This window comes from Corynebacterium sp. ZY180755 (assembly GCF_054331495.1).
Map to the genome: position 1 here is coordinate 1550339 of NZ_CM135811.1, position 115343 is coordinate 1665681.

Genomic DNA, 115343 nt, shown 5'->3' on the forward strand with positions numbered 1-115343 from the left:
ACGAGGGATGACGGCGGTGGCGTCATCATCCACTGGGTAATTGTCCATAGGGGTGCGAGATTTTGTCAGCTTGGACTTCATGTTACCTGCGCGCTGTTGCTTACGGCGTGGCTCCTCAGTGCTGATCGCTCGGGTGGACTCGCGGTGGAAACGGTCGGGCTCAGCAAAACCCTCCTCAGCGCGAGAAGAAATCTGGCGATCAACGTGCCCGTACTGATCGTTTTCATCAGCTTCCTCATCATCGTCCACCACGGGACCGTAGATGAGATCCTTTACAGCATCCACTAGCTCGCGAAATGAAATGCCAGTGATTTTCTGCGCACCGTACACGATCACGATGACCAAAAGCAGGATAGCTAGGTAGACAGTGAAACCCGCAGCCAGCGGCCCACCAACGTAGGCGCCGATAGCGCCGCCTGCTTCACGACGTGCCGGCCAATCGCTCGGGTTGCCCGCGAACAGGTGGATCAGGCCGAGCATGGCAATCACGATCAGGCCCGTACCTAATCCAACGCGCCCACGGGACTCGACGTGTGGAACGTACCCGAGCATCAAGACCACTGCCAAAGCCACTAAGAGAACCGGCAGGATCAGCGCGCCAGCGCCGACAACAGCGTGTGCTGCTAATGCGATGGCAGCACCAATGGGGCCGGCAATGTTGAGCCACACTGAAGCACCCAAAACCACCGCAAGGGCAATGAGAGCCAGCGCAGGAGCGTCGAGGCGACCTGGCTCTACCTGCTCGTAGCGGGTGTGCATATCAAAGTCGCGGTTCTTGTCGCGGTTTCGTTTCAGCATGCCCGTGTGCTCGGGGGTTTCGTCCTCACGGTCATCCGCGTCGTCTACTGCAGGCTTACGACGGCGAGGGCGCTTAGCCATCGGCTGTTCATCCACCTCATCACGGCTCTTGCGGGCCTTGCTTCGCGACGTGCGGCGGTCTGGTTGATCATCGTCCTCATACGCAGCGTAGTTATCGTGCTCGGTGTAGAGGTCATCCTCAGCCATGTCACCGGCGTAGTCATGACGTGGCATCAGCGCGCCGATGCCACGAGTCACTGCTCCTAAACCGCGTGCGGTTGCGCCGAACGCGGATGTGATGCCACCTCCTACAGCACGGAAAGCGCTGCCGGTCCTCTCGTTTGAGGTGTCGGCAGCGCGTCGCGCGGAGTTTGAAGGGTAGGCCACTGTGGAAGCTCCTCTCCTGCTTCTTCCACCTGGTCCAGAGGCCCCAGACGTGGATCGTCGTGAGCCAGGGGTTGTGGTTGAGCCTCGGGTTGATCCGCGCCTAGGTCTGGCGTTTGTGGTGGACGTGCTTCTGACAGTCATGGCCTACAGCTTAGCCACTTCAATCACATCCATCACACTTGAAACACTGGTTTAAGAGTGATTTTTATCAAATAACATTAGTCTAGTCTAGACACTTGTTATTTTGATGCGCTGGCGGGGATCGTGGACTTCCACCTCAGCCATGTCACGGCCGTAAAGCCACAGCAAAATCTCGCCCGGCCGTCCTTTAACTCGAGCCACATCTTGACCGTCCTTGCTCACACCGCGCTTATCCACCACATTGATCGGGCGACCGCCGGTTACTTCAAAGACCACTGATCCCTTGGAGGCTGCAAGCATCCCCTTGCCGAAGATCTTGAGAATCTTCATGAGGGATTCCTCATCTTCCTCGAACACACCATAGCCTTCCTCAGCTAGGTGCTCCGCGAGCCTATCTTTATCCCAGGTACCGCGCCGGACGTCCTCTGCATGGACGAAATGCTCCGCAGCGTTCATGAACCGATCGAAAACCCTAGCCGGATTAAGCCCCTTAGGACCACTACCCCACTGAGCGACAATGTCCTCATACGGAGTAGCTTCAAGCTTTCGCTCCTCCGCTTCAAGTTGGGACTTGAACGCTGGAATAAACATGCCTGCCGCTGCACGAGGTTTATTTTCGCGCAAGAACAGATGTACGGCCATGTCCTTGTTAGTCCAACCCTCGCACAAGGTTGGGTGGTCCTGTCCCTTTTCCAACAACAATTCACGGAGGCGATCACGGTGGCGAGATGAGAAAGTCATAGTTTTAAGTGTACTAGCCCTTTGCTGGTCACCACAGAATGCATTAAGCGCTCAACACCAGATGGTGTTGAGCGCTTAACCTACTTTACGGCTTAGAGACTTGGGCGGGACTGACGGACGTCCTCATCATCGACCGCCTGATGATCAGGTGACGTAGTTGGCACCACCGTTGGCATGATCATTGGCTTACGACGCCACTTCTGCTCCACGAAGCGGGATACTCGACGGCGAACCTGGCCAACCATACGGTACGGATCATTCTCACCCTCAGCTGCAAGATCATTCATGATGGTCTCAACAAGCTCAGTGACCTCTGGCATCATCGCAACAGCATCGTCCGAGAAGCCCTTTGCCTGGACAGATGGGCGTTCCAGCAAACGACCGGTGCGGTTATCGATCACAGCAGTGATGGCAATCAAGCCACCCTCACCCAAAGAGGTGCGCTCCTCGAGAACCTCTGCATCGATATCACCCATGGTGGAGCCGTCAACGTAGAGATTACCAATTGGGATCTGTCCGACAACAGATGCACGACCATCAACCAAGTCAACAACGACACCGTTTTGCGCCAAGACGACACGGTCACGCTCGACGCCAGTGGAGATTGCCAGCTCCTTGTTGGCGCGTAGGTGACGCCACTCACCGTGCACAGGCATTGCGTTCTTAGGCCGCGCCGCGTTGTACAGGAACAGAAGCTCTCCAGAGTAACCGTGGCCGGAGGTGTGAACCTTCGCATCGCGACCAGTAATCACGGTTGCGCCAATCTGCGCAAGCATGTTGATGACTCCGAACACGGCCTCCTCGTTGCCCGGAACCAGCGAAGACGACAGGATGATCAGGTCACCGTCACGGACGGTGATCTGACGGTGCTCACGGCGTGCCATTCGGCTCAGCGCAGCCATCGGCTCACCCTGGGTACCTGTGGTAATCAGCATCACCTTGTGCGGTGCCATCTTAGCGGCGTCATCCATAGAGATAATGGTGCCGCGAGGCGCCTTCAGGTATCCCATTTTCTCCGCAATTTCCATGTTACGGATCATGGAGCGACCATTAAACGCAACCTTGCGTCCTGCAGCAACGGCGGCGTCCACAGCGGATTGCACGCGGTAAACATTGGACGCAAACGACGCGAAAATAACACGCTGCTTTGCTTCCATGACGAGACGCTTGATGGTTGGCGCCAGCTCTGCTTCAGACCCAGATACACCAGGGGTGGTGGCGTTAGTGGAGTCACACAGCATCAGGTCTACGCCCTCGTCACCGAAACGAGACAGGGCTGGGAGGTCTGTCGGGCGACCGTCAGTTGGGGTCTGGTCCAGCTTGATGTCACCGGTGTGAATGACCAAGCCCGCGCCGGTCTTGATAGCAAGGCCAAGACAGTCTGGGATGGAGTGGTTCACTGCCCAGAAACGGATATTGAACGGCCCGCGATTCTCGTTGGACTTCTCATTCACCTCGATCAACTTTGGACGCTGGCGGTGCTCACGGCACTTTGCAGCGATGAGAGCGAGGGTGAACTTGGACGCGATAATCGGGATGTCACCACGAAGCTTCAGCAGCCAAGGGATAGCGCCGATGTGGTCCTCGTGGCCGTGAGTAACAACCAAGGCCTCAACGCGATCAAGGTGATCCTCAATAGGGCCAAAATCAGGCAGGATAAGATCCACGCCTGGCTCACCAGAGGATGGGAACAGTACACCGGCGTCAACGAGCAGCAGGCGGTTGTTGTATTCGAAGACGGTCATGTTGCGACCGATCTCAGAAATACCACCCAGTGCGTAGATACGCAGACCGTTCTTTGGTGCCTTTGGAGGCTGCGGCAGGCGCTCCGTGAGGTCCGCGCCCTGCATGGACTTCACCACGTTGCGGCGACCACGGTTGTTGTTTCCGCCGTTGTTGCGGTTATTGTTCTTAGCTCCCCGGTTATTGTTGCGGCCGTTGCCACTACGGTTACTTCTATTTCCGCGGTTGCTGTTTCGTCCACCCTTGTTGGCGTCGGCGTTGCCGTTAGCCTGAGTGGAGTCATTCTTTGGTTGTTGTTCTGGCGCCTGGAAAGTAGGTGCCTCCGCTGCCTCAGGTGGGCCCGCCTTTCGGGTAGCCTTCCTGGACCTGGTGCGGGATTCAGTCATTTATAAAACTCCAGCTTTTTCTAAGTCGTGGCGTAGCTGCTCTACCTCTTGCTCGTTCGGAGCGACAATCGGCAGCCGTGGATCGCCAACTTCAATACCCTGGAGACGGAGCGCAGCCTTTGCAAAAGCCACGCCACCCAAGCGTCCTTGGGCCGCCACCAGTGGGGACAAACTAGCGTTGATGTCTCGAGCCTTGTCAAGATCACCGCTAATGAAACTTTCACGCATATCGCGCAACTGCTGAGGAGCCGCATGCCCAATGACGGAAATGAAACCGGTAGCACCCACAGAAAGCCACGGAAGGTTCAATGGGTCATCGCCGGAGTACCACGCAAGTCCAGTCTCTTTAATCAGCGTCGTGGCCGCAGCAACATCACCCTTTGCGTCCTTCATCGCCTTCACGGTTTCAAGCTCCGCGATCCGGCGGATCGTATCGGGATCCACTGGGATAGCCGAACGCCCCGGAATATCGTAGGCGCAAATGGGAAGATCAGTTGCCTCAGAAGTTGCAACGAAATGCTGGTAAACACCCTCCTGGCTCGGCTTGGAGTAGTAAGGAGTGACTACCAGTAGCGCATCAGCACCCGCCTCAGCGGCTGCTTTTGCATTCTCGACTGTCGTGGCGGTGTTATTGGTGCCAACACCAGCTACAAGCTTGATGTGCTCCCCCACCTGTTCACGTACAGCCTTGAGCAGGTCAAGTTTTTCCTTCAGCGTGGTGGTTGGGGATTCACCGGTGGTGCCGGCAAGTACCAATGCGTCACACCCGTTATCAACGAGGTGCTGTGCAAGCTTCTTGCCGGCAGCAATATCAAGATCACCATTGGCGTCAAAAGGAGTCACCATGGCGACGGAGACTGTACCGAAGTACTCTGCTCCTGCGTTCGCTGTTAGACCTGTGCTCATGGTAGGTAAGGTTACATTGCTTAACGGCCAAAGCGCACCTTACACCCCTGGAAATAATAAACAGCCGCAAATTTTTGAGACTATAGCGACTCCCAGCAACTACTAGCTGAAACCTTTACCGATACACATACTAGAGTTGCGCATCAAATTATGTTTTCCGATGCGGATGAAGAGGAAGCGACTAAAGGACAGCGACGTTACTTAAAGGCTGTCCAGACGCAGCGAGCACGACCTGCCGACGATTTTTCTGCCCAGATTTGGTTCGTGTTAACGCCAGATGCATCTCGAACGGACTGCACGATCAGGCACGCGTGTGCGAACTCCCCATTACGTTCCGCAGCACACTCAAGTAAGCCCCACCACGAAATGCGCTTCCCAGAATGGCCCGCCTAGTATACGAATTACTCTGCTGCCCTATATTACGAATTACTCTGCTGCCCTATATAACGTCAAAGAAAGCGGACGACAGCATAAAGCCGCAGGGATTTTCGGGAAGAAGAAAATTCCTGCGGCTGTCAGTTACACGCTAGCAACAGCGCGACGCTGGGCTGCTTTCTTGGTGGTCATAGCGCGCACGCCAATACTCCTTTTTGGTAGGAATCTCAGCGTCTGGGTGATGTGTGGTCAGGTGTCTGACGTAGTTGTCATAGTCATGATCTCCTACTACTCCACCAAGCCACCACCAGGCCCCCTTGAGCGCATTCCATACTGAAACAAGCGGATTCATTTTAATGTCCTACGTGCGCGCCAGGGTTGCGCGCATCCCATGCAGCTACTAGTGGCTTCTCGGCGTCTGTAGCAGTGAGCCCAGTTGGCGCGAAGTAAGCGGATGGGATAAACGGTTCCTCGCTGGTCTCGGGTGTCTGACCTGCTGCGTGCTGCTTTGCAGCCTTGACAGTAGCGATAATGCAGACTGCAACGACGATGCCCACCAAGATTGCATAGAGAATGGACAGCGAGCCCTGCACCGCGGTGTTGCGGATGACGGCGTCGATTGCTTCTGGAGTTTTGGCCGTTCCAAACTCTGTCAGCCCTTGCGCCTTGGCATCCTTGAACTGGGAATGCTGAGCCCAGTAACCAATAGATGGAATGGACGAGAAGATCTTCTGGAAAGAAGCGTAGAAAGTTACCACAACGTCCCAGACCAATGGAATACCTGGGATCCAGGCGTACTTCAGCCCGCGCTTCTTTACCACTACCACCAGAATCAACGAGAGTGCGATGGCTGCCAGCAGCTGGTTTGCGATTCCAAATAGCGGGAAGAGCATGTTAATGCCACCAAGTGGATCAGTAACTCCCATCAGCAAAATGGCGCCCCATCCGCCACAAACAACCAAGGTGGCAATCCATGCGCCTGGCTTCCAGTGCGGATCCTTAAACTTGCTCATTCCCGGCACGGCACCAAAGGTGTCAGACAGCAGGAAGCGGGCGACACGGGTACCGGCGTCAATTGTGGTGAGGATAAACAGCGCCTCAAACATAATGGCGAAGTGATACCAGAACGCCTGCAAGGTGTCATTGCCAAAGATGTCCGTCAGGATCTGAGACATACCGAAGGCGAAAGTTGGGGCGCCTCCGGTGCGGGAGATAATGGACTCCTCGCCGATGGCTGCAGCTGCACCACTGAGTACGCTTGGATCAATGTCCGCACCGCGCAGGCCGAGCCCATTGACGTACTGTGCAGCCAGCTCAGGGGTGCCACCAGTAACAGCAGCAGGTGCGTTCATGGCAAAGTACAGGTGCTGGTCAATGATGACCGCTGCTACTAGGGCCATCATTGCCACGAAGGACTCGATAAGCATGGAGCCGTAGCCAATCATGCGCATCTGTGCTTCCTTCTCCACCATCTTTGGCGTGGTACCCGAAGATACGAGCGCGTGGAAGCCCGACAGCGCACCACATGCAATCGTAATGAACAGGAATGGGAAGAGGTTGCCCGCGAACACTGGGCCCGTTCCGTCCAGCGCGAAGTGGGTAACGGCGGGCATCTGGATGGTTGGACGATCAATAAGAATGCCCACAGCCAGCAGTGCGATAACGCCGATCTTCATGAAGGTAGATAGGTAGTCACGTGGCGCCAGAAGGAGCCAAACCGGAAGGATAGCCGCAACGATGCCGTAGATAATCAGGCACCATGCGAGGGCTTCCTTAGACAGGGTGAACCAGTCTTGTCCCCACGAGGTTTCCGCTACCCAGCCGCCTCCAGCGATGGCCAGAACGAGCAACACAACACCAATCAGCGAGGTTTCCATCACTGCGCCTGGGCGCAGGAAGCGCATGTAAATACCCATGAACAACGCGATTGGGATTGTCATGGCGATGGAGAACACACCCCATGGAGACTCTGCTAAGGAGTTAACCACGACAAGACCCAAAACTGCGATGAGCAGAATCATGATAGTGGCGATGGCGAACATGCCAATGGCACCACCGAACGAGCCAACCTCATCCTTGAGCATCGCGCCAAGAGAGCGACCCCGACGTCGGGTAGAAATCCACAGAGTGAGGTAGTCCTGCACTGCGCCAGCCAAGATCACGCCGATGATAATCCACAGGGTGCTCGGCAGATAACCCATCTGCGCTGCGAGGATTGGGCCCACAAGTGGGCCAGCGCCCGCAATCGCAGCGAAGTGGTGACCAAACAGCACACGGCGGTCTGTGGGCATGAAGTCTTTGCCATCGTTGTCGTATTCAGCGGGCGTTGCGCGATCCGCGCGGGGCTTCACTACCTTCAGCTCGATGTAGCGGGCGTATGTAGTAAAGGCGATGATGTAGGAACCCACCGCTGCGAGTACCAACCACACAGCATTGATGTCCTCGCCACGGCTAAACGCCAAGATACCCCAGGCAATTGCTGCGATGATGGCAATGGCGGCGAGGATGATTTTCTTTGTCAGCGTCATGGTGCGCTGATCATTGACACCAACCGGCAAGTCTGTTGCGGAGCTGGTGACGTACTCCACTCCTTGAGGCGGGGCAGGCAGCGTAGCAGCGCCCTGCGCGTGAACCTTATCGGACACGGCTTTATTCTCCTTGTCTCGCTTGAGATACCTATTTGTTCCGAGCCAGCGAGCAGTTACGGGCACCTATCAAGAGAATTAAGGTGTCTCTGGCCGATTATTCAGCCCGGAAATCCCACTTTATGAGACTTCATATCTCACGTAGTGAATGAAGATATATTGCCACACATCAGACAAGTTTCCCAGTTTTTGTCCCCACCATCCCCCGACCCACCATCGGTACATACAGGCGCACATGACTAAACCCCGCTACCTAAGGAAAAGGTAGCGGGGTCAAAACGGCCTTTCAGGAGGCTAGAAATCTGTGACGTACGGGCTTGTTGCCATCTGCGAGCCATCAGAAAGCGTTGCTATATCAAAGTCCCCAAAGACCACAGGGGCCTTGTCCTGCAGTAGCTTTAGGCACTCCACGGCCAGCTGACGCAGCTCAACATCGGCATGCTCCGTGGCGCGGGCAGCAATGAAGTGCCGCCAAGCTCGGAAGTTACCAGTGACCACAATGCGGGTCTCCGTGGCGTTCGGGAGGATCGCGCGGGCCGCTTGTCGGGCCTGCTTCTTTCGAAGCAGGGCATTGGGTTCGTCGGCAAGCTTCTCCTCCAAAGCATCCAACAGGTCGTTGTAAATGAAGCGAGACTCGTCCACCGCATCCGTGAAGATGCGATGAAGCTCCTCATCCTGCGCGATCAACGGCGGGATCACCACCTCCGCCTCGTTCTGATGAACAAAACGCTGGGACAGTTGGGAAAAGGAGAAGTGACGGTGGCGAACCAACTCGTGGCTGGCCGCGCGCGATAGGCCACGGATGTAGATCGTGGCCGTAGGATGCTCCAGCAGAGCATTGTGCCCGACTTCCATGATGTGGCGAATGTACGCCTCATTAGTGGCGGTGCGAGGGTTGGGCTTGTCAAAGCTCTCGTAACAAGCGCGGCCGGCAAACTCCACCAAGGCCTCTGCACCGGTGGCGTCCGTCTCCCATGCGACGTCTTCCGGTGGCTCAAAGTGGGTGTAGCCCAGCAGCTGGACGGATAGTTGGGACTGCTTGGCCATACTAGATATCCAGATAGTGCTCTAGACCCACGGTCAGGCCCTCGTGCTGGGCAATGTTGCGCACGCCCACCAGAACGCCTGGCACAAACGAGGTACGGTCGTAAGAATCCTGGCGGATCGTCAGAGACTGTCCCTGGCTACCGAAGATTACCTCTTCGTGTGCCACCATGCCCGTCATGCGCACAGCGTGGACCTTGACGCCATCAACGTCAGCACCGCGTGCGCCGTCCAAGGTCTGATCGGTTGCATCGGGAATGGCGTCCATTCCAGCTTCCTTGCGTGCGGCCGCGATGCCCTCAGCCGTATGGATAGCAGTGCCGGATGGCGCATCCAGCTTGTTTGGGTGGTGGTATTCCACTACCTCAGCCGACTCAAAGAACTTTGCAGCCTGCTTAGCAAACTGCATAGTAAGCACGGCGGAGATGGCGAAGTTAGGCGCGATCAGAGCGTGGCCACCGCCCTGCTTAGTCCATTCTTCCACCTGTGCCAGGCGCTCTGGGGTAAAGCCGGTGGTGCCCACAACGGCGTGGATGCCATTGGTGAGGCAGTACTCGAGGTTGTCCATAACCACGCCAGGGGTGGTGAAGTCCACGATCACCTCTGCGCCGTTCTCCTTCAGCAGTTCTAGAGAGTCATCGCGATCGACTTCTGCAACCAGCTCGAGGTCATCTGCAGCATTGACACCTTCGCAGATAGCTTGACCTACACGGCCTTTAGCACCGATGACTCCAACTTTGATGGTCATGAAAATCTCCTTCTACTATGTTATCCACCCAAGTGTAGGGCGTTTCGCTGCAACCGTGGGCAGCGAAGCGCCGTTATTTCCGCTCAGCCGAGTTGGTGACGAACCTCGGCGATCAACTGAGCAAGCTCCGGAGTCATCGATTGGTTAAAGACGGCATGGGACTCACCCTTAGCCAAGAACTCTCTGGCTCGCTCGGGGTCAAAAGCGTTCCAGCCCGCCTGCTGAACGTAAATCATCGCAACCTCTTCGTGTAACCCAAGCTCAAGCTTCTCGTTGATAGCCTCCGCAGCCGCCTCGTCCGCAAGATCAGGGCGCTCTGCTAAAGCTAGGGCACTCGCTTCATTGACCAGCAAATCCGCCACAATGAAGCGTGCGAACTCCTGCGATTGGCAGTAGGTCTTCGCTCGGTGACGTCCGTCAGCAAAAATAGTGCGGATCTGCTCGATGTCACCTGCGGACAGCTGCCACGGTTGACGAGCAATACACACGCCGTACCACGTGCGGATCTGAGCTTCCGTAATGCCCAACGGCACATCCTTCAGCATCCGCAAGGCTTGTGTTAAAAGCCAGTGGAACTCATCAAATTCGCGCGCGGCGAAGTAACGTATCGCGGCCTCGCTGAGCCAATTCGCCTGCTGCTCCGGATCTCCCTGCCGTTCAGAGATCTCCACCGCTTGCTGGGCGGCGGTATAGAGGTCATCTTCACCGGTGAGCACCTCAAGGTACTCCTGCCTTAGACGCACAATCGCATCCGAGTACACCGGCGTGGTCTTGATCTGGTCCACATTCATCAATGCGTTCTCTGCCACGGCGGCAATTTCTGAGGTCCGGCCAGCCCGCTTGAGAACATCAATGAGCTCCAGTGCTACCGTCACATGCTTTCCGCGAAGTCCTGCAGCGGCTGCGGTGTTGATGGCCTCACGCAGGTATGTGATGGCATTGTCCTGACCGCAGCGAGCCACCCCTACCAACGCAGCAATGCGGGTGAATACCGGATCCGAGTGGGAATGAGGATCTTGGGCAAGGAGGTCGCGATACAGTTGCACCGCTAAAGTGGCATCATCGTTGTGGAGAGCGGCGTCTGCACGCGCCAGCTCAGTAGCACTGTCACCGGCCACCAACGTGTAGTAACGGTCAGCGGACAGCCCCTTTTCCGCGGCGAGCTCAAGGTATCCACTCTCGTTATGACCGGTCTGCCGGTGGAGTTCAATGAGCTCGTCCACGCTCAAGGCCGCGCTGTAACGACCAAACGCAAAGGCCACCGACTCTCGCGCGGGCTCCGCGCGGGCCGGTTCGGCCGCCTGTTTGAGGGTGTCCTCGATCTCCGTCATCAAGCCGGAGACGTCAATGACCATGTCATCGTCCACGCTTGCCGACGTCACATAGGCATCCGGTGCCACGGCGTTCACATCAGCGATGGCCTGCTCTAGGTCCCGGGCGGCGGTGCCGCCGTCAAGGCCTGGGCGGGCGTCGAAACGCTTGGCAATGCCGCGGGCTACGAACATGCACCAATCAAAAGCTGCCTTGACCGTTGGATTCTCAATAGTTTGCTCGGGCTGCCACGGCAGCTGGGAACCAGGAAGCGTGATGGGCAGCACCTGATCTGGGTCATTAACCGCACAGACCATGGCGCTGGCTTTAGCGATCTCCAACAAGAACACCGGATCCTCCGACTCCATCCACCACGGCAGGTGGCGGATGAACATGTCTAGCCCACGCTTGGCGCAACCGGCGCGCCCACCCGCGGCTAGCTTAGCCATCAAACGCATATGAGCCGGCAGCAGCCACGAACGCGCCGGGGAGGTCTGAATGTAGCGATAGGTACGCACATGAGTGTCCCACGCCTTGTCGGGGTTACCAACCTTCAGGTACGCACCCATGAGCAGCGCCTGCATGGAGTACGGCTGCGACGCACACGTCATTTCGCCCGACTCAATGGATCTCTCCCCAAGCTCAATGGCTTTCTCATACTCCTCCTTATCAATGAGATAAGCCACCTCTACTTCCGGGTCACACGCTGGGCAGTTAGACAGGTGGGTAAGCTCCGCGTTCTGCCAGTTATTGTGCGCCTGCTCCGCCATGTCCGTGTCACCAACCATGCGAGCGAAGTCATAGTCTCGCTGGAACAACGCGCGACGGGAATCACCAATGGTCTTGTAGAACTCGTGCGACGCCTCGAGCATCTCCGCCAACTGCGCCACCGGCACCTCCGGAATGTTACTCATCGCGCCGTAAGTGTGCCGGTACGCCCAAGCAAAACCGTACAGCAGGTCCTCGGTGAACACCTCTGGATGCTCCCGATAAATCTTGCGCACCTGCACAAACGGCGCCAACACCTGAGGCAGCTTATTCTGGGAGTGATAACTGGTAACCAAATTTAGAAGGCAAAATACCTCCTCCTCCAGCTTGCCTAGCTCACGCGCCAACTGCGCCGCCTCAGCCCACAACCCAGCAGCGGACCCGTTATACCCCATCGCGTGGGCGCGGCCCATGAGTTCTTCCAGCTTGTCATCATTCACGACAAAGGCTCCTACAGAGAATTGTTGATCAGGGTACTAAACAAAGACGTGGACCAGCCGCGAGCCTGTTGGTCCAAATCGTGACGCGCCGCCAACAGCGCCTGGACATACAAGCCACGGAAAGCAGCAGTAAGCACAGGCGAAGGCTCCGCCGCGGCCAGCTGATGGATCATGGGCGAATCCGCGTTGAGAATCAACTGGTGGCGGATAGGCTTGCGCTGGGCGCTGGCGTTCACCATCCCCACAAGGCTCGCCAACGGATCATCAATACCAGCGGCTTCCTCGCTGATACGCTGGGCGGCGGCAGCGGATTCATGAAGGAACAAACTCGGCATGTCGGATGGCTTAAAGGAACGCAACGTTACTTGTACCATCTGTCCCCGGATTGCCTCCTCGCAGGCGGAGACCGCATCCATCAACTGCATGCGCTGGGTGGCGGTGGGTTCTTCTAGGCTATCGAGGAGGGTGCCGGCGTCCATCTCTGCGATGATGGCGTCCGGGTAATCCAGTTTCAGCAGTTCAATGAGCTCCGCGTCGAAGGCATAGCCGGCGTTGACCACGCACAGGTTGCGCGCCGCGGCCACGGCCGCGATGGACTCGTACGCCGTGACGGTGCGGGCGAAACGAATGCTGCCGTATTCGGCGAGGACCTCGTCGAAGGTCTTCTCGCCCACCGTGGTGGGCACGGGCACGGTGCGTGCCACGAGCCGGCGAGTGGGCTCGTCGATAAGCGCAAGAGACTTCAGGCCCACCCGGTGCAGATCTACAAACTGGGCGAACTCATGCGGCGAGAGTTCACTAAGCCGCACCAACCAATCGCGCAGCTGCTCCCCCAAGCGCTCGCGGACCTCCGCGAGCAGCTCATCATCCGCGAGCTGCTCACGTGAGGCCGTGGGTTTAAGATTCTCCACGTCAATGACCACGCGGGCGAAATACGCCCACTCCGGCAGGATCTCGGTGATGCGATCACCCAACAACATGCGGCGCAGGAACACCATGTGCCTAACCGACTGGCCTGGGTGCGCGCCACGCGGCTGGATAAAGGCCACGCCACGCACCCCACCGATCAGGTCATGCAGCTCAACGACGTCAAACGGTTCGAAACCGAAGTTTACTTTGCACCACTCGCGCTGGCCTTCATCCGTCATCTCCCACGGAGCCGCACCATAGTTCTGCGGCTGACCGTTGATGGTGATGTCCACATCGAGGAATCGGCCGAAATAATGAACAAGCTCAGGCACGCGGGCAAAGTCAAAGTCCTGGGCATGTAGCTCCACCAGCGAGCCAGGGCCAGAAAGCTCCGCAGGCACCTCTTCTTCTGAAATCGCCTCAGTACTCCACGTGCCGTTGCTGTGACCAATCCACCGCACAGGTTGATCAAGGGCATCCACGCTGCGGGAGTAGACGGTGATGGTGTCTGACACCATGAACGCGCTGAGCAGGCCAATACCAAACTGGCCCAGGTAATCCTCGCGGTGGAAGCCGAACTCATCGCGCTTGCTGGACGCGCCGATTGTGGCCAGCAGCTCGCTGGTCTGCGCCAAGGTCAGGCCACGGCCGGTGTCTTTAAACTTCAGGTTCGCGCCGTCGATCGTGATGTCCACGCGGCCGGGCGCTGATGGATCGTCCTCGCGGCGCGCGGTGATGGCGTCCACAGCGTTCTGCAGGAGCTCACGGACGAAAATACGCGGGCCTGAATACAGATTGCGGGACAACAGCTCAACCATGCCCGCCAAATCAACTTGAAAGTTTCTATCTTGAGCCATCTGCCTAAAATTCAGCCCCCAGCATTGACACGGTTAATTGGTTACAAAGCAAAAGGCACATGCCTTGGAAAAAGCATGTGCGCTTCAAAGCGCCCACCATTCTACTAATGGCAGCGGGCAATTAACACTCAAGAAACGGCCTAAATTCCAACCACAGTTGGGGTATCTGGCGAACCAAGATCCAGCGTGCGTTCGGCTGAAGCCATCACCACATCATCCTCACTTGCGACAATCACGGTTATACCTTCTGCAGCAAAGCTACGCAGCTCCTTTACGACGATCTCGTTCCACTCCTCTTCCAAATCCCGCGCTGGCTGATCTAACAGCACGACCTTGCCTGGGGTAAGCAGGCTCAGCGCCAGATGGACTCGTTGGGTCCGCTCGATAGTGAGATCGTCTGGCTTCGTGTCAAGGAATCCCTCCAGCAGCCAAGTGTCAATCGCCTTGTCTGCGCTCTCACGGCTCACATCACCGGACTCAACCAGGCGATTAAAGTGATCTTCTACCGTTAGCTTGTTATCTAATACCGGCGTACCGATCAGCTGGATCTGATCTCGCACTGCGTCCAGCGTCTTGCCTTGAAAAGTAATCTCACCACTCAGCGGCGCGATAACACCCGCCAAGGTCTTGAGCAGGGAGGTCTTACCCGAGCCCTGCAATCCCGTGATGCACGTAATAACACCAGGGACAAACACGTAATCAATTTCACCCAGCTTGTGCTCTGGGTATCCGAATTCACACTTTGCTTGCAACATGCGCACTATCGTAGACGAAAAACATTGCAAATGAGACTTGCGTCACAACTATTTTTACAATTTACCCAAGCCACACCCGCCTACCAGCACGAAATTACCCGTTAAGAGATATTTTTGCTCCGCAAATAAATGAGGGCGCAACCTAGCAACTTTTCGAATTCGAGGCCCTTTGGAGCCCTTTTCGCCGCGTGGTTTTAAACAAAACGCGACTACACAGCAGGCTTTAGGGAGACAGCCTTTACAAGACGTAGGCAAGCGCAACCGCGCCTGTAACTAACGCTGGCCAAGCACACGAGTAGTAGCGCAGCAATCCCACCGGCACGATCGCACCAGTATTTGGGTCATACACTACCGAATGTTGCGCCGTGCGAGGTTGCCCGCGCCACCAGCCGGTCACCACCACCATGACTACAAACAGTGCGAGGAAAGGCAGTGACAACGCCCCACCGAAGACCAAGGTTGCGATAACACCTCCCAGTGCAGCCCAAGCTGTGAGGAAACCTAACTCCACTAGGTGGGAGCTCTCCACCATCGACGCAAGGCTATTCAAGCTCACTGCGCGGTAGACCCCCGCCGCGAGCAGTGACCACGACACCGCGAACGGCACCAGCGCCAGCCCACCGAGGTGTACTGCTGCAATCACGGTGGCAGCAACGACAGCTAGGGCGATGAGCAGCAAATAGCTTCTGCGTACTAGTCTGCGCAGACCTATGACAGCCTGGCTTGCAGTAGCGGGCTTGGCAGTTGGTTCCATACCCCACAGAGCAGCGAGGGCATTACTGGAGGTATCGGCGTCATCAACGTAGATGAGGGCTAGGGTGGCGTCACGACGCCTGCCGTTAGACAGCTGCGAGTAAAGCTGTTGCTCGCGCGAAAGACCTACAGCAATGCGAGCTCCGGCAGCGATGAGCGCACCTACGAACACGGCTACTGGCTGAGGGAAAACAAGGAAGGTCAGTGCGCCCGCTATAGGGAATACACCCATGATCTGCCCTACCATGGACCCCGTGAATGCAGGCCACTTCCCCGCCGGTTGGTACTTATACAGCCAGGCCCGCTCACTAAAGCCCACGAATGGAAAAGCCTTTTCCAGGAGCACGACTACACACACCAGAAGCACCACCAGCGCAACTGCCGCCACCATTAAAGGCATCTCACGTGCAAGCGAAAGGTCTTCAGCAACAAGGCCAAGCGCTTGCAGCGCAGCCCACCCGAAGCCCGCAATGAGTCCGATGATGATCAGGCCATAGATGAGATCGCCTAGACGGGAAAGTGCTTTAACCAATACCCAACACCTCATCAGCGCGGGAGTGAATCACGTCATCATGACTAGCGACGATTACCACGCGACCTGAGTGAGCTAGCAACGACAATTCATCCGCGAGGAAGCCAGTCCACTCTTGATCCAGGTGGCGTTCTGGCTCGTCCAAGAGCATAACCTCGCTGGGATTGATAAAGCTCAGCGCGAGAAACAGGCGTTGAAGCTGCCCCGAGGACAACATTCGCGGGGCGAATTTTCTTAGCTCATTCACGCGCCACACCTCTAACGTTTCTGCGGCGTGGGCTTCTGCGTTTTTCATGACCAAGTCGATGTGCTCGCCGACGGTGAGATCTGGGATGAACACAGGTGCGCTCACGCTGTGGACGCGCCCGGCGGCAGCCTTGGACGCGACGTCAGCTCCGTCGATAGTCACTTGCCCACTCAGCGGTGCGAGCCGGCCACCCATAGTCTCAAGCAGCGTGGACTTACCGGAGCCGTTGACGCCTTTCAAGCTAACAAACGAAGGTGCCTCGAACTCTCGGTCGATGGATCCTAGGACCACGTCACCGCTGCCGCTGGGATAACCGTACTCACAGTGCGCCACAAACATGTCACCCAGTTTATTAGAAAATCGACTTCACCAAAGGCAGCATCAAAGCCCCCAAGGCACAGCGATCGCCCTGCGTTTTTCCTTAGGGGCTTGAAGGGGGACGTTGGTTAGAACTTCACCATATCTAGGACATCGCCGTCTTCGGCATCCTCAGGGGTTTCCTTCAACTCGTCGTTGACCCAGACCTGTGGGATGTAGTTGACGCCCTTCTCCGCTGCTGCGGCAGTGGCTGCATCTACCCAATCCTTGTACTCAAGCTTTTCAATCGCCGTCTTATCGGCGTCAGTCAACTCAATACCAGCGGCGAGGAGAGCCTCTTCGAGCGCGGCATCGTCAAGCTCAGAGGTGGTCTTCTCCGGACGGATCTTGTAAAGCTCCGCCTGCGCTGCAAGGAAACGCTCTGGGTAGTTGTTAGCCACCATGGCAAGGGCGTTCGCTGCCCTACCGGAGAAATTGTGGGTAGTACGAGGGCCTAGGTAGTTGACGGGAACCACGGTGACGGAGGCCCCATCCTCTAGCCACTCGGCAACGGATCCTTCCTCATCCATCGCCGCATGCAGATTCACGCAGTGTGGGCAGTTGAAGTCTTGGTAAATAGTTACGTTGTTTTTAGCGGCTTCGTCACCAAGAACGAAACCCGTCTCCGTCACCGTGACCGGTACGTCAGCGAGGGCATCCTCTGCAGCGGGTTCCGAAGATTTTGAAGCTTCCCTGGAGGAAGATTCTGGCGCTGCTGAAACAGTTTCCGTCTCAGTTTCAGTTGCCGTGACCATCACGGACTCAGTGGCGGTTTCCGTCACTGGCTCAGAGCTGGAGGAATCGCTACATCCGGCAAGGGCCAGTGCAATTACGGCCGCCGGAACGATGAACTTCTTCATGAGGGCACCTTTTAGGTAGGGATATTGGATTTCCTATCAACTCTAATTGATACATCACGCGTGTAAACGGAAACCATGACACATACAGTGTCTAGTTGGTCACTCGGCCCGTACCTATAGCCGCATAACGTGCAAGGTTGTGTGGCTGTTGTTTGTTGTGGGGTTTATCCGAAGGTTTTCTGCTGGCACCGAGCATGGCGAGCGGGTGCTGATTTCTTCTAGCAGGTAGCCCATAAACAGACACCCAGTACGCAAACGGTCCGCGTTTTCTACGCGCCCGTGGACCGTGGTGAGCACGGACAGGCAGAACCCATGTTCCATGGCTGCGTTGCGTGATTTGCGTTGGTGACTGGTGTACCGAGTCATGCCATAGAGCCATGTGGCGGTGAGTTCTTTCGCGACGTGTGGGGAGATGGTGTCAAAGTCCCAGTACTTGCGGCTGTGGGATAGGCGCAGCAACATGGCACCGCTGCTCATGGCGGTGAGCTAGCCATAAAAGTTGTTCACACGCAAAAAGCTGCTAGGCCTTTAAAGACCTAGCAGCTTAAGTCAACTGGGAAGTTTAGTTCTCTTCGTCCTTTACTAGACCAAGGGAAATCTTTCCGCGGTTGTCGATATCGAGAATCTCAACCTCGATCTTGTCACCAACCTTGACTACATCCTCAACTTTGTCGATGCGCTTGCCGCCACCGAGCTTGGAGATGTGAACCAGGCCGTCGCGTCCAGGTACCAGAGAGACGAACGCGCCGAAGGCGGTGGTCTTCACAACGGTGCCCAGGAAGCGCTCGCCAACCTTTGGCAGCTGTGGGTTAGCAATCGCGTTGATCTTCTCAATCGCAGCTTCAGCAGCCTCACCGGTGGTAGCGGAAACGTAGACGGTGCCGTCTTCCTCAATGGAGATATCAGCGCCGGTCTCTTCTACCAGCTGGTTGATGTTCTTGCCCTTAGGGCCAATAACCTCACCGATCTTGTTGACTGGGATGGTGATCGCGGTGATGCGAGGAGCAAGTGGGCTCATCTCATCTGGGCCGTCGATAACCTCAGCCATGGTGTCCAGAATGGTCAGGCGTGCATCGCGAGCCTGGGACAGGGCTGCGGACAGGACCTCGGAAGGAATGCCGTCCAGCTTGGTGTCCAGCTGCAGTGCGGTGATGAATTCAGAGGTACCTGCGACCTTGAAGTCCATATCGCCGAACGCATCCTCAGCGCCCAGGATGTCAGTCAGTGCAACGTAACGGGTCTCGCCGTCAACCTCGTCAGAAACGAGGCCCATAGCGATACCAGCAACAGGTGCCTTCAGTGGAACACCAGCGTTGTACAGGGACAAGGTGGATGCACAGACAGAGCCCATGGAGGTGGAGCCGTTGGAGCCCAGTGCCTCAGAGACCTGGCGAATTGCGTAAGGGAAATCCTCACGAGTTGGGATAACTGGAACCAGGGCACGCTCTGCAAGCGCACCGTGGCCGATCTCTCGGCGCTTAGGAGATCCAACGCGACCGGTCTCGCCAGTGGAGTATGGCGGGAAGTTGTAGTGGTGGATGTAACGCTTAGAGGTGGTTGGGCTCAGGGAGTCAATCTGCTGCTCCATCTTGAGCATGTCCAAGGTGGTGACGCCCATGATCTGGGTCTCGCCACGCTCGAACAAGGAGGAGCCGTGTGCACGTGGGATGAGATCAACCTCTACACCCAAGTCACGGATGTCGGTGACTCCACGACCGTCGATGCGGAATTCCTCAGTGAGAATCTTGTTTCGGACGATCTTCTTCATTACAGCGTTGTATGCTGCACGAATTTCCTTGGATGCGTTCTCGTTTCCTTCGAAACTTGGAAGCAATGCTTCCTCGATCTCATCCATGTATTCGTTGGTGGCTTCGTCACGATCCTGCTTAGCCTTGATGGTGAGAAGCTTGGCCAACTTCTTGGACGCCTTCTTTTCTACTGCGTCGTAGATGACCTCGCTGTATGCAGGGAATAGTGGGAATTCCTGGGTCTCCTTAGCGGCGCGCTCAGCAAGACCTGCCTGTGCACGACACAAAACCTCGATGAATGGCTTCGCAGCCTCAAGGCCTTCGGATACGATCTTCTCGGTAGGTGCAGGCTGACCAGACTTAACCTTCTCAACAACGCCCTCGGTGGCGCCCGCCTCAACCATCATGATTGCGACATCGTCAACGGTCTTCTTGCCTTTTTTCTTGCTTACGATACGGCCCGCTACGACGAGCTCAAACAGTGCCTTCTCGTGCTGCTCATGGGTTGGGAACGCAATCCACGTACCTTCTGGGTGCTTGTCATCAGCAACGAGCGCCATGCGTACGCCACCAACAGCACCAGAGACTGGCAGGCCGGACAGCTGAGTAGCTGCGGAAGCACCGTTAATAGCTACGACGTCGTAGTAATCCTCTGGGTTCATGGACAGAACAGTCACAACTACCTGAACCTCATTGCGCAGCCCCTTAACGAAGGTAGGACGCAATGGGCGGTCAATGAGACGGCATGCAAGGATAGCTTCGGTGGATGGTCGGCCTTCACGGCGGAAGAATGAGCCCGGAATACGACCAGCTGCGTACATACGCTCTTCAACATCCACGGTTAGTGGGAAGAAGTCAAAACCCTCACGTGGCTGATTGGAAGCCGTGGTGGTGGCTAGCAGCATAGTGTCATCATCTAGGTAGGTGGTGACAGATCCGTCCGCTTGGCGTGCGAGCTGACCGGTTTCAAAGCGAATGGTGCGGGTGCCAAAATCACCGTTGTCGATGGTGGCGATGGCTTCGGTAACACCGAATTCAGGATCTTCAAGAAACTCGATGTACTTACTTGCGTTGCTCAAATTTACGTCTCCTCTATTTCAGACGTTAGCCCTCTTCGACGGTCATCGGTGCCGTCTAAAATCGTTCAATTCATACTGGAATTTGCAACAGTCCCCTATCCTACATGAAAAAACCCGCACCACCAGCAATTAATGCTGTGATGCGGGTTATGTTCGCTTCAAGCTGTGTCTTATCGACGCAGACCCAGGCGAGCGATGAGGTCACGGTAACGCTCAACGTTGTTGTCAGCCAGGTACTTCAGCAGACCGCGGCGACGACCAACGAGAAGCAGCAGACCACGACGAGAGTGGTGATCGTGCTTGTGGAACTTCAGGTGCTCGGTCAGGGTGTTGATGCGAGAGGTCAGCAGTGCAACCTGTGCCTCTGGGGAGCCGGTGTCGGTCTCGTGCAGACCGTACTCAGCGAGGATGGACTTCTTCTGCTCAGTGGACAAAGCCATGAGTAGTACTCCTAAATGTTATTTCAGTCCACACTAAACATCGGGCAATTCATGCTACGCACAAATTCAGTTAAGAACTGCTGTGGACCGCAGTTACAGAAACCTTCGAAACTTTAACACACAAATCTTGCTTTGTGTTAGTTTTCCCCCGCTGCGACACGACCGATACGGGTCATGAACTCCCCAAGGAAGCGCTGCACGTCCACGGCCACAGCAACCTTTACGTTCTTGGTCGCGTCGTTAAGCCTAGTCTCATCGCCGATGGTGCGGCCGCGAGTCTCCCCCTCTGTATCAACCTTGAGGTTGATCGGAATGGTGGTGACCAAGCTTGGATCTACAGCCACGCCCACAGCTAGTGGGTCATGCAGGCCGCAGCCACCCAAGTGTGGCTCGATGGCATCGTACACCTTGATGTAGTAATCCGTGGCATCCGCGAGGAACTGCGCCTGCGGGGTGCCCAGCTCGCGCCACTTCTTAGTTTCCTCGTAGGTAAGCAGGGTCTGGAGGGTAACGTCCAAACCAATCATGGTGATGTCCGCGGCCTTGCGCACCATGATGTCCGCAGCCTCTGGATCCTGGTTAATATTCGCTTCAGCCCATGGAGCTACGTTGCCAGGAACGGTGAGGGCGCCGCCCATGAAAACGATGTGGGCATTGTCGGCGAAACTTGGGTCAGCATCGATCGCAGCGGCGATGTTGGTCATGGCGCCAGTTGGGATAATGATCAGGTCATCGCCGTACTTCTTTACAGATTCCACAAGGAAGTCCACCGCGGATTGCTCTTGGACAGACGCTGCAGCGTCCGCGATCTCGGCTTCACCAATGCCGTTCTTTCCATGGACGAATGCGGAGATCTCCAATACCTCGAAAGACTCCTTCGCACGTGCGTGCTCCACGCCAGCAAACACTGGGATGTCCGCGCGGCCAAACAGCTCTAACAGCGCTAAGTCATTACGTACGCCGTCCGCCACCAGCACGTTGCCGTACGTTGCGGTTACACCGATGACATCAAGCTCTGGGGAGCCAAGTGCGTATGCGAGCGCGAGGGCATCATCAATGCCGGTATCAAGGTCAAGGATGACTTTCTTAGTCACGAGGTCTCCTAAAAGCAGGTTTTATTTTTGCTAACAGCCTAGTTTATGGAAGTTCAATACCGGATGATTCCGCGTCTTTTGCCAGGATTTCGCGTGTCTTTTCTACGTCGCGCGCCATAGCCTCGAGCAGTTCATCCACACCATTGAACTTCTCCATGCCACGCACGAAGTCAACGAACTCCACGATCACCGTGTGACCATACAAGTCTGCGTGGTGATCCAATACGAAGGACTCAACGGAACGGCGTTCATCCCCGAAGGTAGGGTTATGGCCCACCGAGATCGCAGCTAGGTATCGGGTGTCATAATCCATATTGCCTTCTATGGGTGCGGAAGCACCCACACGCTTGACGCGAAGCCAGCCGGCGTAGACGCCGTCGGCGGGCAAGGCTACCGAGTCTGGGAAGTACAAATTGGCAGTGGGAAAGCCCAACTCCCTGCCACCACGGCCAGCACCACGGACAACCTCACCTTTAACGGAATGCTTGCGCCCCAAGGCCCAGTTAGCTTTCTGAATGTTGCTTTCCTTTAAGCTATTGCGGATCAGGGTAGAACAAATGACCTCACCGTTTTCCGCCAGCAGCTCCTTCACCGTCACCGCAACGCCGTACTTCTCCCCCAACTCTCGCAGAGTCTGGGTTGTTCCCTGCGCCTTATGACCAAAGGTGAAGTTTTCACCCACCACTACTTCCTTGGCGTGCAACGTATCCACCAACACCTGGCTGAAAAATTCCTCTGGGGAGAGGCTGGCCATGGACGCGTTAAAGTTCAGCGCCAACATGTTATCCACGCCCAAGCCACGGGCTAGGTCCGCGCGCTCACGCATTGTGCCCAGCATGGGTGGCATGATCTCCGGTCGCAGAATTGCTAACGGGTGCGGGTTAAAAGTGAGCAAAAGACTAGGCACGTCAAGTGCGCGTGCTCGCGTCACGGCGTGGTTAATGAGCGTCTTGTGCCCTCGGTGAATGCCATCGAACACACCGATGGTTACAACCGAGCCTTTGAGCGTTTCAGGTACGTCTTCAAATCCTTGCCAGATATCCACGCCTTACTAATTTACGCAATTTAAGCGACCAGTTGGGAATCTTCGGGGGATCTACACCTAGACTGTTGAGTTATGAGCGATCCTTTAGCGAACTCCGGTCTGGTTGTGGTGGACAAACCACAGGGCATGACCTCCCACGATGTAGTGGGCAAACTGCGACGTATCTTTGGCACCCGCAAAGTGGGCCACGCAGGCACCCTAGACCCCATGGCCACGGGTGTGTTGGTAGTGGGAATTGAGCGAGGAACCAAGTTCCTCGCTCACATGGTGGCCTCCACCAAAGCGTACGACGCAACCATTCGCCTAGGCGCAGCCACGGATACCGATGATGCAGAGGGCACGGTCATTTCCTGCACCTCCGCAGCTAAAGTAAACGATGAGGAGCTAGACGCTGAGATCGCGGCACTGACCGGCGAGATCCTGCAGAAACCCGCCAAGGTTTCTGCTATCAAAATTAACGGCAAGCGCGCCCACCAACTCGTCCGTGAAGGTAAGGATGTGGAGATCCCGGCGCGCCCGGTGACCGTGATGAGTTTTGTTGTGCATGACCGACGTCGCGTGAGTGAGCTAGATCCCGAGACCGGAGAGGCTTTCGAGTTCTATGACCTAGATGTATCCGTAGCCTGTTCTTCCGGCACCTACATCCGTTCCCTAGCTAGGGATCTAGGCGAGGCTCTGGGTGTGGGCGGGCATCTCACCGCGCTGCGCCGCACAGAGGTCGGTCCATTCACGCTGGCGGATGCCCGCACTCTGGAGGATCTGACAGAAAACCCGATGATGAGCTTGAGCTTGGATGAGGCGCTGATTCGCTCCTACCCTCGTTTGAACGTTACTGACGCTGAGGCCAAAGCGCTGGCTATGGGTAAGTGGCTGGAACCACGTGGCTTAAAGGATGTACACGTTGCCGTTTCCCCTCAGGGTGAGGCCGTTGCATTGGTTAAAGAGAAGGGAAAGCGGTTGTCCACCGTGTTCGTGGCTAGGCCGTCCACACTGTAGAGGCTTTGCTCGCTTGACCTGAACATAACGAGAAAGCCCGCCTGTTTTCACAGGCTCTTCGGTTTCTGGTTTGAGAATTGACTGGATGTTTAGGTCACTGCTGTGGTGGCGACCACGTAGCCGTCGTTTACGGCCCACTTGCCCTCAATGAACGGCACCGGCGTTGGTCTCACAAGTAGGTAGGAGACGAACGTGCCGTCATCACGTAGGTCGATCTCAGCCTGCTCGAATCCTAACCAGCGGTGTGTAAGAGGAAACCATGCTTTATAGGTGGCCTCTTTTGCACAGAACAAGAGTCGGTCGGCGCACTCGATGCCACGGGCTCGCAACCGCTCGATCTGCGGTAGCTCGCTCGCCCGGGCAATGGAGGCGAGCACACCGTCGGGTAGTGGCTCCGCCACTTCAGCATCCAACCCCATAGACCGCACAATTAACCGGGGCGCCACTACAGCAGCTCGAAAGCCCTCGGTATGGGTGAGGGAACCTGACACTGCAGCGGGCCACAGTGGCATTCCACGCTCGCCACGAAGGATGGGTTCGCCTGTGTCGCGGCCAAGTTTCTTCAGAGCCTCGTGTGCACACCAGCGGGCGTCACCAAACTCAGCCTTGCGCATGGTCACTGCGTGGGCAACCAAAGCACGCTCCAGCGGATGGAGGTTCTGAAAGTGGCCGAGGTCATCGTGGAGACGATCCGCTCTTATGAAGCTGAATTGGGAATATGCGGGAAACAAGGAGGCGTCGAGAACCATCTAGCCCACCTCCATGACTGGGTACGGCCACAGGCGATCTTCAGTATGTTGTTCCCATTCACGCGGATAACCCAGTGAGACTTCCACGTGCTTGACACCGTCTACTACTACTTCACCTGGCATGTGCAGGTGGCCGTACACCACCGCCTGCGCATCATAGCGCTGCGCCCACGTGCGGGTATGGCGGGTGCCACACCACAGGCCGATCTCCTTCAAGTACAGCTGATTTACTGGCTCCACCACCAGTGGCCAGTGATTGATCAAGATTGTGGGTCCAGTAATGCGAGACAGTCGCTTAATGGAGTAGGCCAAGCGGTCCCAACACCACGCGCGGATATCTACGAAAGGTGCGATAGCGAACTCGTCGGTGAGCATGATCTGCTTATCGCGCGCTGCCTGCACGGCTTGCTCAACGGTGAGGCCAGGGTGGCGAAATGAGTAGTCATACAAAGTAAACAGCGGAACGATGGTGACCCCACCAAAAACTGGGTACGGATCTTCTGGGGTGAGAACGTCAATCTTGCGGCAGCCCTCCACGAGTTCTGTGTACTTCTCGCGCCCTCGGCAGCGATCCGTGGATTTGGAGAACAACTCGTGATTACCTGGCACCCAGATCACTCGGGCGAAGCGTTTTCTCAGCTTATTGAGGACCTCTAGCACCAGTTCTGTGCGTTCTGCGACATCGCCAGCAACGATCAACCAGTCCGATGGATCCTTGGGCTGGATCTCGTCGATGCGGGGGTGTTGTTCTTAACGGCAGCGTGGAGATCAGCAACTGCCCACAGCGTTTGGGTCACGGCGATCCTCCTTCATATCTGCAGCACAATAATTGTATGTGCCTTACTCTACCCGTGCCCACTTCATGGACTGGAATCGCCACAGCACCGCCACCAGCCGCAACACGATGAACATCCCGAGGCCACACCATACGCCAATCAGTCCTGCATCCAGCGCCAGCGCCAACCACACCCCAGGCAAAAAGCCAACCAGCGCAGCACCCAAGGAAATATTGCGCAAATACGCTGCGTCCGATGCACCCAGTAGCACCCCATCAAGGGCAAAGACCACACCACCGATGAGAATCAGCGCTACGAGGATCCACCACGGCCCGGCTATGGTAGCCAGCACGCTGCCATCATCAGTAAACATCCGCGGGATCACGTGATAACCAGCTCCGAAGATGGCCGCCAACCCCAAGGAAATGGCTGACGTGTAGGCCACAGTTTTCACGCCCACACTACGCGCAGTGGCCACGGAGCCAGCTCCCAGCGCTGCACCAGTGAGCGTTTGTGCTGCAATTGCGAGCGCATCCAGCACAAGAGTTAGGAAGTTCCACAACTGCAACATCACTTGGTGTGCAGCCAGCGAGTCCGCACCGAAGCGACCTGCTACGGCAGCCGCGGAAATGAAGGAGACTTGGAAAGATAATGAGCGCAGGATGAGGTCTCGCCCCATAGCCAGCTGCTTCTTCATCACGACAAACTTGGGTGCCCACGATCCTTCATGCGCGCGAATGAGGCAAACCAGGAACAAGGTTGACGTGATGGCCATACAGATCAGCGTTGCCCACGCCGAGCCTTGCAAACCAAAATGCGACACCATAAAGGGAATCAACGCCGCACCTGGGATCACGCCAGCCAAGGTGAAGTACAGTGGCAGACGCGTGTTCTGGATTCCGCGCAACCAACCGTTACCGGCCATATCAATGAGCGCCATCGGAATAGCGAACGCAGCAATGCGTAACCATGTGGTCGCATGCTCAGCCACCTCATGAGACCCGGACAGCCACAGGCTAAACCACGGCGCACCCACCAGAATAATTAGTGCTAGTGCACTGCCCACAAAAATTGCGATCCACGTGGCCTGAACACCTTCCGCAACCGCCTCTTTGCGCTTGCCAGCTCCAAACAGCCGCGCACTGCGGGCAGTAGTTCCGTAGGAAAGGAAGGTCAACTGGGTAGAAACGGTTGAGAAGATCGTGGCAGCCGTACCCAGCGCAGCCAGAGAGATGCCGCCCAGCCTGCCCACGGCTGCGGTGTCAATAAGGAGGAACAGCGGCATGGCTACCAGAACACCGAGGGCAGGGATGGCTAGGGCTAAGACGCGTCGGGCAGATACTGTTTCAGTCACCGTCACGACGTTAGTTGAACTAGTGAACGGATCCAACAAAGCATGCCAACCACCCGAAATGCTGGCACATCACGCAACTACATCAGTAGAATTGCGCAATTGTATCCAGAATCTCGCGGGTAACCGATTCTTCGTCACCATATGTAGTGTATCCCGATGCTGAGAGGTGCCCGCCTCCACCTAGCGCCTTGGCCACTTGAGCCACGTTATAGTTATCGGCACGCAACGACACTGTAAACTCGCCCGGCGTGTATTCCTTGAATACCACGTAGATATCACCGTCATCGGCTCCGCGAATCATGCCAGCTATGCGCTCAACCGCCGCGTGCCTGTGCCCCTCAATGCGACGGTGTTTAGCCATAGCGACCACTATGGTTAGGCCACCAAGATTATAGGTGCGCAGCTTGCGCAGAACGCGGCCGATCATAATGAGATCTGAAACGCTGCCGTCATCAAACAGTTGCGCTGAAATTGTAGGAATATCAAGTCCGGTGTTTACCAACTCCAGGGCTGTAGAGTGCATCTTGGGCCTGCCCCAGCGGAAGCCGGAGGTATCAGTGGCTAGCCCCGCATACAGTGCGTGCGCCAGATCCTGGGTGAGTTCGATATCGAAGTGCCGAAACCACTCGCGCAGCACGCACGTGGTTGCAGCGGCTTTCCGGTCAATCATGTCCACGCCACCAAAACCGGGGTTGGTTTCATGGTGATCCACCACAATCACCGCCGACGGATCCGCCAGCAGTGCCTCCTCTAGGTAACCCGTGCGCGAGGACGCGCCACAGTCCACTACGATGTGAAGATCGGCCTCCGGTAGCTCATGCGCCAAGGAAATGGCGTCTGCACCTGGAATACTACGCAGCCCTTGGTCAATGGGGTGATCTTGACCAATGAGACCGTGACCGACTTTACCCAGCTGATTCAGGACGTTGAGAACTGCACACACGCTGCCAATGGCGTCGGCGTCTGGGTTGATGTGGCCAATCACGTTGACGGTACGGGCATTATCCAGCAACTCTGTCGCTTCAACGAAGGATTTGATGAGTTCTTCGCCCACATGCTCCCCGTACGTTGGCGAGTTAATAATGCTCATGGTCATCCCCTTGACTTGTATGCGCTGTCATTTATTGTGCCTTAATTGTGATCGCGGTGCAGAAAATTCTAACGAAATTTCACAATGCGAAAAACGGGGAGTTCCCTTTTTCTGAGACTCCCCATTTCACTCACTATGCTGTTTCGACTGAGAGGGACTAGTCCTCTTCAACCGTCTTGTAAGGATTAGGGTCTCCCACTGGTTGTGCGCCTTCACGCATCTTGGCTAATTCCTCATCGCGAGCGCGGGCGCGTGCTAGAAGATCCTCCATGTGCGCGGAGGCTTCTGGGACGGAGTCGTACTCAAAGGCAAGCGTGGGGGTAAAACGCACATTAAGCTGATCTCCAACAATCTTGCGCAGCTGGCCCTTGGCACGATGCAAAGCCTCCGCAGCGGCTTCTAAGTCCGGATCTTCATTAATGTTCTTGCCACGCACGGTGTAGTACACCGTGGCATCGTGGAGATCACCTGTCAGGCGGGTATCTGTAATTGTCACGTACTCCAAGCGACGATCCTTGATCTGTAGCTCAATTGCAGACGCGACGATCTGCTGAATGCGCTTTGCTAGGCGGCCTGCGCGTGCTTTGTCAGACATTTTTCCCCTTTAATCTCACTAAAAACTAACACTGGTAATGATACAGAAAACCCGGCTACTCCCCTATCCGGGGCAGAAGCCGGGTTTAGCAGCTACCATGGCCTCACTGAGCGCGGTAGCACCTTAAACTGCGGATGCAGATCCTAATCGCGAGGAACCTCAACCTGCTCGAATACCTCGATGATGTCACCTACCTGAATGTCAGGGTAAGACAGCACCATACCGCATTCGTAACCAGCAGATACCTCAGTAACATCGTCCTTCTCACGACGGAGAGAATCGATGGTCGCCTTGTCTGTGACCACAGAGCCATCGCGCAACAGTCGGACGGTTGCATTGCGACGAACCTTACCGGTCTCCACCATGCAACCTGCGATCAGGCCAACAGCGGAAGCCTTGAAGATCGCACGAATCTCTGCACGGCCAACTTCTCGCTCCTCGTAGATTGGCTTGAGCATGCCCTTGAGAGCCTGCTCCACATCTTCGAGGGCACGGTAGATGACGGTGTAGTAGCGAACGTCTACGCCCTCAGCGTTAGCCTCCTCGGTGGCCTTACCCTCGGCACGAACGTTGAACGCGATGATAACTGCGTCAGATGCAGCCGCGAGGGAAACGTTGGTCTGGGTGACAGCACCTACACCGCGATCGATGATGTTGAGCTCTACTTCATCATCAACCTCGATCTTCAGCAGAGCTTCTTCCAGTGCTTCCACGGAACCAGCATTGTCGCCCTTCAGGATCAGGTTCAAGGTAGAAGTTTCCTTGAGCACAGAATCCAGGTCCTCGAGGGATACGCGCTTGCGGGTCTTGGCGGCCAGTGCATTGCGCTTACGAGCGTTGCGCTGGTTAGCGATCTGACGAGCCACGCGGTCATCTTCAACCACGAGCAAGTTGTCACCTGCACCAGGTACGCCGTTCAGGCCCTGCATCTGGACTGGGCGGGATGGGCCCGCTTCTTCCACGTCATTGCCCCACTCGTCGACCATGCGGCGCACACGTCCGTATGCGTCACCGGCAACAACGGAATCGCCAACACGCAGAGTACCGCGTTGAACGATAACGGTAGCCACTGGGCCTCGACCACGGTCAAGATGAGCCTCAATAGCAACACCCTGTGCGTCCATATCTGGGTTCGCACGCAGGTCCAAGGAAGCATCTGCGGTCAGCAGAACTGCCTCGAGCAGGCCCTCAATGTTGATGCCCTGCTTAGCAGAGATGTCAACAAAGAGGTCCTCGCCGCCATATTCCTCAGGAACGAGGCCGTACTCGGTGAGCTGACCACGGATCTTCTCAGGGGATGCACCTGGCTTATCAATCTTGTTCACGGCAACCACGATTGGCACGTCTGCGGCCTTAGCGTGGTTGATTGCCTCAACTGTCTGTGGCATAACGCCGTCATCTGCGGCAACAACCAGAACTGCGATGTCCGTTGACTTAGCACCACGTGCACGCATTGCGGTGAAGGCCTCGTGGCCTGGGGTATCCAGGAACGTGATCTTGCGGTGCTCGCCCTCATGCTCCACCTCAACCTGGTAGGCACCGATGCCCTGCGTAATGCCGCCAGCCTCATCGGAACCAACGTTGGTCTTTCGGATGGTATCGAGCAGTCGGGTCTTACCGTGGTCAACGTGACCCATGACGGTAACAACTGGAGGACGCGCAGCAAGTTCTTCCTCGCCGCCCTCATCGTCGCCGAATTGCAGATCGAAGGACTCAAGCAGCTCGCGATCCTCGTCCTCAGGAGAGACGACCTCGACCTTGTAGTTCATCTCGTCGCCCAGTAGCTCGAGGGTCTCCGCGCTTACGGAAGCCGTTGCGGTAACCATCTCACCCAAGTTGAAGAGTGCCTGAACCAACGCTGCTGCATCTGCGCCGATCTTCTCAGCGAAGTCGGACAGAGACGCTCCCTGAGCGAGGCGAACGGTTGCACCCTTGCCATCTGGCAGACGTACGCCGCCGACGACGTTAGGTGCCTGCATTGCCTCGTACTCGTTGCGCTTCTGGCGCTTCGACTTACGCCCCTTGCGTGGCGCGCCACCTGGGCGACCGAAAGCACCAGCGGTGCCACCACGACGTCCGCCACGGCCACCGCCGCCACCTGGGCGACCGCCGCCGAAGCCACCTGGGCCTCCGCCATTTGCGCCACCGTTGCCACGTCCGCGGCCGCCACCAGGGCCGCCCGCGGAACGGGAAGGCATCTGGCCTGGGCTTGGGTGGTTAGGCATCATCGCTGGGCTTGGACGACGCCCGCCATCCTGACGCGCTTGTCCACCCTGGGCGCCACGATCCTGACGCTGTCCACCCTGGCCTTGACCTGGGCGTGGTCCGCGACCTTGGCCGTTATCACCTGGACGTGCTCCTGGACGGCCTGCGCCACCGCGTCCGCCTGGGCGTGGACCTCGGCCTTCGCCGCCTTGTCCCTGTCCGCCAGGACGTCCGCCTGGTCGTGGGCCACCACCTGGGCGAGGAGTGCGCTCACCGCCGCCGGTGGAGAATGGGTTATTTGCCACGCGTGGGCGGCCACCTGGCTTCGCACCTGGGCGGGCTTGTGGGCGTGGCATAGCACCTGGAGTTGGTGCAGCTGGCTTTGCGCCTTCGCCTGCCTGAGGCTTTGCAGCCTGTGGCTTTGGCGCAGCAGGCTTTGCTGCCTCACCAGGCTTAGCAAACGTTGGGGCTGCTGGCTTAGCCGCCCCTGGGGTCGGCTTAGCAGCTTGTGGCTTTGGCGCTGCTGGCTTGGCCTTTTGCGCAGCTCCAGGTTTTGGCGCAGCCGGCTTTGCAGCAGGCTTAGGCGCTGCTGGCTTAGCAGCTGGCTTCTTTGTGTCCGCTGCGGAAGTCTTCTTCTCGTCCTTCTCGGCTGGCTTCTCGCCACCGCCGATGGACTCATAGTGCGCCTTCATCTTCTTGACCACTGGAGGTTCAATGGTAGACGATGCGGTCTTGACGAACTCACCCTGCTCCTTGAGGGTAGCGAGTAGTTCCTTGCTGGTTACACCAAGCTGCTTAGCGAGCTCATGTACACGTAGCTTTCCGGGCACTTTTCTCCTATATGTTTCAAGCGGAGATAAAGTTCGAACGCTGATCGCGCCCAGAAAGCCCGAGCGCTTCAGTAGTTCGACTTCTCCGCCAAGATGTACTTGACGTTCATCGCTGATGCTGCTTCATCGTGTGCTCATCAGTGTTGTAGTCTTCCTTATAATTATCGGGGTCATGATGACTAGCTCTCCTCCTTGAAGGACAGCTCCTCTAGGTACTTGCGTACTTGACCTGTATCCACTGGCGTGGACACCCTGCGCAGCGCACGCACAAAAGCTCGACGCTGCACTGCTAGCTCAAGGCTGGAAATATTCGGTTCAATCCAAGCGCCACGCCCAGGCAGCCTGCGCTGCGGGTCCGGCAGGATTATCGCGGGATCGTCTTGGCAGACAACCACGCGCAAAAGCTGTGATTGTGGGTACTTCTTGCCCGTCGCGATGGAGGTACGAATTGGTTCGCTCGGGCCACAAACGGATGAGCTGCTGCTAACTCGCTTGATGTTTCCACCCATGCTTTCCACATCGACGTATTAGTTCCATCGCTGAGCTTCTCAAGCCCCGCACGATCACCTCGAACCAAAAATTAAGCGCCACCATCCCGCAACGATCGAGTGACGTAGGCAGCTTAAAATTCCTAGCTCTTAGGCCACTGACCCAGTGTACGCTACATGCTGCCGTTTTATCCACTTTCGGACTCGAACACGCATCGGGGTAAAAAACCGGCCGCGCAGAGTAACTTTCTAACCGGCCTAGGAACTTGGAGCGCCATTGAGGTCACTAAAGCTAGAAACGGCAACCAACACTAAAAGGCCTAGTCCCCTCAGAACTAGGCCTTTCAATTAATGACGCAGCTTAATCTGCTGCGGAATCGGAACGGATGTCGATCTTCCAGCCGGTGAGGCGGGCAGCAAGTCGGGCATTCTGGCCCTCCTTACCAATTGCCAAGGAAAGCTGGTAGTCCGGAACGGTGACACGTGCTGTCTGTTCCTCCTCGCTGATCACCTCAACGTGAACGACCTTGGAGGGAGCTAGTGCGTTACCTACGTAGACTGCAGGGTCCTCAGAGTAATCAATGATGTCGATCTTCTCACCACCAAGCGCAGACATGACGTTGTTCACTCGCTGACCGCGCGGTCCGATGCACGCGCCCTTTGCATTAACAGACTTCTTGGTAGCGCGCACCGCGATCTTAGAGCGGTGGCCAGCCTCACGGGCGATGGACACGATTTCAACAGAGCCGTCCGCAACCTCTGGGACTTCCAGCTCGAATAGGCGGCGGACCAGTTCTGGATGGGTGCGTGACAAATTGATCTGTAGCTGGCGAGGGTTGTTACGGTTCACTCCCACCACGTAGGTCTTCACACGATCACCGTGGACGAGCTTCTCTCCTGGGATCTGCTCTGCTGGCAGGAGGATGCCGTCTTGGCCCTCGATTTCCGTGCCCAGGTGAACAACTACAATTCCGCGCGCATTCGCCTGCGCATCTGCCTGCACCAGACCGGACACAACAGTGCCCTCGTACTGAGAGTAGGAGTCATACGCTTGGGAAGTGGACTGCTCGCGCATACGACGCACGATTGCGTCGCGTACAGCGGACGCGCCTACGCGGGAGAAGTTTTCTGGGGTGTCATCGTATTCAGAAGTGACGTTGCCGTCCTCATCGAGTTCGGAAACAATGACGGTCACTTCACCAGTGTTCGCATCAATATCGACGCGGGACTTGCGGCCCTCAGACTTTGGGTTTTCCTTGTAATCGAGGTAGGCATACAGCAGAGCATTTGCAATGGTGCCCAAGAGGTCTTCTACCTCAATACCTGCCTGCTCTTCAATCGCCTTGAGTGCATGGACGTCGATATTCACTTATTTGATCCTCTCGCCGTATTCCACGGCTTCTTCGTACGACATGGCAGCGAGATCAGCCTCTACTGCCGGTGCTTTTGCGAATTCAATTTCTACCACGGCGCCAGACACTTTTTCCAGTGATACAGGCTGAACCACCTGCTTTTTACCCTCTTTGCCGATCAAGATCACATTTTCCTGTGCCCCATCGAGCGATCCCACACGCCAAATGCTCTTCTTGCCCACCTCATCGCGCACGGCCACCAAGCGGCCAGCGTTGCGGCGCCAGTGACGTGGCTGCGTCAGCGGAAGATCCACACCAGGGGTTCCCACCTCGAGGGTGTAACCCGGGCCAAAGTTGAGGGTGCCGGCATCCTCTAGCTCATCAAAGTGCTTCGACAAATCGCCTGAGAGCTTCTCCAACGTATCTGAGTTCACGTGACTATCACAGTCCACGGAGATAGCGACAACAGATTTCTTACCCGCACGAGAAATCTTTATGCCTTCTAAGTCAAGCCCGTAGTGGCCGAGAATTTCGTCCACTGCGTCGGTCAGTTGTTCTTCAGTTGGAAATGCCATGGGAACATCCTACCCATTTTCAGGTATAGAATGCTTCACCGTGACTATCTCTCGCTCCGTGATTCTGCCCGCTCTCCTTACAGTAACCTTCGCCTTGGGTGGCTGCAGCCTACGTGCAACGCCGGAGCCTGACCCCACACTCGTCTCACTTTTGCGTTCCGCCACCGCCGACGGGCGCACCGAAGACGCCACGGCAATTGAGAATGAGATCTATCGCCTGTGTGGCAAGCTTGACGACGGCACCACACCAGAATCATGCCGCGATCCATTGACCAGCCAGGAGGGCGTCGCCCCTCCGGGCGCTAACCCGGCACAGTTCATTCTCGATAGCATTGCCACTGTCCCACAGGAGTCAATGGGCGTGGTAGTTCCACTGTTCACCAACTTAGCTGCGACGGGTCACGCGATTCCGCCCATCCACGCCGCAGACCTCTCGGAAGCTACAAACACCGAGGCATCAAAAGAAGATCTTCTCAAGGATGCCGAGTTCGCCACCAAGGCCTTAGAACATGAGCTTGCGGCCAAATATGGTCTAGGCGTTGCCGTTTCTTTTGCGGATCAGCCCACCCGTGAACGTATTCAGGCAATGATCGATACTCGACAGCATCGCATAGAGACCCTGGAATCCGCCCTCTCATCCTCCGAGGCGTTCCACACTGCGGAATTAAACGACGTGCAGGCACCACCTGCCGGTGACGCCGCTTACTCCCTAGAGCAGTACACTCAACCCACCAACCAAGCCGCAGCGGAGGTTTTCCTGCGGGAACTTGCCACCGATGACCGCACTTTTTGGGAAAACGCTGCCGCAAGCGCCACTACTGCTTCTTGGCGGTACCAGTCCCTCGTCACTGCCGGCAACGCAGCGAAGACCGCTGAATCCGTACGATGACACCCACACCGGCAGCAACGTTACTTACGAAATCACATACTGAATAGGATCAGATCACCACAAACCCCACAATCTCACGGTTGTGTGCAACCTTGTTCTGTGACACCATGGCTGTATCTAGTATTGCGTGCGGAGCACTATTTTCGGCAGGCGATACTTCCTAGTAATTACTGCACATTATCTATCTACGACAAGGCAGACACTGTGGGATCAAGCACCCTCAAGACTAAGAAGCCCGATGAAGAAAACAAGGGCGAAGAAAAGATCGGCTGGATTAAGCATTCCCGCCTGATCGCACTCATCATGCTCATCGTTGGTGGAGCCCTGATGAGCATTGGCTCATTGGACACCCCGAGCTCCAAGCTGATCGGTCTGCCAAAGGGCTCAGACTCCGCAGCTGTGGCTGAGGTCATGGAGAACATGCCAGATGAGGGCGGCAACCTCGCTCTCGTGCTCATTTCCAACGATGAGGGTGTGGACATGGCTGACATGCCACGCATCCAAGAAATTACCGGCACTAAAGCGGTTATACCGTCCGAGGATGGCAACGCGTTCTTGGCTCCAGTCCAAATTGATCAGGGAAGCCAGCAGGAATCCGCTGGTTTCGTTAACGATCTCCGCGAAAACCTGGCCAATGAGCTCGGTCAGGACTACACCACTCAAGTGACCGGGCCTGCAGCTATTGCGGCGGACCTAGCCAACGTGTTCGAGGGCGCTAACTTCACCCTTCTAGCACTGACCGCGGGCATTGTTGCGGTCCTCCTCATTGTGACCTACCGCTCCCCTGTACTGTGGCTCATCCCTTTGTTCGTTATCGCTATTGCTGACCGTCTAGCAGCAACCAGCTTCGCCTACATCCTCGATGGACTGGGGATGGGCTGGGATGACTCCACGTCCGGTATCCTGTCCGTTTTGGTCTTTGGTGCTGGCACCAACTACGCCCTGCTCCTTATCTCTCGCTACCGTGACGAGTTGACAAACTACAAGTCCCGCTTCGCTGCCATGGCGGCAGCTTGGAAACCAACTGCACATGCAGTTGTGGCGTCTGCATTCACCGTTGCTATCGGCGTTGCTTGCTTGCTGCTGTCAGCAACCCCAGCGACTCGGGGTCTAGGCTTGTCTTCCGCATACGGCGTCCTTATTGCCATGCTGTTCGTTCTGTTTGCACTTCCTGGTGCACTTGTTGCTTTCGACCGTTGGATTTTCTGGCCACAGAAACCCAACTACGGTGACAAGGTTGAGCACAAGCTCTGGGACAAGGTTGCTCACACCATGGTCAAGAAGCCAGTCGTACTTGCGATCGTGTCCTTCATTGTTCTTGCCATCGCCTCGCTTGGCGGCCTTGGCATGAAGGTCGGACTGAGCCAGGAGGAACAGTTCCTGGACACTCCAGAGTCCATTTCCGCGGCTGCAGATTTGGAGCGTTACTTCCCTGACCAGGGAGCAACACCTGCAAACATCATCACCAAGGATCCGGAAAATGTCACCACTGTCCTTGAGGAAGCCGGTGCTACTGTAAACCCTGCTGGGGAAGGCGACGGCTACACCGTTCTTTCCGCCACCGGACTGGAGACCCCAGAGTTCCGCGCTGCGCTCGAGGGGACCGACGCGAAGGTGGGCGGTCCAGACGCTGAGTTGCTGGATAAAACCGATTTTGCTGCCGACGACCGCATGATCATCTTCCCACTGGTTCTGGTACTCGTTACCGTCCTGCTGGGCTTCCTGCTGCGTGCCGTTGTGGCACCTATTGTCATGGTAGCCACCGTGATCGCCACCAATCTTGCAGCGCTGGGTATCGGCTGGTTTGTCTTCACCCAGTTCCTGGGATTCGATTCCCTGGCTGAGACCACCCCGCTGTATTCCTTCGTATTCTTGGTGGCTCTGGGCATTGACTACAACATCTTCCTCGTCACCCGAGCCCGTGAGGCGGCAAAGACCGATCCGGAAGACGGCATGCGTGGTCACGTCATCACGGCGCTCTCTACCACCGGTGGCGTCATCACCTCCGCAGGCATCCTGTTGGCGTCCGTTTTCGCCGCGCTGGGTATTCTTCCACTCGTCGCGCTGGCTCAGATCGGTGTGATCATCTTTGTGGGCGTCCTGCTGGACACCTTCGTTGTGCGTACCGTCCTCATGCCTTCGCTTATGCAGCTACTAGGAGAAAAGTTCTGGTGGCCAGGCAACCCGTCCAAGGAGAAAGTGTCTGAGGAAGAAAAGCGCCGCGCCGAACTCGGTGTGTAGTACACACGCGTAGAAACTAACAGAGCCCAGTTCATTCCTAGTGAATGAACTGGGCTCTTTACGTGCCGCCGCTCGCAGAGTGTCCAGCTGAAGCCTCGTTTCTTTAGGATTTCCGTGAAGTGCTCTGCTTCGGACACGTCAGCGCAACCCGATGGATATTGACATGACACGTGAAGTGTCCCATCGTGGATCGATGCGCACAGCTAGAAAATTCCTGCGTGCAGGTAGTCCATCCGTGGCAGTATCCGTTGCTCCCCGTAGAGCTCTGCGTCAGCCAAGACCCAGTGAGGTAAGGCAGCGGTTAATACCTGCAATGGGAAGAATGCTTGCGACCAGCTTCTCTGAGTCCCCACCGGACCATACGGATATCAGCACACCGCCACCTAGGATTGGTCGGCTCATCGACACCCTTCGCTACACACTACGGCACGCTGGGAAAACCTAGGCACAAGCTGCAGATGCCTCAGAAAGTGCCCGCAAACTAGGGCCAGCACCTTTCACGATCGAGGAGCCCGTCATCGCAATTCGAGCTCGATCAAGTAGCCAAAGTTTCAAAAGCAACTTCGCAGTCCCCTCCGAACTAATTAACTGCGTTCCGCATACTCAAGAAAGGTACGCTGCCGCCTACAAGCTGACACCGTGCAGGATGGCATCCTTCCGCTCTTAGCCGGAGTATTCTGCCTCAACAGAGAGAAGGCACAGGGCCCCATCGGTTCCCCACACTGCTGGGAAAGGCAAAACCGCGATCGGCGGGGAGACATTCTCATTACTCCCTCGCACGATCACGGTAAATTTGAGACTTACCAGGAACGCACTTTCTGTTCGCTGAGCATCACGTTAGCAGGCGCTCCTTGTAACACCTGCGCTGCTGGAGCCTCGCGTTGAATGCGCAGCCAGGTAATGAAGCCCCACGTCACGAACGCTCCATAGACCAAGTAAAGCGCCGCCGAAGGATAATAACCGCCCTTGAACAATAGTGGAACACCTACGAAATCCACGGCGATCCATATGAGCCAGAACTCGGTCCAGCCGCGCGCCATGCCCCACGTTGCTAACAGGGATCCGGTGAAGATCCACGCGTCTGCCCACGGGCCCCACGAGCCGAGCGCTTTAAAAATGAACGCACACGCAATCGTCCCTACAACGGCGACGACCACAAGCAACAACCGCTCGCGACCAGTAGCCCAGCGCGGTTCCACGGCAGCGCCCGACGCATCTGTTCCAGCACGCGAGTGTTGCGCCCACTTAACCCAGCCGTACATGGACACAGTCATGAACATGACCTGGCGCCCCGCCTGACCGTAAAGATCTAGGTTTTGCGGGGTATTAAAGACACCGCCAAGGAAGACAGTGAGAAGGAGTGCGTTGCCGATGATCCCGATAGGCCATGCCCACACCATGCGTTTGAGACCAAAGTAGGCACTAGCCAACCCAAAGAGATTGCCAACAATTTCGCGGACCAGAATTGGTACGCCACCGATAGTGAGCTGAGCAGTCAGAAAGCTGCCCAGCACGGAAGTAATAGTTTCCACTCCTGCGTGAACCTTTCTCTATCATCCGGACTATGACCGTCGGTTCCGGGTTTTAACCGGTATCTGCTGTCCCTGCGAAAGATAATGCAGGCGCTCGCGGACTCGCCTCCACCATAGGAGTTTCACCGCCGGTGAGGAATTTCACCTCGCCCTGAGAATGTGCCACCAACATTAGCACTAGGCTACTCTGCACTAGAGAATTAGGTGCACCCACCACAAACGAAACTGACAGCAATTAAGGCAAAGATGACACCACGTGGATCTGCTCATCAGCCGCAGCGTAGCACGAGCACTCATCAGCCCAAGGCAATTGCTATGACTAGCTCTACCCCGTCCGTGAACGTAACCTGTTCATGTCATTTCAACTAGATGGGGACGCCAAAACGTGGACGCGTAGCCGACCCCAGCCTGGCAGGCTTGTCTAGCTGCACGGTGCTACACTGACCCACCACAATGCCCCAGCATTTCATCTTTGATTTGAAATTACCTGTGGCCAACGCTCCGGCCCTGGCCGAGCTACTAAGGAGAATCGCCTCTGAGGTACCCTGCCTAACTTCACGCCCGCCATGAGGACGCTGCCAACGAGGACTCACACTGCGCTTGGCAGAGACACACTCTGGTTAAGCAGTCTTCACTGCACCGAAAGTGGTGAGGAGACCATCTCTGACACTAATTCCACGGCTTCACACCGCCTCACAGCACCTGCGCTGGCAGCGGCTACCCTGCGTTGTAGAACCTGAAACAAGAACGTGACATTTTACTGCCACTCCACGCGGACGTCATACGCTTCCTTGTCCGTTCCCTCTATTAATGCGCTCACCTGAGCCGTGAGCAGATCAGATACGCGCTCAGATGCTCGATCGAGCAATCCTAAACTCACTGCTTTATCGGAGGCAGCTTTTTCCTCCGAGGCGAGGAACTTGGAGAGATCAGAAACCTCAAATTGGTTGAACGGGTTCATGGACTGATCGTAGACAGTGATGGAGTCCGGATCGATGCGGGTTGAGGTAACTTCCACCTTTGGCACGGATAAGACAACAGTAGATGCCCCCTCATCAAATGAGACATCGATGTCACTCATATCCTTCACGCCAGCCTTAACGGCGCCGTTATAGGTGAGGAGAAAGTCCTTGCCAGTGAATGGAATGTTCCATCCCGCGAATTCGCGGCCTTCTTCGTTGTACTTACCAACGTTGGTGAAGTTGTACTCTTCTGCGGAAAGCTCAGCAATGGAGTCAAATGACCCAGCCACTGTGGTCGAGTCAATAGTAGCCTTGTCGCCCAGTGGACCCCACTTGAATAATGCGAAAATAACTCCGCCCGCTACGAGTAGTACGGATACCAAAAATATCAACGTAGCGCCCGCAAAGCCTCCAATGAAACCGGACAGCCGTCCACGTTGCTCATCGCCAGCGCGGGTAGAAACAGGGTTCTCGGGTGTACTCACTTACAAACTCTCTCGTGGAATGGCCGGAATAGGAACTCTAACTATCTTTAACAGCTAGATAAGGGATCTTGTTCCCATGCCTTGGGGAACACTGACTTTCGCAAGTGGAGCAGCAATTAGCGCGCCGTTGCGCTCAAGGAGGCGACAGAGCACGCAAAAGCCGGCCAACTAACACCCCAAGGGTGTCGGCTGGCCGGCGCATTCAAAAGCAGTGTCGCACTAGCAACATCGCTTTAGAGGGCAGCGCTAGGTCTTAACCCCGAACGAGCTTCGCCACCTCTTCAGCAGCAGTCGCAGCTTCAACGTTGAAGGTTTCACCGCCACGAACGCGGACTTCAATGACGCCGTCCTTGAAGCCACGGCCAAGCACTACAGTGATTGGCATACCGAGCAACTCAGCATCCTTGAACTTGACTCCTGGCCCCACCTTAGGGCGGTCATCGAAGAGCACGTCAATTCCTAGGGAATCTAGGTTCGCTACCAGTTCATCACCGGCAGCAATAGCCTCGGAATCCTTGTTTGCAACAACAACGTGGACATCGAAAGGAGCAACCTCCTTTGGCCAGTTCAAACCTTGTTCGTCGTAACGCTGCTCGGCGAGGACAGCCATCAGGCGGGATACGCCAATGCCGTAGGATCCCATGGTTGGGACGGCACGCTTTCCGTTCTCGTCCAAGATCTGAACGTCCAGTGCCTCGGTGTACTTGCGACCAAGCTGGAAGATGTGGCCGATCTCAATACCGCGCTCGAGGGTTAGCACACCCTGACCGTTAGGCGCTGGGTCACCCTCCTTGATCTCCGCTGCCTCGATGTAGCCATCAACGTGGAAGTCGCGTCCGGCAACGAGGCCAACAACATGGCGCTGTGGCTTATCAGCGCCGGTGATCCACGAAGATCCCTCGGATACGCGAGGGTCAGCCAGTACACGGACGCCGTTTGCAGCGAGACCTCGTGGGCCAACATAGCCCTTGACCAGGAATGGGTTAGCGGCGAAGTCAGCCTCCACTGCCAGCTCAACCTCAGCTGGCTCGAGGGAGGCCTCAAGGCGCTTCATGTCTACTTCGCGGTCACCTGGGATCAGAATACCGGTCAGCTCCCATTCCTCAGCGCCTGGCTCCTTAACCTTGACCACGATGCACTTCAGGGTATCGGCGGCGCTAACAGCAGCGCCGTCAATAGTAACGCCGGCAGAATTCGCCCAGTCCACCAATGCAGCAATGGTTTCGGACGCTGGGGTGTCGTGCTCCACTGCCTCTGGCAGGCCCTCAATGGAGCGGACCTCGCCAGGCTGGGTAACTACTGCCTCAACATTTGCGGCATAGGAGCCCTCAGTGGCAGAGACGAAGGTGTCCTCACCATTAGGGGAAATAGCCAAAAATTCCTCGGACGCGGAGCCACCCATTGCGCCGGACGTTGCCGCACAGATGGCGTACTTGACGCCCAGACGGTCGAAGATTCGCTGGTACGCGCCGCGGTGCGCCTGGTAGGACTCTTCCAAACCCTCATCGGTCATGTCGAAGGAGTAAGAATCCTTCATCACGAACTCACGGCCGCGTAGGATACCTGCACGTGGGCGCTCCTCGTCGCGGTACTTGGTCTGGATCTGGTACAGGGTAACTGGGAAGTCCTTGTACGAGGAGTACAGGTCCTTCACCGCGCCGGCGAACATTTCTTCGTGAGTTGGGCCGAGCAGCATGTCAGCACCCTTGCGGTCCTTCAGGCGGAACAGGTTGTCGCCGTATTCGGTCCAGCGATTGGTTGCTTCGTACGCCTCGCGTGGCAGCAGTGCTGGGAACAGCAGTTCTTGTGCGCCGATGGCGTTCATTTCTTCACGAACAACATTTTCGATCTTGTTCAGTGTGCGCAGGCCCAGTGGCAGCCAGGTGTAAACGCCGGGTGCGGCGCGGCGGATGTATCCGGCGCGCACCAGCAGCTTATGGCTTGGTACTTCTGCGTCTGCTGGGTCTTCGCGCAGGGTGCGAAGGAAGAGATGAGATAGGCGTGTAATCATGGAAAGCCATATTACCCTTAATTGGCGCGCTAACCTGTAACACATGATCATTGTTTTGCCGCCTTCAGAGACAAAAGCACCTAACGGCGACGGCCCCGCCCTCGATTTCAGCTCCCTGTCCTTCCCCAACCTCACCGAGGTGCGTACGGAAATAGCCACTGACCTCGCCGCTCTGGCCCCCGAGGAGGCACTCAACGTACTCAAAATCTCAGAGAAGCTCATTGATCAGGCCGTAGAGAACACCCAGGTTTTCTCCTCCCCCACCATGCCCGCGATCTTCCGCTACACCGGTGTCCTTTACGACGCCCTCCAGGCCGAAACCCTCAGCAACGAAGCTAAAAACAAGATCGCCATTGGCTCCGCTCTATTCGGCGTGGTTAAGGCCAATGACATGATCCCTTTTTACCGCCTGTCCGGTGGCAGCAAATTGCCGCACAAAGGCCAGGACCCCAAGGAAGCGCCGACGCTGAAGTCTCGCTACGGCAAGGAAGTCACGAAGGCTTTAGAGAACGAGAACACCTTGATTGTGGACTTGCGCTCCGGCGCTTACCAGCAGCTGGGCAAGGTTAAGGACGCCATCACGGTGCGCGTGGAGTCTGTCCAGCCCGACGGCTCCCGCAAGGTAGTCAGCCACTTTAACAAGCACTACAAGGGCGTTCTCGCCCGCGAACTTGCCAGCGCAGATGTCGAACCAACCTCTAAGCAGGAGCTCATTGACCTCGCCCGTGAGTTGGGATTCACCATTGAGGAGCAGTCAGGTTCTAAAGCCCGCGAACTCATATTGGTTGTATAAGGAACGCAACGTTGCTTGGGATACCTAAGGCGCCACCGGATATTCCGGCGGCGCTAATCGCATGTTATTGGTTTAACTTCGCAGCAGTTCTAGACCTCGAAACCCGTGAGCAACCAAAAACATCCTTGTCCATCAACCCCAAGCCCGAGGATCACTTCTGCACTAAAGGCTCATTCGTGGACACCCGCAACCTGGCCAATCACGTACACAGCTGGGGGCTTAACCTCCCACGCAACCATCGATTCTCCAAGGGATCCGAGGTCGCACCGGAAGTGGCGCTCTCCTTCCATGGTGCCTTCCTGGATCACCGCGACCGGCGTCGAATCTGCCAATCCGCCCTCGATGAGGGCAGCAGCGATCGCCCCAGCATTCTTCACACCCATGATCACGGCAAGGGTTCCTCCGGTTTTAGCTAGGGCATCAAAGTCATTGAGTGATTTTGGATGCCCTGGTGGCAGATGGCCGGAGATGATGCTGAAGTTATGGACAACTCCGCGGAGGGTAATAGGTACACCAGCGAGCGCTGGGACCGCTACACCAGAAGTCACGCCGGGGATGACTTCACAAGCAATGCCGTGCGTAGCTAATTCCTCTAGTTCCTCATAACCGCGGCCGAACACGTATGGGTCACCGCCCTTAAGACGGACTACCTTCTTGCCAGCCAGAGCGTACTCCACGAGCATCTCATTGATCTTGGACTGCGCTACCTGCTTACCGTACGGCAGCTTCGATACGTCCACGATCTCCTTGGTGGAAACATCGCATAGTTTGTCCAATTCGGCGCTTGGCCCCAAGTGGTCCGCCAAGATAACCTCAGCGTCCTGCAGCGCATGCATGCCGCGGACGGTGACGAGATCCCACGCACCCGGACCGCCGCCGATCAAAACTACTGGATGAATGCTCGTATTCATAGCATCAAGAATGCCCCAGATTTGGGTAACTGTAAACCGACACCGTCCCCACCAGCATTTTCATGGCAAGAAGCTTCTGTTCAACGTAGGCTGGCTCCCATGAACCAGCGTGCACGAGATCAGTACTCGCCAGCCGACAGCAGTGGCACCGGAACGCAGAAACTTACGGATAACTTCGCTACTGCACTGCCACACTACGGCAGGCCATGGCAAGCAGAGGATTTCCCGCAGCTCAGCTGGCACATTTTTAACGATGATCTAGCCCACAAACTGGATCTTGCACAGGAAGACATCGAGCTACACGGCACAGGCTTCGCTATGGCGTATTCGGGCCACCAGTTTGGCCAGTTTAATCCAACGATGGGCGATGGTCGCGCACTGCTTCTGGGTGAGGTAAAAGCACCAGGAACTAACCAATTGATCGACGTCCACCTCAAGGGATCAGGCCGTACACCGTACTCACGCCAAGGCGATGGTCAAGCAACGCTGGGCCCAATGCTGCGTGAATATTTGTTCAGCGAGGCCATGCATGCTCTCAGCGTTCCTACTACCCGCAGCCTTGGTGTGCTCACCACAGGCAAGAGGGTTATCAGGAATAAGTTGGAAACAGGTGCGATGCTAGTGCGCACCGCATCCAGCCACATCCGCGTGGGCACATTCCAGTACGGAGCCATCAAGGATCAAGGAACACCGAGGAACCTCCTGGGTTACGCAATCGAGCGCCACTACCCTGGCAGCACACCTCAGGAGTTTTTCACCAAAGTCGTTGAGAAACAGGCAAGGCTGGTGGCCAAGTGGATGCGACTCGGTTTCATTCACGGGGTAATGAATACGGACAACACCACCATCTCCGGCGAAACGATTGACTATGGTCCGTGTGCTTTCATGGATCACTTTGACCCAAAGACGGTGTTTTCTTCTATTGACACTCAGGGGCGATACGCGTACGCGAATCAGCCGGTCATTATTGGTTGGAACCTTGCACGCTTCGCTGAGGCAATCATTGATGCCGTTGGCCTCGAGCATGCCCAAGAAACCATGAACCGCTTCCCTGTTATCTACCGCCACGCGTGGCTGGATGAGATGGCGCACGCACTGGGCGTTTCAGATCATAGAAAGAACCCAATCTTTTCAGAGCTGGCAGACAGCCTCACTGATATCCTCACCGAAGAGAAGCTTGACCTCACCACAGCAATGAGATTCCTCAGTGAGGATCCTCGATCTGAGAACAACGGGTACCAAGCGCACATAGCGACAACCAGCATGCTCCGAGGCTGGGCAGAGCAGTGGCAATCACTCAACCCTGCCCACCAAGAGATGCAGACCATCAATCCGATTTACATTCCGCGCAATCACTTAGTTGATCAAGCGATTAAGGCTGCGGAGGAAGGTTCCTTAGAGCGATTCAATCAACTCCTGCAGCGCGTAACCAATCCCTTCACACCTCAACATGAGCAACAAAGCGTTACTGACCCCGCCACCCCAGAGGATGATCAATACCGCTGGCCGGCGCCAGAGGAATTCACTGAAAGCTTCCGCACGTTCTGTGGCACCTAACTAGCCGCACCTAATTAGTAGGGTTGCTCCTACTCCTTGGCGTCTTGCACGAGACCGCGTTCCATATCCAAAAGGTCTGCTTTGATTTCAGAACCATAGCGGTAGTTGCCTACGTCGCCGGAGGATGTAACCACGCGGTGACATGGGACAAAGAGCACCGCAGGGTTGGACGAGCATACGGAGGCGGCGGCGCGCACCGCATCAGGGTTGCCCATCATCGCAGCAAAGTCGGCGTAGCTCATGGTCTGTCCAGCCTTAATCTGCTTCATGGCACCCCAACCAAGTTTACGAAACTCGGTTCCGTGCGTTAAAACCTCAACCTTGCCTAATAAGGAGGCGTCGCCGGAGAAGTACGCCTGTACGGCGCGGCCGGCCTTGTTCATCTCCACCGGCTCAATATCTGCAACGGCGGGCCTGATGCCTTCAGCGATCAGCGGGCGCAGATCAGCCGGAGACGAAACCCAACCTGACGCCAGTACTGGCGATCCGAATTCCGTACCTCTAGTAAGGATGCCAAATGGCCCGAACGGGGTGTCTACCACGCAATATCCCGCGTTCAATACGATCACCTACCCAAAAGCACACTCCGCAAGTAAGCCATATAAAAATATATCCCCACCGATCCTACTCAAAAAGAACAGCACCGGTAGGGATCCACCTAGCCTTCTACAAAGAGAAGGAGAGGCAACGAACATCTCTGTTCGTTGCCTCTCCACACTTTTCAAAGCTAAAACTAAGCTTTAACGCTCCAGCTTCAGGGTTTCCTGGGTGTAGTCCCACATCTCCTTGAACAGAGCTGGGTTGGAAGCCAGCTTAACGCCGTAAGAAGGAACCATTTCCTTGATCTTGTCAGACCAAGCAACCATGCGGGAACCGAAGCAACGCTCAAGCAGCTCAAGAAGAGCGGCAGGTGCAATCGACGCGCCTGGGGACGCACCGAGGAGACCAGCGATGGAGCCATCGTTGGAGTTGATCAGTGCAGTACCGAACTCAAGGGAAGCAAAGCGTGGGCCCACAATTGGCTTAATGACCTGAACGCGCTGACCAGCGTGTACGAGCTCCCAGTCCTCATCCTTTGCGTTTGGCATGTACTCACGCAGAGATTCCATACGTGCAGCCTGATCCTTCAGAACCTCGGTGATCAGGTACTTAGTCAGGCCCAGCTCCTGCACACCAATAGCAAGCATGGATGGCAGGTTGGTGACCTTCAAAGACTTTGGCAGATCCAGCCAAGATCCCTTCTTCAAGAACTTAGGGGTCCAGCCGGCGTAAGGACCGAACAAAAGACCCTTCTCCCCGTCAATGACACGGGTATCCAGGTGAGGAACAGACATTGGAGGTGCACCGACGGAGGCCTTACCGTAAACCTTCGCAGCGTGACGATCAATGATTTCCTTGTTGGTGCATCGCAGCCACTGACCGGATACCGGGAATCCACCGTAGCCACGGATCTCTGGGATGCCAGCCTTCTGCAGCAATGGCAGTGCCATGCCACCAGCACCAACGAATACGAAGTTCGCGCGTACGACAGACTTGTCACCGGTGTGGACGTTCTTAGTTTCGATCTTCCACTTTGCGCCGTCCTTAGTGATATCTACTACTTCGGTGCCGTAGCGGATCTCGGTTCCACCGGCCTCGGCGGCTGCGAGGAACTGCTTGGCCTGGGAGCCGTAGTTGATGTCAGTACCAGCGTCGGTCCAAGAAATCGCAGTCTTCTCGAATTCGGAACGACCTTCCGCCATCAGTGGAATGCGCTCTTCAAGAACAGCGCGGTCGTCGCTGTACTGCATGTTAGGGAACAGAGGGTGATCCTTCAGAGCCTCGTAGCGGCGCTTGATGTAACCAACCTGATCCTCGCCACGGCCGAAGGAAACGTGTGGAACTGGGTTGATCCACTCAGCCGGATCTGACAGCACGCCCGCGTTGACTTGGTGGGACCAGAACTGACGGGAAACTTGGAACTTCTCATTAACACCCAGTGCCTTAGTGATGTCAATCTTGCCGTTGACTTCTGGGGTGTAGTTGAGCTCGCAGAGCGCGGAGTGGCCGGTACCAGCGTTATTCCATGGGGAAGATGACTCTTCCGCCGGGGAATCGAGTCGCTCGAAGATTACCTGAGACCATTCAGGCTCCAAAGTGCGAAGCATTGCGCCAAGAGTAGCGCTCATGATGCCCGCACCGATTAGGGCGACGTCTACCTCGTCGGTGACTGTCGTTACGGTGTTCTTGGAATCTGACATTTCAAACTTCCTTGCGTTTTACGCGTCTTTGTTTCCCGGTAAGTATGTGAACACTTGTCCGCTCCCCGGAAGGGATCGAAATAATGTGCATTATCAGTGCACTCAGGCCCGAATTCTGGCACAGGTTATATGGTAGTTGTCTTATAACCCGTTGCGCCCAGAACTAAGCCCATGGTTCATCACCGTTTCAGTCTACGCCTTGAATAAATACATCGAGTGTAATTATTACGCGTAGCGAGTTTCCCAAGGACAAAAGTTCATATCCACACCCCCACACACCACCCCCTCCATGTTTTAGGCTGCACATTTGCAACTTCACTCTCAAAGTTCCCACAAAGTTTGCTGACAATATAGCTGCAATTCATCACAGCCTGCGCCTTAGTTCCCCTCCCCAGTTCACCCCCTCAGGGGATCAAGCCAACAATCCACATGGATTTTATTTCTTTCCGACGCACCACCGCCCCACACGTCACCGCTGCTCGCGGTTGCAACGCGTTTAGGGGGGTGAGATAGCACCAGCAACGCCAAAAGTTAATACCAGTGCGGGCAAAGGTGAACCAGCCAAGCCCGAGGCTTTCACAATGTTCACCTCGCCCGTTTATCACGTTATGCTGGATAGTTATGAGTACTACCGATCGATCCGCTTCCGCAGACAAGCAGGACGCCAACGCCTCCACAGAACCAGAGCGCCTAAGCTCCGATCCCATCAGTGAGGCGTTTGCCCCAGCTTCGCTAACTTGGACGCAGGATCACTTGGGGAACAACTTCCAGTGCGCTGAGCTCGCATTGGGTGAGGATCCAGACGGCGAATCAGATATCGTTGCTACGCTGGTGAAGTATGTTGGCCGCAGCGAAGACGAGCAAAGTTCTAAGCCGAACGGCACTCGGCCTGCAATCTTGTACGTCCACGGCATGACGGACTACTTTTTCCAATCCCATGTAGCCGAACATTTTAATGACCACGGTTACGACTTTTTCGCAGTTGATCTCCGCAAGTGTGGCCGATCGTGGCGCGAAGGTCAGTCATTCCACTACATCACAGATTTAAGTCTCTATTTCGAGGAACTGAACATTGCGTTCAACGTCATTTCGAAGGATCACGAGCAAATCATCCCTATGGGACACTCCACAGGCGGCTTGATCGTAGCCCTCTGGCTCGATTACCTCCGAAAGGGCCACAAACCTGAACACGGAAGAATCCCTGGCGCGATCTTTAATAGCCCGTGGCTCGACCTGATGGCCCCACGCCCTGCAACCCTCGCGTTCAACGCTGCTATGAGCTTTCTGGGGAAGAAGTACCCACACGTTGTCCTACCAATAGGTGCTCTGGGCGCATACGGCAAATCAGTACACCACAGCGAACAGGGTTTTTGGAACTTCAACCTTCAGTGGAAGCCTATTAAAGGTCAACCCAAATACATGGGATGGATGCGCACCGTCTTGATCTCTCAACGGCAGATCCACCAAGACCGAATTGATTGCGGTGTTCCAACCTTGACTCTGTGCTCGGATAAGTCGTACAAAGGTCGCGACTTCGCCCCTGAGGCAATGTATTCTGACAGCGTCCTATGGGTAGAGCATATACAACGCTGGGCACCGAAGCTCTCCCGTAGTTCCACCGTCCGCACCATTCCTGATGCCATGCATGATGTTTTCCTGTCCGGAGACGTCGCCCGCAGCTTCGCTTTCCAAGCATGCACGTCTTGGCTTTCACTTTTGCTTGATAATGACGCGCCGTCTTCCTAAAGTACCGCCCTTTCTTCACTCATCTAGGAAGAAACTGATTGGTAAAACGGTTACACCTACCGGGACGACTGAGTAATGCGCAGCGAGAGATCACATGCGCTGCATCTTTACCCTTCACCCGGTTGGGCATTAACTCATCGATTCTTACATTCTTAACCAATTCCATAAACTCAAGGACAATTTCAGTGACCGATACTCCTCCACTTTCTACCGCTCAAGACTCCACACCCACCGCACATGTTGATGAGCATTTCGATCTCATCATCATTGGCACAGGGTCGGGAAACTCCATCCCGGGCCCGGAGTTCGATGACAAGAAAATCGCGATCGTGGAAAAAGGTACGTTCGGAGGCACATGCCTGAACGTTGGCTGTATCCCTACCAAAATGTTTGTTTATGCCGCCGAGGTTGCACAGACAATCAAAGATTCCGGCAAGTATGGCATCTCTTCTGAGATCACGGGAGTGGATTGGCCTAGCATCCAAGAACGCGTTTTCACCAAGCGCGTCCATGCTATCGCTCAAGGAGGCGAGGACTACCGCCGAGGTGATGAGACGCCGAACATTTCCGTCTTTGATCAGCATGCCGTCTTCATCGCACCAAAAACTATTAGGACAGGCCAAGGCGCGACGGAAAAAGTAATCTCTGGCGATCAGATTGTCATCGCCGCTGGCGCACGACCATTCATCCCACCAGTGATCGCCGAATCTGGCGTAAAGTACTACACCAACGAAGACATCATGCGCATTCCAGAGCTTCCTAAATCCATGATTGTTATGGGCGGTGGCTTCATTGCTGTGGAGTTTGCAAACATTTTCCAAGCCTTGGGTGTAGACGTCACCCTCATTAACCGCTCTGAGAAGCTCCTGCACCAGAACGACGCAGAAATATCGACTCGTTTTACCGAAGAGTTCGCCAAGCACGTTAACTGTAAGCTCGGTGTAAATATCACCGGAGCGTCACAGCAAGCAACCTCTGGAAACTCTGGCGAATCACATCAAAACGAGACCAGCCCCGTCTCTCTTACCCTCGACAACGGCGAAAGCATCACAGCTGATCTACTTTTGGTAGCAACTGGTCGTACCCCTAACGGCGATCAGATGGACCTTGGTTCTGCCGGCATTGAGATGACTTCAGACAAGCGGATCCAGACTGACGAATTTGGCCGCACTACCGCTGAAGGGGTATGGGCACTGGGCGATGTATCCTCACCGTACCAGCTCAAGCATGTGGCCAATGCCGAGATGCGTGCCATAAAACACAACCTGCTCAATTCCGACAATTTGAAAAAACTGCCTCACGATCTCGTGCCGGCAGCTGTCTTTACACATCCCCAAATTGCCACCGTGGGTCTCACCGAGGACCAAGCTCGCGCTGCTGGCCACAACGTTACCGTTAAGGTTCAAAACTACGGCGATGTTGCCTTCGGCTGGGCCATGGAAGACTCCACCGGAATTTGTAAACTGATTGCGGATAAAACCTCGGGGAAGCTGTTGGGCGCCCACCTTATGGGCCCACAAGCTTCGACGCTCATTCAGCAGCTGATCACCGTCATGGCTTTCAACCTTGATGTACGCAGCGTGGCTACTGATCAGTACTGGATCCACCCTGCGCTGCCTGAGCTCATTGAGAACGCACTTCTCGGGCTAGAATTCGACTAATCACTTCGCTGCAGCATTCTGCTTACCCTCTGAAACCGGCTGGTAACTCCAGCCGGTTTCCTGCTACTTAGGAACGCATTGAAACAGAAAAGTTCTCAATGGATCATGCTGACGGCCAGCCCTCAGCATGAGCTGCCTAAGCCTTGGGCACCCGATAACTCAAAATTATCAGCTGCTCAAACTACTACAGGTTTCGAAAATGCACTCTGCCAGAGTCAACGGATCTCTATTTAGATTTAAAAAACCGTCGACTGACCAGTCCCACTTCTTCCCTATTTTTTAGTCAGCGAGTGTGAGAATTTCATTTCCGTCGTCGGTGATAACGAGCGTGTGTTCAAACTGCGCTGTGAACTTGTAATCAGTGTTCTGAACAGTCCAGCCGTTGTCCCAGATTGTGTAATCCAGTTCACCTAGATTAATCATCGGCTCAATTGTGAGTGTCATGCCTGGCTCTAGGATCGTCTTGTAGGCATCAGAATCGTAATGAAGTACTACTAGGCCATTGTGGAAGGTAGGCCCTACTCCGTGGCCAGTGAAGTCGCGAACAACGTTGTAACCAAAACGCTTGGCATAAGACTCGATCACACGGCCAATAACGTTAATTTCGCGGCCAGGCTTCGCCGCTTTGATTGCACGCATCATTGCTGCCTCGGTGCGCTCAACGAGGAGGCGGTGCTCCTCGGATACGTTACCAGCCAGGAACGTAGCATTTGTGTCACCGTGGACGCCATTCTTGTAAGCCGTCACGTCGATGTTGACGATGTCACCGTCCTCGATAACTGTGGTATCCGGGATACCATGACAGATGATCTCGTTCATGGAAACGCAGCAAGACTTAGGGAAGTCTAAGTAGCCGAGAGTGGAAGGGTAAGCACCATGATCGAGCATGTATTCGTGGGCGATACGGTCAATCTCATCAGTAGTAACACCCGGGGCAACAGCCTCGCCCGCAACTTTAAGTGCATTAGCGGCAATCTTGGAGGCCTCACGCATTGCTTCAATAGTTTCAGGCGTCTGGATCCATGGCTCGCCAATGTTTTCCTGCACCTCTGGCTTCCACACATACTCGGGACGCTCAATGTGGTGCGGTACTTCGCGGATAGGGGTTGCTTTGCCAGGGACTAGTGGTGCACGGGTTGTAGACATGTCTGCAATGGTAGCCCAATAAAGCTCGGAAAGGTTACTCGCCTATGCACTTCGGCGACGAGCTCGCAATGCCTTTTATTTCCCTTTGTCCAGCTCATCTAAACGGACTAAAAACTCATCGGTTACGGCCACCGCAGCTTCAGAACCGCCGCCAAGGACGACAAGCGTAGCCCAGGCAATGTCATCACGGTACCCAGTGAACCAGGCGTGGGAACCACCGGTAATTTCAGCTTCACCGGTCTTACCGTAAATCTCCCCACCTGCACGCATGCCACCCGCGGTACCGCCGGGGAGAACCACTGCGCGCATAACTCGGCGCAGTTGATCAATTGTTTCTTTCTTTAGTGGCTTTGCGTCACCGCTTTCCTTAGTTTCATGGCCGCTAATGAAGGTCGGATTTGGAGTCTTACCCGCAGCCACAGTTGCTGATACCAATGCCATGCCAAAGGGACTCGCCAGAGTTAAACCCTGACCATAGCCAGCCTCAGTGCGCTCCAGCGGAGTTTCGCCTTCAGGGATCGAACCTGTGACAGTGTTAATACCGGGAATCTCGTAATTCATCCCTAATCCGAACGACCTACCTATTTCCTTCAGCTCCCCAGGATCTGCCTTGGTAGATATATCGGCAAATGTGGTGTTACAAGATCGTGCGAAAGCAAGTTCAAGTGGCACGTTACCGAGTGAGAACTGGTTGTAGTTGTTCACCGTACGGCCGTACAGGTTCATTGAGCCGGGACAAGGAACAATTGAATCTGGGGTTAATCCCTGATCCTCTATCCCCAATCCTGCGGAGATAATCTTGAACGTCGAGCCCGGAGGATACTGGCCGCTCAACGCTAGATCTCCTTCGCGATCAGCTAGGTCAGATTGTGCGACTGCAAGAATTTCACCGGTAGATGGACGAATCGCCACCAGCATCGTCTGCATATCTCGCCGAAGGTTCACTGCCTCCTCAGCGGCCTGCTGGACATCGTGATCCAGGCTTATCCGAACTGCGGGAGCCTCCTCGGCTTCATGACGCTCTAGCGTCTTCATTGCTACGCCATCGGGAGTGACAGTAGCTATTTCCCAACCGTTAGCACCCTCCAGTTCTTCTTCTACTACTAGGGCGACTCGGGAGATAATATCTGGCGCGAAGTCTGGGTCAATATTCACCATAGCCGCTTCGGGATTCATGATGATGCCAGGAGTGTTTGCCAACTCGTTCTTGACGTTTACGCCCTCACGTTCGTTGATAGTCATGACCGAAAAACGACCGGACGCATCTTTGAGATTTCTGCTGAGTTCTTCAGCATTAAGTCGCTGCACCTGGGAATCGCGCTCATGAGCAGCGTTGACCACCGTCACAATCCGATTGACTGTGGGATTGAGGTCAGTAACTTGGTCGAGGTCTACAAGAAGCCGATAAACGGTTCCCGGAACGAGAATATCAGCACCGTCTGAGGAGACAACACTGGCGCGCTCCGCGTTTATAGCGCGCAATTCAAGGTGCTGACTCGTACTGAGCTCAGGATGTAGAACCGATGGGTGCCAACTGATGGTCCAATCATCACCGAATCGAGTGAGGGTCATGGAAGCTTGGTAGCTTAGATCACGATTCCGCGGGAGGTCCCAGTTCATGGTGTAGGTAGCCGTGGCAACGGTATCGTTCAAATCCACCGAGTCCAGTTGAGCATCGAGTCCTTCTGCTTGGAGCCCGGTCCAAGTATCATTTATTGCCACCGAGGCAAGGGCGGAACTATCAGTCAAGGAGCTCGCCGTCTCAACGTCCCGATTCTCAATGGAGTTTAAGAAATCCTCTACCACGGGATCAACTGAAGCTGGCTTTGGAGTACAGGCAACAAGGCCCGAGCACACCACTGAAGTGGTGAGTAACAGCGACAGTTGTTTCTTCATGGAGAACAACTTAACACCGCTTAAGCAGGCATAAGTGTTGCCACTCCCTGCATATAGCAAAGCCACCGCCAGAGAGTAAATGGAATCTCCAGCGGTGGCTTATGTACGTAAACGATCAGGCCAAACTACTTGGTAATTGAAACCTTGGCGGCTGTGCCTTCCTTGACCTCAATCCCTTCTTCCTCACAGATGCGGAGAGCCTCCTCGATCAGGGTTTCCACGATCTGTGCTTCGGGAACGGTCTTGACAACCTCTCCCTTAACAAAGATCTGCCCCTTGCCATTTCCGGACGCAACGCCTAGGTCAGCGTCGCGTGCCTCACCTGGACCGTTAACGACGCAGCCCATAACGGCTACACGCAGCGGAATATCCATACCATCAAGTGCAGCAGTTACTTCCTCAGCAAGCTTGTACACATCAACCTGAGCGCGACCACAAGATGGGCAAGAAACGATTTCCAATCCGCGTTCGCGGAGGTTAAGCGACTGCAAAATCTGGTCGCCGACCTTAATTTCCTCTACAGGATCAGCAGAAAGGGAAACACGAATGGTGTCACCGATACCATCTGCTAGCAGGGATCCAAATGCTACAGCGGATTTAATTGTGCCTTGGAACTTCGGCCCAGCCTCAGTAACACCCAAGTGCAATGGGTAGTCAGTTTTCGCCGCCAATTGACGGTAGGCCTCAACCATGATTACAGGATCGTTGTGTTTCACTGAGATGGCGATGTCACCAAAACCATGCTCTTCAAACAGGCCTGCCTCCCACACTGCTGACTCGACGAGAGCTTCTGGGGTTGCTTTACCATACTTTTCAAGGAGGCGCTTATCCAAGGAACCAGCGTTAACTCCAATACGGATCGGGACGTTTGCATCAGCAGCAGCCTTGGCAACTTCTTTCACACGACCATCGAATTCCTTGATATTGCCTGGATTCACGCGCACTGCAGCACAGCCGGCATCAATGGCCGCGAAGATGTACTTTGGCTGGAAATGAATGTCTGCAATAACGGGAATTGGGGATTTCTTGGCGATGATCGGCAAAGCCTCAGCATCCACCGTCTTTGGACAGGCCACACGAACAATGTCACAGCCAGTCGCGGTCAGCTGAGCGATTTGCTGAAGCGTTGCGTTGACGTCGTGGGTTTTGGTCGTCGTCATCGACTGAACGGTTACTGGGTAGTCTGAACCCACACCTACGTTGCCAACCATGAGCTGGCGAGTCTTACGACGCGGAGCCAGAACTGGAGGGGGTGCATCTGGCAGTCCGAGACCAATTGGGGTAGACACTTTTTTACTCCTCTTTACCCGCAGCACCGTCAAATCGGCCTGCGTATGAAAAATTGTCAGACATTTTCTTTCACGAGTCTATCACCGGCCCTAAACCAGTGACATCCTTCGACTCTCTGCACGCAATCCTTTTCACGGGACCGTGTGCAAACTAGCCGAACAACCGGATTGGGTTCACAACATCCGCGATTATCACCAGAAGACCAACCGCTAGCAAAATGCTGGCTACACCTAGAGTAATTGGCATGAGCTTGGTGTAATCCGCGGGACCTCCAGGTTGCAGACCACGGAGTTTGCGGAAGAAGTCACGAGCTTTCTCGTACAGGACAACCGCAATGTGACCACCGTCCAATGGCGGCAATGGAATCAAGTTGAAGAGCGCGAGGAAAACGTTAAGGCTTGCCAACATCATAAAGAAGCTAGACCACATATCGCGTTCAACGAGCTCGCCGCCAACACGAGAAACACCCACGACACTCATGGGGCCATTGATGTCGCGCTCTGCTCCGAAAATCGACGCCAGAACGCCCGGAATCTTCGCAGGGAAAGCTGCAAGTCCTTCAGCTGACGCTTTAATGACTTCTCCGGTGTAATTAAAAGTGCCACCAAGAGCGCTAACGGGATTGTAGGCAATAATGGGGTTCTCGACCGGAGCATTCGAAACTCCAATCGCGCCAATTTCTACTTCATTCCCCTTCGCATCCAAGCGGGTCGCAGAAGCTACCTCGACTGGGATCGCTAACTCTTTGCCGTCACGATCAACGTGAAGCGTCACCGTCTGGCCTGGCCTAGTAATTACATAATCGCGGAGCTCCACGAAGCTCACAAGCTGATTATCATCCACTCTGGCAATAGTGTCTCCGACTTTCAAACCAGCTTCATCCGCAGGCCCTTTACCTGAGCACTCTGCCAAGGTTTGCGCATCAATCTGCCTGAGCGGTACACAACTCAGCTCGCCTACTTTAGGAGTGGTATCCACATCGGTGTTTGGCAAACCAGAGGTGATCGCTACGCCGTACAGAACAACGAAGGCAACAATCAAGTTCATGATGATGCCACCCAACAAAACAATAATCCGCTGCCAAGCAGGCTTATTGCGCATCGCTACGGGAGCTTCTTCAGGAGTAACCTCATCTTGGTTTGTCATACCGGCGATGTCACAAAAACCACCTAGAGGTACAGCCTTGAATCCATACTGGGTTTTGCCTCGGGTGAAGGAAATCACCGTTGGGCCAAATCCAATGAAGAAACGGCGAACACGCATACCAAAGATGCGCGCAGTGGAAAAATGCCCAAACTCATGGAGAGCAATAGTGACTGCGATGCCTACAGCGAAAAGAAATACACCTAAGAAATAGGAACCCACGAATGCAATTGTCCTAGAATCTCTGCCCGCTAACACGCAAAAAGTAAATTTGAGCCTTAGAGAACAGGTAACGGTTTGAAAGCTTAAGTCTTTAGGAGACGGCCTGAGTGGCCTAACCCAGTTGTAAAAGATTAACGGGCAGGTGGACCTTTTTGTTTCTCCGATTTAGGTGAGCTTGGCCACGAGCTCGTCCGCTAGGCGACGTGCCTCTCCTTCGACTGCCAGTACATCCTCAACACTCGAGGCAGGCTTAGCAAAGGAATCAGCACGGGACACAACGTCAGCTACCACGTCAACGATCTCAGGGAATCTGATTCCTCCCTTGAGGAAGGAGTCAGCGGCTTGTTCATTGGCAGCGTTGTAGACCGCAGGGAAGGTACCTCCCTTAGTAGCAACATCCCGCGCCAGCTGAACCGCCGGAAATGCTTCGTCATCGACTGGCATAAACTCCCACGTGGAGGCTTCACTGAAGTTGAGACAGTTTTGAGCTCTCGGGACACGATGCGGCCAGTACATCGCCAGTGAAATCGGCAGTTTCATGGATGGCGGAGATGCCTGGGCAATGGTTCCTCCGTCTACAAACGTCACCATTGAGTGGACGATCGACTGCGGGTGTACTGTCACGTCAATACGATCCGCAGGAATGTCGAACAGCAGCGTAGCTTCAATGAGCTCCAGTCCCTTATTCACCAAGGTAGCGGAATTCAAAGTATTCATTTGCCCCATAGACCACGTTGGGTGGGCAGCCGCTTGCGCTGGGGTCACATCCATCATCTCTTCTCGGGTCCATCCTCGGAACGGCCCGCCAGAAGCTGTCAGTACAAATCTATCCACTTCAAAACGAGTACCCGACCTCAAAGACTGCGCCATGGCAGAATGCTCAGAATCCACTGGGATAATCTGCCCTGGAGCCGCCATCTCAGTAACCAAACGACCACCCGCAACAAGCGACTCCTTGTTAGCCAACGCAAGGTATGCCCCAGACTTTATGGTCGCAATAGTTGCGTTAAGTCCTAGGGATCCGACCAAACCATTTAGGACCGTGTGAGCTGGAACGTCCTCAACAAGCTGGGTTGCTGAGTCCTTGCCTGAACGGACTATTCCGCCCAAGGCTGCGGATACTTCTTTGGCAGCATCATCGTTTGCTACAGCAACCTTATCCGCGCTTAGTCCTAAGGCCTTAGCCTGCTGAATAATTAACTGCGGATTACGCCCACCAGCAGCGATACCCACTACTTCGAACTTGTCAGGATTGTCAGCTACAACCTCAAGAGCTTGAGTTCCGATTGATCCGGTGGAACCAAGGATCAAGATCGTTCGGCGACCGGAATTCTGGGCGCTTTCACCAAGGTGCAAACTGGCGCCGGTAGTTTCTGAAATGATTGGGTACTGGGAGTTTGAGGTATTCACGTTTTTCATTATCCCTTTGGCGCCTTAATCATGAGCCCAGTGACACCCGCAAGATGCTGTAACAAAAGAATTTGCGCCTAGTCAGAAATCAGACTTACTCCCCCGAACGGGTAACAACTTTCGGATGATGAAGGCCGATTTCAGCCCGCAATTTTCGTGATTTTTCTTGCATCCCAACCCCTTTTAATGGAAGAACGCGATCAATGCCACAATTCGAAGTGCCAACAATGTCGCATTTGCCGTGTGTATGTGAAAAAATAGCGGTTATATCGAACGTTTAAATTCACCCGCGCTCATAGAGTTCTCATCTCGGCGAACTCATGCAAGAGCGCGGAGATAAAAATAAGGAGAAGGACGTGGCTGGTTCCCACGAGATCGCCCCCGAGGTCCACAACGGCGTTTCCACCCTAGACGAGCCTTCGGCTGCTTGGGGTTGGCACGGACTTGGACGAAACGCTATCCAGATTGCTGGCTGGATTTCCGTCCTGTTCCTGCTGGCATACAACTTTGGTAACCACAAGGGGCACGTTGAAACGATTTACCTCTTCGTCTTTGCCGCACTGATTGCAGTGGGCCTGTTGCTTCACTTGTTCCAGCCAAAGGGCCGCCAGGTTAAGAAGGTAACTGCTCACAACAAGCCAGTTGGCCACAAGGAGCCGGATTGGATCTACCTGCAGTCCACAGCTACCGGCCCTTACGCTGAACTAACTGATTCTCAGCTGCGCGCTCTGAACATCGAGCCAAGTCGCGTGGCACACCTTCGCAACACTCCTCAGGCGTAGAGTTTTGCCAAGCCTATTGACTCGGACCACTTAATGGTGGTCCGAGTTTTTTGCAATTATTTTAGCCAAAACCTGTCAATGCGGGGCCGTTCGTCAAAGGTGAACCGCCCCGCATTAGCAGGTCTCATATTTACTTCTCTTCAGCCGCTAGCTGACCACATGCTGCGGCTATTTCCTGACCCTTAGTATCACGAACCGTACATGGCACGCCCTGCGCAATAACACGGCGAACGAACTCATCCTGACGATCTTTAGGAGAAGCATCCCACTTTGATCCAGGTGTTGGGTTGAGCGGAATCAGATTGACGTGAACCTTGGATCCCAAAGCCTTGTGAAGTTTCTTTCCCAACATGTCAGCTCGCCACCCATGATCATTAATGTCACGAATAAGCGCATACTCAACAGACACGCGCCGCCCTGACTTGTCAGCGTAGTAACGAGCCGCATCCAAGACCTCAGACACAGACCAACGGTTGTTCACAGGAACAAGCTCATCACGCAGCTCGTCATCAGGAGTGTGTAAGGATATTGCAAGAGTTACAGACATATCCTCATCTGCAAGCTTTCGAATCGCGGGTGCAAGTCCGACAGTAGAAACAGTAACGTTGCGCTGGGAAATTCCGAATCCGTCCGGAACTGGCTGGGTTATCTGGCGAACGGCTGAAACTACTCGTTTGTAGTTCGCCAGTGGCTCGCCCATTCCCATGAACACAATGTTAGTCAGACGACCGCCTTCAGCTTGCATAGTGGCAGCAGCATTGCGAACTTGGTCAACGATCTCACCTGTAGATAGGTTACGGTCCAAACCGCCCTGGCCGGTAGCACAGAACGGGCAAGCCATGCCACAACCGGCTTGGGAAGATATGCAAAGTGTCGCACGATCTGGGTAGCGCATTAAGACGGACTCAAGCAATGTACCATCATGCAACTTCCACAGGGTTTTCTGAGTTTCCCCGTCATCAGCTTCCACGTCACGAAGTGGAGTCATCATAGCTGGGAACAGTTTTTCCTTAACTGCTTCGCGCTTATCCGCAGGAAGATCCGTCATGGTCATTGGATCAGCATTAAGGTGACCGTAGTAGTGTTTAGCCACTTGGTTGGCGCGGAATTTCGGAAGACCTAGCTCTGCGAAAGCCTCAATGCGTTCTTCCTTGGTGAGATCCGCAAAATGCTTGGGAGGCATCCTGCGGCGACCAGCACCGAAGTTCAAAGGAATAGGTGTAGATGATTCAGCCATAGTGAGTTCTATTGTTCCATGTGCGACCAGAGAATTACACATCGAAGCATTCGTGACTCGATTATTGAGAACCGAGTCTCATGAATAACAATGGGGTAACAAAATTGGCAGTTTAGCTGCCGGTAAAGTTGAATGGATCTTATGGATAAGAATTACACCCCAGATCCACTGAACAACGAAGCGGTCTCTGCAACGACGCCGGATTACAATTCCACTGTTGACAACGCTCCTGCACGTCCGGAAGGTCAAGATGGCTACACCACCCCATCCGATGCGCGTGTAAGCGAGAAGAAAGCAGTCAAAAAGTCCTTTGCAGGTGGCGCTTGGGCTGCACTGATCATCGGTGCGCTTCTCCTGATCCTTCTTTTGGTCTTCATTTTGCAGAACCAACAGAGCGTCACTCTTTCCTTCTTTGCTTGGGAGTTCGCTGTCCCTGCAGGTGTTGGCTTCTTGCTCGCTGCTGTTGCCGGTGGCCTCATCATGGCTATGGTGGGCGGTGTGCGCATGATGCAGCTGCGTCGCCAAATTAAGCGCGGTAAGTAAAAGCGACAAATAACCGGCTTAGAAGCTAACAGATGCTTCTAAGCCGGTTTTCTCATTTTCAGGCCATAGTGATGAAGCTCAAGATGACCCACGTGACCATAGCTGCAGGAAGCATGCCGTCCAATCGATCCATCAATCCCCCATGCCCTGGGATCATTCGCGACATATCCTTGATGCCAAGCTCACGCTTAAACTGCGACTCCACCAAATCGCCCAGTGTCGCGCAGATTACCAAACCAATACCAAGCAGGATGCCCCAGTAGAAAGGCTGACGCAGGAGGAAATGCACCATTAGCACGCATACCACCACACCTGCGACCATCGAGCCTGCAAAACCTTCCCACGATTTTTTGGGGCTAACAGCTGGTGCCATAGGGTGAGATCCGAACATTACGCCCGCAACATAACCGCCCGTATCGGAGGCTACAACACACACCATAAAGGTGATGATAAAGAATGCGGCTGATACTTCTTCAGTCTCGACTTGGGAAAGCATTGCGGCAAAAGAGCCGAAGAGCGGGATCCAGGCTAAGACAAAGATAGCCATTGCAGAATCTCGGAGGTAGTTCTTAGGATGAGTATTCCTGCCGTGATGGAACAAACGAGTGAACATCACTGCTAGAACTGAAGTTACGAAGCCAGCTACCAATCCCTTAGCGCCGAATGGAAGACTCATCCAGATCATGAACTGTCCGCCAACCAGCACGACTCGGCGCTGTACTACGTACCCTCGTTCAGAAAGCCTTCGATGGACCTCCCACGTCCCAAGAAAGACAGCCACTGCAACAAGCGCATACCAAGTCAACGCACCAAGGAAGATGCAGATCAGCACCAATGCTGCGAGACCAATGCCCACAGGTACAGCAGTTTTGAGATCACGTCCAGCCGAGTTCTTCGGTTTGATGATGTGATCTAACCGAGGCGGTTTCGAATCCATTGCGTGTGAACGCTCCTTGCCTTGGTGGTATTGGTTTACACCTTGTTACAGAGATTATGGGCGCAAACCACTTTAATTCCGTGATTCAGCGCCCATCAAAGGAAGGAAGCTTTCCGTTTTCCCCTTCCTCTGAGAAGCTCCCATTAGCGGAAGCTCTCTAGATCTTTATAGGAAGATCTAGACTTCCATTAGCTCAGATTCCTTCTTGGCCACCAGATCATCAACTTCACCGACGTACTTCTGGGTAACCTTATCGAGCTCTTTTTCTGCTGCCTGAACTTCATCCTCGCCGGCATCGCCGTCCTTCTGGATCTTCTTCAGGGCATCCATGCCTTTACGACGAACGTTGCGGATTGCGATCTTGCCGTCCTCGCCCTTGCTCTTAGCAACCTTGACCAATTCCTTACGACGCTCCTCAGTCAGCTGTGGAACAGTAACGCGCAGAACCTGGCCGTCATTGGTGGGATTAACACCTAGGTCGGAGTTACGAATAGCGTTCTCGATCTCACCCATCATGCCCTGCTCGTAAGGCTTAATCAGCAGCATGCGAGCCTCAGGAACAGAGATGGTAGCCATTTGCGTAATCGGTGTCGGAACGCCGTAGTAATCAGCAATTACATTGTTGAACATCGCAGCGTTCGCGCGGCCGGTACGGATAGTTACCAGCTCATTTCGGGTACGCTCTACAGACGTAGCCATGTGCTCTTCAGCTTCGAACAGTACTTCATCGATCATTGAGATCTCATTCCTCTAAAAATAAATTTATTGTAATCCGCTCACGCGGAAGATTGTTAAGACCGATTGGCAGCGTGATCCTTCGGGAGTCCGCTAGGACTGGACCAAGGTGCCAATCTGCTCACCGGATACGGCACGAGCAATGTTGCCCTCTTCTAAGAGGTTGAAAACTAGGATTGGCATATCATTATCCATGCACAGCGAGAATGCCGTAGCGTCAGCAACCTTCAAGCCCTGTTCAATAACCTCGCGAGGGGAAATCTCCGAGTAGAGCTTTGCATCAGGGTTGGTGCGAGGATCATCAGAGTAGACACCATCAACTGCCTTAGCCATCAATAGCACTTCACAATCGCATTCGAGGGCGCGCTGTGCCGCTGTAGTGTCAGTGGAGAAGTAAGGCATGCCCATGCCACAGCCGAAGATCACTACACGCCCCTTCTCCAAGTGACGCTTTGCACGAAGGGGAAGGTAAGGTTCAGCAACCTGCGCCATGTTGATGGAAGTCTGCACACGGCAGTCAACGCCAAGCTGCTCCAGGAAATCTTGAAGCGCAAGGCAGTTCATTACTGTGCCCAGCATGCCCATGTAGTCAGAACGGTTTCGGTCTAGGCCACGCTGTTGCAGTTCAGCACCGCGGAAGAAATTGCCGCCACCGATTACCACAGCTACCTCTGCGCCAGACTCGGAAACCTGTGCAATCTGCTTTGCAACATTGGATACTACATCTGGATCGATACCAACAGAACCTCCACCGAACATCTCGCCGCCAAGCTTAAGCATTACACGCTTGTATCCGGTTCGTTTATCTGCAGTATCGGAGACAGCTTCTGCCATGGTGTTAAAAACCTTTCTAAGGTTTGCTACGTGTGGTTTATTCATTATGTCTCGGTTTTACAAGCTCATAATTCAAACGCTTAGTTTACCTTGTTTTAGACGTTTAGTGGTACGCACTCCCCCGTGCCCGAACACAGCTAAAATACCCAAAGATGAAAAAAGCGCGGCTTTGCTAAGTAATTCCTACACTTAGCAAAACCGCGTTCAATTCCAGCACCGAATTGCGAGGTGGCCGAATAGTAAGTCACCACGTAATCGGAAGGATGTTTAATTAGTGCTGGCCAACCTCAAAGCGCTCGAATGCGGTCAGGGTAACGCCTGCCTCATCCATAACCTGCTTAACGGACTTCTTGTTATCCGCAACGGAAGGCTGCTCAAGAAGAACTACGTCCTTGTAGAAGCCGTTCAGACGACCCTCAACGATCTTAGGGATAGCCTTCTCTGGCTTGCCCTCTTCACGGGTGATCTGCTCAGCGATGGAGCGCTCCTTCTCAACAACCTCTGCAGGAACGTCCTCGCGGGTTAGGTAGCTAGCCTTGAGAGCAGCAACCTGCATTGCAGCAGCGTGAGCAGCAGATTCAGCAGCTTCACCCTCGCCGGTGTATGCAACCATGACACCCACAGCTGGTGGCAGGTCTGCGGAACGGTGGTGCAGGTAGACGGAAACATTCTCGCCTTCCACGGTCACAGCGCGACGCAGCTCGAGCTTCTCACCGATCTTTGCGGACAGTTCCTGAAGAACCTCAGAAGCTGGGCGACCGTCAACGTCAGCAGCAGCCAGTTCCTCTGGGGTGTTAGCCTTAGCAGCAGCGGCTGCATCAGCAATCTTCTGTGCGAGTTCCTTGAACTCTGCGTTCTTAGCAACGAAGTCAGTCTCGGCGTTGACCTCAACCATGGTGTTGCCAGAAACAGCAATCAGGCCCTCGGTTGCGTTGCGCTCTGCGCGCTTGCCGACATCCTTTGCGCCCTTGATGCGCAGGAGCTCGACTGCCTTGTCGAAGTCACCATCGGTCTCAGCCAGTGCCTTCTTACAATCGAGCATGCCGGAACCGGTGATCTCACGCAGCTTCTTAACATCTGCAGCGGTGTAGTTCGCCATTTGGGGGCGACCCTCCTTGAATTATTGGGGAAATTCTTTAGTGAATTTTTGCCTCGTCCAGCCTAACGGTTTTTGAAATCCTGTGCAGAACCAAAGCACTACACGCGAGATCAAGACTAAAACCGCGCGGAAAGCACGAGAGCGTTAGAAGCGATGGGTTTAAAGCCCTACTAGGCTTCCGAAGATTTACAAAGCCCCTGTGCAGGAAACGCACAAACATCATCACTATGGGAAATGTATACAGTACGAATTTGCTAGCACAGGGGCTTGTGAAGGAGTAACTCTTATTCCTTTGCGATATTCAATTAACCGCAGAAGAGAAAAGGAATTTTACTCTGCAGCCTTCTCTTCAGCTGCTGGTGCTTCCTCAGCTGGAGCCTCAGACTTCTCAGCCTCTGCGCCCTTGTTTGCATCGCCTGCTGCTTCCTTCGCAGCTGCGAGCTGACGCTCTTCGCGAGCCTTCTTGCCCTCGATAACTGCGGTGGAGATTACGCGGGTCAGGACCTCGATGGAGCGGATGGAATCGTCATTACCAGGAACCGCGTAGTCAACCAGGTCTGGATCACAGTTGGTATCGAGGATAGCTACAACTGGGATGTTGAGCTTGTGAGCCTCGTTAACAGCGATGTGCTCCTTGTTGGTGTCTACTACCCACAGAACAGAAGGAACCTTGGACATGTCCGCGATGCCGCCGAGAACGCGCTCGAGCTTGGTGCGCTCACGGGTCAGCATAAGGATTTCCTTCTTGGTGCGGCCCTCGTAGCCATTCTCAGCCGCGTCCATTGCCTGCAGTTCCTTCATACGGTGCAGACGCTTGGAAACGGTCTGGAAGTTGGTCAGCATACCGCCCAGCCAACGGTGGTTGACGTATGGCATACCTACGCGCTCAGCTTCCTTAGCAACAGCTTCCTGAGCCTGCTTCTTGGTGCCGACGTAGAGTACGGTTCCACCGTGTGCAACGGTTTCCTTAACAAACTCGAAAGCCTGATCGATGTAGGTCAGGGTCTGCTCGAGGTCGATGATGTAGATGCCGTTACGGTCGGTCAAGATGAAACGACGCATCTTTGGGTTCCAACGGCGGGTCTGGTGACCGAAGTGAACACCAGAATCGAGAAGCTCACGCATGGTTACAACTGCCATGGGTCTCCCTTTCTCTTTAGGTTTTTCCAATATCTATACGTTGGTTATGTGTAGGTTCTCTCTACACCCTGGCGATCATCACCTTGTCCAACACCAAGAAATAATTCGAGGACCAAGTCGGACTAGGCGGACCAGACGAACCACCAAAACAATTTGTGAAGTCAGTCATTGGATAACCGCGCGAAGTCAGTGCGTCTGCATCTCAGCCAATTTAAAACTGAAACGAGCAGACAATAAATCTCTCATTAGCGGATTAAGAAGTCCACCATCTTGGCGATTTATGTCCGCTAATTAGGTATCCGTTGCCTACGTCCAAGGCATTCAACACACTGCAATCGACTATCCTAACCGGATTCCACCAAAAATAAAAATCATTTCCCGCTGGACAAGTACCACTTTCGAAGGACCAACCGCCATTCACGTTTTTACCCCTCGGTGAACCGTCCCCATGTGAGGAAAATAACGGACAAATAGTCATGAAAGCGTCACCAGCTTTTAAAAGATCTCGAAGGGCGTTAGTCCTCAAATAAACGCGACTTGTTATGGAACTAGCCCAACTCTTGTGAGTTTTGTTAAAACAGCGCATTGAGTTATCCACAGAACTGCGGATTTGTGCTCCGCGCTCTGTCCCGACTTCGTAACTTCTCTTACGTTTATGTCATGAGTATTCGCAGACACCTGAGCGTAACTAACAACCTTCGTGCTGCTCGATCAATGCCCCAAAGCGGAAGAAGACTGCTTAAACCAAGATTGCCATTATCTCTCTGCCTTTTCGGTTACTTACTATCCTTCGCTTCACCTACCTCGGCACTTGCCTTCGTGAGCCCAACCACAGCTACGGATTACCCCGGCGCGATTTTGCGCCCCTTTGACAAACCTGTTGAAAACTGGCTGAGCGGTCACAGAGGTGTTGATTTGAAGGCACAGGTGGGTGAGATCATCTATTCCGCAGGCGATGGCACGGTTGCTTTTGCAGGAAAAGTTGCTGGAACACCTGTAGTCAGCATTGATCACGAACCAGGAAAGAGAACGACATACCAACCCGTTCATGCCTTTGTTCGTAAAGGCGACGATGTCACCGAAGGACAGCCAATCGGTTACTTAGCCCCGAGCACAGATGGTCACCCAGGGTTACATTGGGGGTTGCTTACAGGTAAGGATGAATACGAAAACCCTCTGAGCTTATTGGAATATCCAGTGATTAGGCTTAAGCCCGTGGGTGAGCATTTTTGAAAGCATCCGCCAGACGCTGCGCACTGACGTGGGTGTAGATCTGCGTTGTTTGAAGAGACGAGTGCCCTAAAAGTTCCTGCACTACTCGGAGGTCTCCCCCACCATCCAGAATGTGAGTCGCCGCCGAGTGACGCAGCGCGTGTGGCCCTAAACCGTCAACACGGACTTCGTGACCAGCTCGTTCTACAATTCGACGTACCTGGCGCGGGTCAATTCGGCCACCACGCGCACCAAGAAAAACCCAGGAACCTGACGATGGGGTAGCTAGAAATCCCCTGCCAGAATCTAACCAAGCAGACAATGCCTCCTGCGCCTTCTTTCCAAAAGGCACCACCCGCTCTTTGTTGCCCTTACCTACAACTCTCAAGGTTCGGTGCGGGAAATCAATAGATGATTCTTTCAGTGCGCATAACTCACTGACACGGATTCCGGTGGCGTACAGCAATTCTAGAATCGCGCAGTCACGCAAGTATTCGGGCTCATTGGTAGCACCAGATGCATGCATAAGATCAGAAGCCTGCGAAGCTGACAACACCTTAGGCAAGTGCTTTGCAGCTTTTGGTGTTACGAGCTTTGCTGCCGGATCCGAGGTGATGTATCCGTGCCTTGCCAACCACGATGAAAACTGACGCGCCGCTGCTGTTCTGCGCGCCAGGGTTGCACGCGATTTTCCATCCTCGACAGCTTGCGCCAACCAGGCCCTCAGATTGTCCACTGTAAAATCTGATAGCTCAGGCGCTCCTTCAGCGAAAAGACGCAGATCAGACTGGTATCCGCGCACTGTAGCAGGAGAACGCCCGACCACCTTTTCCAGGTAGTGGGCGAACTCCTCAATAGCAGCGTTCATCTGGCTAGTCATATCACTAAGCAAGTTTAGTCACACCTACCGGTCGACTACATAAAGTGGTCAAGTCCTGGGTAGTGGTGTATCTGTATTTCGAATCTGGGGTTAGTTTCATGGCGGTGGTTTAGGGGCCGTCTCGGGGATGGGGGGTGAGGGTATTCACGCGGCGTTTTCCTGGTTGTTGTCGCGGTCCTCGTCGATGACCCCAGCGGCGATGATCTCTTTGGTCTGTGTCAGGCTGGCCAGTGACATATAACGTTTCTGTTGGATCCAGTCATCGTGCTGTTCGGCCAAAACCGCCCCAACAAGGCGCACTACAGCGTCTCGGTTTGGGAAGATTCCTACGACATCGCTACGCCGGCGGATCTCTCTATTGAGCCGTTCAGTGGGGTTATTTGACCAGATTTTGCTCCACACCGCTTTCGGCGCAGCGGTAAACGCCAACAGCTCGTCGAGACACTCCTCGAGGTAGTCTGCCACGTTCGGGAACTTGTGCTGGCAGAACTCCACCACATCCCTGGCCTGGACCCACACACGTTGGTGGCATCGGGTTGCTGGAAGATCGTGTGAAACATTGCTGATAGGGTCGGCCACTGGGTCTTCGGTACCTGGGCTGATAGGTTCTTCGCGAAGTGGGTGCGGCACCGCTGCCAACTAGCCTGCGGCAGGCAATCACCCACGGCTGCTTGAATACCAAGATGGGCATCGCTGGTGACCAGGAATACCCCGGTGAGGCCACGGGCGATGAGGTCGCGGAAGAAACCCGTCCACGACGCGGTAGATTCCGCTGTAGCAACCTGCATGCCAAGCAGTTCGCGGTAGCCGTCAGCGTTGACACCTGTGGCCAGTAGCACGCTGGCTTTGACGACTCGGCCGCCTTCCCGCACTTTCATCGTCAACGCGTCACAGGAGAGGTAGTAATACGGGCCCTGGTCCAATGGTCTGGTACGGAATTGTTCGACCATCGTGTCAAGCTCTTTGGCCATCTCGCTGACCTGTGATTTCGATAGGTTGTTGATACCGAGTGTGGCGACTAGGTCGTTCATCCTGCGGGTGGAGACCCCCTTGAGGTAGCAGGTGGCGATAACTGTGGTCAGGGCGCGTTCGGTGCGGCTGCGGCGCTCTAGCAGCCAGTCGGGGAAAAATGAGCCGGTGCGTAGCTTCGGGATTGCCACATCAATACACTGCCGACGCGGGTATCTAGCTGTCGGTGACGGTAACCATTGCGGGTGTTTGTACGATCCGGCGACACTGTTGCATAATCTGCCCCGCAGACGGTGTCTGCCTGGGCGGAGAGAATCTGGTTGATGAAGTCAGTGAGCATTTGGCGCATCAGGTCTGGGGATGCTTGAGTCAGTAGCTCTTCGACATACGCGGTCGGATCGATATGATTGGGGTCAGCGGCCATCGCAGGGTACTTCCTTTCGAGGATAGGTAAGAGTTGATTCGAAAGGTACCCGCGATGGTCGCCTCATTGTGCACCGGCACAAGGCCTACCGCGGGCTACAGATACACCACGCTAGCGGACGCAACCCATAAAGTCGATCAATGAAGCTAACCAAACATAATCCACGGACGTTCAACGCCAACACAGACCTTGCTGATAACGACTATCCCTGAAATTACGAATGCATCCCAACTAGCTACTTGAGTTCTACAATCTCCCAGTTTGAACCTGTCCGAACTACCAGGCCGGCTTTCTCCAGGTGAATAAGAATGTGCATGCACAGTGGCATTGGCAACCCCGCTGAAATCGCTATGTCCGTTGTGGACGTCGGGGTCTTTCCTACCCCGTCATATACGCGCATCTCATTGCGTGTAAGCGCTGACAGAGGCCCACTGGAAAACCGAATTTCGAGGTCCAACGAGGGATCCACGCTACCTAATGCTGACACTAGAGAACGCACTTCGTCAGCATTACAAACCATCTCTGCTTCGTTGTTACGAATACGCTCATGGCAACCCACGGAGCCTTGGTTATTAACAGGCCCAGGCACCGCCATCGCCACTCTGCCGAGGCCCGAGGCCCAAGACAATGTGTTAAGGGCACCGGAGCGCCAACCTGCTTCGATGACCACGACGCCGGAAGACAGCGCTGCCACTAAGCGGTTGCGGGTAAGAAACCTGTGCCTGTGCGGTGGAATTCCTTGCGGGTATTCGGACACCAGCACACCTCCGGATGTCGCAATATGCCTGAAAAGCGTTTTATTGCGCGATGGGTAATTCCTATCCAGACCGCACGCGGCTACCACAACTGTGCGGCCACCCGATCGAAGCGTCTCAGCATGCGCCACCGTATCTACACCGAGCGCACCGCCTGAGACGATGCTCCATTGATGCGATACCAAACCACCCACGATGTCTCGGGTGACAGCAGTACCGTAGCTGGATACTGCTCGCGTACCTACTACTGCAACCGATTGTGCAACCACGGAGGACAAGTTCTCACCAATGACCCACAACGCATGCGGGGCCACCGCATCTGATTGGTAACTGCGAATATGAGGCGAGTTGCCAGAAGCTGCAAAGCCGAAGGCCGAAGCAAACAATTCCGAGGGCCACTCTGAACTATCAGGGGTGATCAACCGACCACCCAGTGAGTCAATGACCGATAGGTCATCATCCACACAGTCCCACGTGTACCGCGATGATGTCTCGCCAATTACCGGCCCGAGCCACTCCGACTGATGACGAATCCCATATGCAATCTTTTCAACATCACCTGATTCCGAATCCAGCAACCCCTGCAACGCCCGAGAAGGCCCCTCGAAGACTCGCGATAAATACGCCCACGCACGAAGCCGATCATCAATCTTCATGCCACATCCTCCGAAGCGTTCTCTACCAAGGAGAGTGAACTCATCTCTTCCGACGACACAAGATTGCCTACCATAGGATCCTCACGCAGCTCGTATGCGCGGGCCACATGCTCAAGCGAAGGTCGCGTTGCTCCGTCGAGGTCAGCCAAAGTCCAGGAAAGCTTGATTGCCCGATCGACACCTCGCTGGCTCAGATCACCGGCGCTAAGCAACGCCCCCAAGTACGCCATGCCTTCATCATCGGGAGCGAACTCGCGTCGCAAGATGTGGGAATTCATCGCCGCATTAGTGACTTCACCAAAACCGGCGGCAGACCACCGCGCAAGTGCCCGCGCCCGCGCCTCAGCTACACGCGCCGCAATTACCTGTGAAGACTCCCCGCCATCAGCGTTCAACAATGGCCCCTTCGACTTGGTCCGGACGAAGATATCGATACGATCTCGTAGAGGACCAGATAGATTGGATAAATACCGCTGGCGAACGACAGGGGTACAGCGGCAGTCCATGACTTCCTCCGCACCGCATCTGCACGGGTTAGCAGCCAACACGAGCTGGAATTCAGCGGGAAACACTACTGATCGATGTGACCGCACAATCCGGACGCATCGTTGTTCCAATGGCATGCGCAAACTATCCAGTATTTGTGCATTTATTTCACTGACCTCGTCGAGAAATAAAACTCCGTGGTGCGCCTTACTTACTGCGCCAGGCACTGGGACAGTTCCCCCACCCAGCAGTGCTGCTTTGGTCACCGAATGGTGCGGTGCCACAAACGGCGGATCACAAATAAAACTTGATCCGGCCTTACCCAGCACCGAGTGGATGGCCATCACTGACAACTGTTCCTCTTTGGTTAACTCTGGGAGGATCGAAGGCAGTCGCTCGGCGATCAAACTCTTACCCGAACCCGGTGGCCCGATCATCATGAAGTTATGACCACCCGCGGCAGCTACCTCGGCGGCAAACTTTGCATCTTCCTGTCCAACAACATCGCTCATATCCAGTACATGCGAATCGTCAGATAATCCGGATAACGAATCAGCCGATTTGCCCCACATATCCAGATGCTCGCTCACTCGCAGCAACTTCGGCTGCCCACTTAGCCATAAATAAGTGTCTTCAATGCTGCTTGCGACGTAGACTTCAATTCCTTCAACGATCTCAACCTCTGCAGCGTTGTCTGCGGGTACCACGGCAAAGCGAATGCCCTGAGAGCGGGCAGCAAGCAATGACGGCAAGACTCCTGAGGTTCCCCTGATTGAGCCGTCGAGGCCAACTTCGCCCAACAGTAGCGTCCTGCTGAGTAATCCAAATGTCTCTTTGTTTCCGGCTGCAATGATGGCCATGCACATTGCTAAATCCATCTGGGTGCCAGTTTTTCGCACACTCGCCGGTGTGAGATTCACGATAACCTTGGTCTTAGGCCATGCCAGTGACGAATTCTGCGTGGCCGTCTTCATGCGGTCAACTGATTCTTTGATTGCCGAATCGGCTAAACCACCGATGTAGGTTCCAGGTAGCCCTGCTCCAACATTGGCTTCCACTGTAACGATTTGGGCTTCTACGCCCACAATCGTTGCCGTCATCGTCCTAGCAAGCCCCACGATCCACCGCCTCATAGTGAGTAATTTCCGGCGAACCGCCCGATTCGATTAACACTGTAATTACGTCAAAGCGCACGGATTCCCAAGAAGATCCAGAGTCCGAAGCCAACCAGGCCCCTGCAGCCCTGCGCATTCGCGCCATCTTCCGAGGCAATACCGCCTCAGCCAACCCAAATCCAGAGTTCTTCCGAGTTTTTACTTCCACAAATACGAGTAAGCTGCCCAGAGAAGCGATAATGTCCGCTTCGCCGACGGTGAATCGTGCGTTTCTGTCGATAATCTTGTATCCGCGCGCGCACAAATACTCAACTGCTATTTCTTCTCCGCGTTGCCCAAGTTCTTGTCTACTCATCGGCAATCGGCGTTGCGCTTGTTTCCTACTCTCTTTCCCCTTCTCTGCTAGCGGCTGTTGGTGTGTCATGGGAGTTAAGTTCCTAACTCCGCCCCGAATCTAAAAAGCAAACATGCTGGAATGCTTCAGTTGAGCAGCATCGGCATCACAACATTATTTCCTTGATAGTACGGCTGGCAGAATAAGCCGAGGACCTCATGCGACTGAATACGCGAAATCTGTGGATAACTCGCTAGGTTTCCGAACTTCTTTTCACAACTAGACAATGACTAGTTGAATCAGCTCGAAATCTCGGAACACCCTTCTACAACCCTGGGCAAGGTCATTGATGATCTCCAGTGCAATCGGTGAACGCATGAGTGGATGCCAGCAATCTACAATGTCCGACTCCTACGGCCGAATCCAGGAACCAGTTTCCGATCGCATCTCCGGTTACACATGTGTACCAAGCAACCATGGACTATGGCCCTTACGTGCTAGTGTCGCCAGTACTGGTGGCAGCCAAACTCGCCCCGCGTCCAATTCCGTGGGGCAACGCCGATGACGAATGACAAGTACGCTATCCGAATATCCATCAGCTGAGTGACCACTCGCAGCGGAGATTCTGTGAAAACCCATCTGCTACGCATACAACGGAATAAAATGTCTGCTGGTCCGATACCCAGAGCTCGCGATCAAACAGTAATCTTTTAACTCTCGAGTTGGTATATCGGAACCAATCCGGCTTTATTACAACGGTGAGTAGGAATAACCAAAGATGGCCTTTCTGCAGCGCATCTCTCTCAAGGCACCACAGCCAGCAGAAGGCCTGATCAACCGGCCGGCCTCATCTGCGACCATCTCGAGCACGGGATGACTGGCCACCGTTGGGCTGGTTCAGATGTAGGCAATTTTCACCACAGAAGGAAGGAGCGGAGCTTGCGGTAATCACCCGCCAAGCTCCGCTCTTATATGTGGGGCCACCGGGGCTCGAACCCGGGACCAATGGATTATGAGTCCACGGCTCTAACCGACTGAGCTATAGCCCCTAAAAAATGCCGATGCAAAATAAGCTTCAATCGCATTCGACCCGATGATTATACCCCGCCGAATGGCTACATCGACAAATCGGGTCAGCGGGTGTGTCTGCGCTGCTTTTTAGTCTGGAACCACAAAGTCAGGTTTGTCCAATTCCTCAATATTTACATCCTTGTACGTAATCACACGCACGTAGCGAACAAACCGTGCCGATCGGTACATGTCCCATACCCAGGCATCCGACATACGAACTTCGTAGTAAACCTCCCCATTTTCCGTATGCGGAATGAGTTCTACAGCGTTAGCGAGGTAGAAGCGGCGTTCGGTCTCCACCACATATGAGAATTGGCTGATAATGTCGCGGTATTCTCGGTAGAGAGAAAGCTCTACCTCGGCCTCGTAGTTTTCGAGTTCTTCAGCACTCATACCGCAACTCTCCTAGAGAATGTTCTTTGTTCAGTCGTTTTTATTCGTCAGCCACTCTTCGTGGGCTTTAAACACGTTGGCATAACTATAGCGATGCTCAGGCGTTCCACCATGTTGGCGCACCGCATCCATGTGAACCTTGGTTCCGTATCCTTTGTGAGACTCTAGACCATAACCTGGAAAAGTCGCCCCTAGTTTCGTCATCAATTGGTCTCGTGACTCTTTTGCCAAAACACTAGCAGCTGCGATACAACGCGACATTCCGTCACCACCGATTACGGGAAGCATTGAAGCAGGAATACCATCCACGCGCATTGCATCCGTGAGTACGTACGCTGGCTCAACGTCTAACTGGGCTACTACTCTTCTCATCCCAGAAATGTTCGCGTGCTGAATCCCCAGGTGATCAATTTCCTGTGCGCTAATGTGAAGGATGCTCCAAGCGAGAGCTTTGTCTTTAATAATTGGAAACAGCTCTGCTCGGCGAGCAGGAGTCAACTTCTTGGAATCTGTGAGAGCATTCAGCTCATTGATCGGGTTAGGCGGCAGTATGCACGCAGCAATGGTTATAGGGCCAGCACATGCCCCTCGGCCTGCTTCATCAACTCCGGCAACAGGGCCAAGCCCACGTTTTTCCAAATACACTTCATAAGTACGAAGCTGCTTTAGCTTCCTTATTCCGCCCATTACATGCCTTACGCAATCACTGGTGCATTTATACCTTCGAACCTGCGAACGGGCCGTTCCCGTGTGGAATAGGAACGACCCGCAAAAGTGCGACTCGAAAGCACTTACAAATAGTTTGTCACAACTGGTTTCTAAACGCCTAGATCCTTGTGTTCTACCCCACCAAAGCGATTAATCGGGAAAAAGATTGCGAGGACCTTGCCTTGAATGTTCTCTCGAGGAATAGCGCCCTGGAATTCATCGGAGATGTGGTAACGGGAGTCCGCTGAGTTGGTGCGGTTGTCGCCCATCATGAAATAGCTATCTTCTGGGACAGTAACTGGCCCGAAGTAAAAGCCACCACAAGCATCTGATCCCGTATTTGGATCAACAGGGTATGCCGGTGGATTCAAAGTAAAGGAGGAATCGATTTGCTTACCGTCAACCATGATTCCCGGATCACCCTCAAGGCACTGGATCGTCTGCCCTCCCTTAGCAACAATGCGCTTGACAAGGTTGTTCTCGTCGGGAGCGACGATACCCACCATCGAACCAACGTTCTGAAGGCCTCGGATCATGGCGTTGTCAGATCGCTGAGATACGAATCCGGCATTCCAGGAGTCAGTTCCCTTAAACACTACGACGTCACCTGGCTGTGGATCCTCGAAGTAGTAGCTGACCTTTTGAACGAAGATGCGGTCTCCTGTGCAACCCTCACATCCATGAAGCGTTGGTTCCATGGACTGGCTTGGGATCATGTAAATACGACCGATAAAGGTATGCAGGAGCATCATCAGAATCAACGTGATAACGATGACAACGGGGATTTCCACGTACCACGGTGCGGATTTCTTTTCTGCACCCTCTGCGTTTGCACGCAAAACTTGAGAGTCGGTTGGTGGAATAGCGCCGTTACGATTCGTTGATTCATTCACGAGAGAAAATCGTACCAGTTACAGTGGATTTTTCCTCGACGTTGCAGCTCACTAACGGAGAGTTCCCTCGGACCTACGAAAAAGTCCATATTCACGCCTCATTCTTATTGGGTCTCAAAGGTGTGTATGTGGGTTTATAGGTCATAAATTGTGTACAGGATCTAGATAACCACCCCCGTGGTCTAGGTCCTGTTTGTTTTATCTTTGACTTCCGTATAGCAGGGATATCTCCGTGACTATGTCATCTCCCTTGCAACGCCATCGTTGACGCCTGGCACCTGGGACGTATCCGTTTTTGACCATCACACCGTCACACATGCCGCAGCGGGGTCGTTTTGAATGTCTTGACATCCCATTAGCGAACCAAACCCCGTCCCAGAAACTGGAACGGGGGTAGAAAAATACCGATCAGAAATCCCAACCGAAATTCAAAACAGCACAAAACAAAAGGTCAAACCATAAAAACAAGGACCTCTGTACACAATTTATGACCTATAAACCTGTAGGGGATGCGGACGAAATCCTGGAGGATTTTCCGCATGACTAATATTCGATACACGGATGCCCAACGACTTAAGGCATTAGAAGTATTCGACAGAACTCAATCTGTTACAAAGACTGTCCGGGAGTTGGGCTACCCAGGCCGTTGGACGCTCCATCGCTGGATTAGGGAACGTTCTGAACCCCCAGCAGCCCCTATTCGGCGTACAAGTTTGAAACGCTACCCATTTGCGACAAAGCTTAAAGCTGTCGAGCTCTTTGTCTCCGGCATGTCTCCTGATGCCGTTGCAGCCGAGTTGTCGCTGAACTCGAAAATGAGCGTCTATGCTTGGGCTCAACGATTCCGCGAAGAAGGAAAGTGGGGGTTGATGAGTGCAACTGAACGCAAACAGTCAGCAGGTATCGTAACTCACAAAGCCTTTGAAAAGTCACTTCCAGACGATGCGACGGAACTTAAGAAGCTGGCAGCGCGCCTATCGGTAGAAAAGGCTGTGTTAGAGAAAGAGCTGGAAGAAATAAAAAAAGACGACAGCATCGACCCGACCAACCTCAGTAACAGGTTTAAAGCCATTGTGGTCGATGCGTTACGGTCTACGTTCCCAATTTCACTGCTGCTCGATATCGTCGGACTATCCTCATCTAGCTTCTACTACCAGCTCAAAGTGCTCAAGACCCCTTCAAAATATGCGGAGCTGACCGAAAAAATTACCGAAATCGTAGAAGATTCCGGATTCAGTTACGGATATCGTCGCGTATGGATTCAGCTGAAAAACTTAGGCATTAAGGTCAGTGAGAAAGTTGTACGTCGAATCATTTCTGCCGAAGGGTTAACGGTGCGCTACGTTAAGAAAAAGCGTGGTTATTCGTCATATCGCGGTGAGATTTCAGATGCACCGCCGAACTTGGTTAAACGGAATTTTCATGCTGATAAGCCTGGGTTACTGTGGTTGACAGATATTTCAGAATTCCCTGCTGATGACGGAAAAATATACTTTTCAGCGTTGGTGGATTGTTTCGACGGAAAGATTGTAGGAGCAACGACGAGCCACCATCCCAATCAGAAACTTGTTGACGATTGCCTAGCTCAGGCGATTGAAAGTGATGGCCCTGCAGACCCAACAAAATTAGTGATTCATTCCGATCGGGGTTGCCATTACCGAGGTAACAGTTGGATCCAAGCCTCCCGGGACATCGGCTTTGTTCGTTCGATGTCGAAGAAAGGATGTTCACCGGACAATTCGGCGTGCGAGGGATTGTTCGGTCGAATGAAGAATGAGATGTTTTACGGGCGTAAATGGCGCCATCGCGACGAGTTAGAGCACGCAATTCATGACTATGTTGACTTCTATAACGAACGAAGAATCAAACTTGAATACGGCGGATTAAGCATCAATCAACGCCGACGCAATTTACTACTCTAAATGTTCCTAAAAAATGTCCGCATCCCCGTATGTGTGTTAAAGGTCAATCCACCAGCCCCACCCGCTAGGGTGGCTCCCCCACCGAGCAACCTGAGCCGGATGCCGTCGCGAAGGTGTCGGCGAGAAAATTTTGGCATTAAAAAAGTCCTACGGAGTACATTCCGTAGGACCTTGAGAACCTTTTACAGGCAGCTACTTAATCTGAGAGAAGCGGTATTAGCGCTTTTCCTTGATCTTCGCAGCCTTACCGCGCAGGTCGCGCAGGTAGTACAGCTTCGCACGACGAACGTCACCGCGGGTAACGACCTCGATCTTCTCAATGTTTGGAGTGTGAACTGGGAAGGTACGCTCAACACCGATACCGAAAGAAACCTTACGGACGGTGAAGGTCTCAGAAATACCTGCACCCTGGCGACGGATAACAACGCCCTTGAACAGCTGGGTACGGGTCTTGTTACCTTCAATAACCTTTACGTGAACGTCAAGGGTATCGCCGGCACGGAAATCTGGGATGTCGTCACGCAGGGAAGCTGCGTTAACCTTATCGAGAATGTTCATTAAAACAATCCTTCTATTTTCTAGGAAAGAGGACCCTAGCGGCATTTCCCCTTTTCAAAGGGCGCTCTGCTGGTTCGTATCCACTACACATGAACGCGACCATCTACTGCGATTCCCACTGTGGAGTTTCCTTTGTAGACAGACAACCAGAACATTATTTCATGATCAACCGGTTTTGACAAACCAAACAGGCATTTTAACCGCCGATCTCTGCCCCCTGAATATCTCACCGTTCACCACGGCAGTGTGACAACTATCAGCAGCGTGAACACAACCTCTAGTCCGCCCACTTGGGCAGGCTTCCACGGTTTACCAGTCTTGTTCGCATAAGCAGGCATAAACCAAGCACGCGCTGTCGCGAGCACCCAGACTATAACGTGAGGCCAAGTTGTGAAACTTTGAGCAGCGAGCCATGCCATAAACACAGTGACTATGGCGTGGTAACTAACGCTGGCGATGATCCAGTTCTGCTTACCACGCTCACGGATGAGAGTCTTCACCAACGGGACGGTGCCAATGAAATAGGCGCCTATCAATGCGGTAAATAGCCATGCTTTATTACTTACCGCTCCCGATTCGAAGAAGGGGTGAACGGTGCCAAGGTTGTCTGCCACCGCAAGGATAAGCACCGCCGTCAAAATGGCTACCACACGGGAGATAAGCTCGCGTTCCCTCTTAGCCCAAGCCCGTTCAAAACTTACGAGGACCAACGGGACGAATGGGATAGCCCACCACAAAAGATGAGGTTTCACAATCGCAAGAATCACACTGAATACTGTCACCAGCACTGCATACGTGACGGTAGCTGGTCGATAACGCTTTTTGAGGCGGAACTTCAAATACTTCTCCACTACTGCGAAGAAAAAGAATCCAGCAGTCCACGCGACAACGAGTAGCGCGTGCGCGGGTTCAAGGCGGTTGCCCTGTGACGCGACTACAAGACCTACTGCAAGGGGGACAAACCCCATTGGCCACGAACCGTGCTGATCCGTGACCCAACCGTCGCGCACGAGTGAAGATTTTTTACCGCGTCTCGCCATACTGCGATTCTAACCGTGTATCAAACTAAAGTTGTAGTTTCATCGATCGATTCCCCACCGCACTGTGACGTGCAGAATTGCTCAGACTTAATTTTTAATCTCTTAGCAAAACCTCACACTTTGTCACGATAGTGCCCTAAGATATCTCCACATTGATCAAATTGTCTTAAAGTTCGGGACTGAGCATATTCCCGTGTTTTCTGTTGTTAGTTTCAAAAGGTTTAGTTTCCCATGGCTTCTTCTGAATCAACTGTTGGTTATCTTGTTCCTTCTAAGCAGATCCGTGTTGCTGACCTGCAAGCGCTTAAAGGTGATCGTCCTTGGACCATGCTGACCGCTTACGACTTCCCTACTGCACAGGCGTTTTCCTCCACTGGTGTTGAATGCCTACTAGTTGGCGACTCCGCTGCGAACGTGATGCTTGGATATGAGTCCACTACGTCCATCAGCATCGATGAAATCAGCATGCTCGGCGCAGCAGTTGTTCGCGGTGCCGGTAACGCACTGGTGGTGATTGATATGCCGTTTGGCACTTACGAAGCCTCTGATGAGCAGGCAGTCCGCACTGCGTGCGAGCTGATCCAGCGCACCGGAGCTCATGTAGTCAAGCTTGAGGGTGGTGTGCGCATGGCATCACGTATCCGTGCGCTTAAAAACGCCGGTTTAGCTGTATGCGCGCACGTTGGTTTCACCCCTCAATCTGTCAATAGCCTCGGTGGCTTCAAGGTACAGGGCCGTGGCGAGGGGGCTGATGCGTTGCGCGCCGACGTCGACGCCGTAGTCGAAGCTGGCGCTGACATGGTCGTATTTGAAATGGTGCCAGCGGACCTCGCTGCTGCTATTACCAAATCCTGCCCAGTCCCCACCATCGGCATTGGTGCGGGAAACCAGTGCGATGCGCAGGTACTTGTGTGGCATGACATGCTGCAAATGTTCCCCGGCGCGCGCGTGCCAAAGTTCGTCCGAGCATTTGGCGATGCCGGCTCCGAACTACGTACTGCGGCAGCTGAGTACAAGAGGGCTGTTGTGGAACGGGAGTTTCCTGGGGACGAGCACACGTTTGCTGGGTAGCTCAGTTACAAGGTTCTAGGTATTTACAGCACCGATCCCTGTCCCCTAATTCTCGCTTCGTACACCGCATCCTCTCTCAGGTAAAACTGTGATGGTGCGGTTTTCTGTTTGAAATCATGCGCCAGCTCGCAGGCAACTCGCGTTCCAAAACCTGAGGCGCTTCCTATTCACCACGGTCAGCGCCCTAACAACCACCTAACCACGTTGGAAGCTGCCTATCCTTCACACATGAGCCCCGCTCACTACCCCAGTCCGAAACTGGTTCCGTGTCTATTCATAGGGTGCTCCTACGTTGTAAGTGGCTGATCTGTTAGTTGAGAGTTACTGCCACGTTGTCGATGAGCCGTGTTGTGCCTACGCGCGCTGCGACCAGCAGGCGGTTGGCGCCTGGGGCGGGGTCGGAAAGCTCGGAGGACTTTAATGCAAGATAGTCCACCTTGATCTCGGGATGTTCTGCTAAGACCATTTCCGCGGTGGCCAACACATCGGCCTGGGTGGTGTGCTTGGCTGCCTCGTTGAGGGCGCGGCTAAGTGTGGTGGCTAGTGCGGCCTGCTCTGCGGAGAGGTATTGGTTGCGGGAAGACTTCGCTAGACCGGACTCCTCTCGTACGATCGGCGCACCGATGATGTCAATGTCCATGTTGAGATCGCGCACCATCTGCTTGATTAACAGCAGTTGCTGGTAGTCCTTCTCACCAAACACCGCATGGGTGCAGGTGGAGATTTGGAATAGTTTGTTTACCACGGTGAGCACACCAGCGAAGTGGGTTGGACGGGACTCACCTTCTAGGATCGTACCTGTCTCGCCTGGATGGATCATTGTCCGTGGACCCGCAGGATACATCTCGCGTGGGCTTGGCGCGAAGACTAGCTGTGCGGTGGTGTCGCTGAGCTTTTCTACGTCTTTATCCAGAGTGCGCGGGTAGGCATCGAGGTCTTCACCTTCTGCAAACTGCAGCGGATTTACAAAGATGCTGACAACAACAATGGCATCCTCGGCAACGTCCTGAGCCTTCTCCACCAAGCTGATATGGCCTGCATGCAGCGCGCCCATGGTTGGCACGAGCACCACTGGCGCCATCGGGTTTTGCGCCAACCTCTTTGCCAATTCCTCGCGGTACTGCGCAATGGTGGTGGTTACAAGCGGCGCATGCTGAGCTGATTCTGCGTGTGTATCGGTTGCTGCTGTCTGGATGCTTTCGGTCATGGAGGTGATTGTAAACCTCCCGCACTTAGTTGCGAAGTTGTTTTTCCCTCTAAGTTGTTTGTTCCTTCCGTCTCACGATCCGTAGCTGCCAGTTAGCAGGGTGATGCAGAGCAAAATAGGATCTTAGGGAATGCGAGGGTATTGGTATCTAGGTGCTTTGGGCTTAAGATTGCCAGCATGATCAAACGCACTCTGTTGTACTTCACACTCGCTACCACCACCGCACTTACCGTAGCGGCTTGCGGATCAGAGACCGCCGAGGAAGCCAGCACTCTTACTTCTTCGGTAGTAACGGAGGCAACCACTGTCGACACCTCCAACACTGCCCCTGCTACATCCGTTTCTTCTGCAGCTCCTTCGACAGAGGCAACCGCTTCCGCTGCCCCATCATCCGATGCGGCTGAGCCTGCAATCCCTGCTGACGTGATCACCATAGACACTGACCCAGAGTTCGCAGCCTTAGTAAACACAAATGACAATTGTTCTCAGACACTCATCGATTACGCCGCCGCCAATGCTGGTAAAACCATTCAGTTTGATGGTTACGTGGCTAACGTCGCCCCATCCGATAACGGTGGCCAGCGCATCTTGGTAAACCCTGGCGTTTTCGATCCAGCTGCCACTCCGATGGGGCCAAGCTTCCAGTATGTCGTTCCTTCCGCTGCCGACATGATCATCACCTCAGGCGACGCCTCTGAAATCACCATTGGCCACGGCGGAACATTCACAGCAAAACTAGGCCAGTTCGATTCCGAGTCCTGCCTGCTCTCGCTGGAACCGGTGTCTACCGTTCTGAACTAGGATCCATAAAGCACAGCTTTATATGGCTCCACGCCACCTAATTGAAAGTGGGTGGCGTGGAGCTAACCTTTATTCTCTATCGAGTTCCTAACGACCGAAGCCGGCTTTCTTAAGTGCATCGGCGAGTGAGCCTCCGCTGGCGTTAGCACGCTGGTTGCTGCGATTGCCGCGGTTGTTGCGCTGCCTTTGATTGTCGCGGCGCTGTGGCTTGTTCGGATGACCAGGTTCGTCCGTCAAACGCATGGATAGACCGATGCGCTGACGGTGGACGTCTACTTCCATGACCTTCACCTTGACCACCTGACCGGAACGGACAACCTCGTGGGGGTCGGTGACAAACTTGTCGCTCAGCGCAGAAACGTGCACGAGGCCGTCTTGGTGGACTCCCACGTCAACAAAAGCGCCAAATGCGGCGACGTTGGTGACGGTGCCTTCCAAGATCATGCCTTCCTTCAAGTCAGAGATCTTCTCCACACCCTCCTTGAAGGTGGCGGTCTTGAACTCTGGTCGCGGATCACGGCCAGGCTTATCCAGCTCTGCAAGGATGTCCGTAACGGTTGGGACGCCAAATTTCTCATCGGCGAAATCCGCTGGGTTGAGCTTGGCTATCACGGGCGTATTACCGATCAGGTCCTTGGTGCTCAGCCCTGTCTTTGCTGCGATCTTCTTTACCACCGAATACGCCTCAGGGTGTACGGCCGAGCCATCCAGCGGATCCACACCACCATTGATACGCAGGAAGCCGGCGCACTGCTCAAATGCCTTAGGGCCAAGGCGAGGTACCTTGCTCAGATCCTTACGGGAAGCGAAGCTACCGTTCTCATCGCGGTAGGCCACGATGTTGTGCGCGAGAGTGTCATTAATGCCCGCCACACGATTCAGTAGTGGCACGGACGCGGTGTTGAGATCCACGCCCACTGCGTTTACTGCGTCCTCCACCACGGCGTCCAGCGTCTTTGCGAGGTTAGTTTGATTCACATCGTGCTGGTACTGCCCCACACCAATCGCTTTCGGATCAATCTTGACCAGCTCAGCAAGTGGATCCTGCAGACGGCGTGCAATGGAAACTGCGCCTCGCAGGGACACATCCATGTCTGGGAATTCTTGGCTGGCGTACGCAGACGCGGAATATACCGACGCGCCGGACTCAGAAACCACCACTGGCGTTGGGCGCTTGCCGCCAGCCTGCTTAATCAGGTCTGCAACTTCGTTTGCAAGCTTCTCCGTCTCACGAGACGCAGTACCATTGCCGATAGCCAGCAGATCAACGCCGTAGGTTGCAACCGCTGTAGCCAGCTTCTCCTTGGCCTGAGACCACTGGTTCTGTGGCTGGTGTGGGTAGACGATGAGGGTGTCGAGGACCTTGCCCGTTTCATCTACTACCGCACACTTGACACCGTTGCGGTAGCCCGGGTCTAGTCCCAAGGTGGCGCGCTGGCCAGCAGGCGCGGCAAGCAGGACGTCTTTCAAGTTCTTAGCAAAGACCTGCAGCGCACCTTCCTCAGCAAACTCCTTCAGGCGAGTGCGGGTGTCTAGGCTCGCAGAGATGTACAGCTTGGTGCGCCAGCCCCAGCGGATTGCTTGCTGTACCCAATCTGACTCCGTCTGAATACGTGTGTTGTTTTCCTCGGCGTGGTCTTGGATGGTGCGGGCGATCATGCCCTTGTAGATTTCTTCATCGCCAGCATCCAAGTTGAGGTGCAGGACACCCTCCGCCTCGCCGCGCAGCAGTGCCAGAATCCGGTGTGATGGGAGATTCTGGAAAGGCTCAGCAAACTCGAAATAGTCCTTGTACTTCGCGCCCTCCTGCTCCTTGCCTTCCACCACGGTAGCCTGCATGGTGCCCTCTTTGAACATCTGGTCGCGAGTATCCTGTTTCAGGTTTGCGTCAAGACTGAACTGGTCAATGAGGATGGCGCGGGCGCCATCCAGCGCCTTCTTGGCGTCCTCGAAGCCCTCGGTGAGGAAGTCTGCGGCTGCGGTTTCTGGATCCTTGGTGGCGTCGGCAAGCAACGTATCGAGCAGTGGCTCGAGGCCCGCCTCGCGGGCGATATCTGCTTTAGTCTTGCGGCGCTTTTTGAACGGCAAGTACAGGTCCTCTAGGCGGGCCTTGGTTTCGGTGCCAAGGATCATGGCCTTGAGGTCGTCGGTAAGCTTGCCCTGCTCCTGGATTGCCTCAATCACCGTGAGCTTTCGCTCCTCCAGCTCCTTGAGGTAGTTGGAGCGCTCCTCAATCGCGCGCAGCTGCGCGTCATCCAGACCACCCGTGACCTCCTTGCGGTAACGGGCGATGAATGGGACAGTATTGCCCTCTGCCAGCAACTTCAGCGCCGCCTCAACCTGGCTGGCTTTCACCGGCGACTGAGCGGAATTGGTTAAATCGTGGCTTAATTCTTCAGCGATCTTCTGGGCAATACGTGGTGAAGTCATTTAAGCGATTGTAGTTGAATCTACGTAGCTTGCTAGATGAGCGACATACATTCAAGATGATGCCTATTCCACGCTGATTGTCATCAGGAACAACAGGACAGTAAGAGCGAAACGAATGGCTAACACTATCCGCTAATTCAAGAGATGGTTACTTGCTGCTAAAACTCTGTAGAAAAAGTATCTGCATAGATCAGCTTGAACCGAACCAACGTTTAAGCTTGATGAAAAAGGTGCGGCTTCCCCAAACTAGGCTATCCGATCTGGACCTTCGTGTTGCAGTCAATCTTGGCGTAAGCTCGGCCCTTGTCGTCTATGCTGGTCAAAGCATAGTTGCCACCATAAGCACGACATCCAGTGTAGGAGTCAACTGCGGGAGCAGCTGGCGCTGGTGCTAACTCCGCAACAGGATTCGGATCCGGTACAGGAACAGCTGGCGCTGGATTAGGGGATGGCGCTGGTACGGCTTGGCCATTCTCAGGTCTCAATCTCTCCAACTCGGCGACGCGCTCAACGAACTCGTTTTGTTCTTTCTCGATTCTCTGGCGCTCCGCTTCGCGTTCTGATTCTTCTTTTTTGCGCTCTTGTTCTTCCCTTTCGGTTTGCCGGATTTTCTTCTTGGCAGCGTCTAGTTTTTCTTGTAGTTTACCGATTTCTTGAGTAATAACGTCAGGGTAAACTGCACGGTGGAATTCACTGCGGTTGTTCTTTGCAGTTTTGAGCGCTTGAATAGCCGCTGCGATGACATCGAAGTAAGCGTTTGCTTTTCCGATATTGCTGGGATCATTTAGGTCAAGACCCTCGAGGGCGAGTATGGCTTCGTTGGCTGCTTGCCACTTTGAAGCAGCTTGCTGATCAGGAATTAGACACTCATCTGGAACCCCAAAGATTCCATTGCGCTGTCCCTGTTGAATTGCTTCGACGGACTTTATTTCGTAATAGTATTTAGTGTTCTTTCCAACTTTCATTGCAGTGGCGAAACCAGCTGCAACTACGTCTTTATTGATGAACGAATCATCTACGAAGATGGCTGCGAGGTCACGTCCGTATTTATCGGTTCTATCCTCGTCGTATTCAAGGGTGATCTCGGTACCAATAGGCAGTCGGCTGGCAAGGTAATCTTTCGCTTCTTGGGCGAGGCATTCTTTACCCATCTCAGGGGTATCAATGTTTAGGAGGCGGATTCTTTTATTGGTTCCGTCGACATTAGCTTCGATGGTGTCACCATCGACAATTTTGGTGACGGTGGCATCAGGACCTCCGTTAGCAACGTTATAGGTAACCCCACCACCTATAGCAAGGGTGGTGAGTACGGCGAGGGATTTCATAACTGTAGGCACCAGATGATCTTATCGTCTGCATAACCCACAGCTAGTCAAAATGGAGAAAATACGATTCACGGGACATAAAAGGCATGCCTGATTTCGTGGCTTTCCTCCTTCTGTTTTCATCTCGATCAGAGTTCAGGACACACTGGGCTGGCTGTATTTGTCGTTCTGGTTTGCAAAGCCATGCATCCGTTGTTATCAACGAGGTGACTCTTCTTCGTCCTACTCGCTGGATATCAAAGACTTCACCAATACACTCACCGGAATGAAGCGGATCATAAAGAAACGATATTGTGTGCTAGTCGACCTAAATTTTGCTCGTTGCCCTTAGAAGCTCCACAACCTCAGGCAAGCATTTACAATGTTTTCCAAGCACAGGACCTAGGTCATCACTGCCTCGGACAGATATTGTTTTTGAGCGACAAGTCCACCGACGATGCCGCCAGTAGAATTTCACCAACATACGGCTGTCAAACAGGTAGTAATCAGCTCTTGCACGAGTCTGAACAATGAAAGGTCTGCCATAGCGTCTTCGCCTATGGCAACGTTAGATTTTCATATAGCCTCACTTCATTGATCACAGACGAACTGCTCAGCGGAATTGTGATTGACTGAACCGGCAGCAGTTTTTCTTATCTAATCTAGTTGTGGAAAAACTAGACACCACAGGGCCCATCGTCGGGACCGATCAGATAGAAATTGCATCTTCTGCGTCACCAGTTAAACATCCTTTGGGTGGCTCCGTCCCTTATGCCTGAATCTCCAAGGAAAAACGTACCTTTTTAAGTTTGAAATGCGCAGATCTTTGCCAAACGTGGTTTTATAGACGTCTGCATATGAATGCAGCGTCGATTTTCGAAACTTGGATGTGGCAAAAGGTGCAACGCGACGGGCTACGATAGTTCACACCTAATTTTCTTGATTTGAACAAATCGGTAGCTGCTGAGCGCCTGTTCTGAATGCAAGCTGTTATACAAACCGGAGAGACGCCAGGCGCAGTTGCCGAAGCTGAACATGCAGTGCTGAGCTTAGAGAATTGGCGGCTGACGAAATAGGCCAGAAATGCCCGCTTTTGGTGAAAGCGTGGAAACACTTAAGCGCGATGGACACTTCCTAATTTTTCCACCAGTTCAGTATCGTCTGATCCCACAGTCGACACAGAGGAAAACAGTTTGACTAGCCTCTGGGAAACCTGAGTATTCAGGCCAGTCGCTTTTTGTAAGGAGATGTTTAAGGCCGCCATGCACACGCAGGCGCACCACCAAGTTCCACGGTCCCGTCGAAGGTGGTGCCGTAGTAGAGAGCTTCCTGAGGAAGTAGGGCCACCACCGCTTTGGTGGCATCCTTGGCGTCTAAGTCGGTTTCACCATTGATCACAACGCGGTGAAGGTCTTCCGTAATCGGCGGACGGCCGTTGATCTGTTCGTACTGAGTCATCAGCATGTTGTCAGGCTCGCAGGCCATGCTGATCAACTGCACCTCAACGCTTGATGGGAAGTATCCCGACTCCCGTAAATTCTCGCCAAGTCTTTGGGCGATCTCTGGTGCCTCCTTCTCATTGATGAGGACGTTGAGGTCTGTGGTGACTGCGCGCATTGCTTGCTCCCGTTTTGATTGGTGCACTAGGTTGCTCGTAGGAAGTCTACGCCTGCTCAGCGTTTTCGTCTTGAGAGAGCTCCTCTACAAAGCGCCTGTCATGCTTGTCCAACTCGGCGCCCTCAAGAAGCTCGGGGCGGACCTGCAGGGTGCGCTTTAGCGCTTGGTCGCGGCGCCAGCGGTCGACCTTGGCGTGATTGCCGGAGAACAATACATCGGGCACTTCCAGACCACGCCATTCGCGTGGCTTGGTGTAACATGGCCCCTCCAAGAGGCCGTCGGAGAAGGAATCTTCTTCGTGGGATTTCCGGTTTCCCAGAACGCCCGGGATGAGACGGACAATGGCTTCAGCGATAACCAGTACCGCTACTTCACCGCCGATTAGAACGTAATCACCGATGGAGACTTCGCGCACGCGGTAGCGGTTCTTCGCATCCTCCACCACGCGCTGGTCAATGCCTTCATACCTGCCGCAGGCGAAGGCAATATGGGATTCATTGCTCCATGCCTGTGCATCAGACTGTGTGAAAGGCTTGCCTGCCGGCGTTGGCACGATCAACAGCGGAAGGCTCGCGTCCTCATCAGGATGAGCGTCGCGAGCGTCGTACGCTTGTTGCTCCACTTCATTGAGCTCATCGTGACGCAGCTTATTTGCGTGCGGAACCGAGGAATCAAGGTTACGGGCTTGAGCAACGGGGCCAGATTGATGTGCGACGTCATCAAGAGCCGGTCCCCAGACCTCCGGCTTCATCACCATACCAGGGCCACCACCGAAGGGTTTGTCATCCACGGCCTGGTGAACATCATGGGTCCACTGACGCAGATCGTGCACGCCCACGGCGAGAATATTCTTTTCTATGGCTTTCCCCAAAAGAGAGTGCCTCAACGGCTCTAAGTACTCCGGAAAGATGGTTACTACGTCAAGACGTAGTTTTGGGTTTTGCGCGTCGTTTGGGTTGTGCTCCATTTACAGATCCAGCAGCCCTTCAGGTGGAGTGATGGTGGCAGTACCAGCGTCCAAATCTACTTCAGGGACGATGGCGTGTACGAATGGGATCAGTGCCTCTTTCTTATCGTTCAAGAGAACTTCAAGAATCTCACCGGCTGGGCCGTGCATGACACCGGTGACCACACCGACTGCCTCGCCGTTGTGAATGATCTTCAAGCCCTCTAGCTCATGGTCATAGAAGCCTTCTTCGCCCTCATCATTTTCCAACGGTGCCGCCCAGAACTTAGTGCCGCGTAAGGAATCCGCCTGTGTCCGGTCAGGGATTTCCTCAAACTTGATCAGCATGCGCCCCTGGTGCATTCGGGTGGATTTGATCGTGAGTTCGTGCTCTTTCTTGCCCTGCTTACCGTGAAGAACCTCACCAAGGGCAAAACGGATCTCCGGCTCATCAGTTGTCAGCTCAACCACTACTTCGCCACGGATTCCGTGGGATTTCACCACACGACCAATCATTAATTCCATGGATTAGAGCATATCGGAATCTGTGCCACATTCTTCAACCGTGACTTTCTGCGCTCTTCCGGGCTCATCGTGTCTTAAGATTCGTCGATAATACTTACGGTACGATCAACACTCGACGAATAGTGGTCTACTGCCTTATTCGAGTAGTCCCGCCCTACTACCCCACCGCTTTCCGATTTGCGTACTGCCATGACTTCTGACACTTCCCACGCAACAACAATCCCACGCACGAGCTACCGCCACGATGTGGATGGACTGCGCGGCATTGCGATCGCACTCGTAGTCATCTTCCACATTTTCGTGGGCCGCGTATCCGGTGGCGTAGACGTATTCCTCCTACTCTCTGGGTACTTCTTTCTTGGTTCACAGCTACGCTACGCGGGGCGTGACAACGCCTCGCTTAACCCCTTATGGCCTGTCTGGCGCACCATCCGGCGCTTAGCGCCGGCACTCCTTGTTACGTTGGGTGCCACCGCTGCCCTGGTGAAGTTTCTTGTGCCCACATTGGAGACGTCGGAGCTGTATAAGCAGTTCACTGCGAGCGTCTTCTACTACCAGAACTGGGAGCTGTCTAGGCAGGATCTGGACTACGCCGCAGCATCCTCGGAAACATCTCCCCTTCAGCACCTATGGTCCATGGCCGTGCAGGGACAGTTTTATGTGTCTGGCATCGTGTTTGCCCTGCTTCTAGGCGGAATCTGGCGGTGGATTCGCAGCAAGCGGAAGGACAAGATGGATGTTGAGCCCGAGCTTAAACTGAATCTAGACGGCCAGCGTTTCATGTACCGGGTAGCCGGCCCCTTGCTGATTGCCGTGACTGTAGCCTCTTTTGCCTATGCTGCGCGGTTTGGGCTTGTGGGTACGCCGTCGAATTACTACTCCACTTTCTCCCGCGCATGGGAGCTCACTCTTGGCGGGGTACTAGCTATCTACTTCACTCGCCTTAACGTTGGTCGCGTAGTAGGTCTGCTCCTCGTACTTGCTGGTTTGGTCGCAATTTTTGCAACAGGGTTCGTCATCACCGAAACCGCTGCGTTCCCTGGCCCGCTAACACTGCTGCCACTCGGTGGCGCTGCGTTAGTGATCATCGGCGGTGCGTCTGACAATCCACTCTCCCGCCTCTTATCACGTGGCGTTATCCGCTGGCTAGGCACTATCGCTTACTCGCTGTACCTGTGGCACTGGCCGTTACTGATCGTGGCCACAGTGTACTTTGACCAACCAACCCCCTCATTTGGGCTGGGCGTGGCCATCGTAGTGGTCTCGCTCCTTTTGGCGCACGTCACCAACATCTTGGTGGAAAAACCGTTGGCCCAAAAACGCGCCCGCCCCGTGCGTGGCGATCGCGCCTTCCTGTCCGCCACAAAAAACACATTCAAGCACGGTGCACCAAAGGTTCGCGGAATCGCTATGGTTGCACTCTTATTCTTGGCGGGAACCCTCCTTTCCCTCGGGCCACGCTATGAGGACGACCTTGCGGCGGAAATTGCCGCCGCCGAGGACGCCGCCCGCGATCCTGCCACGAACAACCCCGAAATGTATCCTGGCGCGGGCGCCCTTCTAGGGGCCGAGGTTCCAACCGGCATAGCACCGATCCCCGATCCTAATCTGGTGGGCAAGATTGCTGCCGTCACATCCGCGGACCACTGCTTTATCCACAACAAACTTCCGGCAGATCACTTCACTGAGTTCACCAAGGACGGTAAACCGTGTGTGTATGGTGACAAAGACTCGGACTTCCTTGTGCTTCTAGCCGGCGGTTCACACGCCGAACAATGGGCTGACGTGCTGGACATATTGGGCAAAAAGCACGGCTTCCGCTTGGAACTGGTGGCACGTATGGGCTGCCCGCTGGTCATTGGTGACTACTCCCGCGTCTCTGAAGACTGTGCAACGTGGAGCCAGCTTGCCGTGCAACGCATCGCGAACATGGATCCGGATCTCGTGGTTACCTCCTCTACCCGCCCAGGCGATGCTCAAGGCTTCACACAAGACATGGTCCCGGAGGGCTATGTAGGTTTCTGGAATCAGATGGCTGCTTACGGCATCCCAGTACTTGGGCTGCGTGATAATCCGTGGGGCACCTACCAAGACAAGCCGGAAGATAAGTCTAAGTGTTTAGCTTCCACCGGCGACGTGGAGCGCTGCTCCATGGACCGCGATTCCATCTACGCAGCGGTGCCACCCACCGACATATACGAACAGTGGTTCCCCAACATGACCTTTGTTGATACCGCGGACTGGTTCTGCCCCAATGGCACCTGCCCACCGGTCATTGGCAATGTGGTTGTCTACCGCGATTATCACCACATCTCAGCGGCCTATTCCCGCAGCCTCGAGCCACTCCTGTGGGAACACCTAGCACCACTCGTAGGGAAGAAAGCCCCGGGCACTGCCACCCTCGAACCGTCTACTTCTGCCGTTGCTGAGCCTGGTTTTGAGGTTTCAGACCCTGCTTCCGAGGTTTCTGATTCCATTTTTGGGCCTGAAGGAGAAGAAGGAGAACCTGAAGGAACTGCCCCTCCACTGCCGGCCACCGGTGGACTGCGCGTTTTCCAACCCTAATCCCACGATCTGGAAGATAGAGCACCCAGCTTCGCTATATCGCTTTAACAGTGGATTTAGCTTTCGCTGCTTGGTGTGCTCCCCTTAGTTCTTCTCAGCTGCCTATGAATCTTTCCACTCATCACACGACGTTGCGTGCAGCCGTTAGCCTAAGTTTTTAGTAGTAGAGTGAGCGGACATTACCCTTCAAGGGGTGGCTCCAATGGCGAGTTTAGTGCACTTTTCCTGCAAATTTAGGGAGAGTCACAGTAATGATACCGAGCGGAGGGTTTAGGGTTATTGCATTAAGACAACACCTACCAACCTCAAAGGGCAGGTGTTCGTTCATTTCCGATCAAGAGCCGCCGCCCTAACGAGGTCACTTCATGAAACTTCGCTTTTCGTCGCCTTCGCTTAGTTCTGATCCTGATACTATGCCTGGGCGTTCGCAACCGACTACGCCAACGCGTGCGTACCGTTACGATCTTGACGGCCTGCGCGGCATAGCCATTGCTCTCGTTGTGATCTTCCATGTCTTCGTTGGCCGCGTATCTGGTGGTGTGGACGTCTTCCTCCTACTATCCGGATACTTCTTCCTTGGCTCCCAGCTGCGCTATGCAGGCAAGGATAATGCGTCATTGAACCCGTGGTGGCCAATTTGGCGCACTATCCGTCGCCTAGTACCGGCGCTGTTTCTCACTCTTGGGGTGACGGCCCTGCTGGTTGTCTTCGTCGCCCGAAACCTCGGAACCGGTGAACTCTATAAACAATTCACCGCCAGCGTTTTGTATTACCAAAACTGGGAATTGTCAGTCCAGAATGCGGATTACACGGCGGCCTCAGCAAGCACATCGCCGCTGCAGCATTTGTGGTCCATGGCAGTTCAAGGTCAGTTCTATATCGCAGGCATCGTATTCGCCCTCATCCTAGCTGCGGCGTGGAAGGCCGTCCGCCGCCGACGTGAGGCGATCGTCTCATCATCTCGGCACTACAAGGTCTCATTTGACGGTCAGCAGTTTGTTTTCCGCGTCGCAGGTCCGATTCTGATCGCAGTGACCGTGGCGTCGTTCATCTACTCATCGCGCTACGGCCTTTTTGGCACCCCACAAAACTACTACTCCACCTTCTCTCGCACGTGGGAGCTCACCCTCGGCGCGGTACTGGCCATCTACGGCTCCCGTATCAAGCTCACCTCACGGATGTCAGTGATTGCTTCCGTGGCGGGCCTGTTCATGATTTGCATCACCGGATTCGTTATCACGAAGACCACCGCTTTCCCCGGCCCGCTCACCCTCCTGCCACTGGCTGGCGCCGCACTGGTGATCATTGGTGGCTCATCAGCGGGAAACCCAGTGTCTGCAGTAATGTCCCGCGGCGTCTTTCGCTGGCTCGGTAACATTGCTTATTCCCTTTACCTCTGGCACTGGCCACTGCTCATTGTTGCTACCGCATACCTACAGCAGGATCGCCCTTCAGTCCTCCTAGGTGCGGCCATCATTGCTGTTTCCCTTGGTCTGGCCCACTTCACACATCGCTGGGTGGAAAAGCCTCTCGCCCAGCACCGCAAGCGTCCCGTCTCCACCGAAAAGCCTGCGGCCACGGCGCTTAAGCAACTACGTTCCACCAGTGCACCAAAGGGGCGTGCTTTCGCTGGCGTGGGTGTCGCGGTGGTAGCCGTACTTCTGTTGAGCATGCAGCCGCGCTTTGAAGCCCGGGTGACCGATGCGCAGCGTAGCTCCCAAACCTCCAACTCAGTGGATTATCCTGGCGCGCTCGCCCTTAACGGCGCCACAGTGCCGGACTTGCCGTACCAGCCGGACCCAACTCTGGTGGGCAAGATGCACCCACTGCCCACCGAGGACGGTTGCATGGTGGCACGAGACACCCCAGGTGATTTCTTCTCGGATGTTAAAAGCAACGGTGAACCGTGCGTGTATGGTGACGTAAACTCTGACGTCACCGTAGCACTCGTCGGCGGCTCACACGCTGAACAGTGGTTCACACCACTTAACGAGCTGGGCCAAGAACATGGCTTCAAGCTGGTCCCGCTGGTGCGCCAAGATTGCGCCATCATGATTGAAGACCCAAATGTGGATCCCAAGTGTACCCAGTGGAGCCAGCTGGCAACTGACCGCGTTATCGCTATGCAGCCTGACTTGGTGATCAGCACCTCCACTCGCCCTGAACAAGCCGACGGTTTTGGTCTTGACATCGTCCCCGTGTCCTACACCAAGTTCTGGGATCAACTAGCAACCGCTAACCTCCCCACCATTGCCCTGCGCGACAACCCGTGGGCCACGGAAAATGGCAGGATGTCTGATTTGTCCATGTGCCTAGCGCTCACTGATGACATCCAACGCTGCACCATGCCGCGCTCTCAGGTCTACTCTGAACAAGACCCAACGGACGCGTTAGTGAATGCCTACCCACTGGTTGACTTTATCGATACCTCAGGCTGGTTCTGCCCAGGCGACTCCTGCCCACCGGTGATCGGCAACGTGGTGGTTTACCGGGATCAGAACCATATCTCTGAGCCATATGCCAGCAGCCTTAAGCCAGCACTGTGGAGTATCATTAGCCCGAAACTCAGTGCGCAATTAGGCCTCGCTCCAAACGGCGAGGAGCAGAATCAGCCCTAAAGGCCCTAGCTGATTCGGCGCTAGGACAACGTCCAACACTTTGCTGCCCACCCCTCTTCAGCTGCGCGCGACTTGGCCCACCCCTCTTCAGCTACGGGCACGCTGCCCTAAGCGTTGGCTTTTGAGCTGGTGTATCAGGTAAGCGCGTTGCGCCTACTGGTGTGGCGCTCCTGCCTACTGCGCCGCATCCACACCTGGAAGCACAACGGTCTCTACCGCTTTTCTGCCGTCAGGGTACGCCGCCATGGTTAGCAGCAAAAGTGCCAATAGCTAAGGACTTCCACGACGCCTTTGCATGTAGGCGTCTCCTAACATGCCTGCTTTCTAGTGAGTCCTTTTTTGACTGAGGTCTTTTTGGTGTGGTGCATTTCCGCGCTTGTTCCCATCCGTTTTGCTTGGGGCTTGCGCGGACAGCCGGGGCCTATAAATCTTCAAAACCCGGTAAATCTACAAAACCCGGTAAATCTACAAAACCCGGCACCACCGATGGGTGGTGCCGGGTTGAGAGCTTTAAGCTAGTAGCTGGCCGAATTACTCAGCAGACTCCTCAGCAGGTGCTTCCTCGGAAGCCTCTTCAGCCTTAGCAGCCTCTTCTTCAGCCTTCTTAGCTGCCTCAGCCTCAGCAGCAGCCTTAGCCTCTGCTTCTTCCTTAGCCTTGCGCTTCTTCTCGGTGATAGCCTCAGCAGTTGGGCCCTCGTTAGCCTCAGCCAGTGCCTGGTTGAACAGCTCAAGCTTGGATGGCTTAGGCTCAGCTACCTTCAGGGTGCCCTCTGCACCCTCGAGGCCCTTGAACTTCTGCCAGTCGCCGGTAACCTTCAGCAGTGCCAGAACAGGCTCGGTTGGCTGTGCGCCAACGCCCAGCCAGTACTGTGCGCGCTCGGAATCGATCTTGATTACGGATGGGTCCTGCTTTGGCTCGTAGATACCGATGTTCTCGATAACCTTGCCATCGCGACGGGTACGTGCGTCAGCGATAACTACGCGGTAGTGAGGGGTACGGATCTTGCCAAGACGCTGCAGCTTGATCTTTACAGCCATGATTAATAGTCCTTATCTAGTCACTGGGCAGTACATGACACGAACACCATCACCGTGTGTTCGCCGGTTCAGCCCTTGGATTTAGTCTGCGTGTGACGTAGACCGTTCGACCGTGGTCGGTTGCGGTGTTACGCAGAATAAATATGAAATTAGTTGCGGCGAGTGTTCTTATTCACACACAACCTTTGACATCATACGGGGTTTATCTGAGCTTTGCCAAATTCACCCACGGACGGTGAGTCCCCATCCCCTTGTCAGCTCGGAGGAGTAGTCTGATTCGAGCTATGACCGAATATATAAATAGCTCACTGCTGATATCCGGCCAAGTAGAACTTGAACTACGAGCTACACAAGGGATCCACTGAGCCGTTGTGTGCAAGAGTACAGTCTCGTTGTCGTGTTGCCACACCCTTGGCACTTGTTGAGATTTTGAAACGTTTATCTATGGCTAAAGATTCCCCGCGTAATTTCCGGTACCGCTATGACCTTGACGGGCTCCGCGGCATTGCTATCGCCCTTGTGGTCATATTCCACGTCTTCGTGGGCCGCGTATCTGGCGGCGTTGACGTGTTCCTGTTGCTATCCGGTTACTTCTTCCTGGGTTCGCAGCTGCGATACGCAGCTAAAGAGAATGCGTCTTTGAATCCTTGGTGGCCGATCTGGCGTACCATTCGCCGGTTGGTCCCAGCGCTCGCGCTGGTCATCGGCGTAACTTTCCTCCTAGTCTATTTTGTCACCCCACAGCTTCTGAGGCAGGAGCTCACCCAGCAGATCACCGCTACCCTGCTGTACTACCAGAACTGGGAGCTGGCGGCTCAGGACGCTGACTACGCCGCGGCATCAGCGGAGACATCCCCACTGCAGCACATGTGGTCCATGGCGGTGCAGGGGCAGTTCTACTTGATGGGCATCCTATTTGCCACACTCTTGGCGCTGGTTATGAAGCTGCGACCAGCCTCGTCCTCCACGAGGTTCCCTACGGTCAACCAGATCGCTGGCCCGATTCTGATCGTGGCCACCATCGCGTCTTTTGCCTACGCCTCCCGCCACGGCCTCTACGGCACTGGTGACAACTACTACTCCACGTGGTCGCGCGCTTGGGAGCTCACGCTCGGCGCGGTGCTGGCTATCTACGCGCACAAGGTGCCAACGCTGTCGCGTCGGCTTTCCGACGTCCTCACGGCGCTCGGCCTGCTCGCGCTGCTTCTGACCGGCATTGTCATCTCCAACTCCTTGGCGTTCCCAGGCCCACTTTCCTTACTGCCACTCGGCGGCGCAATGCTTATCATCCTGTTCGGTGGTGGCCGCATTTCCGGTGTGATGGCCTCAAAGAAAGCACGTTGGCTGGGCGATATCGCCTACTCGCTGTACCTGTGGCACTGGCCACTGTTGATCCTGTCAACCTCCGCTCTTGGGGTAGATACTCCACCATGGTGGCTGGGAGTCATCATCATCGCGATCTCCCTCATCTTGGCTCAGCTGACGCACAAGTTCATCGAACAACCACTACGTCAACACCGCAAGCGTCCAATGGTTGATGACATGCCGGTACACAAGGGTTTGGCAGATATGCGTACCCGCGCCGGCGGGTTCCGCGCTGTTGGTGGCGTAGTTGTTGCGGCCTGCGTTGCCGCAATGATGTGCATCCAGCCTTGGTGGAATTCCGTAGTAGCAAACGAAACTGATACCAACTTGAACCCAACGTTCTATCCAGGCGTGATGGCCAACTTCGGTGTTAAAGCCCCATCCGGAATGCCAGTGAAGCCGGATCCTGTGTTGGTCGGTTCCATGATGCCACCATTCGCCCAAAAGATCTGCTTCGTAGGCAAAGATCAACCAGCTAACCGACTCGACGAATTCTCCCCGCGGGATCCATCCGTACCATGCGCTATCGGTGATCTCGATGCGGACTTCACGATCTACATGGTTGGTGGTTCTCACTCGGAACAGTGGGCCTCCGGCTTTGAAAAACTAGGCCACGAGATGGGATTCAAGGTGGTGCCAATGCTGCGCCAGGACTGCCCTATTGAGACTGGCCCTGATACAGACGTCACCCCAGTCTGCGCGGAGTGGGGCCAGATGGTCATTGAGCGCATTATTCAGGACAAGCCGGACTTGGTGGTCTCTAATACCACGCGACCTGGCGGAGAGAGGGGCACCGGCAAAGATGTTGTCCCTGCAGGCTACGTTGGGTTCTGGGAAGTGCTCGCAGAACACAACATCCCGTTCCTCGGCCTTCGTGATAACCCATGGGGATTTGATGAAAACGGCAAGGGTTACGAATTTGATGAATGCTACGTTGCCACCAAGGACGCCGCAGAGTGTGGCCGCGCACGTGAGACCGTCTATCAGCCCGTAGATCCTGCCGCTGCCGTCTTGGCCCAGTGGCCGAACATGATTGCGGTGGACACTCAGGATTGGTTCTGTGGTCCAGACGATAACTGTCCTGTTGTTATTGGTAACACCATGGTCTACCGCGACATGCACCACATCACGAACGCGTTCGCTGTGTCTGCTGCCCCGCTGCTGCGCGACTACCTCCAGCCCTTCCTCGATAGAGTCCCTCAGCAGCAACAGGTTCCGGAGAATCTGCACCTCAATGAGCAGCACATTGATTCGTGGTCTACCAACTACCAGTCCGAGCTTGAGCAATTATGGCTGGATTACGGCGCACCGCAGATTGATCCGAATACAGGTGAACTGATTGGTAATCAGCCCGTAGATCCCGCATCCCCTGACTCAATGGTTCAGGACATGCTGCCACCTGCACCACGTGCTGGCGGAATTACTGCTTTCCCGTTGTAAGGCATATGAAAGAAACGCCGCACGGAAGTTCTTCCGTGCGGCGTTTTACTTTACCTACAGCACTCACCACCATAGATGTTGGGGTGACGGCCGGTGGCGCACGTGATCGTTTTCGCTACGATTCTCAACAATGTACATGATCGCAATTACGTCCCGATTGCGGCAGTGCCCTCGGTTTTCGGCGTCCTTTTCCTGTCTGCGCGGAGGCTACATGGCACTGCCCACCCCACGTGGTCGTGGGGTGGGCAGTGCTGCGGGGCTACCGGCTACTTGCTACCGCCGTTGCCTTTGCCAAAGTCAAGGTTATTTAGGTCAATGTTCTCCATGCCCTTCGGTAGCTTCGGCATACCTGGGATCTTGCCCAGTCCGCCCATGCCCGGCATTCCGCCCATGGCTTCCATCTGCTCCTGCATCTTCTGCAGCTCGGCCATGTTTGGCATGCCCGGCATTCCGTTAGCCGCGCCTGGGAAACCAGGGGTGTTTGGCCTGTTACGGTTCTTCGCTGGCTTGCGCTTGCCGTTCTTGCCCTTGCGGCCCTTTGGCTTCTTCTTGGTGGCGGAGCGCCCCATACCGCCCATGCCCATCTGACCGGCCATCTGTCCCATCATCTTCTTCGCATCAAAGAAACGCTCCACCAGCTGGTTTACCTCAGCCACGGTGACGCCGGAGCCGTTAGCGATGCGCTTGCGTCGGGATGCGTTCAGGATCTTAGGATTGTTGCGTTCTTCGGGGGTCATGCCGCGGATGATGGCTTGGATGCGGTCCAAGTGCTTCTCATCCACCATGTCCGCCATCTGGCTCATAGCCTTGCCACCCGGAAGCATCTTCAGGATGTTGCCCAGTGGGCCCATGTTGCGGATCATGAGCATTTGATTGAGGAAGTCATCCAGGGTCAGCTCGCCGGTGCCCAGCTTCTGAGCGGCCTCCATGGCCTGCTCTTGGTCCAGGTTCTTTTCCGCCTGCTCGATCAAAGTGAGCATGTCACCCATACCGAGGATTCGGCTGGACATGCGCTCCGGATGGAAGACGTCAAAGTCCGTGAGCTTCTCGCCGGTGGAGGCGAACATAATTGGCTTGCCAGTAACCTCACGGATAGACAGCGCGGCACCGCCACGGGCGTCACCATCGAGCTTGGTCAAAACAACGCCGGTGAAGTCAACGCCATCACGGAATGCTTCCGCGGTGTTGACGGCATCCTGACCAATCATGGCGTCAATAACAAAGAGGACTTCATCAGGGTTGACGGCGTCACGGATGTTGCGAGCCTGGGTCATCAGAGTCTCATCGATGCCCAAGCGGCCCGCGGTATCTACGATGACTACATCATGCTGGGTACGCTTCGCTTCCTCAATGCTCTGCTGCGCCACTGCAACGGGATCACCGTGGGAGGTGCCCATTTCATGCTCAAGGGAATCGATAGAGGTACCGGGGTCCGGCGCGAACGTCTTGACACCGGCACGCTCACCGACAATCTGCAGCTGCTGAACAGCGCCTGGACGCTGGAGGTCACAGGCCACCAGCATTGGGGTGTGGCCTTGATCAGACAACCACTTAGCCAGCTTACCGGCCAAGGTGGTCTTACCAGCACCCTGCAGACCAGCCAACATGATCACGGTTGGTGGGTTCTTAGCAAGCGTCAGGCGGCGAGTCTCACCGCCCAAGATGGCCGTGAGCTCCTGATCAACAATCTTGATCACCTGCTCCGCTGGGTTAAGCGCCTTGGATACCTCAGCACCGAGGGCGCGTTCCTTGATGCGCTTAACAAAACCGCGGACGACGGTAAGCGAAACGTCCGCCTCCAGCAGAGCTAGGCGGATCTCGCGGGATACCGCGTTGATGTCGGCTTCGGTTACTTTGCCCTTGGATCGCAGACCACCAAGGGCTTGGCCTAGACGATCTGACAGTGACTCAAACACGTAAGAGAATTCTCCTTGATCATGTGCGCGGAGGCAGAAGTTTTTCTAACTTTTATCAACGTTCCATTGTGTCATACTTTCAGGCGTTTTTTTAAGTAGCGCGCGTGCCGTTAAGCCTTAGTCAGGGCTTGGACCACATCGCGCTCCACCGCGGATCGATTAAAACCCTCCGCCAGCTTGATCTGCACAATCATGGTGGCACCAGGGTTAGACATGGTCATCCATTCCACATCCGGCAGGACATTAATGAGTTTTCCCAGCGCGCCTTTTCGGTCCGTAGCTCGTACCTCGAGCAAATCCCCGCTCCAAAAGGTTGCCGCCATGCCACGGGATAGCTCTGGCAGTGTGGAGAAGCGGCCCGATCGGTGCCCTTGAATCACTTCTTGCTCGTTGAAGCCTGAACCCATGTGGTTGTACACCACAAATCGAGCCTTCGCTGTTGTGGCCCCGTCATCCGCCGAATCGTTCGGGCTCACACGGATGGCCCCCTGCTCAATGTTCCAGTTCTTAGCTGCCATGAGAGCTAGTAGCTTGTTCACGTCTTTCTCATTAGCCCCCTTCCATTTCACCTCCGCGTAGACCTGATCTGGGAATATGTCGAGCTTTTCGTCATCTAGGACGTTCACCTCGATTTCCTCTGCAACATTGATGCACGGCGGCTCTGGAATAATCACGCTCAGACGCTCACGCGCACGGCCGCACAGAATACGAAGGCCACGTTCTAGGTTCTTGGTCCACACGCCGGGGCCGGTTCCCTTGGAGTCCGCCTCGACCAGCGCCTCCAGCAAATCTATGGTGAGCAGGTTGTAGCCGGTGGCCTCCAAGATTTTCTCTAAGGCGTCATCACCGGTTGGATCCATCGTCCTACATACATCGGGCAGAAGCGTGTGCTGCGCCACCACGGTGCGCACCACATTCACGTCGTGGGCATTGAGCCCCATCCGTTTGGCCATGCGCTCTACAAACTCGGCTCCTACTTCTTCGTGCGGTCGGTTATGTCCCTTGCCCACGTCGTGGTACAGCGCTGCCAACAACAGCAAATCCGGACGCGCCACGGTGATGGACTTCTCCGCGCAATTGGCCACCACTGCCAAGCTGTGACGGTCAATTGTTTGGATGTGAATGGGTTCGCGTGGCATCATTCCGCGAATGTGGTCCCACTCCGGCACAAGTTGGGTCCAAAATCCATGCTCGTCCATTTCTTGCACAACCGACGTAGACTGCGTGGCAGAGCTCAACGTAGTGAGGAAGTCCGCCGCAATGGTACGGGTGAACTTGCTAGGAAGCGGTGGTAGTTCTTTAAGACGCTTCCAGGTGGCAGACGTCACCGGAAGCCCGTGGCGGGCGCTGGCCGCAGATACCCGCAACAGTAGACCTGGGTCAGTCATGTCTGGGTTCTTGCTGAGGACTAGTTCCCCACCGACCTCCACAACGTCCACGTCAATCGGGCGGCGAGCCGCCCGACGGAGCCCAGTGTGGCGAGGCATCTGGTTGCGCGCGATGGTCAGCGCCTGCGTGACTGCATCATCCACTTTCGCAGCGGCGGCGGCGATGGCACGCGAGAGCTCGTAACGGTCAGTGAAACCTAGGTCCTCAGCAACGTCGACGGCGAACTCGGGATCCAGCTGATCGCGTGCGCGACCTGCGTGCACGTGCAACAGCGTGCGGACGTCGTTAAGAAGGGCGCGTTCCGTGTCTAGTTGAGCCCTATCCACAAGATTGGCGAACGCCAGTGCATTAACTAGGTCGATGTCGCGCAGGCCACCACGTCCGTGCTTGAGGTCCGGGTGGGTCATCGCCACCACTGAACCGGACCGACGCCAGCGAGCAATTGCCGCGTCCACCAGGTGGTTGAAGTTTCTCTTTGCTTCCCTACGCCAAGTTTCCAACACCAGCCGGCGCGCCTGCTCCGATAGCTCGGCGTTGCCGCGGATGTGTTTGATGTCTAGCAACGCGAGCGCCGAGGTGACATCCGCACTGATGATGTCCGCGCACTCACCTGGGGTGCGTACGGCGTAATCGAGGCGCATCTTGGCATCCCACACTGGGTACCAGAGATCTTTTACTTGGGAGGCATCGAAGTCAGGCTCGTGAATAAGAAGGAGATCCAGATCAGACTTGGGACTCATCTCCCCACGCGCCAGCGAGCCCGTTGCTGCCAATGCCGTCCCCTCGGGCAGGTCGAGTTTTTCCAGCAGCTCCAAGGCCTTGGCCGTCGTGCGCTCTCGCAACGAGGCTGGCGACGCTTTGTGCTGGGTCTGGAGCCGGTCACTCATGTTCTACTCCTCAAGAATTAGAAAACACCCTGGGGTTAATACCCAAGGTGTCTCCTGATCAACTGTTTAGATAGCGTCAGTACCACGCTCACCGGTACGAACACGCACCAGCTCATCCACGGTAGTGACCCACACCTTGCCGTCACCGATCTTGCCAGTCTGGGCTGCGCCCACGATAGCGTTGACCGCGTCCTCCAGAAGGGAATCATCAATGACGATCTCAATTTTCACCTTTGGAACAAAGTCCACAGCGTACTCAGCGCCTCGGTACACCTCAGAGTGGCCCTTCTGCTGTCCAAAACCCTGCGCCTCTGTAACAGTCATGCCGTGGACACCAATCTGCTCCAGGGCATCCTTGACGTCCGAGAGAGTAAATGGCTTAACAATTGCGGTTACGAGCTTCATTTTCCGGCCTTCCCAAATGTAATGAAGAAAGTTCCTCCACCAGCCTTGGTGCCCTTGCGCACTCCCAAACGGTGTTCACTTAATTTGTATTAAAAAACTTGCGTCTATTCTAGCTTTTTCAGCTGAGCCCCATGATCGTTTTGCATTGGGGCTTTTCAGCTGGGAAGACGGCGCTGACCCGGTCTCCCCTTTTTCTACCTTTCCTCCGGAAGACAGTTAGCGGATGTCAGGACCAGCGTTGTCGTATGCGGTCTCACCGTGCTCGTGGAAGTCGACACCGTTGTGTTCTTCCTCGTCATCCACACGCCACCCGAGGGTCACCTTGACAATGATGGCAAGTACAAACGCAACCACACCAGCGAAGATCATGGCAACAACAGCGATGACAACCTGCACGATGAACAGTTTCCACCCGTCAGCACCGCCACCAGTGAAGGCACCGGAGCCGTCAGCCAAGAGACCAACCCCGATGGTGCCCCACAAACCAGCAACCAAGTGGACGCCCACAACATCAAGTGAGTCATCGAATCCGAACTTAAACTTCAACCCGACACCGAGTGCTGCCAGAACGCCGCCGATTGCGCCGAGGATCAGTGAGGTTACGGGCGTCAGTGCACCCGCGGCTGGAGTGATGGCAACCAGGCCGGCGACGATACCGGACGCCGCGCCCAAGGAGGTTGCACGGCCGTCTCGGATCCTTTCCGTAAGCAACCAGCCGAGCATCGCGGCTGCGGTCGCAGCCGTGGTGTTCACCCAAGCGAGGCCAGCAAGGCCATCTGCCGCAAACGCAGAACCTCCGTTGAAGCCGAACCAGCCGAACCACAGTAGTGCCGCGCCCAGCATCACGAAGGGCAGATTGTGTGGGCGGTGCGCAACACGCGGGAAGGTCTTGCGCTTGCCCACAACAATCGCCAGCACGAGGGCCGTAATACCAGCAGAAATGTGCACGACGGTTCCGCCGGCGAAGTCGATTGGCGCGATGTTGGCCTCGCCGTCGGTTGCCCCAAACATCCACGCACTGAATCCACGCTCTTCAGCATGCAAGAGGCCACCGCCCCACACCATGTGCGCCAGCGGGAAGTAAACGAACGTGGCCCACAAGCCGGCGAACAGCAACCACGATCCGAACTTAACGCGCTCTGCTAGGGCACCGGAGATGATTGCGGTGGAGATGACGGCAAAGGTCAGCTGGAATCCGACATCGATAATGTTGGCGTAGCCAGAAGCGCCTACAACGTAGTTACCATCGGCATCCACAATCTGGTCCTTTAGGCCGAACTGCTCAAATGGGTTCGCGAATACACCGCCAATGGATGAACCATAGGACATGGACCAGCCCCACAAAATGTAAATGACCGACACAACGCCCAAGGCGCCGAAGGACATCATCATCATGTTCAGGACAGACTTTTTACGTGACATGCCTCCGTAGAAGAAAGCAAGTGCCGGAGTCATCAGCAAAACCAGGGACGCGGAGATCAGCATCCAGCTGGCATTGCCCGATGCCTGAATTACTTCATCAGCAGTCATGGGGTGCTCCTTTTTGTACGTGTGAAGAGTTCTTACTCCTCTTTCCGATGGCCTAACGGTTCCATCTTGCGAGGGGATACTGGGATAGTCCCGTCCTCACCGAGTTCGTGAGCCCGTATACACAGACCCTCTATCAGTGCCGGACCTATCCAAGTCTAGTGACTAACTATAGACCGATAGATTTAATTTCCTATAAAGCTATAGAAAATAATCGCACCGTCTCCACCCCCATACCTATAGGGCTATCGAAACAATTGAGGTGCACTTTTACTGATGACCTTTAAGTACTTTCCCGCGCAGTACTCAGGCTTGACTACCCCCACACACAGCGTAGAAAGATCCATTCATAGGGCAAGCGGGGTTACTTCCCCACCACTTTTTGACTACATCCCGAGGATGAACGACTGGCCGGACCGAACCACCAAAGGACTCTCACGCCACACTGTGCAACGTGCACAAAGACAGCAAACGCCGCCTCCCGTAACTTCTAAGGGAGACGGCACCACGGCCTCATCAGGCCATACTTTTACTTCCACACACGCTTACGGTTCTTAAACCAGATAGCACCCGTCAGCAGCGTTGCGAACGCCGTCCAACCAGCATACGGCGCCAAGAACCAGCCACGCTTGGAGTCAACATCTACACACCTGCGAACCAGATCTGCACTGGAAACAGCCAGTGCTGCTGCCTGGAACGTGGCCAGGCCGGCCTTCTTGGACTTGAAGAACAACAACGACCAGCCAGCATTCAGTACCAAATTGACCACGGTAGCGATGGCGAGGCTCTGGAACTTGTCCGCCTCCCTACGCTCCTCCAGATCGGCCAAGCTGGAACCCACCACAATCGCAATGTCGAGGTATAGCGCCGTCCATGCAACTGGGAACAACCACACTGGTGGCTGGAAATCTGGCTTCAGCCTGGACTTGTACCACAGCGTATTGGGATTAGTAGCTAGCGAACCCACCGTTGCGGTGGTGACCACAGCAGCCGAAGTGGCGCTAATGGTTTTGACACGGTTTTTCTGCACAGTATTCAAGCTCATGCAGGCCAGCATACGCCGAACTTGACCGCTACGACGGTGAACCATCTCAACACTGGGGTAATACTGTTCCTAGGTATCTGTTCTTTATCCGTCCACATCCAGCAATCAGTTGCACGCTATCAAAATTGTGTAGGGTGGGTCGAGACAAGGTGATCACTAACTCCAGTGACCACACCGTTCACAACCAAGGAGTTAAACTATGTCTTCTACTCGCACATCTCAAACCGCAGCTCGCATCATTTTGGGCTCGTTCATGACGTTTGCTGGCATTACCCACCTCACCACTGCCAGGGAGGAATTCCAAGCTCAGGTTCCTAGCTGGATTCCTGTGGACGATGACCTAGTAGTAGTGGGTTCCGGTGTTGCCGAAATCGCACTCGGCGCATCATTGCTCGCTCTACCCAAGCACCGCAAGCTCACCGGCACCGCTTTGGCGGCATTCTACACCGCAATTTTCCCAGGCAATATCGGCCAGTACGCTGAACGCAAGGACGGCTTCGGCCTAGACACCGATCGCAAGCGCCTCATCAGGCTGTTCGGCCAACCAGGCCTCATTGCCGCAGCACTGTGGGCAGCGGGAATTCCAAAGAAGTAAACACCTGCCCCACGCAAGGACCGGCGTAGTTCACCACATGGTGAACTACGCCGGTCCTTATCTGTTGAGTTTTACGACCTTACTGAGTGCTGGTGCCTAGCAGAGCGTCTACGAATCCCTCAACCTCAAACGGTGCCAAGTGGTCCGCGCCCTCGCCCAATCCAACGAGCTTAACTGGGACTCCCAGTTCCTCTTGGACGCGGAATACGATGCCACCTTTGGCGGATCCATCCAGCTTGGTCAAGACTACGCCGGTGATGTTGACTACCTCACGGAAGGCCTTGGCCTGCAGCATGCCATTCTGGCCGGTGGTGGCGTCCAGAACCAGCAGAACCTCATCAACAACCGCCTTCTTTTCCACAACGCGCTTCACCTTGCCCAACTGATCCATCAGGTTGTTGGAATTATGCAGACGGCCGGCGGTATCGATGAGAACCACGTCTGCACCGGTGGCAACACCCTCAGCAACGGCGTCGAAGGCTACGGATGCTGGATCGGCGCCTTCCTTTCCGCGAACCGTCTTTGCCCCTACACGACGGCCCCACGTCTCAAGCTGGTCGGCAGCGGCGGCACGGAAGGTATCAGCCGCACCCAGAACCACGTTGTGCCCCATGGACACAAGCACACGGGCAAGCTTGCCCGTGGTGGTGGTCTTACCGGTACCGTTGACTCCCACTACCAGGATGACGGCTGGTTTGCCCTCAAACGGCATGGCCTTGATGGAGCGGTCTAGCTCAGGGTGGCATGCCTCAATCAAGGTCTCACGCAGCATTGCTCGCGCCTCAGCTTCAGAGGAAACGCCACGTTCAGCGATCTTCTCGCGCAGCTCATCCGTGACGGCCATAGTGATATTTGCCCCAAGGTCAGCCTGCAAAAGCTCGTCTTCGATCTCTTCCCATGCGTCCTCATCGAGGTCACCGGCCGACAGCATACCCAACACGGACTGACCAAACACGTTCTGGGACTTGGACAAACGTCCACGCAAGCGACCGATGCGACCTGCAGCAGGGTCAATGTCCTCAATATTTGCTGCAACGGCAGCAGACTGCGCCTCCGGTCGAATCAGAGGCGACGCTTTCCGTATCAACCTTATCTAGGGCTTGCTCAACGGCCTCCTCAATGGTTGCCGCCGCGACTGCAGCCTCGGTTGCCTCAGGATCAACGGTGTCTACCGCGTCGGTGTGCTCATCGCCAGCGTCAGGTACGGTGTCGGTGTCATGCTCGCCTAGGTCGGCCTCATGTGCTTGCGTCTGCGCGTTGTCACCCTCGGGTGCTTCCTGTTCCACGTGCTCGAGTGCATCTGCCTGGGCTTGAGAGTCCACTTCACTAACAGCCTGCGCCGCTTCATGGGTTAGTTCGGTTTCCTCAGGGCGCTCATATTCAGCCTCGTCGGCTGCATCCGGATCTTCGCCAAACTCCTCAAGTTCGGCGAACTCATCGTCAAGATTTGGTTCTGACTCCTGCGCCTGTACCTTGGCAGCCTCTCGCTCCACCCTGGCAGCTTCCGCATCCTTAGTGGCCTCAGACTCAGCGGTGCTGCCCGACGGCGAGTCCGAATCGACGATTGCCTCTGGGGATGAGACCTGCTGGGACTCGGCGTCCTTGGCCTCCGCGACTTGCTTATCGTTCTTCTCAGCTGATGCTACTGCGGCAATGCTTGCTCCGCCTACCCCACCGGCGACGACACCGCCCGCCGCAGTTCTGGGTGGATGAGGTCTCGTCTGCCTGAGCAACTTCGTCAACTTTTAGCTCGGTAACTGGCTTAGGCTCTGGATCCGGAATGGAGGTAGGAGTGCGAGGCGGAACTTCACTAGTTGCGGTCTCAGGTGCGATCGTTGGGGTGCTCGGTACCTTGTTGGCATCACCAACCTTGACCTCGTTAGTCACAAGCTGGGCTTCTTCCTTAGCCGTATTATTCACACCACGCGGCGCCTTATCCGGCTCAGGGGTAACTGGCTCGTTAATCAGAGGCTTGTCCTTTTCCACTGGGTCTGGAGCGATACTCCGATCCAGCTGCTGTTGCGCCTTGGCGGTTGCGGAGTCAGCGCGTGATGCATCCGCGTTTGCCTGCGGCTCCTGACCATCAAGGAGAACGGGCTCCTTTTCCTTGGAGGTAGTTGCTGGGGCAAAGTTAAAGCCACCTTTGGCCTGGTAATTGCCAGACTTTTGCTCTTGGGTGAGCTCCTTTTGTGGGACTTGTTCCTTAGGAGTAAAGCTGACCGTCTTAGACTTCTTGCGCTTGAGGCCAAAGACCACAAGAAGAATCAAGAGCAGTACAAGGACGAGGGCGATTATGCCTATGAGCAATGGGGTTTCGATCATGCTTTACAGTCTTGCAAACTTACTGGCTTTTTACACCTTTCATGATCCAAATGTTGGCAAGCTGTTAGAGAACTTTCTACCGCCAGAGGTCACATGAAAGCACCAATAAGCCCGGTTACGCGCCGTTTTCAGAGCGAAATTTAACTTATTGGTGCTTCCGTCTATCTCTTAGACAATGCCCTGATGCTTCACAGACAACACCATGGCCTCAGCTGCCACGAGGTCACTGGTCACAAGGTCTGGCACGATGTCCGCGAGCTTGGCCCACCCGGCGGTGACGGAGTCCAGAGTTTTAGTGGACGTAATCATGCCATGGGCATGCATACGCGCAGCCAGGGCAAGGATCAGCGAGACCACCGGAGTTAGTGACCAGACATTATCCTTCGCATCGGTATCCACGCCGTCGAGCTTGTCAAAGCGCACACGCGCCATTGCATATAGCGTCCGGTTGGTGGAACGAAGGGTGCGCAACAGGGTGACAGCTGGCTGAATCAAGCTGGTAGAGGTCAGCAGCTGCTTGAGCTTTTCACGCTGGGTGAAGGTCTCAAATACAGCGAGCAAGCGAGAGCCGTCATCCAAAATGGCCCCGGGCACGATGTTTCCTTGACCAAAGAGCATATCCAGCACCTGTCGCTGCTGAGTCTCCTCCATGGAGGCCAGTGCCACAGTAGAACGGTCAATGCAGGCAGAATCCAGCGTCTCATCACGTCCGGTACGCAGGATTGCGAGAAGGTTATCACCGGCCAACGTGGACAGTTCCCCAAGCAGCTCTTCCACCAAGTTCGAGGATTCCTGCGGAATGGTTTCCTCGGATTCTATGGCCTCTGCCATGCTCATCGGCGTGCGTCGCACAGCCTTGGCCTTGCGGGGAGTCACCACCGCGGCAGCCAGTTCCTCAGCAGGGGTAGCGGCATCGTCTGTGCTTTCCGAGGCCTCCGTGTACAACCGGTCGATATCGCTCATGAGCTCCAGCGCGCCGATCCACGCCGCGCGGTGGTAATCCTCGCGATGCTCGTCTCCCTCCAAGTCGCTCTTGGCACGTCCGGTGAATTCGCAGCGAGCCAGCGCAGAGGCCACGATCCGACCGGGCTGTTTATCGGACGGCACGAGCGAGTTGGACAAGCTATTAAGGGCGGCGTCTGGGTTGGCGCGGAAGACCTTAAATAGGGCGGATGCAGCAGATGGGTGGACGCTACCGGTCACCAACAGATCCCACAACAGCGGCATGATGGAGTCATCAGCGGGGATGTCTTCTGACTCGCCCGCAATGAACGCGGACAGTCCCGCCAGCGCGTCGTCCTGCTCTGCAAAGAAACCGCGCTGCGGGATCACGAATGCAGACTCTCCAGGCGCTACCGGTGCGCGCAGGGTCATGAACGAGTCCGGCGTGTGCAGCTGGATGGCCAAGTCACCAGCGCCCACGAACTCCTCGGGCAATTCGATGGTACGGTCTTCCACCGCCACCTTCGTGGCTGGCTGCCACGGTGCGGACAGCGGCCAAATCCACGCGTCAACATCGCCCACGGATTCTGTCACGGACTGCCCCAATGCGTTAGCGAAAGAAACAGCAAGCTTCTTGCCCACAGGCTTGACCTTTGGTGCTGGAGTTGCTTCCTCATCTACCTCCGGCTGCTCTACTTCATCTGGAACGAGCGCAACGGAGACATTGATGTGGGAGCGGATATCCGCCAGCGCAACGGAGATGCGCTTGTCTGTGCGCGGGTCGGTCCACTCTAGGTCGATGCGGCCCTGCGGCATGGTGGCTGCAGAGGTCGCAATCCCAGACATCGGCGCCAAGTACGTGATGCCATCCACATCGACGGTGAGCTTGTTAGTTTTCACCGGCGCACCATGGTTGTTGCGCAGGGAGACACGCGGATCAATCAGCTCGCCGGCCGCGCGGATGCGAAGGGTACCCGCGCCATCAATGGTTCGGGAGCGAACGACCATACGAGATGCTCGCCACACCGGCGGTTCCGTGTTCAGCGGCAGCTCGAAAGTGAGACGCGGAGGGGTAAAGCGGATGGGAAGCTGATCTCCTTCATCCGTCAGTACCACGATGTCAGCACCGGATTCTTGCGCACCCACAGTCACGGACTTCTTATCGGTATGGAAGTCCTTGGTGGTTGGCTTTAGCGTGAGGGTAGCCTCGCTCAAACCACCTCCGGTTGGAATACGGAAGGATCGACACGCGCCGGCGATGTCGATCACCGCGGACGCTCCCTCAACAATCGAAAATTCGTGACGGAAGGACTCGTTTCGTGGGCCACGCATGCGAACCAAGTACTCGCCCACCCATGGGGCGTCGTAAAGCTCAGGGTCAAAGACTTGGAATACGCCACCTTCCTTTGGAACCTCCAGTGGCTCCGGCTGCGTGATTTCCTCGCCCTGGCTGGCAACGCCACCGAAGGATGAGATGGCAAGGTACCACGTTTCAGTCTGACCAGAAGGAGTTGGTGGGAATTCTGCAAGTAGCGACTCGTTGAACACCGGTAGTCCAGACAGGGAACGCAGATGTTCAATGGGCTCGGCCGGATCCTTAAACATCACGCGCTGGCGCGGATCAATAGCGCGCACGTCCTCGATGGATACTTGCTCACCTGGGGCAATAGCGGCCAAGGACACTGCATTCGATACATCCAGGGTATGGCAGATCCACCCGTCCCAGCCTTCTACGGCGAAGCTTGCAAGTGGCAGGAGCTGTACTCCCGCCACGGTGTCTTCGATGCGTGCGTCCCGTGGGACAAGCGCGTTAATGGTCTGGTGGTGGAGACTGACCTTGTCCGTCACATTGGAGCCACCTGCGGTGAAGATGACCAGGGCTTCATCATTCATCACTACTGGGACAGTCCACGTAATGCCATTGGTGACGTCTTGGACGGTGAGCTCGCGCACGGCGTGATCCAGGGTGATGTCTAGCTTCTCTGCGTAGCCAGACGTATCGCCCCACGCCACGCCGGTGCGGTAGACCTTGGTGGTTGCATCGATGGAAACACGCCAGGTGACCTCACCCAGTTGACCATCTGCAAGCTGAGGCACCCGCTGCTCCGGCAGGCGGAGGCAGATCTTCTTACGCTTGGAATCGAGAATGAGGCGAGGGCGCAACTCACGATTAGCCACGCCCACTGCGGACTCGCGGTCTACGGTACCTACTGGTCGTTCACGAAGCTCAGCGGCTACGCCCTCCGCCAGCGCCGAAGGCAACTGAGGGGTGAGGAAACTACGGTTACGGTCGAACCAGCTGGTGGGGTGTTTGAGGCTGAATGCTCGAATGGCGAGCACACCCTCAATAATCTTCTTGGCCAGCTCTGGGTTTTGATCCAAAGTAAACGCGAAATACTGCGGAGTTTGAGTCTGCGCAATCTGGGCAGCAACATCCTCTGCCAGGACGTCAGCATCGAGGGAAATGCCGTCGATGAGTTCCAGCAACGTTGGAACGCATGAGTTGATGAGCCCCGCCTGCACAGGGAAGAAAGCGATTTCCGGAATCAGGCCTAGTGTTTCCCCCGCTGCCTGAGCATCTGGAAGCGCGAAACCGTAGGCCTCCTTAGCCGCCGCGGCAGTCTGAGTAATCACCTCAATGAGTTCGTCTTCTGGAACCTGAAGGCCTAGACCACCAGCGTATTCCGCAGCGAAATTGGAGAAGTCCGTTAACCGGCCCGCACGGGTGGTCATGGTGAACGTAGCCAACGCGCGGGTGATATCCACCAAGTTCTTTAAGCTTGCGCCCGCAGCCAACTGGCGAGACAAAAACAGCCCGTAGAAACGCTCGATCCGCTCTAGGGAGTCACTGGAGAAGTTCAGGTCCGCAACGCTATCGACTTGGGCCAGTTGCTGTGCTAGCTCCAGCTCAACCTTGGACGCCCACCCCAACAAGCTGTCTGTCATATCCGCGATTGGTTGCTGGTTCGAACTCATTATTGCCTCAAACACTCCTCAAAAATTCCCCGGTGCATACAACGCCACACATTGTATGCGCATCCACCGTAGAAAACCTTCGAACACAGGCTAGATCGATTTAGCGTTGGTCACACCGCGCAAAGGCTCCAGTGACCTGTACTTTATCTCGATTCCTCACACCACATTGTTCGCCGGAATTCCCGCATGAACATTCTTTTCTACCATGAATCACTAACAAAAGCAGTACGCCATTTTGACGAGGGCAACGTCTGATGTGATGTGTGCTTACACGTCCCCACCGTGTGCCTCATCCGGCACGCCTGGCACGTTAGTGCTCAGCTGCGCACTGGCAGGTGACATGCGCTGTGAGATGACGCGCGTGACGCCGTCGCCCCGCATGGTCACGCCGTAGAGCACGTTGGCCACGTCCATGGTGGGCTTCTGGTGCGTGATCACGATCAACTGCGAGTCCTGACGCAACTGCTCAAATAGGGCGATGAGGCGACGCAAGTTGACATCATCAAGAGCTGCCTCCACCTCATCCATCACGTAGAACGGCGACGGGCGCGCGCGGAAGATAGCCACCAGCATAGCTAGCGCGGTCAGAGACTTTTCCCCACCTGAGAGTAGGGACAAGCGCTTAACTTTCTTGCCCGGCGGGCGTGCTTCCACCTCAATACCAGTAGCCAGCATGTCATCAGGCTCGGTCAGGACTAACCGCCCCTCTCCACCTGGGAACAGGGTGCTAAATACCTTGGGAAACTCCCGCTCTACGTCCTTCCACGCGTCCGTGAATAGCTGCAGGATTTTGGCGTCTACGTCATCAATCACGCCACCGAGATCCTTGCGGGCTTGTTCCACGTCAGCCAGTTGGGTGGAAAGATACTCGTAGCGTTCTTCCAGAGCCTTGAATTCCTCCAGCGCCAACGGATTGACCTTGCCCAGAGCATTGAGGTCCTTCTCCGCCTGCTTCAAGCGTGCCTTTTCCTCAGCCAGGTCGAAATCCTCGCTTGGTGTGTAGTCTCGCAAGAGATCTTCTACAGGAACACCTAGCTGCTCCGTGATCTTGGTCTGGGCTTCCTCCATGCGCACCACCTGCTGCTGGTGGGCGATTTCCAAAGAGTGAGCATTGTCGCTCAGGCGATTGAGCTGGTTGCGCAGCGCATTCACCTGATCCTTGGCTTGAGAGTTGCGTGCGGTAAGTGACTGCTTGCGCGCCTGCTTCTCGTCGCGATCTCTGGTAGCGCGCTCGATGGCGTCAGCCACGCGTGCACTCAGGTCGCGGGCGTTCTTGGCCACGACATGTGCCACGTCAGCTTGGCGCTTGCGACGCTGCATCGCCTGCTCATGACGTGCCTTCGCCTGGCGCTCATGCTGCGCCTGCCTGCGCAGCGCATCGCCCTTGCCCTGCTGCTGCGCAGCCTTCTCCTCGGCCGAGCGCAGGCTCAGCCGCGCTTCCATCTCCATGGCCTTGACCTGAGCCAGCTCCTGGGCGGCTTGGTCACGCTTGGCCGTCGACGGCTCCTGTGCGTCATCTGGATCCTGATCCACGCGTGCCAGACGATCCAACGTTTCCGCGAGCTCCTCCTTGAGCTTGGCTAGGCGCAGATCAGAGTCCGTGGCGCGCGATGCTTGGCGCTCGTGCTCCTTTATATTGGCATCGCGCTGAGACTCAACGCGCTTAGCGTCACGCTCAAGTGACTGAACAAGCGATTCTTGATCACGCAACACCGCGGTAGCGCGAGCGGAATTGACACGCGCTTCAGTGGCCGCCTGCTTGGCGCCTTCGAACGTACCGGACAGCTCCTGCAGCTGCAGCGATTCCGCCTCGAGTTCTTCCTTTGCTTGTGCGATCTGAGTAGATACCTCCACCGCGCTGGACGCGCCGCGGCCAAAGGCAACCCATCCCTCTCCGGCGAGGAAACCGTCGGACGTTACCGCGCGCAAGCGCGGATCACTATCGACTATGGCGCGCGCCTGCTTCTGGTCTGCAACCACGACAACATCCGCCAGCAAGCGGTTGATGGCAGCGGAGATCTCCGGGGCGGTGTGCACGTGATCGAGCAACCACTGCGGCTGCGGGGTGAACTGAGACAGATCCACGTCCATACGCCAACTCGACTCCACAGCCGCGGAGTCGAGAATTACCGTACGATTGACCCCTGCGGAATCCAAGCCGTCGAGCTTGCTTATGTCCGCCACCAAAGCCTCAGCCACCGCCCCCAGTGCCGTCGCAAGGGCCACGTCATAGTTTGTGTCTACGGTGACCTGATCTGCCAGCCGTGCCGGACTCTCCCCCAGCACCTGTGTGAGAGTCTCAGCGGAATCTGCCACCGGCATGGTGGCAGCCAGAGTGTCAATACGAGCTTGTAGTGCGGAAACCTTGCGCTCGTGATCGCGCTGAGTGTCACGCAGCTGATCAAGACGCTTCTCTGCGGCATCGGACTCCGCTGCTGCTCGCACGTGTGCCTCACGAAGTGGCTCGGTGTCTGCCTTGGCGTTGTCAATCTTGGCCGCTACCTCACGCAGCTCTTTCTCTGCCGCATTCGCACGCGCCCGGGTTTCCTCCAGTTGCTCAGCGTGACGCGCGATCTCCGCCTCCGCACTACTGACCTGCGTTTGCAGTGACTCCTGAGCTGCTAAGAGGCGGACCACGCCTTCACGACGATCCGCGATGGCGCGCACCTGCGCAAGGTGTTCCCTATCCGCGTCCTTGGCGCGCTCCTCGCACTCGAACACCTGCTCCCGAATGGTTTCTAGACGTTCGGCCGCAATCTCGACGGCCTCGGTGAGTTCGACAAGTTCTTCGTCAGCACGCTCCGCGCGTGCCTGAAGATCGTCGGGATCGGGGCCTTGGTAGGCCACCAGAGCAAACGACCCCGCGCGGTCCTCCGCGATGCGTCTGGTAGCTGCCACGCGCTCCGCCAGGGATGAGAGCGTGAACCATAGCTGCTGCGCCTTGTCCGCCTGCGGGGAGATCTGCCCCAGTTCCGCCTCCAGCTGCATCTGGATACCAGTGGCCTCTTCAAGCTGCTCCGTAACGGTCTCCACCTGCTCTGCAAGGATGCGTGCCTGGGACTCCGCACTCCCCAGTTTCTCCCGCAACTCCACCAGCTGGTGACCTGCCAACTTCAGGCGTGCATCGCGCAGATCCGCCTGTACCGTGGCCGCGCGCTTCGCGGCCTCCGCTTGGCGCGCCAGTGGCTTGAGCTGGCGACGCAGCTCTGCAGTAAGGTCATTGAGGCGGTCCAGGTTAGCCTGCATGCTCACCAGCTTGCGCTGGGCCTTTTCTTTACGACGCCTGTGCTTAAGCACGCCGGCGGCTTCCTCAATAAACGCGCGGCGATCCTCCGGCCGAGACTCCAAGATCTGGGCCAGACGGCCCTGCCCTACAATCACATGCATCTCACGGCCAATGCCGGAGTCACTTAAGAGCTCTTGGATATCCATCAG

88 protein-coding genes, 1 tRNA gene, 4 pseudogenes and 1 riboswitch (2 of these 94 running past the window's edge) are annotated in these 115343 nt (G+C 55.1%); of the genes and pseudogenes, 18 read left to right on the forward strand and 75 right to left on the reverse strand.

Annotation, left to right across the window (positions count from 1 at the left end):
* Positions 1-1185, reverse strand: the 5' end (the start) of a protein-coding gene (locus tag ACXM2N_RS07160) for a DNA translocase FtsK 4TM domain-containing protein (protein ID WP_458487292.1). Its footprint begins 1965 nt before the window's first position; 1185 of the gene's 3150 nt are visible here — the first part of the coding sequence; it begins with the start codon at positions 1183-1185; its stop codon lies beyond the left edge, outside the window.
* A 1-nt stretch (position 1186) separates the two neighbouring features.
* On the opposite strand from ACXM2N_RS07160, the gene ACXM2N_RS07165 reads away from it, so the two are divergent.
* Positions 1187-1381, forward strand: a complete 195-nt coding sequence (locus tag ACXM2N_RS07165; protein ID WP_458487294.1) for a hypothetical protein — start codon at positions 1187-1189, stop codon at positions 1379-1381.
* Positions 1382-1413: 32 nt separating this feature from the next.
* Here the strand turns inward: ACXM2N_RS07165 and ACXM2N_RS07170 are convergent, their stop codons facing one another.
* From ACXM2N_RS07170 to ACXM2N_RS07255, 18 genes and pseudogenes are all read right to left on the reverse strand, one after another.
* Positions 1414-2067, reverse strand: a complete 654-nt coding sequence (locus ACXM2N_RS07170) for a TIGR03085 family metal-binding protein (RefSeq protein ID WP_458487296.1) — start codon at positions 2065-2067, stop codon at positions 1414-1416.
* A gap of 92 nt (positions 2068-2159) precedes the next feature.
* A pseudogene (locus tag ACXM2N_RS07175) lies at positions 2160-4046 on the reverse strand (ribonuclease J); the annotation flags it as partial.
* A gap of 150 nt (positions 4047-4196) precedes the next feature.
* Positions 4197-5102, reverse strand: a complete 906-nt coding sequence (dapA, locus tag ACXM2N_RS07180; RefSeq protein ID WP_458487298.1) for a 4-hydroxy-tetrahydrodipicolinate synthase — start codon at positions 5100-5102, stop codon at positions 4197-4199.
* Positions 5103-5628: 526 nt separating this feature from the next.
* Positions 5629-5829, reverse strand: coding sequence for a YbdD/YjiX family protein (locus ACXM2N_RS07185; RefSeq protein ID WP_458487300.1), 201 nt, complete (start codon positions 5827-5829; stop codon positions 5629-5631).
* Position 5830: 1 nt separating this feature from the next.
* Positions 5831-8005 (reverse strand): carbon starvation CstA family protein, encoded by a 2175-nt coding sequence (locus ACXM2N_RS07190; RefSeq protein ID WP_458491064.1) that lies wholly within the window; start codon positions 8003-8005, stop codon positions 5831-5833.
* A gap of 411 nt (positions 8006-8416) precedes the next feature.
* Complete coding sequence (thyX, locus tag ACXM2N_RS07195) at positions 8417-9169, reverse strand: FAD-dependent thymidylate synthase (protein ID WP_458487302.1); 753 nt, start codon at positions 9167-9169, stop codon at positions 8417-8419.
* A 1-nt stretch (position 9170) separates the two neighbouring features.
* Positions 9171-9914 carry a 4-hydroxy-tetrahydrodipicolinate reductase gene (gene dapB, locus ACXM2N_RS07200; protein WP_458487304.1) on the reverse strand — a complete coding sequence of 248 codons (744 nt, stop codon included), beginning with the start codon at positions 9912-9914 and terminating at the stop codon, positions 9171-9173.
* Positions 9915-9997: 83 nt separating this feature from the next.
* On the reverse strand, positions 9998-12433 hold the full coding sequence (locus ACXM2N_RS07205; RefSeq protein WP_458487306.1) for a tetratricopeptide repeat protein: 2436 nt from the start codon (positions 12431-12433) through the stop codon (positions 9998-10000).
* Between the two features lie 11 nt (positions 12434-12444).
* Positions 12445-14199, reverse strand: a complete 1755-nt coding sequence (locus ACXM2N_RS07210) for an HSP90 family protein (RefSeq protein ID WP_458487308.1) — start codon at positions 14197-14199, stop codon at positions 12445-12447.
* Between the two features lie 140 nt (positions 14200-14339).
* Positions 14340-14954, reverse strand: coding sequence for an ABC transporter ATP-binding protein (locus ACXM2N_RS07215; RefSeq protein ID WP_458487310.1), 615 nt, complete (start codon positions 14952-14954; stop codon positions 14340-14342).
* Between the two features lie 238 nt (positions 14955-15192).
* Positions 15193-16239, reverse strand: coding sequence for a hypothetical protein (locus ACXM2N_RS07220; RefSeq protein WP_458487312.1), 1047 nt, complete (start codon positions 16237-16239; stop codon positions 15193-15195).
* Entirely contained in the window at positions 16232-16825 is a 594-nt protein-coding gene (locus tag ACXM2N_RS07225; protein ID WP_458487314.1) for an ABC transporter ATP-binding protein, read from the reverse strand. Before ACXM2N_RS07225 ends, ACXM2N_RS07220 begins: the two co-directional genes overlap by 8 nt.
* 107 nt (positions 16826-16932) lie before the next feature.
* Complete coding sequence (locus ACXM2N_RS07230; RefSeq protein ID WP_458487316.1) at positions 16933-17703, reverse strand: thioredoxin domain-containing protein; 771 nt, start codon at positions 17701-17703, stop codon at positions 16933-16935.
* A 114-nt stretch (positions 17704-17817) separates the two neighbouring features.
* A complete protein-coding gene (locus ACXM2N_RS07235; protein WP_458487318.1) occupies positions 17818-18180 on the reverse strand; it encodes a hypothetical protein in 363 nt (120 codons plus the stop codon).
* Between the two features lie 85 nt (positions 18181-18265).
* A complete protein-coding gene (locus ACXM2N_RS07240; protein ID WP_458487320.1) occupies positions 18266-20530 on the reverse strand; it encodes a polyribonucleotide nucleotidyltransferase in 2265 nt (754 codons plus the stop codon).
* Between the two features lie 170 nt (positions 20531-20700).
* Complete coding sequence (rpsO, locus tag ACXM2N_RS07245; RefSeq protein ID WP_458487322.1) at positions 20701-20970, reverse strand: 30S ribosomal protein S15; 270 nt, start codon at positions 20968-20970, stop codon at positions 20701-20703.
* 137 nt (positions 20971-21107) lie between these two features.
* Positions 21108-22064 (reverse strand): nucleoside hydrolase, encoded by a 957-nt coding sequence (locus ACXM2N_RS07250; protein ID WP_458487324.1) that lies wholly within the window; start codon positions 22062-22064, stop codon positions 21108-21110.
* 43 nt (positions 22065-22107) lie between these two features.
* Positions 22108-23109, reverse strand: a complete 1002-nt coding sequence (locus ACXM2N_RS07255) for a bifunctional riboflavin kinase/FAD synthetase (RefSeq protein WP_458487326.1) — start codon at positions 23107-23109, stop codon at positions 22108-22110.
* Positions 23110-23181: 72 nt separating this feature from the next.
* Between ACXM2N_RS07255 and truB the strand changes: the two genes are divergently transcribed.
* Entirely contained in the window at positions 23182-24105 is a 924-nt protein-coding gene (gene truB, locus ACXM2N_RS07260; RefSeq protein ID WP_458487328.1) for a tRNA pseudouridine(55) synthase TruB, read from the forward strand.
* An 89-nt stretch (positions 24106-24194) separates the two neighbouring features.
* On the opposite strand, the gene ACXM2N_RS07265 is transcribed toward truB, so the two are convergent.
* The 9 genes and pseudogenes from ACXM2N_RS07265 to rimP all read right to left on the reverse strand — a co-directional run bounded on the left by ACXM2N_RS07265 (position 24195) and on the right by rimP (position 34119).
* On the reverse strand, positions 24195-24854 hold the full coding sequence (locus ACXM2N_RS07265) for a 4'-phosphopantetheinyl transferase family protein (protein ID WP_458487330.1): 660 nt from the start codon (positions 24852-24854) through the stop codon (positions 24195-24197).
* Positions 24855-25651: pseudogene (locus ACXM2N_RS07270) on the reverse strand (metallophosphoesterase family protein).
* Between the two features lie 43 nt (positions 25652-25694).
* Positions 25695-26990: an MATE family efflux transporter gene (locus tag ACXM2N_RS07275; protein ID WP_458487332.1), complete on the reverse strand. Its 1296-nt coding sequence runs from the start codon at positions 26988-26990 to the stop codon at positions 25695-25697.
* A 76-nt stretch (positions 26991-27066) separates the two neighbouring features.
* Entirely contained in the window at positions 27067-28074 is a 1008-nt protein-coding gene (locus ACXM2N_RS07280) for a DHH family phosphoesterase (RefSeq protein ID WP_458487334.1), read from the reverse strand.
* 157 nt (positions 28075-28231) lie between these two features.
* Positions 28232-28669: a 30S ribosome-binding factor RbfA gene (rbfA, locus tag ACXM2N_RS07285; RefSeq protein WP_458487336.1), complete on the reverse strand. Its 438-nt coding sequence runs from the start codon at positions 28667-28669 to the stop codon at positions 28232-28234.
* Positions 28670-28812: 143 nt separating this feature from the next.
* Entirely contained in the window at positions 28813-31704 is a 2892-nt protein-coding gene (gene infB / locus ACXM2N_RS07290) for a translation initiation factor IF-2 (protein ID WP_458487338.1), read from the reverse strand.
* Positions 31705-31883: 179 nt separating this feature from the next.
* Positions 31884-32213 carry a YlxR family protein gene (locus ACXM2N_RS07295; protein ID WP_458487340.1) on the reverse strand — a complete coding sequence of 110 codons (330 nt, stop codon included), beginning with the start codon at positions 32211-32213 and terminating at the stop codon, positions 31884-31886.
* A gap of 340 nt (positions 32214-32553) precedes the next feature.
* Positions 32554-33561: a transcription termination factor NusA gene (gene nusA / locus ACXM2N_RS07300; protein WP_458487342.1), complete on the reverse strand. Its 1008-nt coding sequence runs from the start codon at positions 33559-33561 to the stop codon at positions 32554-32556.
* A complete protein-coding gene (gene rimP / locus ACXM2N_RS07305; RefSeq protein ID WP_458487344.1) occupies positions 33562-34119 on the reverse strand; it encodes a ribosome maturation factor RimP in 558 nt (185 codons plus the stop codon).
* Between the two features lie 40 nt (positions 34120-34159).
* Here rimP and ACXM2N_RS07310 point away from each other — a divergent pair, with 40 nt between their 5' ends.
* Positions 34160-35008, forward strand: a complete 849-nt coding sequence (locus ACXM2N_RS07310; RefSeq protein WP_458487346.1) for a hypothetical protein — start codon at positions 34160-34162, stop codon at positions 35006-35008.
* Between the two features lie 204 nt (positions 35009-35212).
* Positions 35213-37249, forward strand: coding sequence for an MMPL family transporter (locus tag ACXM2N_RS07315; protein WP_458487348.1), 2037 nt, complete (start codon positions 35213-35215; stop codon positions 37247-37249).
* 270 nt (positions 37250-37519) lie between these two features.
* Here the strand turns inward: ACXM2N_RS07315 and ACXM2N_RS07320 are convergent, their stop codons facing one another.
* The 5 genes from ACXM2N_RS07320 to ACXM2N_RS07340 form a co-directional block, all read right to left on the reverse strand.
* The gene (locus ACXM2N_RS07320; protein WP_458487350.1) at positions 37520-37651 is read right to left on the reverse strand and encodes a hypothetical protein; all 132 of its coding nucleotides are present in this window, start codon (positions 37649-37651) and stop codon (positions 37520-37522) included.
* A 398-nt stretch (positions 37652-38049) separates the two neighbouring features.
* Positions 38050-38730, reverse strand: coding sequence for a nicotinamide riboside transporter PnuC (gene pnuC, locus ACXM2N_RS07325; RefSeq protein WP_458491066.1), 681 nt, complete (start codon positions 38728-38730; stop codon positions 38050-38052).
* Complete coding sequence (locus ACXM2N_RS07330; protein WP_458487352.1) at positions 38672-38806, reverse strand: hypothetical protein; 135 nt, start codon at positions 38804-38806, stop codon at positions 38672-38674. Before ACXM2N_RS07330 ends, pnuC begins: the two co-directional genes overlap by 59 nt.
* Positions 38791-38944: riboswitch (FMN riboswitch) on the reverse strand. Its footprint overlaps the gene before it by 16 nt.
* A gap of 594 nt (positions 38945-39538) precedes the next feature.
* Entirely contained in the window at positions 39539-40228 is a 690-nt protein-coding gene (locus ACXM2N_RS07335; RefSeq protein ID WP_458487354.1) for a DUF4230 domain-containing protein, read from the reverse strand.
* A 253-nt stretch (positions 40229-40481) separates the two neighbouring features.
* Complete coding sequence (locus ACXM2N_RS07340) at positions 40482-42239, reverse strand: proline--tRNA ligase (RefSeq protein WP_458487356.1); 1758 nt, start codon at positions 42237-42239, stop codon at positions 40482-40484.
* Between the two features lie 43 nt (positions 42240-42282).
* Here ACXM2N_RS07340 and yaaA point away from each other — a divergent pair, with 43 nt between their 5' ends.
* Positions 42283-43032 carry a peroxide stress protein YaaA gene (yaaA, locus tag ACXM2N_RS07345; protein ID WP_458487358.1) on the forward strand — a complete coding sequence of 250 codons (750 nt, stop codon included), beginning with the start codon at positions 42283-42285 and terminating at the stop codon, positions 43030-43032.
* Positions 43033-43202: 170 nt separating this feature from the next.
* Here yaaA and cobA read toward each other — a convergent pair whose 3' ends face one another.
* Positions 43203-43943 (reverse strand): uroporphyrinogen-III C-methyltransferase, encoded by a 741-nt coding sequence (gene cobA / locus ACXM2N_RS07350; RefSeq protein WP_458487360.1) that lies wholly within the window; start codon positions 43941-43943, stop codon positions 43203-43205.
* A gap of 99 nt (positions 43944-44042) precedes the next feature.
* Here cobA and ACXM2N_RS07355 point away from each other — a divergent pair, with 99 nt between their 5' ends.
* Positions 44043-45500, forward strand: coding sequence for a protein adenylyltransferase SelO (locus ACXM2N_RS07355; protein WP_458487362.1), 1458 nt, complete (start codon positions 44043-44045; stop codon positions 45498-45500).
* A gap of 29 nt (positions 45501-45529) precedes the next feature.
* Here ACXM2N_RS07355 and ACXM2N_RS07360 read toward each other — a convergent pair whose 3' ends face one another.
* Both ACXM2N_RS07360 and mqo read right to left on the reverse strand, forming a co-directional pair.
* On the reverse strand, positions 45530-46060 hold the full coding sequence (locus tag ACXM2N_RS07360; protein WP_458487364.1) for a methylated-DNA--[protein]-cysteine S-methyltransferase: 531 nt from the start codon (positions 46058-46060) through the stop codon (positions 45530-45532).
* Between the two features lie 180 nt (positions 46061-46240).
* The gene (gene mqo / locus ACXM2N_RS07365) at positions 46241-47740 is read right to left on the reverse strand and encodes a malate dehydrogenase (quinone) (protein ID WP_458487366.1); all 1500 of its coding nucleotides are present in this window, start codon (positions 47738-47740) and stop codon (positions 46241-46243) included.
* 621 nt (positions 47741-48361) lie between these two features.
* On the opposite strand from mqo, the gene ACXM2N_RS07370 reads away from it, so the two are divergent.
* The gene (locus tag ACXM2N_RS07370; RefSeq protein ID WP_458487368.1) at positions 48362-49486 is read left to right on the forward strand and encodes an alpha/beta hydrolase; all 1125 of its coding nucleotides are present in this window, start codon (positions 48362-48364) and stop codon (positions 49484-49486) included.
* Between the two features lie 260 nt (positions 49487-49746).
* Complete coding sequence (gene mtr / locus ACXM2N_RS07375; RefSeq protein WP_458491068.1) at positions 49747-51147, forward strand: mycothione reductase; 1401 nt, start codon at positions 49747-49749, stop codon at positions 51145-51147.
* Positions 51148-51426: 279 nt separating this feature from the next.
* Here the strand turns inward: mtr and map are convergent, their stop codons facing one another.
* From map to dxr, 5 genes are all read right to left on the reverse strand, one after another.
* A complete protein-coding gene (map, locus tag ACXM2N_RS07380) occupies positions 51427-52293 on the reverse strand; it encodes a type I methionyl aminopeptidase (RefSeq protein ID WP_458487370.1) in 867 nt (288 codons plus the stop codon).
* 75 nt (positions 52294-52368) lie between these two features.
* A complete protein-coding gene (locus tag ACXM2N_RS07385) occupies positions 52369-54189 on the reverse strand; it encodes a penicillin-binding transpeptidase domain-containing protein (RefSeq protein WP_458487372.1) in 1821 nt (606 codons plus the stop codon).
* Between the two features lie 125 nt (positions 54190-54314).
* On the reverse strand, positions 54315-55478 hold the full coding sequence (ispG, locus tag ACXM2N_RS07390; protein WP_458487374.1) for a flavodoxin-dependent (E)-4-hydroxy-3-methylbut-2-enyl-diphosphate synthase: 1164 nt from the start codon (positions 55476-55478) through the stop codon (positions 54315-54317).
* Between the two features lie 151 nt (positions 55479-55629).
* Positions 55630-56844: a M50 family metallopeptidase gene (locus tag ACXM2N_RS07395; protein ID WP_458487376.1), complete on the reverse strand. Its 1215-nt coding sequence runs from the start codon at positions 56842-56844 to the stop codon at positions 55630-55632.
* 165 nt (positions 56845-57009) lie between these two features.
* Positions 57010-58200: a 1-deoxy-D-xylulose-5-phosphate reductoisomerase gene (gene dxr, locus ACXM2N_RS07400; RefSeq protein WP_458491070.1), complete on the reverse strand. Its 1191-nt coding sequence runs from the start codon at positions 58198-58200 to the stop codon at positions 57010-57012.
* A 410-nt stretch (positions 58201-58610) separates the two neighbouring features.
* On the opposite strand from dxr, the gene ACXM2N_RS07405 reads away from it, so the two are divergent.
* Positions 58611-59036, forward strand: coding sequence for a DUF2631 domain-containing protein (locus ACXM2N_RS07405; protein WP_458487378.1), 426 nt, complete (start codon positions 58611-58613; stop codon positions 59034-59036).
* A 130-nt stretch (positions 59037-59166) separates the two neighbouring features.
* Here the strand turns inward: ACXM2N_RS07405 and rlmN are convergent, their stop codons facing one another.
* On the reverse strand, positions 59167-60273 hold the full coding sequence (rlmN, locus tag ACXM2N_RS07410; RefSeq protein WP_458487380.1) for a 23S rRNA (adenine(2503)-C(2))-methyltransferase RlmN: 1107 nt from the start codon (positions 60271-60273) through the stop codon (positions 59167-59169).
* A 141-nt stretch (positions 60274-60414) separates the two neighbouring features.
* On the opposite strand from rlmN, the gene ACXM2N_RS07415 reads away from it, so the two are divergent.
* Positions 60415-60816 carry a LapA family protein gene (locus tag ACXM2N_RS07415; RefSeq protein ID WP_458487382.1) on the forward strand — a complete coding sequence of 134 codons (402 nt, stop codon included), beginning with the start codon at positions 60415-60417 and terminating at the stop codon, positions 60814-60816.
* A 58-nt stretch (positions 60817-60874) separates the two neighbouring features.
* On the opposite strand, the gene ACXM2N_RS07420 is transcribed toward ACXM2N_RS07415, so the two are convergent.
* From ACXM2N_RS07420 to rpsB, 5 genes are all read right to left on the reverse strand, one after another.
* The gene (locus tag ACXM2N_RS07420; protein ID WP_458487384.1) at positions 60875-61753 is read right to left on the reverse strand and encodes a phosphatidate cytidylyltransferase; all 879 of its coding nucleotides are present in this window, start codon (positions 61751-61753) and stop codon (positions 60875-60877) included.
* A gap of 177 nt (positions 61754-61930) precedes the next feature.
* Positions 61931-62488: a ribosome recycling factor gene (frr, locus tag ACXM2N_RS07425; RefSeq protein ID WP_458487386.1), complete on the reverse strand. Its 558-nt coding sequence runs from the start codon at positions 62486-62488 to the stop codon at positions 61931-61933.
* 93 nt (positions 62489-62581) lie between these two features.
* Positions 62582-63322, reverse strand: a complete 741-nt coding sequence (gene pyrH / locus ACXM2N_RS07430) for a UMP kinase (protein WP_458487388.1) — start codon at positions 63320-63322, stop codon at positions 62582-62584.
* A 271-nt stretch (positions 63323-63593) separates the two neighbouring features.
* The gene (gene tsf / locus ACXM2N_RS07435) at positions 63594-64421 is read right to left on the reverse strand and encodes a translation elongation factor Ts (protein WP_458487390.1); all 828 of its coding nucleotides are present in this window, start codon (positions 64419-64421) and stop codon (positions 63594-63596) included.
* Between the two features lie 330 nt (positions 64422-64751).
* Complete coding sequence (gene rpsB / locus ACXM2N_RS07440; RefSeq protein ID WP_458487392.1) at positions 64752-65561, reverse strand: 30S ribosomal protein S2; 810 nt, start codon at positions 65559-65561, stop codon at positions 64752-64754.
* Positions 65562-66275: 714 nt separating this feature from the next.
* Here rpsB and ACXM2N_RS07445 point away from each other — a divergent pair.
* Entirely contained in the window at positions 66276-66794 is a 519-nt protein-coding gene (locus tag ACXM2N_RS07445; protein WP_458491072.1) for a M23 family metallopeptidase, read from the forward strand.
* Here the strand turns inward: ACXM2N_RS07445 and ACXM2N_RS07450 are convergent.
* From ACXM2N_RS07450 to lepB, 9 genes and pseudogenes are all read right to left on the reverse strand, one after another.
* Positions 66769-67653 carry a tyrosine recombinase XerC gene (locus ACXM2N_RS07450; RefSeq protein ID WP_458487394.1) on the reverse strand — a complete coding sequence of 295 codons (885 nt, stop codon included), beginning with the start codon at positions 67651-67653 and terminating at the stop codon, positions 66769-66771. The genes ACXM2N_RS07445 and ACXM2N_RS07450 overlap by 26 nt on opposite strands.
* Before the next feature lie 144 nt (positions 67654-67797).
* Positions 67798-69046, reverse strand: a pseudogene (locus ACXM2N_RS07455) (IS256 family transposase).
* A gap of 235 nt (positions 69047-69281) precedes the next feature.
* Positions 69282-70457, reverse strand: a complete 1176-nt coding sequence (dprA, locus tag ACXM2N_RS07460; RefSeq protein ID WP_458487396.1) for a DNA-processing protein DprA — start codon at positions 70455-70457, stop codon at positions 69282-69284.
* Positions 70454-72061 carry a YifB family Mg chelatase-like AAA ATPase gene (locus ACXM2N_RS07465; protein WP_458491074.1) on the reverse strand — a complete coding sequence of 536 codons (1608 nt, stop codon included), beginning with the start codon at positions 72059-72061 and terminating at the stop codon, positions 70454-70456. The genes dprA and ACXM2N_RS07465 overlap by 4 nt, the downstream gene beginning before the upstream one ends.
* Positions 72048-72413, reverse strand: a complete 366-nt coding sequence (locus tag ACXM2N_RS07470) for a YraN family protein (RefSeq protein WP_458487398.1) — start codon at positions 72411-72413, stop codon at positions 72048-72050. Before ACXM2N_RS07470 ends, ACXM2N_RS07465 begins: the two co-directional genes overlap by 14 nt.
* Positions 72414-73367: 954 nt before the next feature.
* Positions 73368-73441: transfer RNA gene (locus ACXM2N_RS07475), tRNA-Ile, on the reverse strand.
* Between the two features lie 109 nt (positions 73442-73550).
* On the reverse strand, positions 73551-73856 hold the full coding sequence (locus ACXM2N_RS07480; protein WP_458487399.1) for a DUF2469 domain-containing protein: 306 nt from the start codon (positions 73854-73856) through the stop codon (positions 73551-73553).
* A 30-nt stretch (positions 73857-73886) separates the two neighbouring features.
* Positions 73887-74543 (reverse strand): ribonuclease HII, encoded by a 657-nt coding sequence (locus ACXM2N_RS07485; RefSeq protein WP_458487401.1) that lies wholly within the window; start codon positions 74541-74543, stop codon positions 73887-73889.
* A 131-nt stretch (positions 74544-74674) separates the two neighbouring features.
* Entirely contained in the window at positions 74675-75427 is a 753-nt protein-coding gene (gene lepB / locus ACXM2N_RS07490) for a signal peptidase I (protein ID WP_458491076.1), read from the reverse strand.
* 569 nt (positions 75428-75996) lie between these two features.
* Here lepB and ACXM2N_RS07495 point away from each other — a divergent pair.
* Positions 75997-77379: an IS3 family transposase gene (locus ACXM2N_RS07495; protein ID WP_458487403.1), complete on the forward strand. Its 1383-nt coding sequence runs from the start codon at positions 75997-75999 to the stop codon at positions 77377-77379.
* A gap of 216 nt (positions 77380-77595) precedes the next feature.
* Here ACXM2N_RS07495 and rplS read toward each other — a convergent pair whose 3' ends face one another.
* Both rplS and ACXM2N_RS07505 read right to left on the reverse strand, forming a co-directional pair.
* A complete protein-coding gene (gene rplS / locus ACXM2N_RS07500; protein ID WP_458487405.1) occupies positions 77596-77937 on the reverse strand; it encodes a 50S ribosomal protein L19 in 342 nt (113 codons plus the stop codon).
* A gap of 233 nt (positions 77938-78170) precedes the next feature.
* Positions 78171-78977, reverse strand: coding sequence for a YwiC-like family protein (locus ACXM2N_RS07505; RefSeq protein WP_458487407.1), 807 nt, complete (start codon positions 78975-78977; stop codon positions 78171-78173).
* A gap of 231 nt (positions 78978-79208) precedes the next feature.
* On the opposite strand from ACXM2N_RS07505, the gene panB reads away from it, so the two are divergent.
* Positions 79209-80048, forward strand: a complete 840-nt coding sequence (panB, locus tag ACXM2N_RS07510; protein WP_458487409.1) for a 3-methyl-2-oxobutanoate hydroxymethyltransferase — start codon at positions 79209-79211, stop codon at positions 80046-80048.
* Between the two features lie 310 nt (positions 80049-80358).
* Here panB and panC read toward each other — a convergent pair whose 3' ends face one another.
* On the reverse strand, positions 80359-81255 hold the full coding sequence (gene panC, locus ACXM2N_RS07515; protein ID WP_458487411.1) for a pantoate--beta-alanine ligase: 897 nt from the start codon (positions 81253-81255) through the stop codon (positions 80359-80361).
* A gap of 177 nt (positions 81256-81432) precedes the next feature.
* Here panC and ACXM2N_RS07520 point away from each other — a divergent pair, with 177 nt between their 5' ends.
* Positions 81433-82056: a DUF4839 domain-containing protein gene (locus ACXM2N_RS07520; protein ID WP_458487413.1), complete on the forward strand. Its 624-nt coding sequence runs from the start codon at positions 81433-81435 to the stop codon at positions 82054-82056.
* A gap of 87 nt (positions 82057-82143) precedes the next feature.
* Here the strand turns inward: ACXM2N_RS07520 and ACXM2N_RS07525 are convergent, their stop codons facing one another.
* From ACXM2N_RS07525 to rimM, 5 genes are all read right to left on the reverse strand, one after another.
* Complete coding sequence (locus ACXM2N_RS07525) at positions 82144-84486, reverse strand: Tex family protein (RefSeq protein ID WP_458487415.1); 2343 nt, start codon at positions 84484-84486, stop codon at positions 82144-82146.
* A gap of 251 nt (positions 84487-84737) precedes the next feature.
* Positions 84738-85811: a thermonuclease family protein gene (locus ACXM2N_RS07530; RefSeq protein WP_458487417.1), complete on the reverse strand. Its 1074-nt coding sequence runs from the start codon at positions 85809-85811 to the stop codon at positions 84738-84740.
* Positions 85812-87041: 1230 nt separating this feature from the next.
* Complete coding sequence (locus tag ACXM2N_RS07535; RefSeq protein WP_458487419.1) at positions 87042-87407, reverse strand: hypothetical protein; 366 nt, start codon at positions 87405-87407, stop codon at positions 87042-87044.
* Positions 87408-87453: 46 nt separating this feature from the next.
* The gene (trmD, locus tag ACXM2N_RS07540) at positions 87454-88374 is read right to left on the reverse strand and encodes a tRNA (guanosine(37)-N1)-methyltransferase TrmD (RefSeq protein WP_458487421.1); all 921 of its coding nucleotides are present in this window, start codon (positions 88372-88374) and stop codon (positions 87454-87456) included.
* Positions 88375-88878, reverse strand: coding sequence for a ribosome maturation factor RimM (rimM, locus tag ACXM2N_RS07545; RefSeq protein WP_458487423.1), 504 nt, complete (start codon positions 88876-88878; stop codon positions 88375-88377). It abuts the gene before it with no gap.
* 189 nt (positions 88879-89067) lie between these two features.
* Between rimM and ACXM2N_RS07550 the strand changes: the two genes are divergently transcribed.
* Complete coding sequence (locus ACXM2N_RS07550) at positions 89068-91443, forward strand: acyltransferase family protein (protein ID WP_458487425.1); 2376 nt, start codon at positions 89068-89070, stop codon at positions 91441-91443.
* Between the two features lie 365 nt (positions 91444-91808).
* Complete coding sequence (locus ACXM2N_RS07555; protein WP_458487427.1) at positions 91809-94061, forward strand: acyltransferase family protein; 2253 nt, start codon at positions 91809-91811, stop codon at positions 94059-94061.
* Between the two features lie 531 nt (positions 94062-94592).
* Here the strand turns inward: ACXM2N_RS07555 and rpsP are convergent.
* Entirely contained in the window at positions 94593-95099 is a 507-nt protein-coding gene (gene rpsP, locus ACXM2N_RS07560; protein WP_458487429.1) for a 30S ribosomal protein S16, read from the reverse strand.
* A 444-nt stretch (positions 95100-95543) separates the two neighbouring features.
* Here rpsP and ACXM2N_RS07565 point away from each other — a divergent pair, with 444 nt between their 5' ends.
* A complete protein-coding gene (locus ACXM2N_RS07565) occupies positions 95544-97904 on the forward strand; it encodes an acyltransferase family protein (RefSeq protein ID WP_458487431.1) in 2361 nt (786 codons plus the stop codon).
* A gap of 266 nt (positions 97905-98170) precedes the next feature.
* On the opposite strand, the gene ffh is transcribed toward ACXM2N_RS07565, so the two are convergent.
* From ffh to ACXM2N_RS07590, 5 genes are all read right to left on the reverse strand, one after another.
* A complete protein-coding gene (gene ffh / locus ACXM2N_RS07570; RefSeq protein ID WP_458487433.1) occupies positions 98171-99820 on the reverse strand; it encodes a signal recognition particle protein in 1650 nt (549 codons plus the stop codon).
* A 110-nt stretch (positions 99821-99930) separates the two neighbouring features.
* Positions 99931-102096 (reverse strand): [protein-PII] uridylyltransferase, encoded by a 2166-nt coding sequence (locus tag ACXM2N_RS07575; protein WP_458487435.1) that lies wholly within the window; start codon positions 102094-102096, stop codon positions 99931-99933.
* A 66-nt stretch (positions 102097-102162) separates the two neighbouring features.
* Entirely contained in the window at positions 102163-102501 is a 339-nt protein-coding gene (locus ACXM2N_RS07580; RefSeq protein WP_458487437.1) for a P-II family nitrogen regulator, read from the reverse strand.
* Between the two features lie 216 nt (positions 102502-102717).
* Complete coding sequence (locus ACXM2N_RS07585; protein ID WP_458487439.1) at positions 102718-104031, reverse strand: ammonium transporter; 1314 nt, start codon at positions 104029-104031, stop codon at positions 102718-102720.
* A gap of 526 nt (positions 104032-104557) precedes the next feature.
* Positions 104558-105073: a TspO/MBR family protein gene (locus ACXM2N_RS07590; RefSeq protein WP_458487441.1), complete on the reverse strand. Its 516-nt coding sequence runs from the start codon at positions 105071-105073 to the stop codon at positions 104558-104560.
* Between the two features lie 199 nt (positions 105074-105272).
* Here ACXM2N_RS07590 and ACXM2N_RS07595 point away from each other — a divergent pair, with 199 nt between their 5' ends.
* Positions 105273-105668 (forward strand): DoxX family protein, encoded by a 396-nt coding sequence (locus ACXM2N_RS07595; RefSeq protein WP_458487443.1) that lies wholly within the window; start codon positions 105273-105275, stop codon positions 105666-105668.
* Positions 105669-105747: 79 nt separating this feature from the next.
* Here the strand turns inward: ACXM2N_RS07595 and ftsY are convergent.
* From ftsY to smc, 5 genes and pseudogenes are all read right to left on the reverse strand, one after another.
* Positions 105748-106686 (reverse strand): annotated as a pseudogene (ftsY, locus tag ACXM2N_RS07600) (signal recognition particle-docking protein FtsY); the annotation flags it as partial.
* Position 106687: 1 nt separating this feature from the next.
* Positions 106688-107401, reverse strand: coding sequence for a hypothetical protein (locus tag ACXM2N_RS07605; protein ID WP_458487445.1), 714 nt, complete (start codon positions 107399-107401; stop codon positions 106688-106690).
* Positions 107301-107990, reverse strand: a complete 690-nt coding sequence (locus ACXM2N_RS07610; RefSeq protein ID WP_458487447.1) for a hypothetical protein — start codon at positions 107988-107990, stop codon at positions 107301-107303. The genes ACXM2N_RS07605 and ACXM2N_RS07610 overlap by 101 nt, the downstream gene beginning before the upstream one ends.
* A gap of 168 nt (positions 107991-108158) precedes the next feature.
* Positions 108159-111908, reverse strand: coding sequence for a hypothetical protein (locus ACXM2N_RS07615; RefSeq protein ID WP_458487449.1), 3750 nt, complete (start codon positions 111906-111908; stop codon positions 108159-108161).
* 267 nt (positions 111909-112175) lie between these two features.
* Positions 112176-115343, reverse strand: partial view of a chromosome segregation protein SMC gene (gene smc / locus ACXM2N_RS07620; RefSeq protein WP_458487451.1) — the 3' portion only. The gene runs 360 nt beyond the window's last position; 3168 of the gene's 3528 nt are visible here — the last part of the coding sequence; its start codon lies off the right edge, out of view; its stop codon occupies positions 112176-112178.

Bases quoted from the DNA above. Each gene is read 5' to 3' on its own strand.
- ACXM2N_RS07170 (WP_458487296.1), bottom strand. From the start codon at position 2,067: ATGACTTTCTCATCTCGCCACCGTGATCGCCTCCGTGAATTGTTGTTG.
- dapA (WP_458487298.1), bottom strand. From the start codon at position 5,102: ATGAGCACAGGTCTAACAGCGAACGCAGGAGCAGAGTACTTCGGTACA.
- ACXM2N_RS07185 (WP_458487300.1), bottom strand. From the start codon at position 5,829: ATGAATCCGCTTGTTTCAGTATGGAATGCGCTCAAGGGGGCCTGGTGG.
- ACXM2N_RS07190 (WP_458491064.1), bottom strand. From the start codon at position 8,005: ATGACGCTGACAAAGAAAATCATCCTCGCCGCCATTGCCATCATCGCA.
- thyX (WP_458487302.1), bottom strand. From the start codon at position 9,169: ATGGCCAAGCAGTCCCAACTATCCGTCCAGCTGCTGGGCTACACCCAC.
- dapB (WP_458487304.1), bottom strand. From the start codon at position 9,914: ATGACCATCAAAGTTGGAGTCATCGGTGCTAAAGGCCGTGTAGGTCAA.
- ACXM2N_RS07210 (WP_458487308.1), bottom strand. From the start codon at position 14,199: ATGGCTCAAGATAGAAACTTTCAAGTTGATTTGGCGGGCATGGTTGAG.
- ACXM2N_RS07215 (WP_458487310.1), bottom strand. From the start codon at position 14,954: ATGTTGCAAGCAAAGTGTGAATTCGGATACCCAGAGCACAAGCTGGGT.
- ACXM2N_RS07225 (WP_458487314.1), bottom strand. From the start codon at position 16,825: ATGTTTGTGGCGCACTGTGAGTACGGTTATCCCAGCGGCAGCGGTGAC.
- ACXM2N_RS07230 (WP_458487316.1), bottom strand. From the start codon at position 17,703: ATGAAGAAGTTCATCGTTCCGGCGGCCGTAATTGCACTGGCCCTTGCC.
- ACXM2N_RS07235 (WP_458487318.1), bottom strand. From the start codon at position 18,180: ATGAGCAGCGGTGCCATGTTGCTGCGCCTATCCCACAGCCGCAAGTAC.
- rpsO (WP_458487322.1), bottom strand. From the start codon at position 20,970: ATGGCTTTGTCCACTGAGCAGAAGAAGTCCATCCTCGCTGAGTACGGT.
- truB (WP_458487328.1), top strand. From the start codon at position 23,182: ATGAGCGATCCTTTAGCGAACTCCGGTCTGGTTGTGGTGGACAAACCA.
- ACXM2N_RS07265 (WP_458487330.1), bottom strand. From the start codon at position 24,854: ATGGTTCTCGACGCCTCCTTGTTTCCCGCATATTCCCAATTCAGCTTC.
- ACXM2N_RS07280 (WP_458487334.1), bottom strand. From the start codon at position 28,074: ATGAGCATTATTAACTCGCCAACGTACGGGGAGCATGTGGGCGAAGAA.
- rbfA (WP_458487336.1), bottom strand. From the start codon at position 28,669: ATGTCTGACAAAGCACGCGCAGGCCGCCTAGCAAAGCGCATTCAGCAG.
- ACXM2N_RS07295 (WP_458487340.1), bottom strand. From the start codon at position 32,213: ATGGGTGGAAACATCAAGCGAGTTAGCAGCAGCTCATCCGTTTGTGGC.
- rimP (WP_458487344.1), bottom strand. From the start codon at position 34,119: ATGGCATTTCCAACTGAAGAACAACTGACCGACGCAGTGGACGAAATT.
- ACXM2N_RS07320 (WP_458487350.1), bottom strand. From the start codon at position 37,651: ATGAGCCGACCAATCCTAGGTGGCGGTGTGCTGATATCCGTATGGTCC.
- ACXM2N_RS07330 (WP_458487352.1), bottom strand. From the start codon at position 38,806: ATGATAGAGAAAGGTTCACGCAGGAGTGGAAACTATTACTTCCGTGCT.
- ACXM2N_RS07340 (WP_458487356.1), bottom strand. From the start codon at position 42,239: ATGATTACACGCCTATCTCATCTCTTCCTTCGCACCCTGCGCGAAGAC.
- yaaA (WP_458487358.1), top strand. From the start codon at position 42,283: ATGATCATTGTTTTGCCGCCTTCAGAGACAAAAGCACCTAACGGCGAC.
- cobA (WP_458487360.1), bottom strand. From the start codon at position 43,943: ATGAATACGAGCATTCATCCAGTAGTTTTGATCGGCGGCGGTCCGGGT.
- ACXM2N_RS07355 (WP_458487362.1), top strand. From the start codon at position 44,043: ATGAACCAGCGTGCACGAGATCAGTACTCGCCAGCCGACAGCAGTGGC.
- mqo (WP_458487366.1), bottom strand. From the start codon at position 47,740: ATGTCAGATTCCAAGAACACCGTAACGACAGTCACCGACGAGGTAGAC.
- ACXM2N_RS07370 (WP_458487368.1), top strand. From the start codon at position 48,362: ATGAGTACTACCGATCGATCCGCTTCCGCAGACAAGCAGGACGCCAAC.
- map (WP_458487370.1), bottom strand. From the start codon at position 52,293: ATGTCTACAACCCGTGCACCACTAGTCCCTGGCAAAGCAACCCCTATC.
- ACXM2N_RS07385 (WP_458487372.1), bottom strand. From the start codon at position 54,189: ATGAAGAAACAACTGTCGCTGTTACTCACCACTTCAGTGGTGTGCTCG.
- rlmN (WP_458487380.1), bottom strand. From the start codon at position 60,273: ATGGCTGAATCATCTACACCTATTCCTTTGAACTTCGGTGCTGGTCGC.
- ACXM2N_RS07415 (WP_458487382.1), top strand. From the start codon at position 60,415: ATGGATAAGAATTACACCCCAGATCCACTGAACAACGAAGCGGTCTCT.
- ACXM2N_RS07420 (WP_458487384.1), bottom strand. From the start codon at position 61,753: ATGGATTCGAAACCGCCTCGGTTAGATCACATCATCAAACCGAAGAAC.
- frr (WP_458487386.1), bottom strand. From the start codon at position 62,488: ATGATCGATGAAGTACTGTTCGAAGCTGAAGAGCACATGGCTACGTCT.
- pyrH (WP_458487388.1), bottom strand. From the start codon at position 63,322: ATGGCAGAAGCTGTCTCCGATACTGCAGATAAACGAACCGGATACAAG.
- tsf (WP_458487390.1), bottom strand. From the start codon at position 64,421: ATGGCGAACTACACCGCTGCAGATGTTAAGAAGCTGCGTGAGATCACC.
- rpsB (WP_458487392.1), bottom strand. From the start codon at position 65,561: ATGGCAGTTGTAACCATGCGTGAGCTTCTCGATTCTGGTGTTCACTTC.
- ACXM2N_RS07445 (WP_458491072.1), top strand. From the start codon at position 66,276: ATGCCCCAAAGCGGAAGAAGACTGCTTAAACCAAGATTGCCATTATCT.
- ACXM2N_RS07450 (WP_458487394.1), bottom strand. From the start codon at position 67,653: ATGACTAGCCAGATGAACGCTGCTATTGAGGAGTTCGCCCACTACCTG.
- dprA (WP_458487396.1), bottom strand. From the start codon at position 70,457: ATGAAGATTGATGATCGGCTTCGTGCGTGGGCGTATTTATCGCGAGTC.
- ACXM2N_RS07470 (WP_458487398.1), bottom strand. From the start codon at position 72,413: ATGAGTAGACAAGAACTTGGGCAACGCGGAGAAGAAATAGCAGTTGAG.
- ACXM2N_RS07480 (WP_458487399.1), bottom strand. From the start codon at position 73,856: ATGAGTGCTGAAGAACTCGAAAACTACGAGGCCGAGGTAGAGCTTTCT.
- ACXM2N_RS07485 (WP_458487401.1), bottom strand. From the start codon at position 74,543: ATGGGCGGAATAAGGAAGCTAAAGCAGCTTCGTACTTATGAAGTGTAT.
- ACXM2N_RS07495 (WP_458487403.1), top strand. From the start codon at position 75,997: ATGACTAATATTCGATACACGGATGCCCAACGACTTAAGGCATTAGAA.
- rplS (WP_458487405.1), bottom strand. From the start codon at position 77,937: ATGAACATTCTCGATAAGGTTAACGCAGCTTCCCTGCGTGACGACATC.
- ACXM2N_RS07505 (WP_458487407.1), bottom strand. From the start codon at position 78,977: ATGGCGAGACGCGGTAAAAAATCTTCACTCGTGCGCGACGGTTGGGTC.
- panB (WP_458487409.1), top strand. From the start codon at position 79,209: ATGGCTTCTTCTGAATCAACTGTTGGTTATCTTGTTCCTTCTAAGCAG.
- panC (WP_458487411.1), bottom strand. From the start codon at position 81,255: ATGACCGAAAGCATCCAGACAGCAGCAACCGATACACACGCAGAATCA.
- ACXM2N_RS07520 (WP_458487413.1), top strand. From the start codon at position 81,433: ATGATCAAACGCACTCTGTTGTACTTCACACTCGCTACCACCACCGCA.
- ACXM2N_RS07525 (WP_458487415.1), bottom strand. From the start codon at position 84,486: ATGACTTCACCACGTATTGCCCAGAAGATCGCTGAAGAATTAAGCCAC.
- ACXM2N_RS07530 (WP_458487417.1), bottom strand. From the start codon at position 85,811: ATGAAATCCCTCGCCGTACTCACCACCCTTGCTATAGGTGGTGGGGTT.
- ACXM2N_RS07535 (WP_458487419.1), bottom strand. From the start codon at position 87,407: ATGCGCGCAGTCACCACAGACCTCAACGTCCTCATCAATGAGAAGGAG.
- trmD (WP_458487421.1), bottom strand. From the start codon at position 88,374: ATGGAGCACAACCCAAACGACGCGCAAAACCCAAAACTACGTCTTGAC.
- rimM (WP_458487423.1), bottom strand. From the start codon at position 88,878: ATGGAATTAATGATTGGTCGTGTGGTGAAATCCCACGGAATCCGTGGC.
- ACXM2N_RS07550 (WP_458487425.1), top strand. From the start codon at position 89,068: ATGACTTCTGACACTTCCCACGCAACAACAATCCCACGCACGAGCTAC.
- ACXM2N_RS07555 (WP_458487427.1), top strand. From the start codon at position 91,809: ATGAAACTTCGCTTTTCGTCGCCTTCGCTTAGTTCTGATCCTGATACT.
- rpsP (WP_458487429.1), bottom strand. From the start codon at position 95,099: ATGGCTGTAAAGATCAAGCTGCAGCGTCTTGGCAAGATCCGTACCCCT.
- ACXM2N_RS07565 (WP_458487431.1), top strand. From the start codon at position 95,544: ATGGCTAAAGATTCCCCGCGTAATTTCCGGTACCGCTATGACCTTGAC.
- ACXM2N_RS07575 (WP_458487435.1), bottom strand. From the start codon at position 102,096: ATGAGTGACCGGCTCCAGACCCAGCACAAAGCGTCGCCAGCCTCGTTG.
- ACXM2N_RS07580 (WP_458487437.1), bottom strand. From the start codon at position 102,501: ATGAAGCTCGTAACCGCAATTGTTAAGCCATTTACTCTCTCGGACGTC.
- ACXM2N_RS07585 (WP_458487439.1), bottom strand. From the start codon at position 104,031: ATGACTGCTGATGAAGTAATTCAGGCATCGGGCAATGCCAGCTGGATG.
- ACXM2N_RS07590 (WP_458487441.1), bottom strand. From the start codon at position 105,073: ATGAGCTTGAATACTGTGCAGAAAAACCGTGTCAAAACCATTAGCGCC.
- ACXM2N_RS07595 (WP_458487443.1), top strand. From the start codon at position 105,273: ATGTCTTCTACTCGCACATCTCAAACCGCAGCTCGCATCATTTTGGGC.
- ACXM2N_RS07610 (WP_458487447.1), bottom strand. From the start codon at position 107,990: ATGATCGAAACCCCATTGCTCATAGGCATAATCGCCCTCGTCCTTGTA.
- ACXM2N_RS07615 (WP_458487449.1), bottom strand. From the start codon at position 111,908: ATGAGTTCGAACCAGCAACCAATCGCGGATATGACAGACAGCTTGTTG.